Origin of the sequence: Streptomyces sp. NPDC058697 (assembly GCF_042715345.1) — a bacterium.
Lineage (GTDB): Bacteria > Actinomycetota > Actinomycetes > Streptomycetales > Streptomycetaceae > Streptomyces > Streptomyces liliifuscus.
In genome coordinates, this window is the sequence record NZ_JBHXSU010000025.1 from 30,785 (window position 1) to 142,929 (window position 112,145).

A 112,145-nucleotide genomic window follows, 5' to 3' on the forward strand; every position below is an offset into this window, starting at 1 on the left:
ACCCACCCCCATCAGCCCCCACCCACCCCTCAGCCCGTCCGGCGTTTGAGGACGAGCCCGGCAGCGCGATACGGGGGTTCGGGGGCGGAGCCCCTGAGGCAGGGACGGGAATGGGTAAGGGCGGCGGGGGCGAAAAACTCACCCCCGCCACCCCTCACGCCGACAACTCCTGCCGCAACGCATCCCGCAACCGAGCCGCCCGCTCGGAAACCTCCCCGGGCCCGAGCGACACGGCCCGATCGGCCCACCGCTGCCCCTCCGCCAGCTCCCCACGACGCGCGTAGACGAGGGCAAGCCGCAAAGCCGCCCGCCCATGCCCCGCATCAGCGGCCCGAGTCCACCACAGCGCAGCCTCCGGCTCACTCCCCTCCCGGGCGAGCAACAGCCCAAGATTGAACGCCCCGTTCCGAGACCCCGCCTCCGCCGCCTCCCGGTACCACCGAGCCGCATCCACGACATCCCCGCGCGCGGAGGCGAGCATCCCCACCCGCACCTGAGCCCGCCGATGCCCCTGGGAAGCGGCCCGCTCGTACCACTCCTCGCACTCGCTCTTCTCGGTCGCCGGCTCCCCCAACTCGTGCGCGGGCGCAGGCGGCCGCCGGGCGTCGAGCACGGTGGCCAGCCGATAGGCGGCCTCCGCGCTCCCGCCACCCGCGGCACACCGAAGGTGCCGCTCGGCGGCCCGCTCGTCCCCGTCCCGAAGACGCGCGATCCCCACCTGCAGCGCGGCCTCGGTGTGCCCGGCGGCAGCGGCCCGCTCGTACCACCGCAGGGCCGCCGCGTCCTCGCCCCGCCCGGCGTGCAGGATCCCGAGGTTGAAGGCGGCGTCCACGCTCCCGGCCTCCGCGGCCTTGGAGAACCACGGCTCGGCCCCGGACGCGTCACCGACCTGCAGCAGCAGAATGGCCAGCGCGTTCGCGGCCTCCCGGTGTCCCGCGTACGCCGCACGCCGGTACCACTGCTCGGCCTGCGCGGTCCGCGCCTGCTCGGCGCAGAGCAGCCCGAGGTTGTACGCGCCGTTCACATCGCCCGCGTCCATCGCGGCCCGGTACCACCGCTCGGCGGTCTGGGTCTCGCCCCGCTCGGCGTGCAGCGCGCCCAGCGCGTTGGCGGCGTTCCCGTCGCCGTCCTGGGCGGCCCGCAGCCACCACACGGCGGCGCTCTCGGTGTCGCCCGCGTCCCGCAGCAGGAACCCGAGCGCGCAGGCGGCCCGCGCCTCGCCGTCCTTGGCGGAGGTCAGATACCAGCGCCCGGCCTCCTTGAGCTCCCCGCGCCGCTCCAGGATCGCTCCGAGGTGCAGTGCGGCCCGCCGGTGACCGCGCGCGGCCGCCTGCCGGTACCACTGCTCGGCCTGCGCGGCGATCGTCGCCGCGACACCGTTGTCACCCTCGTCCTCGCCCGCCTGCACGGCCTTGCGGTCCAGCGTCCGCGCGAGCCGGTACGCCGCCTCGCGGTGCCCCCGCTCGGCGGCCGCGCGCATCCAGCCCCCGGCACCGGCGTCGCCGCGGTGCTCCAGGAGGTCGGCGAGCGCGTACGCGCCGAGGGCGTGGCCCTGCTCGGCGGACTGGCGCAGCCAGTACTCGGCGGCGGGCTCGTCCCCGCGCTCGCGGTGGTGGCGGCCCAGCGCGTGCGCGGCGGCCGCGGATCCGGCGACGGCTGCGATCCGCCACCAGCCGGCCGCCTCCTCGGCGTATCCGCGCTGGTGCAGGAGGACACCCAGGTTGTTGGCGGCGGCCCGGTCACCGGCCGCCGTGGCAGCGCGCAGCTGAGGCTCGGCCCCGTCGAGATCACCGCGGCGGAGCAGCATGGCTCCGAGAACGCTCATCGCCTCGACGTCGCCCGCCTCCGCGGCGAGTCGTCGACGAGCCTCCTCCGCAGCCTCGCCGGTCTCGTCCCGGTCGGAAGGCTGCACAAACCGCCCTGTCTCCAACAGAGTTGCCTTGTCCCCCATAACGTCCATCGTCGCACCACCTGCAACCTGGGTACACCTGGTATACCGCAGCCAGTGAGGTCACTTCAGCGTTTTGTCGACATGCCCACAGAGAGACAAGTGAAACACAGAATTCCCAACTCCAAGCGGATGGCGCAGCCTTCGCCGCAGCAGCACTGATGAGCGATGGGCACACGCACGCGGTCCCCGCGCGGTCCGAACACGGTCCGCACACGTAGAAGGACCCGGATCCTTAGAGGATCCGGGTCCTTCTACTTCAGTAGCGGGGACAGGATTTGAACCTGCGACCTCTGGGTTATGAGCCCAGCGAGCTACCGAGCTGCTCCACCCCGCGCCGTTGTGTTGCAACCGTACCACGGCGCGGGGTGGGCTTACTCAACTGCCCTGGTCACCGTCCTGTTGACCGCTCTCTTCCTTGTTGGCGTCGCTGTTGGCACCACTGGCCGAGCTGGCCTTCTGCTCCGCCTCGGAGGCGCGCTGGAGCGCGTCCTGAAGGTCCTCCTGGGCCTTGCCGTACGCCTCCCAGTCACCCTTCTTGAGGGCTTCCTCGCCGGCCGTGTAGGCGTCCTCGGCGTCGGCGATGGCCTTCGCCAGGTCGGTGTCGCCCGTCGTCGGTGGCGTCGGGGTCTCACCGTCCTTGGGCGGTGGCTCGGTGGTGTCCTCGCCGTCCACGCCGAAGACCGTGTTCAGCCCTTCGGCGAGGGTGTCCTTGAAGACGGTCTGGTCGCCGTAGGCGACGCCCACCTTTCTCAGCAGCGGGTAGTTGGACGTGCCGCCGCGCGCGTACACCGGCTCGATGTACAGGAACCCGCCGTTGAGTGGCACGGTCAGCAGGTTTCCGTACTCGATGTCGGAGTCCGTGCCTCTGAGGTTGCGGACGAACTCGGCGACGTCGGCGTTGCTGTTGAGCTCGCTCTGCACCTGTTGTGGACCTCTCACCGTGGAGGTCACTCTCAACAGCCTTATCGTGCCGTAGTCCTTGCTGGCCGCGTCCGCGTCCACCGCCATGAACGCCCCGAGGTTCGGGCGCCCGTTGGGCGTGAAGGTGGTGGTCAGCGAGAACTGCTGCGCGTTCTGCCCGGGCATCTTCAGGCTCAGGTAGTACGGCGGGACGGCACTGCTGTCCTTGTTGGTCGGGTCGTCCGGCACCTGCCAGGCGTCACTGCCGCTGTAGAACTGGGCGGCGTCGGTGACGTGGTAGCGGGTGAGCAGCTCACGCTGGACCTTGAAGAGGTCCTGCGGGTAACGCAGGTGCTCCATCAGCGACTCGCTGATGTCACCCTTCGGCTGCACGGTGTCCGGGAACGCCTTCATCCAGGTCTTGAGGACCGGGTCCTTGGTGTCCCACTGGTAGAGCTTGACCGAGCCGTCGTAGGCGTCGACCGTCGCCTTCACCGAGTTGCGGATGTAGTTGACGCGGTTCTGCTGCGCCACCACCGCCCGCTGGTTGTCGGTCAGCGAGTCCGCCGTGGTGTCTCCCAGCGTCGTACGGGAGGCGTAGGGGTACCCGTTGGTCGTCGTGTAGGCGTCGACGATCCACTGGATCTTGCCGTCCACGATCGCCGGATAGGCGTCGCCGTCGATGGTCAGCCACGGGGCAACGGCCTCGACGCGCTCCTTGGGCGTGCGGTTGTAGAGGATCCGGGAACCCTCGCCGATCGCGCCCGAGTAGAACATCTGCGGCTCGCCGAAGGCCACCGCGTACGCGGCGCGGTTGATCGGGTTGGCGAGGTTGACGCCGCTCTTGCCCTTGTAGCTGGTGGTCTTCTCGCCGTTCTCCTCGTAGTCGAGCTCCTTCTGCGGGCCGCCCACGATGGAGTACTGCTCGGTCTTCTCCCCGTAGTAGATCCGCTGCTCGTACTTGCCGAGGTCACCGGTGGTCGGCAGCCCCGACTCGGAGAAGTCGGGCGAACCCGGCGGATCGGAACCGGTCGCCGTGCCCCTGGCCGCGACCGCGCCGTAGCCGTGGGTGTACGTGAAGTGGTCGTTGATCCAGTTGCTCTTCGGGATGCCGTTCAGGTTCAGCTCGCGCAGACCGATGACGGTGTCCTGCTCCTTGCCGTTGGCGTCCGTGTACCGGTCGACATCGAGCGTGGAGGGGAACTGGTAGTACTTGCGCTCCTGCTGGAGCTGCTGGAAGGCCGGCGAGACGACGTTCGGGTCGATCAGCCGGTAGCTGGCGGCCGAGTCGGCGTCCTTGCGGATCTGCTGGGCGTTCTCGGTGCCGCCCTTGCCGGAGTAGTCCGTCACCTTGGCGTCGTCGATGCCGTAGGCCTCGCGCGTCGCCTTGATGTTCTTCTCGACGTACGGGGCTTCCTTGGCCTGCTCGTTCGGCTGAACCTGGAACTTCTGGACGATCGCCGGGTACAGACCGCCGATCAGGATCGCCGAGAGCACCATCAGGCCGAAGCCGATGACGGGCAGCTGCCAGGTGCGCCGCCACAGGGTCGCGAAGAACAGCAGGGCGCAGATGACGGCGATGCAGAACAGGATCGTCTTGGCGGGCAGATACGCGTTCGCGTCGACGTACCTCAGGCCCGTCCAGTTGTCCGTCGCCTTGAAGTCACTGGACTTCACCGCGAGGCCGTACCGGTCGAGCCAGTACGCGACCGCCTTCAGGGCGACGAAGAGGCCGAGCAGCACCGAGAGATGCCCGGTGGCCGCGGCCGTGGCGCGCGCTCCGGGGCTGGTGATGCGCAGCCCGCCGTACAGGTAGTGGGTCAGCGCGGCGGCGATCACCGAAAGGATCGCGGCCGCGAATCCGAAGCCCAGCAGGAAGCGGTACCAGGGCAGATCGAAGGCGTAGAAGGCGATGTCCAGGTGGAACTGGGGGTCCTTCTGGTTGAAGGGCACTCCGTTCACCCACAACAGCCACGTACGCCACTGGCCCGCCGCGGAGGCGCCCGCGATCAGCCCGACCAGGGCGGTGATCCCGAGAAGAATCCACTTCTTGTACGGGGCCACGCCCATCCGGTAGCGGTCCAGGCTCTGCTGCTCCATCGACATGGCGCTCAGTGGCGGCCGCAACCGGTGGGCCAGCCAGATGTTCACGCCGACGGCCGTGGCCATCAGCAGTCCGAAGACGAAGAACAGGCCGATCTTGGTCCACAGGGTGGTCGTGAAGACGGACGAATACTTGACCGACCGATACCAGAGCCAGTCCGTCCAGAACCCCGCGAACATGACGAAGGCCATGGCCAGCACGGCCAGTACGCCCAGTGTCATGAGCAGGGTCCGGACGCGCCGGGACGGTCGGCCCACTCTGATCCGTGGCCCCGTCGGGCCTCCGCCGCGGTCCGGCATCTGGAAAGCCAAGGTGCGCACCTCGAAGTTCGCTGTTGGTATCTGGGGGCCCCGCAAACGCCGGGCCACATCTATGCAACTTACTGATGCTTTACTCGGTTCCCGCTTCGGGGGCCGAACGAGGCAGGATTGTGACCATGTCCAACACCGCCTCCTCAGGCACACCCATGGCGGCCGGGCCCCTCACCCGTGCCGTCCTCGAGATCGACGAGTACGTAGCGGGGCTCGGCTGGGACCAGCCCGCCCGTCTCTTCGCCCTGGTCGACACCGGCCGGCTGCGCTCCCAGGAACCGGGACTCGCCGAGCGCCTCGGTCTGACCGAAGACGCCCCCGAGGGCACCCTTACCCCCATTGAGCAGGACGAACTCCCCGCGGGCAGCCCGCTGGACGAGTTCCTCGGCACCATCGCCTGGCCGGACTCGGTGGTCGGCTGCGCCCTGTCCGTGGAGCGGCTGATGCTCCCGCCGTCCGCGGAGGCGTCCGTACCGGACGGCCTTGACGAGAAGCGGCTGGCGAAGTGGGTCGCCGAGCACCCGGAGCGCCAGGAGGTCCGGATGACCGTCGCGGTGCTGCGCGGCGGGAAGCGCGAATCGGCGCTGCGGCTGCGCGAGAAGGACGCGGCGACGGACGTCCTCACCGGATCCGACCTCGTACCGGGCCTGGCCGAGGCCCTGACGGCAACGTTCGCGGAGTAGCGAGAAAGGGGCCGGCCCGCCGCGAGTGCCCTAGCTCCTGGTGCACTTCGGCAGGTCGGCCGTCTTGCCGCCGCGGATGTCCTTGAGGGCGGTCATCGCGTCGTCGATGGTGTCGACCTTGACGAGTGTGAGCCCCTCGGGGACGTCACGGGCGGCGGCCGCGCAGTTGTCCTTGGGCGTCAGGAAATACTGGGCGCCCTTGTCGCGGGCGCCGACCGTCTTCATCTCGATGCCGCCGATCGGGCCGACCTCACCGTCGTCCGTGATCGTGCCGGTGCCGGCGACGAACTTGCCGCCGGTGAGGTTGCCCGGCGTCAGCTTGTCGACGATGCCGAGGGCGAACATCAGACCGGCGCTGGGGCCGCCGACGTCGGCGAGCTTGATGTCGATCGTGAACGGCAGCGTGTGGTCGGTCCCGGCCGAGATTCCGACGATCGCCCGCTGCTCGCCGGTGTCCTCGGACTTGGCGGTGGTGATCGTGATCTCCTCGGTCCTGGTCGCCGTCCGGTTCTCCTTCTCGGCAGCAGCCTGTTCCTTGGCGGGCACGATGGTGAAGACGACCTTCTCACCGGGCTTGTGCTTGGTGACCAGCTTCGCGACGTCGTCGGGTGCCTTCACCGTCGTACCGTCGACGGCCTTGATGACGTCACCGGCGTGCAGCCTGCCCTCGGCGGGGGTGTCCTTGACGACCGTGGAGACGATCACCCAGGACTTCACCCGGATGTCCAGCTCCTTGAGGGCCGCGACCTTGGCACTCTCCTGGGACTGGCTGAACTCCTCGGCGTTCTCCTGCGTCGACTGCTCCTCCGTCTTGCCGTTCGGATAGAGCGTGTCGTGCGGAACGACCTTGTTGTCGTGGGCCAGCCACCCGTACACGGCCTCGACGAGGTTCATCTTGTAGTCGGCGCTGGTGACCCGGACGGTGGTCATGTTCAGATGCCCGGTCGTCGCGTAGGTCTTGCGACCGGAGATCTGGAGCACCGGCTCGCCGTCGTGCTCCCCGAGTGTGTTCACCGTCGGACCCGGTGACATCTCCGAATACGGCACATTGATGAAGACCCCAGCGCACAGGAGCGCGATCAGCATCAGGGTGGAGGCGAGCATCGTCGCGGTGCGGCGTGGCATGGAACGACAGTACGGGACCGGTCTGTCAGCGCACCGTCAGGGCCGTCCGTCCGGGGAATCCGGGCCGGTCAGGCGTCCGTGTGCAATTGCTCCGACTTCTCCGGGTTCTCCGACTTCTCCATGGCCTCGCGGAAGCGTGTGTAGCCCGCGAGCTCGGTGCCGTCCCCGAGGGCCTTTCGGTTCCGTCCGGCCCAACTGCCCCACAGTCCGGCGCCGATCGCGGCCAAAAGCGGAATCAGCAACCAGGCGAGCGCCGCCATGCCGACCTCCCAACCCCATGAGCGACCGCAACTGACTGATCAGCAGATTAACCATCCGCATGTTCAACGCTCACGGCAGGGGTCGGGTTACGCAACCGGAACGGCGGACAGGAGTGGCCGCTGGGACTGAGGTGGCCCCTGGGACCTCAACAGGCCCCGACCCACTCCTCCGTACCGTCGGAAAAAGTCTGGTGCTTCCAGATCGGGACCTCGTGCTTGAGATCGTCGATCAGCTTCCGGCACGCCTCGAACGCCTCGCCCCGATGCGGACACGAAACGGCGACGACCACCGCGAGATCACCCACCCGAAGATCACCGATCCGGTGCACCGCGGCAAGCGCCCGCACCGGATACTCGGCGACGACCTTCTCGGCAACCCGCCGCATCTCGGCCTCGGCACTCGGATGACAGGAGTACCCGAGCGCGTCGACATCGGCACCCCCGTCATGATTCCGCACGGTCCCCACGAACAGCGCGGTCCCCCCGGAGGCATCGTCCCCGACAGCCCGAAAAACCTCGTCCAAGGAGAGGGCGGTCTCCCGAACGGCCAACAACTTGATGGGCTCCCGAGCGGCCAGCTCCCCGGGATGATCATTCATGGATGCCATACCCCCATCGTGCCCCACCCCGCCAACCCCACGGAATACACTTTTCCCCCGCACGCACGCGTGCACGATTGGAGCCTCCTACAGGGAGGCCACTTTCCAGCCCAGTCCAGGCACAACCAGCCCGTCCGGCGCTTGAGGACGAGGCCGTCCAGGCCGATCACCCACCCCACCCACGGTCGTCCCACCCACCCCCAGCCCGTCCGGCGCTTGAGGACGAGCGCGTTCAGCGCGATACGGGGGTCTGGGGGCGGAGCCCCCGGAAAGGGACGGGAATGGGAAGGGGCGGCGGGGGCGAAAAACCCCACGCCCCAGCCCCACCACCTCAGATCCGCCGCCGAGCCTTCCGAGCCCGCCGCACCAACGCAGCCGTACCCAACAGAGCAACAGTCGCCCCCGCGGCCCCCGCGGCAGTCGCATCCTTCCGCCCAAGCCGCCGCCCGGCCAACGTGTGCCGCCCGGCAACCTCCTCAAGAAGCTCCGCGAGGACCTCCTCATTGGTCCACTGCGGCCGCCACCCGGCATCGTGCAGCCGGCTCCCGCTCACCACCCAGGGATACATCGTGTAGGCGAGATCCCCCGCAGGAGACGGCGTGAGCCCGATCCGGTGCAGCCGAGCCGCGGCCCCCAGCGCGACGGCCGACGGCAACTCCATCCGCCGGATCCCGCTGAGCTCCTCGACCTCCTCCTGCTCCAGCCACCCCTCGCACCCGACGGCCAGCTCCCCTTCGACCTTCTCCAGGACGGCGTACTCCAGAGCCCCGCACAGGTCCTCGACGTGACAGAACTGCCAGGCGGGCCGCGACCCGGCGACGACCAGCAGCCGGGGCGACTCGAAGTACCGCGTGAGGGCCGTGTCGGTCCCTCCGACCAGCACGGCAGGCCGTACGACGGTGACGTTGAGCCCGGGATGCGCACGCGGCGCCCGCCGCGCGAGCCGCTCGACCTCAAGGAGGTCCCCCACTCCCGTGGCCTCCGCGGTCGCCTGCAGTTCGGCGTCTTCGGAGAGGGGCAGTTCGTTGTCGGGCAGCGCTCCGTAGACCATCGCCGAGGTGCAGAGCACGACACGGTGCACCCCGGCCGCCGCGGCGGCCGTCAGCACGGTCTGTGTCCCCCGCACGTTGTAGGCCGTTCGTGCGGCCGGGTCCGTCTCCAGGTCGAGATCGAGCGCGAGGTGCACCACGACGTCCGCGCCGCGCAGCTTCTCGGCGATCGCCGGATCCCGCACATCCAGGATGTGCCACTGCGCGGCCGCGCACTCACCGCGCCGCTCGTCGATGGCGATGACCTGCTTGATCTCGTCGCTGGCGGCGAGCCGCTCGGTGAGCATCGCGCCGATTCCGGCGGCGGCTCCGGTGATCGCGACGACGGGGCCGCGTAGAGCAGGATTGGTTGAAGGGTTTCGCGCTGCGCGAACCTGTGGATCTGGGGAACTCACCGGGCGTCTCCAGCGGTTGTCTTCAGTAAGAACGCGCGTGACGCGTACGTACCAGGTGGCATCCATCCTGCCGCAGCCGCTGTGTCGGCGAAGCACCGAGGCCCGAACCGGTTGTGGTGTCTACGCTGGGTGGTGATGTAGGGCAGCCGCCGTCGGAGCGAACCGGCGGCCTTAACAGCCGAGGAATCCCGTGAGTGACACCCCATTCGGATTCGGCCTTCCGCCGGAGGAGCCGGACGACGGCGACGAGGGCAAGAAGAAGGACCAGCAGAGCGGTGGTGGTCAGGGACCTGCCAACCCGTTCGGTTTCGGGCCCGGAGGACCGGGTGGCGACAACCCGCTCGCAGCCATGTTCGGTTCGCTGAACCCCAACGACCTGGGCGCCGCGTTCCAGCAGCTCGGCCAGATGCTCTCGTACGAGGGCGGGCCGGTGAACTGGGACATGGCCAAGCAGATCGCCCGCCAGACGGTGTCCCAGGGCACTCCCGACGGCACCAAGGACGCGAGCATCGGCCCCGCCGAGCGCACCCAGGTCGACGAGGCGGTGCGCCTGGCCGACCTGTGGCTGGACGACGCGACGTCACTGCCGTCCGGCGCCGGTTCCGCGGTCGCCTGGAGCCGCGCGGAGTGGGTCGAGGCGACCCTGCCGGTGTGGAAGGAGCTCGTCGACCCGGTCGCCGAGCGGGTCGGCGCGGCCATGGGCGACGTACTGCCCGAGGAGATGCAGGCCATGGCGGGCCCGCTCCTCGGGATGATGCGCTCCATGGGCGGCGCCATGTTCGGTACGCAGATCGGGCAGGCCGTCGGCGTGCTCGCGGGCGAGGTCGTCGGCTCGACCGACATCGGCCTGCCGCTCGGCCCGGTCGGCAAGGCCGCGCTGCTGCCGCTGAACATCGAATCGTTCGGCAAGGACCTGAGCGTCCCCCAGGAGGAGGTGCGGCTGTATCTCGCCCTGCGCGAGGCCGCCCACCAGCGGCTCTTCGCCCACGTGCCGTGGCTGCGCTCGCACCTGTTCGGCGCGGTCGAGGGGTACGCGCGCGGGATCAAGGTCGACACGGCGAAGCTGGAGGACGTGGTCGGCCAGTTCGATCCGCAGAACCCGGAGGAGCTGCAGCAGGCACTCCAGCAGGGCATGTTCCAGCCGGAGGACACGCCCGAGCAGAAGGCCGCTCTGGCCCGCCTGGAGACGGCGCTCGCGCTCGTCGAGGGCTGGGTGGACGCGGTGGTCCACTCGGCCGCGAAGCCGCGTCTGTCGTCCGCCGACGCGCTGCGGGAGACGCTGCGCCGCCGCCGTGCGACCGGCGGCCCCGCCGAGCAGACCTTCGCCACGCTGATCGGCCTGGAGCTGCGCCCGCGCCGCCTGCGGGACGCCTCGCGCCTGTGGGCCTCGCTCACGGACGCGCGCGGTGTCGACGGCCGCGACGGCCTGTGGGCGCACCCGGACATGCTGCCGACCGCCTCCGACCTTGACGACCCGGACGGCTTCGTGCACCGCGAGCAGCTGGACTTCTCCGAGCTCGACAAGATGCTCGGCGAGGCCGCGAGCGGCCCCTCCGAGAAGCCGAACTTCACGAAGGACGAGCCCAAGGACGACGAAAAGGGCGAGGAAAAGGGCGACGACGACAAGTGAGCCTGTACGACGACGCCGTCCTGGCCCTGAAGGGCATCGAGGGCCAGGAGGAGCTGCGACAGGCCTATCTCGACCATCTGGAGGCGCATCCGGACGGCATGTGGAAGGCCTGCACGGCTGGGCACGTCACGGCGAGCGCCCTGGTGATCGATCCCGGGCACGGCAGGGTGCTGCTGACGCTCCACAAAAAACTGCGGATGTGGCTCCAGATGGGTGGTCACTGCGAGCCCGGTGACACCACCCTGGAGGCCGCCGCCCTGCGCGAGGCCACGGAGGAGTCGGGCATCGCGGGTCTGACCCTGCTCCCGGGCGGGCCCGTCCGCCTGGACCGGCATCCCATCCCGCCACCCTGCCACTGCCACTTCGACGTGCAGTACGCGGCCGTGGCCGAGCCGGGCGCCGTCCAGGAGATCAGCGACGAGTCCCTGGACCTGCGCTGGTTCCCGTACGACGAGGTGCCAAAGGTGGCGGACGACTCGGTCGTCCGTCTCCTGGCGGCGACGCGAGCAAGGCTCTGAAGAGGCACGTGTAAGGGGCGGCCGCAACAGCGACCGCCCCTTACACACGCGTCCCCTTAGGGGCGCGGGGAACTGCGCGCCCAGCCACGACGGCCCCGCAGCCAACCACCGCCCCGGACCTTTCCCGAGGCACTCCGAAGAGTGCCAAGCGAAAGTTCCTAGCTCCAGGCGTTGCCCTGGTTCTGCCCCCGGGCCCCCTGCTGCCCCATCCCGTACTGGGCAGAAAGACCCGACCCGATCGCCGCATTCTGCGGCGGCAGCATCTCGCTGGGCTGGACGAGCGCGTACCCCTGCCCCATGAAGCTGAGCTCCCAGCCCTCACCGGTGTTGCCGCGGCGCCGGAACACGCCGGAGGAGTGGGTCTGGGCCTGCATCTGTACGCGCAGACTCGTGGACCAGGCGACGATCGCGTCGGCGTCGCAGTTGACGTACCGGTCCGGCGTGACCTGAAGCATCAGCGGCATGCCCGATGTCATCAGGGCGACCTTGCCGCGCCCGGTGATGTTGAGCTGGTACTTGCCGGAGCCGGAGATCCCGTACTGACTGTCCACGGCGATCACCTCGTGGTGCAGCGAGGAGTCCATGGCCAGGACATAGCTGCTGTCCACGGTGAGGCCGTCCTGGTCCACGTCCACCACATGGATGTGCTGGGCGAGGTTGGCCAGGAAGACGGTGCCCTGCCCGTGGCAGCGCATCAGGTCGAGGCCTTCTCCGGTGTGGGCGCGCGAGCGCTGCTGACCGGAGTTCTGGTACTCGGCGTCGAACTCCACAAGACCCTGGTACGCGACCATGGTGCCCTTGCGGGCCAGCATGTCGTCGTGCCCCTCCAGGACGACGCGCAGCATCTGCTTGTTCTGCAGGCTGTAGCGCTCCTGGGACTGCTGGTCGTTGTAGGCGAAAAGCGGGCTCTGCATGGTGTGTGTGCTCCCCCTCAGCCCCGTACCCGGAGGCGGTCGGTGCTGTCCTCGCTGGGCTGGACGACGACGATGCCCTGTCCGGAGAAGGCCATCTGGAAGGCCTCGCCGCTGCCCCGCCCGATCAGGGACTGCGCCTTGAAGCTGCGCTTGCCCTTCACCTTGAGGTTCGGGGACCAGGCGACGAGCGCGTCCGGGTCGACGTACGTCTCGTCCTCGCCGCCGCCGCAGTCGACGACGATGGGCTTGCCCCGGGAGGTCAGTGCGACCCAGCCCTGCCCGGAGATCTTGGTGTTCCACAGACCCTGTCCGGCGAACTTCGCCAGCCCCTTGACGCGCTCGACACCCCAGGTGAGGTGCGCGTCGAAGGCGAGCAGGTTGGTGGCGTTGACGGAGATCGCGTCGCCGTTGAGGTTGATGACGACGACGTTCGCCCCGTAGTCGGAGAGGTACAGCAGACCGTCTCCGGAGCACTTCATCAGGGGTGCGCCCTCGCCGGTCATCCAGTCCTTGGCGATCTGGCGCACGGCCGGCGGATTCGGCTCGTACTGGACGAAGCCTTCGTAGGCGACCATCGACCCCACGCGCGCGAGGAGGTCGTTTCCGGTCTGCATGGCGACCTTGAGCATGTGGTTGCCGTGGTTCTCCATGCGTGCGGCAACGGGTGCCGGGGCGAAGCCCGCGAGCTGCTGGTTCATAGGACGGGCTCCCTCAGACCTCGTACGGCTGGACGACGATGAAATTGCCGGGCGCGCCGCGGAACTGGAGGTTCACGCTCTCTCCGGTGTCGCCCGGGTAGGCGTTCCGGCGCATCCGCACCTGGCTGGAGACGATCACCTGGGAGGCGGCGGACCACGCGACGACGGCGTTGCAGTCGGCGAACGTCGTCGGCGTCACGGGCAGCACGACGGGCACGCCACGCGTCTTGACGACGATCGTGCCGGTCCCCTGGAACTGCATCGTGAACAGGGCCCCTCCGGGGATGCCGTGCCCTTCGACGCGGCGCACCTCGTACTGGAGTGTCTCGTCGAAGGCGAGAACGCTCTCCGCGGAGACGCAGACGGCGTCGCCCTGCAGTTCGATCGGGTGCAGCATCGCGGAGTTGTCCGCGAGGAACACCTGGCCACGGCCCGAGCAGCGCATCAGCTGCATCTCCTGGCCGGTCGCGTTGCCCACGATCCGCCCGGAGAACCCGGCGCCCTTGTAGCTGAAGTCGACCTTGCCCTGGTAGAGCACCATGCTGCCCTGGCGGGCCAGTACGGCCTGGTCGCCGCCCATGCCTAGGTCGACACGGACCATCTTCTTGTTCTGCTGGGTCCAGCGCTGCCCGGTGGGTGTCTCCTTGTACGCCTGCAGCGCCGCGGTGACACCGGCGCCTCCCTGGGGAACGCCCTGAGGCACTCCGTAGGCGGCGGGCGCACCCGGCACACCCGGCGCGCCGGGCTGACCGGGCACCTGGCCGAACGGCGGCTGCTGACCGTAGCCGGGAGGCGGGGTCGGCTGGCCGTAGCCCGGGGGCGGAACGGGTGCCTGGGGCGCCTGAGGTGCCTGCGGCTGTCCGTAGCCGGGCGGCAGGGGCGCGGTCTGGCCGGGGGCCTGGCCGTACGGAGGCTGCTGCTGGCCGGGCTGCCCGTAGGGCGCGGGGGCGGGAGCCGGAGGCGGTACCGGGGCACCGCCGGGCGGGGTGAGGGGCGCGATGATGGTCGGCGCCGCGTGCACCGAAGGCGCGGGCGCCGGCGGTGGCGTGGCTCCCTGGGGCGGTGCGAAATGGGCGGCAGGCTGCGGTGCCGGAGCCGGCACGGCGGGGCCCGCCGGTGCGCCGAACGCGGGCGGTGCGGCGGCCTGGGCGGGCGGCGCGAACGAGGGCGCGGCGGCCCCCGGTGCCGGGGCCGCGGGCTCCTCCTCGGCGACCTCGCCGCCGAAGTTCTTCAGCAGCGCGTCGAGCCCGCCGTCGAAACCCTGTCCGACCGCGGCGAACCGCCAGACGTCCTTGAGGTAGAAGTCGCCCAGCATCACGGCGCGTTCGGTGGAGAACTCGCCACCGTTGAAGGAGTAGCGGGCCACCTCCTCGCCGCCCGCGACGATGCGGAGGTACCCGGGGGCGACCTGCGACATCTGCCCGGTGCCGTCGATCGTCGCCGTGAAGGACAGCTTCTGGATCTGCGCCGGGATCCTGTCGAGCGTGACGCGGAAGGACTCCGTGTCGCCCGCCTGCGCACCGAGAAGCTGGATGGACTCTTCGGGGGTCTTCGGCTGGTTGAAGAAGACGAAGAACCGGTCGTCCGAAAGCTGTTCGTCGGCGTCCAGACCGAAGCAGCTGATGTCGAAGGTCAGTCCGGGGCCGGTGATCTGCACACCTACGTACAGATCGGTGCCCGCGGTGAGGTCACTGATCTTGGCCTTGTGGCCGCGTTGGAATTCCCTGGCCATGCGTAACGACCGTCCCCCATCCCGAATACAAGTGCGTCGCGTCAGGCTAACGGCAAAATCCGGCCGCGGACCAAGCCGGTACAGACCCGGTACAGAATCCCTGCTTCGAGGGGTCCGGCCAGCGTTTCGGTGCCGGACGGGCGTCGGGCCGACGTCACTCGCCGCGGGTGGCGGGCAGGTGGGGCAGCCGGTCGGCGGCGACCACTCCTTCGAGGTATCCGCGGGCCCGCTCGGTCCGCGGATAGGCCTCCAGAAGCCGCCAGAAGTCGGGGCCGTGGCCGGGAACGAGCAGATGCGCGAGTTCATGGACGAGGACGTAATCCACGACGTACTCGGGCATGCCCTGCAGCCGGTGCGAAAGACGGATACTGCCCTCGGCGGGGGTGCACGAGCCCCAGCGGGTGTTCTGATTGGTGACCCAGCGGACCGAAGTGGGCCGGGCCCGGCCGTCGAAGTACAGATCGGAGAGCCGCGCGGCCCGCTCGGACAGCTCCGTGTCGCCGAGCACCCGCTTGTTCTCCTGGGCGGCCAGCTTGTCGAGCATGACGCTCACCCAGCGCTGCTCCTCCGCCTCGGACATCCGGGCGGGGATGAGCACGACGGTGCGATCGCCTTCACGGTACGCGGAGACCGTTCTGCGCCGTCGCGCGCTCCTGCGGACCTCGATCGCGCTCGCCCCCGAGCCGCTTGGCGGCTGGCTCGTCGTGCTGCGCTGTGGGTTTCCGGCGCGGTGCAGTGGGTCGGCGGGCACGCCCCGACGTTACCCGTTGCACACGGGGGAAGTCCCGCCTCCGGGACGCATCGATGCCGAACCGCACCCCACGCGCTCGATTTGTACGACGAATATCCACTGCCTGTGGACAACTTTCGGCACGCGCCGGGCAATGCGGGCATGCTGACATTCGACCGGCGGAGCATGACGAACACCCGCCGGCGCAACGGGGACGTACGGGGGTCGCTCATGCATCCGATGGTGAAACCCGCGCTGCGGCGCGGCTGGCGGGATCTCAACACCGTGCAGTTCGGGATGGCACCCGCACACGCGATGGTGCTCGGCCCGATGGACACGGCGACAGGCAGTCTCCTGACCTTGTTCGACGGCACACGCGGACTACCTCTGTTACGCGACGAGGGTCGCCGCATGGGTCTGCCCGACGGCCATGTCGACGGTCTCGTGGAGCGACTGGCCCAGGCGGGACTGCTGGACGACGCGACGGGCGGCGGCCCGGCCGCCGATGCTTTGCGCAAGAAACCGGCGGTCCTGGACCGGCTGCGGCCCGATGCCGCATCGCTCACCCTGGTCGCTCCCGAACCGGGCGAGGCCATGCGCCGGCTGGCCGCCCGCCGCTCACTGCGCGTACAGGTGCGGGGCGCGGGCCGGGTCGGCGTGGTCCTGGCCGCGGCGCTGGCGGGAGCGGGCGTGGGCCAGGTCGACGTGCACGACGGCGGCTGCGTCGAGCCGTGGGACGTGGCTCCGGGCGGGCTGCCCGTCGAATCCATCGGTGAGCGCAGGGACGAGGCCGCACGCCGTGCGGTGCGCCGTGCGGCACCGAACCGCCCGCCCCGGCGTGGCAGCGCGCGCCCGGCTCCCGAGGAAGAGGATCCGGGCCTCTCCCTCGTGATCATCACGCCTCGGGACGGTCTCGCCATCCACGCGCCCGACCCGTCGGCCGCCGAGCCCCTGATCGACTCCGGAACACCCCATCTGTACGCGGGGGTGGTGGAGGGCACAGGAGTCGTCGGCCCGCTCGTCCTGCCCGGCGACACGGCCTGCGCGGGCTGCCTGGATCTGGGACGCACCGACCGGGACCCGACGTGGCCACGCCTGCTGGCACAGTGGCGTTCCGCCCAGTCCCGGCACGTACCGGCGTGTGATCTGGCGCTGTCCACCGCGGTCGCCGGGCTGGCCGCGGGGCATGCGCTCGCTTTTCTGGACGGGGAACAGCCGTCGAGTGCGGGGGCCCGCTGGGAGGTCTCGGTGCCTGGTTTCGACTGGCACTCGACGCCGGTGTGGGAGCATCCCGCATGCCGCTGCGGGGCCGCGGAGAAAGTTAAGGGGGAGCAGACCTCGGACGACGAAGGGCCGCACGAGACAATGGCCGGGCAACAGCCGCACGCGGCACGGCTGTCCGGTACTTGGAGGGCGCATGTCTGATCTTCCCCGGAAGGCGGTCACCCGAACCGCCAAGCTCGCCGCACTACCGCTCGGCTTCGCCGGGCGGGCCACCTGGGGACTCGGCAAACGAATCGGCGGCAAGTCCGCCGAGCTCGTGGGCCGCGAGCTGCAACAGCGCACGGCGGAGCAGCTCTTCAAGGTGCTCGGCGAGCTAAAGGGCGGCGCCATGAAGTTCGGACAGGCCATGTCCGTCTTCGAGTCGGCGCTGCCCGAGGAGGTCGCGGGCCCCTATCGCGCGGCGCTGACGAAACTCCAGGAAGCGGCCCCGCCGATGCCGACCCGCACGGTGCACTCCGTGCTGGCGGAGCGGCTCGGCGAGGACTGGCACGACCTGTTCCTGGAGTTCGAGGACAAGCCCGCCGCGGCGGCCTCGATCGGCCAGGTGCACCGGGCGGTGTGGCACGACGGCCGGGAGGTCGCGGTCAAGGTGCAGTACCCCGGGGCGGGCGAGGCCCTGCTGTCCGACCTGAACCAACTGAGCCGTTTTGCCCGCCTTCTGGGGCCGTTGATTCCCGGCATGGACATCAAGCCGCTCATCGCTGAGCTGCGCGACCGGGTGTCCGAGGAGCTCGACTACGCCCTGGAGGCACAGGCACAGCGGGCGCACGCGGAGGAGTTCGCGGACGACCCGGATGTACTGGTGCCGGCCGTGGTCCACCAGTGCGAGCAGGTCCTGGTGACGGAGTGGATCGACGGGATCCCCCTGTCCGAGGTGATCACCGACGGCACGCAGGAACAGCGCGACCGGGCAGGCCAGCTCCTGGCCCGCTTCCTCTTCTCCGGCCCGTCCCGCACCGGCCTGCTGCACGCGGACCCGCACCCGGGCAATTTCCGCCTCCTGCCGGACGACCCCGAGGACGCCGAGGGCCCCGGCGGCAAGGGCGGCTGGCGGCTGGGCGTCCTGGACTTCGGCACGGTGGACCGCCTGCCCGGCGGCCTGCCTCCGACTATCGGCGACTCGCTCCGTATGACCCTCGACGGCGACGCCGAGGCGGTCTACGACCTGCTCCGCGAGGAGGGCTTCGTCAAGGAGTCCATAGAACTCGACCCGGACGCCGTTCTGGACTACCTGCTCCCCATCATCGAGCCGGCCCAGGCCGACGAGTTCACCTTCACCCGCGGCTGGATGCGCAGCCAGGCGGCCCGCATCGCCGACCCCCGCTCCCCCGCACACCAACTCGGCAAGCAGCTCAACCTGCCCCCGGCGTACCTGCTGATACACCGGGTGACCTTGAGCACCATCGGTGTGCTGTGCCAGCTGGGAGCGACGGTACGACTGCGTGACGAACTGGAGGAGTGGCTGCCGGGGTTCGCACTGGACGACGACGAGACACTGCCGGAGGGCGAATCAGCGGCTGAGGCCTGAGTTCGGGCTGCCGTTCTTTGAGCGGGAGGGGTGGAAGGCGGGGGGAGGGGGAGGGGCCCCAAGAGGACTCCGAAGTTCACCACCAAGCCGAGTCCAGTCGGCCCTCGATCGCTCTGAGGTTGGTCCGGGCGCAGTCGTCGCAGATGTAGTGGCGGGCGCCGTTCTCGACGGAGAAGGTCCAGGTGAGTGGCGGGTCCTCTGATGTCGCGCCGCAGCGGGCGCACACGATGGGCCGGGGCTCCGCGGTGGAGCCGCCGCTGTCACTGTCCCCGGGAAGACTCGTCACGTGGTGACGATAACTCCGGGATCCGCGGTTGGAGAGGCACAACGCACCACGGGGGCCGGTCCGTTCGGACCGGCCCCCGCATCAGCTGTTGCCTGTGCTGCCGTTGCGAGAACGGCTCTACTGCATGACCGCCATGGCCAGTGCGCGGCGGGCGCGGCGTGAGGCGCGCTCGGCACGGCGCTGCATGCGGCGAGCGGCCACCAGGCGCATCGCCCGGCGTTCCTGCTCCGCCTCATGCAGCCGGTCGTGCATATGCGCACGAGCCAGGGCTTCTGGGATGAGTTGCATCTCTCGGGTCCTGTTCTGGCGCGTGTCGTTCGCGCCGGTGGAGGTGAAGTCTGGGATTGCGGAGCCGGCGGGCTCGCTGGTGGACGGCTTCATCGGGACCTGCTTCTTGGGGTCGTGCGTCAGGGGGCGATCGATCGTTCCTAGGGTGTTCATGCCGCAACCGGGTTCTTGCGCGGGCGGCCACGCGGCCGCTTCCGGGCGACAACGACGCCCTGGACGAAGAGCTCGCCACCCCAGACGCCCCAGGGCTCACGCCGCTCCTTGGCGCCGGCGAGGCAGGCCTCGATCAGCGGGCAGGTGCGGCAGAGGGACTTGGCGTACTCGACGTCGGCCGGCGACTCGGCGAAGAAGACCTCCGGGTCGTAGGAGCGGCAGGGGACGGGTACGCCGAGGTTCTCGATGGCGTCGTCGAGCGCGGTGAGCGCAGTGAGCGGGGTCAAGGTGGAGTCCTCCGTGAGGCCGGGCGGGGGGATCGTTTCGGAAGGCGGTACGGACGGGGCGTGCGCTTCGAGTTGCACGATTGGTTCTTCCTCGTCTGGTCGTGCCGGCCGGTTGGCCGGTTGGCGGCTGGTACCGGGTTCTTTTCTTGTCCCGAGGCCCCTTCGCTCTGTCGTCCCTGGTCGGGGACAAACAGAAGGGCCGCGGATCCCGGGTGGGGTTCCGCGGCCCTGAAGGCGCCGGCCTGATCGTCGATCAGGCTGGATCACTCCAGGGTTCAGGCCCACGGAAGGCCCACATCGTGTGGTGCGTCTGCTTGGCGGCTCCGGCACCGGTGGCCGCAAAGGCATAGGCCTGCGCCTGTGCCTCTACTGCTTCCAGTGCCTTCATCGGTCGCTCATTGCGCTCACGGACAGGGAGACCCGAGAGAGACACGGAGGACGCCGGCCGGACGGCGGCAATGCCGGACAGACCGGTGCCCAGGTTCGAGAAGCCGAGCAGGCACGTGGAGACGACCGAGCAATCGGTCAATTTGACGGTGCTGACGGAGCTGCTGTTGATGCTGATCACTGGAATCGCCTCCTCTCGGCGTCTCTGGGACCGGGCGAGCCGGTCCGACGGTTATTAAGTACAGCACGAAACCAGGGCCTTCGAGAAGGCCGCCGTTTCCGTGCTTTAGAACCTATGGGGATTGCTGGGGCATGCGCAAACTATTTTCTCGACGAGTTTGAATCAGTCCGCGTCCGCGCCGTCCTCAAGTTCCTGACCTGCACAGATGGCGAGAACGTCGTCTCCGTAGCGGTTGAGCTTGCGGGCGCGGACCCCTGGGATGCGGGACAGCTCGACCGGAGTGGACGGCACCGCTTCCGCGATGGCCATCAGGGTCTTGTCCGTGAAGACGCAGAAGTCCGGCTGCCCGCTGCGCTGTGCCTGGACGGCCCGCCAGCCGCGCAACCGCTCGTAGAGGCCTTCGTCCATGTCGGAGGGGCAGTCCTCGCAGCGCATCAGTTTCATCTCACCGGCGTCGTTGAGGGTGCGGCCGCAGACCCGGCAGCGGGCGGGGGTGCGGTTCGCCCGTCGTGTGACGCCGGGGGCGCTGCCGGGAGCGCCGCGCTCGATGCCGCCCGCGCCGAGGGGGCCCGCCGGGCCGCCGCGGTTGGCCGTGGTGACGGAGCCGGGGCGCAGTCCGTCGAGGAAGCGGCTGGGTCGCCGGTTGGGCCGGCCGCCGGGTGAGCGGGACAGGGCCCAGGAGACGGAGAGGTGCTCTCTGGCGCGGGTGACGCCGACGTAGAGGAGGCGGCGCTCCTCCTCGATCTGTTCGTCGGTCTTCGCGTAGGTGATCGGCATCATGCCTTCGGCGACGCCGACCAGGAACACGACGTCCCACTCCAGGCCCTTGGCGGAGTGGAGGGAGGCGAGGGTGACGCCCTGGACGGTCGGGGCGTGCTGGGCGCCGGCGCGTTCGTCGAGTTCGGCCACGAGGTCGCCCAGGGTGGCGTCGGGTTTGGCGGCGGCGAAGTCCTGGGCCAGGTGGGCGAGGGCGGCGAGGGACTCCCAGCGCTCTCTGACGGCCCCGGAGCCCGCGGGGGGCTGGTGGGTCCAGCCGTCTCCCGACAGGACGGCTCGCACCTGCGAGGGCAGGTCGGGGGCGTCGTCGAGGAGTGAGTCGTTGCCCCCGAAGCGGGCTGCTCCGCGCAGGGCGTGGATGGCTCTCTTCACCTCGGGCCGGTCGAAGAAGCGCTCGGCTCCGCGCAGTTGGTAGGGCACTGCGACGTCGGCGAGGGCCTGTTCGTAGATCTCGGACTGCGAGTTCGTACGGAAGAGGATCGCGATCTCGCTCGCGGGGATGCCGGAGGCGATGAGGTCGCGGATGCGGCGGGCGGCGCCTTCGGCCTCGGCGGGCTCGTCGGTGTACTCGGTGTAGCCGGGTTCGGGGCCCGCGGTGCGCTGGGAGATCAGCTCCAGGCGGTGGTCGGCGGCGCGGCCGCGGGCCTGGGCGAGCAGGCCGTTGGCGAGGTGGACGACCTGGGGCGTGGAGCGGTAGTCCCGGACGAGTTTGACGACCGTGGCTCCGGGGTGGCGGGTGCGGAAGTCGAGGAGGTGGTCGGGGGTCGCGCCGGTGAACGAGTAGATGGTCTGGCTGGCGTCGCCGACGACGCAGAGGCTGTCGCGCTCGCCGAGCCACAGTTCGAGGAGGCGCTGCTGGAGGGGGCTGACGTCCTGGTATTCGTCGACGACGAAGTGCTGGTACTGGGCGCGGACCGCTTCGGCGATGTCGTGCTGGTCCTGGAGGATGGCGACGGTGAGCAGCAGGACGTCTTCGAAGTCGATGACGCTGCGGTCGCGTTTGAGGTCCTCGTACGCAGCGTAGAGCTGGGCGATCTCGGCGCGGTCGCGGGGGGCTTCGCGGCCGGCCTTGGCCGCGGCGGCGGCGTAGTCGGAGGGGACGGTCTGGGTGACCTTGGACCATTCGATCTCGGCGGTGACGTCCCGGAGCTCGCCGCGGTCGAGGCGGACACGGCAGCCGGCCGCGGCGTCGGCGACGAGCTGGATCTTGCGGTCGACGATCCGGGGCAGGCTGCCTCCGACTGCTTTCGGCCAGAAGTACTGGAGCTGGCGCAGGGCTGCGGAGTGGAAGGTGCGGGCCTGGACTCCGGAGGCACCGAGCTGGCGGAGGCGGCCGCGCATCTCTCCGGCGGCGCGGTTGGTGAAGGTGACGGCGAGCACGCTGGAGGGCTGGAGGATCCCGGCGCGTACTCCGTAGGCGATGCGGTGGGTGATGGCGCGGGTCTTGCCCGTACCGGCTCCCGCCAGGACGCACACCGGGCCGTGCAGGGCGGTGGCGACCTCGCGCTGCTCGGGGTCGAGCCCTTCCAGTACCGCGTCGGCCGTGTCGGGGGCCTGCGGGAAGAGGGTGGAATGCGTTGCTGCTGTCACCCCGCCATGCTGCCAGGTCGGCGGAGACGGGTGCGCCGGTTGTCCACAGGGAGGTGCTCGCAGTCGTACTAATGCGGCAGGCGCCCTGCCCTGCGGCGACGGCACCGCCCCTTTCACCGGAGCCGTCCCGCGCCGTGTGCACCGGCTCTCTCCCTTGCCGCGTACGGGAATGGTGGCCAGGTCGCGTACGTTCCATGACTGCGAAGACGCACTCCCCTGCAGCGAAGGAGCATGAGAGACATGCTGGGCACTGTGACGATGTACAGCACCACGTGGTGTGGCTACTGCCGCCGGTTGAAGGGCCAGATGGACCGCGAGGGCATCACGTACAACGAGATCAACATCGAGCAGGACCCGGCGTCGGCGGCCTTCGTGGAGAAGGCGAACGGCGGGAACCAGACGGTTCCCACCGTCCTCTTCCCGGACGGTTCGACGCTGACGAACCCTTCGCTGGCGCAGGTCAAGCAGAAGATCGGCGCGTAGTCGGTACGTGCCTCAGGCGGCCGCTCCGCGCGTCGGCAGGGGCTTGCCGTACCAGAGCTCGATCAGGCGGGCCGCAATCGAGATGCCGTACGGAGGCAGGACCTCCCCGGATTCGAAGGCGGCCCGCAGGTCTTCGCGGGAGAACCAGCGGGCTTCCTGGATCTCCTCGCCGTCGACGTTGATCTCCGCCGAGGTGGCGCGGGCCATGAAGCCCAGCATGAGGCTGGAGGGGAAGGGCCAGGGCTGGCTGGCGATGTACTCGACCTCGCCGACGGTGATGCCGGCCTCTTCGAAGACCTCGCGGCGGACCGACTGCTCGATGGACTCGCCGGGCTCGACGAAGCCGGCGAGGGTGGAGAAGCGGCCTTCGGGCCAGTGGACCTGGCGGCCGAGGAGGATGCGGTCCTCGTGGTCGGTGACGGCCATGATCACGGCGGGGTCGGTGCGCGGGTAGTGCTCGGCGCCGCAGGCGGGGCAGCGGCGGATGTGGCCGGCCGCCGCGATCACGGTGCGTTCGCCGCAGCGGGAGCAGAAGCGGTGCAGGCGCTGCCAGTTCTCCAGGGCGACCGCGTGCACCATCAGGCCGGCGTCGCGCTGTGAGAGGAGCAGGCCGGCTTCGCGCAGGCCGGCCGCGCGCGCGGACTGGTCCATACGGCCCGGGAGGGCGTCCTTCTGGAGTGCGAAGTAGCTGACGCCGTCGTCGTCGGTGCCCAGGAAGTAGCGGTGCGCCTCGGTGAGGGGCGCCTCGAAGGACGGGGTCATGACGAGTTCGGTGGTGCCGTCCGCCGTCTCGTCGATGAGGACCTGGCCGCCGGAGACCACGAAGGCGCGGGTGGTGGGGTGGCTCCACGCCGCGGCGAGCCAGGCCTCGTCGAGCCGGTGGTGGGCGGCCCGGTCGATGCCGCTCGGGGCGGTGAGCGAGATGGGACGGTCGGCGGTGTGGTCGGTCCAGGTGGTCACGGGTGCTTCCAACTCCCCCGGTGGAACGGTTGTTTCGTCGGGTGGTTCGGCGGCTGTACGGCAGGACGTGTTCGACGGGGCCTCTTCAGTGTGCATCGCGCCAGTTCTCGGCCAGATCGCCCCACAGGTAGGCGGTGGTTTCGACGCCCTTGAGAAGCAGGTCGAGTTCGACCTTCTCGTTGGGTGCGTGCCAGCCGTCGGACGGGACGGAGATGCCGAGGAACAGCACCGGTGCGGCGAGGACGTCCTGGAGGTCCGCGGCGGGCCCTGATCCTCCCTCGCGGGTGAAGCGGATCTCCTGCTCGAAGGCGCGGCCCATGGCGCGTGCGACGGACTGCAGCGCCGGGTGGTCGAGCGGTGTGAGGCAGGGGCGGGTGGCGGCGGCGAAGATGATCTCGTGGCGGATTCCGGCGGGCAGCCGCTCGGCGGTCCAGGCGCGGACGATCTTCTCGATGTGGTCGGGGTCCTGTCCGGCGACGAGCCGGAAGGAGAGCTTCACCATGGCGGAGGACGGGATGATCGTCTTGCTGCCGGGGCCTTGGTAGCCGCCGCCGATGCCGTTGACCTCGGCGGTCGGCCGGGCCCAGATCCGCTCCAGGGTGGTCTGTCCGGCCTCTCCGTGGGTGGCCGTCGACCTGGCGGTGCGCAGCCACTCCGCCTCGTCGAAGGGCAGTTCGGCGAAGAGTTCGCGCTCGCGGTCGGTGAGTTCGGCGATGCCTTCGTAGAAGCCGGGGATCGCCACGCGCGCGTGCTCGTCGTGCAGGGCGGCGACGAGGCGGGCGGCGGCGGTGGCCGGATTGGGTACGGCACCGCCGAAGGCGCCGGAGTGGATGTCCTGGTCGGGCCCGTGGAGCTCGATCTCGCACTCGGCGAGGCCGCGCATGCCGGTGCACACCGTGGGAGTGGTCTCGGACCACATGCTGGTGTCGGAGACGATCACGGCGTCGGCGGCGAGGCGGTCCTGCCGCTCTTCGACGAGTGCGCGGAAGTGCGGGGAGCCGGACTCCTCCTCGCCCTCGATGAGCAGCTTCAGGTGGACGGCGGGGGCGGTGCGGCCGGTGGCGGCGAGGTGGGCGCGGACGCCGAGTGTGTGGAAGAACACCTGGCCCTTGTCGTCGGCGGCCCCGCGCGCGTGGAGGCGGTTTCCGCGGACGACGGGCTCGAAGGGGTCGCTGTCCCAGCCGTCCTCGAGGGCCGCGGGCTGTACGTCGTGGTGTCCGTAGACGAGGACCGTGGGTGCCTGCGGGTCGTCGGAGGGCCATTCCGCGAAGACGGCCGGGGCGCCGGGTGTCGCCCAGACCTCGCAGGTCGGGAAGCCGGTCTCCTGGAGCTTGGCGGCGAGCCAGTCGGCGCTGCGCCGTACGTCCGCTGCGTGTTCGGGCTGGGCCGACACGGACGGGATGCGCAGCCACTCGGCGAGGTCGTCGAGGAAGGCGGCACGGTGCTGCTCGATGTACGCGCGGACGGCGCTGTCCGGAGTCTTGCTCATGGTCACGAGCCTAGCCGTCCACGCGCGCGTGCTGGTCCGGCGGTTCCTCGGGGACCCCATCGGGTGGTTCTTCGAGGAGGAGCCGCTCCAGCGCGGCCCGGTCGGGCAGGCCCTCGGGGCGTACGACCTCGCCGCTGCGCACGTACAGGAAGGCGGCCTGTACGGAGTCCAGGGGTACGCCGCGCTGCTCGGCCCAGGCGAGCCGGTAGAGGGCGAGCTGGAGGGGGTCGGCGTCGCGGGCGCGGTTGGTCTTCCAGTCGACGATCTCGTACGTCGTCCCGTCGCCGTCGTCTTCTTTGTAGACGGCGTCGATGCGGCCCCGTACGACGCGTCCGGCGATCGCGAGCTGGAAGGGGGCCTCGACGCGGTAGGGGGTCCGGTGGGCGTACGGGGTGCGTTCGAAGGCGTCCTTGAGGGCTTCCAGGTCGCGTTCGTCGGCGATCTCGGCCTCGCTGCCGGGCAGTTCCTCCGGTTCCAGCATCGGCAGTCGCAGCTCTTCGAAGCGGGCCTCGACCCAGGCGTGGAAGCGGGTGCCGCGGCGGGCGGCCGGCTGGGGCGGGCGCGGCATGGGGCGCGCCAGTTCCTGTGCGAAGGAGTCCGGGTCGGCGGCCAGGCGCAGCAGCTGGGAGGCGGTCAGGGAGGCCGGCAGGGTGACGTCCGTGACGCGTTCGCGGGCGCGCAGGAGCTCTCCGGCGAGGGCGTCCAGGTCACGGTCCCAGGAGGCGACGGTACGGGCTTCCTCGGGGGTGAGGCGCCTGCTCTCGGAAGCAGGGCGCGGCGTCTCCGGAGGGTGCGGGCGCGCGTCCGGGGAGCGGGTGGAGTGCGCGTCCGGGGACGGAGTGGGGTGCGGAACCCTGGGACGGTTCGGGGTCCACGAGTCCCAGTCCCCCCGGGCTGCCTCGTCCGTGAGATCGGTCTCTTCGTGGAGGTCCTCCCCGTAGGGAAGCTCATCGGGGAAGTCGTCCTCCCCGTAAGGGGGCTCGTCGTAAGGCGGTTCGTCGTCCTCGGGCGGAGGCGGCCAGTCCGGGTCGTCGTACGACTCCGGGGCGTCGTGGGACGAGGGGTGGGCCGTCTCGTGGGAGTGGCCGGACTCCAGGTGGGCCAGGACCGTCTGCGCGGCCGCCCGTCGGCGGGCCATCGCCGCGTCGTCGAGCGGGAGCGGCCAGGCGTGGTCGCCGCCCGCCTCGTGCAGCGCGGGGTTCTCCTCGGTCTCCTCGGGTTCGTCCGCCCAGGCCTCGATCTCGCCGTGCCCGGCCTCGCAGTGGTCGTACAGGGACTGCAGGAAGTCGGAGGGGCCGCGGGGCTTCTTCTGGGAGGGGCCCCACCAGTGGCCCGAGCCGAGCAGCAGGGAGCGGGGGCGGGTGAACGTGACGTACCCGAGGCGGAGTTCCTCGGTGTGCTGGTGCTCCTTCATGGCCTCGTGGAAGGCCTTCATGCTGCGGGAGTCCCAGGCGCCGATGTCCGGCAGGGTGTCGGCGTCGCCGCGCAGTTCGTGGGGCAGGACCTTGCCCTGTGCGGTCCATTTCTCGCGGCCCTGGCTGCTGGGGAAGGTGCCGGTGACGAGGCCCGGGACCGCGACGACGTCCCATTCCAGGCCCTTGGACTTGTGCGCGGTGAGCACCTTGACGGTGTTCTCGCCGCCGGGGAGGGCGTTGTCGAGGCCCTTCTCGTACTGGGCGGCGGTGCGCAGGAAGCCGAGGAAGGCGAGGAGGGTGGCCTCGCCGTCGTTGGCGGCGAAGGACGCGGCGATGTCCAGGAAGTTGGAGAGGGTCTCGCGGCGGCGGGCGGCCAGGGCGTGCGGGGACGCGGAGAGCTCCACCTCCAGACCGGTGGTGGCGAGGACGCGGTGCAGGACGTCCATGAGCGGGTCGGAGAGCGAGCGGCGCAGGTCGCGCAGTTCGGTGGCGAGCCGTGCGAACCGTACGCGGGCGTCGGCGGAGAAGGGCAGGCCGTCGTCGTCCCCGTGGCCGCCGAGGGGTGTCTCCAGGAACGTGTCGAGGGCGTCCGCGAGCGAGATGATCTCGGCTGGGTCGATGCCCTCGACGGCGGCGGCGAGCCGCCGGTCGGGGTCGTCGTCGGCCCCTACGCGCGCGTGCGACACGAGTAGGCGGGCCCTGCGTCCCAGGAGGGCGAGGTCGCGGGCGCCGATGCGCCAGCGCGGGCCGGTGAGCAGGCGGACCAGTGAGGCGTTGGCGCCCGGGTCCTGGAGGACCTCGCAGACGGCGACCAGGTCGGCGACCTCGGGCAGATGCAGCAGCCCGGAGAGGCCGACGACCTCGACGGGGATGTCGCGGGCGACGAGGGCGCCCTGGATCTCGGCGAAGTCGGTCGCTGTGCGGCACAGGACGGCGATCTCGCCTGGCGCCTTTCCGGTGCGTACCAGATGGGCGATGGAGTCGGCGAGCCAGTCCATCTCCTCGGCGTGGGTGCGCAGCAGGGCGCAGCGCACCATGCCGTCCCGCTCGGCGCCCGGGGCGGGGCGGAGGGCCTCCACGCCCGCGTGCAGGGCGCGCAGGGGTTCGGCGAGGCCGTTGGCGAGGTCGAGGAGGCGGCCGCCGCTGCGGCGGTTCTCGCTGAGCGACTGGCGGGTCGCGGGGCGGCCGTCGGCGTGGGCGAAGTGCTCGGGGAAGTCATCGAGGTTGGCGACGGACGCGCCGCGCCAGCCGTAGATCGCCTGGCAGGGGTCGCCGACGGCGGTCACCGGGTGGCCCGTGCCGCTGCCGAACAGGCCCGCCAGGAGGATGCGCTGGGCCACGGAGGTGTCCTGGTACTCGTCGAGCAGGACCACTCGGAACTCGTCGCGCAGGATGCCGCCGACCTCGGGGCGCGTGCTGGCGAGGGTCGCGGAGAGGGCGATCTGGTCGCCGAAGTCGAGAAGGTCGCGCTCGCGTTTGGCAGCCCTGTAGCGGCCCACTAGTTCGGCCAGTTCACGCCGGGCGGCGGCCGTCTCGGGGACCTTGCGCAGGTCGGCGTTGGTGAGCTTGACGCTCTCCAGGTCCCGCAGCAGTGCGGCGTCGTAGGCCCGCAGGTCCTGGGGGTGTACGAGGTGTTCGGCGAGCTCGGCGTCGAGCGTGAGGAGGTCGCTGACGAGGTCGGGGAAGGAGCGGGTGAGCGCGGGGTAGGGCCCGGGTGCCTCGCGCAGGACGCGTGCGGCGAGCTGGTAGCGGGTCGCGTCGGCAAGGAGACGCGCGGTGGGTTCGAGCCCGATGCGCAGTCCGTGGTCGGTCAGCAGGCGGCCCGCGAAGGCGTGGTAGGTGGAGATGACCGGCTCGCCGGGCGGGTTGTCCGGGTCGATCACGTCCGGGTCGGTGACGCCCGCCCTGATGAGGGCTTTCCGTACGCGCTCGGCGAGTTCGCCCGCCGCCTTGTTGGTGAAGGTCAGGCCGAGGACCTGCTCGGGGGCGACCTGTCCGGTGCCGACCAGCCACACCACGCGCGCGGCCATCACCGTGGTCTTGCCGGATCCGGCGCCGGCCACGATCACCTGCGGGGCGGGCGGTGCGGTGATGCAGGCCGTCTGCTCCGGGGTGAACGGGATGCCGAGGAGCTCCTTGAGCTGCTCGGGATCAGAGATACGGGCTGGCACGTCAGAGAGGCTAGCCGCGCCCACTGACAGCGGGTGCCGAATCGGTGGCCGGGCCGGAGGATGCGCTGGTCAGCACGCGTGGTGCCGTACGTCACTTCGCGTACGGCGGGAGCCCTTCGAACGGCGGAGCCTTCGCTACGGCGGATGCCGGCACACTCTCCGGGGGCCCACGCACTGTCACTCGACCGTGGCCGTCGCCCAACCACGCCCGTCACCCTCCCGACCACGACCGTCACCCTCCCGACCATGCCGTCGCTCGACCGCGCTCATCACTCGACCACGTGCCGCCCCTCCGGCCGCGCGCTGCACGAGGCCCGGAACGCGCAGTGGGTGCAGTGCTGGCCGGTCGTCGGTGTGAACCGTTCGTCGAGGACCTTGCCCGCGGCGGTGGCGAGGAGGTCGCCGACCCACTCCCCCTCCAGCGGCTTCTGGGCCTGCACCTTGGGCAGGGTCTCGCCGCCGTCCTTCTTGGGGGCGCCCTGACGGAGTTGGACAAGTTCGGCGCCGCCCGATTCGGGGCGTTCGCCCTCGAAGGCCTCGTCGACCGCGCCTTCGTGGACGGCGAGCTGGTAGACGGCGAGCTGCGGGTGGTGGGCCACGTCGGCCGCGCTCGGTGCCTGTTTGCCGGTCTTGAAGTCGACCACGTAGGCGCGGCCTTCGGCGTCCTGCTCGACGCGGTCCATGGAGCCGCGGATGCGTACTTCGTAGGAGCCCGCTTCGAGGGTGACGTCGAAGTCGTGCTCGCTCGCCACCGGCGTGCGGCCCGCGCGGGCGCCGTTGGAATCGACGTGCCACTTCAGGAAGCGTTCGAGCGCCACGCGCGCGTGCTCCTTCTCCTGCGCCGACTTCCAGGGCGCGTCGAAGGCGAGCGCGTCCCACACGGAGTCGAGGCGCTCCATGAGGACGGCGAGGTCCGCGGGGGTGCGCCCGGAGGCGACCTCGTCGGCCAGGACGTGCACGACGTTGCCGAAGCCCTGGGCGACGGTCGCGGGGGCGTCGGCCTTCACCTCGCGGCCCAGGAACCACTGCAGGGCACAGGTGTTGGCGAGCTGGTCGAGGGCGCTCCCGGACAGCACCACGGGATGGTCGCGGTCGCGCAGCGGCACCTTGCTCTCGGTCGGCTCGTACATGCCCCACCAGCGGTAGGGGTGGGCGGACGGCACGAGGGGGCGGCCGTCCTCGTCGCCGAGCGCGGCGAGCCTGGCCAGCCGGCGGGCCGCGGCCTCCCTGAGCCGGTCCGAGACCCGTGGGTCGACCGTCGTGGCGCGCAGTTCGGCGACGAGCGCGGCGACGGACAGGGGACGGCGGGGGCGGCCCGTCGTGTCCTTGGGCTCCACGCCGAGTTCGGTGAGGAAGCGCGAGGGCTGGTCGCCGTCGTCGGCCGGGGCCTTCACCGCGGTGACGACGAGGCGCTCACGCGCGCGCGTGGCGGCCACGTAGAACAAACGGCGCTCTTCGGAGAGGAGTGCTCCCGGGGTCAGCGGCTCCGCGAGGCCGTCGCGTCCGATCCGGTCGGCCTCCAGGAGGGAGCCGCGGCGGCGCAGGTCGGGCCACAGCCCCTCCTGGACACCCGCGACGACCACGAGGCGCCACTCCAGGCCCTTGGAGCGGTGTGCGGTCATCAGACGTACGGCGTCGGGGCGTACGGCCCTGCGGGTGAGCGTGTCGGCTGCGATGTCCTCGGCGTCGATCTCCTCCAGGAAGTTGAGGGCGCCGCGGCCTCCGGTGCGTTCCTCGGCGCGGGACGCGGTGGCGAACAGCGCGCACACGGCGTCGAGGTCGCGGTCCGCGTTGCGGCCGGCCGCGCCGCCGCGCCGGGCGGCCCGCTCCAGACGCTGCGGCCACGGCGTGCCGTCCCACAGCTCCCAGAGAGCCTCCTCGGCCGTACCGCCGCCCGCGAGGCGCTCCCGTGCCTTCCGCAGCAGGGCACCCAGACGCTGGGCGCCGCGCGCGTACGACGGGTCGTGGGCGACCAGCCGCTCCGGCTCGGCCAGCGCTCGCGCCAGCAACTCGTCGGAGGGCGGCGGCACATGGTTGCCCGCGGCGCGCTCCTCCTCGCGCAGGGCGCGGCCCAGGCGGCGCAGATCGGCGGCGTCCATGCCTGCCAGCGGGGACGCGAGGAGGCTGAGCGCGGTCTCGGTGTCGAGCCAGGGCCTGTCGGGAGAGGGCACTTCCGGCGCGGATTCCCCGGAGGGATCGGGGTCCACGGAGAGATCGGGGTCCTGGGAGGAGTCGGGGTTCTCGGAGGAGTCAGAGTCCTGGGAGGGATCGGGCTCCTCATGAGGCGCGTCGGGTCCCTCGGCATGCTCGCCGACTTCCCCGACGGGTGCCTCGTCCTGGTGGCCTGCCCGCGCGTGTTCGTCCACGCCGGTCGCGTGCTCGTCCGCCCCGGTCCGTACGCCCTCATCGGTCCGTGCGCCCTCATCGGCCCGTACGCTCTCGTCCGCTCGTACGTCCTCGTCGGGGCGCACGCTCTCACCCGGACGCAGGTCCTCGTCGGGACGCACACCCGCCGCGGCGCCCGCCGGGCCCGCGCTCTCCGCCGCCGCCACCGCCCTGAGTGCCGTCAGGAGCGGCGACACCGCCGGCTCGTGCCGCAGCGCCAGGTCGTCGCCGTCGATGTCGAGGGGGACGCCGGCCGCGGTGAGGGTGCGGCGGATCGTCGGGATGGTGCGGGAGCCCGCGCGCACCAGGACGGCCATCTCGTTCCAGGGGACGCCGTCCTCCAGGTGGGCGCGGCGCAGGATGTCCGCGATGTTGTCCAGTTCCGTGCCGGGCGTCGGGTACGTGTGGACCTCGACGCTGCCGCCGTCCCGTACGGGGGCCAGCTCCCTGTGGGCGCGTACTTTCTCCGCGGGGAGGCGGGTCAGGGGCATGCGCTGGGTCAGCAGCCGGGTGGCCTCAAGGAGGCCGGCGCCGGACCGGCGTGAGGTCCTCAGGACCTCCATCGGCGCCGATGTACCGTCCGCGCGCGGGAATGCCTCCGGGAACTGGAGGATGCCGTTCACGTCGGCGCCCCGGAATGTGTAGATCGACTGGTCGGGGTCGCCGAAGGCCACGAGGGTGCGGCCGCCGCCCGCGAGTGCGTGCAGCAGGCGTACCTGCGCCGGGTCGGTGTCCTGGTACTCGTCCACGAAGACGGCGTCGTACTGGGCGGCGAGGCGTTCGGCGACCTCGGGGCGCCGGGCGAGGAGCACCGCGCGGTGCACGAGTTCCGCGTAGTCGAGGACTCCTTGCATGTCGAGGACGTCGAGGTACTCGGCGAGGAAGGCGGAGGCGGCGAGCCAGTCGGGGCGGCCGATGCGCCGCGCGAAGGCCTGGAGGGCGTCGGGACCGAGGCCCAGTTCACGGCTGCGGGCGAGGACCGCGCGGACCTCGTCGGCGAAGCCGCGCGTGGTGAGGCAGGCGCGGAGCTCGTCCGGCCAGCGCACATGGGCGAGGCCGAGCTTCTCCAAGCCGGGCTGGCCCGCGAGCAGTTCCCGTACCGCCACGTCCTGTTCGGGGCCGGAGAGCAGCCTCAGCGGCTCCACGAACAGGTCGCTGTCCTGGTGGGCGCGGACCAGGGCGTAGCAGAAGGAGTGGAAGGTCGTCGCCTGGGGCGCGCGGGCCGCTCCTATGCGCAGCGCCATGCGGTCGCGCAGTTCGACGGCGGCCTTGCGGCTGAACGTGAGCACCAGGATCCGCTCGGGGTCCGCGCCGCGGGCGATCCGCGCCGCGACGGACTCCACGAGTGTGGTCGTCTTGCCGGTGCCCGGACCTGCGAGGACGAGCAGCGGGCCGTGCTCGTGGTCAACCGCCGCGCGCTGCCCTGCGTCCAGCAGAGGGGGAGCCACCCTGGCCGGCGGGGTACGTACCAGTCGGTAAGCGCCACGGGCCCCCTGTCGCCCCTGGGGGTGCGACAGGCGCCTGGTGGAGGAAGAGGAGCTCACGTGGTTCGCCGGTCCTGGTGGGTGTGCTTGGGTCTGTCTCTGTCGGCCTCTATCGGCGCGGGACGCCGTCATTCAGGGGTGGTGCTGGGGCGACGGGTGGAGGGCCCCTCGCGCGTTGAGGGCGGTGGCCGCGGGATGAACGGGATGCGCGCCGTCGACGCTACGCCGGTGGATGTGGTGGAAGCAGCGCTTCCTCTTGTTCCCACCCGGCACACGCGTCTCCCGCCCCACGAACGTACGGCATGTCACGGACGTGCCCCGCTTCCCCCGTACGGGCCACCGGTACCCCTCCCCACAGCTCGATGCCGGAAGCTGTCAGGTGTGACTCTCCGTGCGCCCACCGCCGTCCCACCGCGCCCGTTTCATGTCGACCCGCGGAAGATGGCCCTCGGAGGCCCTGCTCGCCTCCTTCAGGGGCGTGCCCTCGGCGCGGTAGTGGCCCAGCGCGTCCAGCTCGTGGCCGGGGAGCAGGATGCCGTCCGCGCGTATGACCCGCCACCAGGGGACCGCTCCTCCGTAGAGGGCCATGACGCGGCCGACCTGCCGGGGCCCGCCCTCCTCCAGCCATTCGGCGACATCTCCGTACGTCATGACACGCCCGGGCGGGATCAGCTCTGCGACGTCGAGGACCCGTTCCGCGTACTCCGGGAGGGCGTCCTCCGGAAGGCTCTGCTCGCTCATCCGGTCCATCCTGCCCCAGAGCACCGACAATGTGAGGCGGTGGCGACTGTGCGTATCCCTCGCCCCGGAGCAGCGCTTGGGGCAGACTGTGCGACCCCGCATTGCACCCTGATGCCCCCCTGTGTCGGCGGGGCATGCCACCATCGTGCGGGCGGTTACTGGTGATACGAGATCAAGAAGAGACGATGAAACAGCAGGGCGTGCACCCCGAAGACGCGGAGGGCACCTCTGAGGTTTCGTCGCGCCCGGACAGCGGCGACGACACGGACGAGCGCGCTGCGAGCGCGTCCGAGAAGGCTGATCTGACCAAGAAGGCCCCTGACGGGCGAGCCGACGAACAGGCGGACGTGCACGAGGAGAGGGGCGACGAGGAGGAGGCGGACTGCGCCGACGACGCCCACAGCGAAGAGGTCGAGGGCGACGAACCGCTGCTCCCCGCGCGCGTGCACCGTCCTTCCGACCTGATGCGTCTCCTGGTGGGCGTGCTCGCGATCGCCCTGTTGCTGGCGATCGCCGCGTTCGCGCACGGCACGACGTCGGGGCTGGCGCAGGACATCAACAAGGGCACCGACGAGGCACCCGACCTGCTGATCAAGATCGCGGGGCTCGCGTCGAGCATCGCGATCCTCCTGGTGCCGGTCGCGTTCGCCATCGAGCGGCTGATCAAACGCGACGGACTGCGCATCGCCGACGGTGTGCTGGCCGCGGTCCTCGCACACGGTGTGACACTCGCCACCGACCTGTGGGTCGCCAAGGCGGCCCCGGACTCCATCCAGAAGGCACTCACACAGCCCTCCCCCGGCGACATCCACGCCCTCACCGACCCGGTGCACGGCTATCTCGCGCCGGTCATCGCGTACATGACGGCCGTCGGCATGTCGCGCCGGCCACGCTGGCGCGCGGTGCTGTGGGTCGTGCTGATGCTCGACGCCTTCTCCATGCTGGTCACCGGCTACACGACCCCGTTCTCGATCATCCTGACCGTGCTGATCGGCTGGAGCGTGGCGTACGGGACGCTGTACGCGGTCGGCTCGCCGAACGTGCGGCCCACCGGGCGGACCCTGATGGCGGGCCTGCGGCACGTCGGCTTCCACCCGGTGAGCGCGGCCCGGGACGAGACTCCGGAGGCCCTGGACGGCGATCGTGGCCGCCGGTACTTCGTGACGCTCCAGGACGGTCCACCGCTGGACGTCACGGTGGTCGACCGAGAACAGCAGGCGCAGGGCTTCTTCTACCGCGTGTGGCGCCGTCTGACGCTGCGCGGCATCACTACGCGCCGCAGCCTCCAGTCGCTGCGCCAGGCCCTGGAGCAGGAGGCCCTCCTCGCGTACGCGGCCATCGCGGCCGGAGCCAACGCGCCCAAGCTGATCGCGACCTCAGAGCTCGGCCCCGACGCGGTGATGCTGGTCTACGAGCACACCGGTGGGCGCACGCTCGACTCGCTGCCGGACGAGGACATCACCGACAACCTGCTCCGGGACACCTGGCATCAGTTGCAGGCACTGCAGTCCAGGCGCATCGCGCACCGCAGGCTCGCCGGCGACGCGATCCTGGTGGATCGTTCCGGCAAGGTGATCCTCACGGATCTGCGCAACGGCGAGATCGCGGCCGGTGAGCTGCTGCTGCGCATGGACGTCGCCCAGCTGGTGACCACGCTCGGCCTGCGGGTCGGCGCGGAGCGCGCGGTGGCGTCTGCCGTCGGGGTCCTCGGCCCGGACGCGGTCGCGGACTGTCTGCCCATGCTGCAGCCCATCGCGCTCACCCGCTCCCACCGCGCGACGCTGCGGAAGCTGGCCAGGGAGCGATCGGAGCGCGAGCGCGAGGCCGTCCTGGAAGCCTCCCGGCAGGCCAAGCTGGCCCGCGCCGAGGAGCACGAGCACACTCCGGAGGCGACCAGGCCCGTCCTGGAGAAGCCCGACAAGAAGGCCGTACGCGCCGAACAGCGGGCCGAGAAGCGTGCCATCGACGACGCCCTTGAGGAGGCGCGCGAGGAGGATCTGCTCACCCAGATCCGTCACCAGGTGCTGCTGATCAGGCCGCAGGCACCGGTCGAACCGGCCCGTCTGGAGCGCATCCGGCCGCGCACGCTGATCAGTTTCATCGCGGGCGCGTTCGGCGCGTACTTCCTGCTGACGCAGCTCACGCACATCGAGTTCGGCACGCTCTTCGACAACGCCGAGTGGGGCTGGGTCGCCGCCGCCGTGCTCTTCTCGATGCTGAGCTACTTCGCGGCGGCCATGAGCCTGCTGGGCTTCGTGCCCGAGCGGGTGCCGTTCATGCGGACCGTGGCCGCGCAGGTCGCCGGTTCCTTCGTGAAGATCGTGGCGCCCGCGGCGGTGGGCGGTGTCGCCCTCAACACGCGGTTCCTCCAGCGCTCGGGGGTACGGCCGGGGCTCGCGGTGGCGAGTGTCGGCGCGTCGCAGCTGTTCGGGCTCGGCTGCCACATCCTGATGCTGCTCTCCTTCGGCTATCTGACGGGTACCGAAAAGACGCCCTCCTTGTCGCCGTCCAGGACCGTCATCGCAGGTCTGCTGACCGTCGCGGTCCTCGTCCTCGTGGTGACGTCGGTGCCGTTCCTGCGGAAATTCATCGTCACGCGCGTGAGGTCGCTCTTCGCGGGTGTCGTGCCGCGCATGCTGGATGTGCTGCAGCGGCCGCAGAAGCTCCTCACCGGCATCGGCGGCATGCTTCTGCTGACGGCCTGCTTCGTGATGTGCCTCGACGCGTCGGTCCGGGCGTTCGGGACCGAGGGCATGCCCTCGCTGAGCATCGCCAGCGTCGCCGTGGTCTTCCTCGCCGGAAACGCGCTCGGCTCCGCCGCGCCGACCCCGGGTGGCGTGGGCGCGGTCGAGGCGACCCTGACGGTCGGTCTGATCGCCGTCGGGCTCCCCAGCGAGGTCGCGGCGCCCGCCGTCCTCCTGTACCGACTGCTCACGCTGTGGCTGCCCGTGCTGCCGGGGTGGCTGTTCTTCAACCACCTCACCCGCAAGGGCGCGCTCTGACCCCTGGGCTGACCCCTGAGCGGCCCCCCGGGACACGAGAGCCCCCTCCACGAACGGACCGTCGGGGCTCTCACCCGCACGGCCCGTGCCCCGAGCGCCCCGCCCTGGGCGACCTCAGGATGGGAGCATGCCGAACCCTTCCCCACTGCGGGCCGCCGCCCTGACCGCCACCGCCGTTCTGCTGTCGGCGGCCCTCGCCGGCTGCGGCGGCGACGGGGACTCCAAGGACGAGGATCTGTCGGCGCAGAAGCTGAGCTGGAAGGACTGCCCGGAGCCCTCCGAGGCCGAGGGCGGCGGCGATGCCCCCTCCCCCCTGCCGGACGGTGACACGTGGAAGTGCGCAACCCTGAAAGCGCCGCTCGACTGGGACAAGCCCAAAGGGGACACCATCGGGCTCGCGCTGATCCGCGCGGAGGCGAGCGGCGCCAAGGACAAGCGCATCGGCTCACTGATCTTCAACTTCGGCGGCCCGGGCGGCTCGGGCGTGACCACACTCCCCGCGTTCGGCCAGGACTACGACCAACTGCGCACCCGCTACGACCTGGTCAGCTTCGACCCCCGGGGCGTCGGCCGCAGCGCGGGCGTGAAGTGCGAGAACAACGAACAGCTCGACGAGTACTTCCAGCAGGACGCCACCCCCGACGACCCGGCCGAACAGAAGACGCTCCTGGCCAACACCAAGAAGTTCAACGCGGCCTGCGAGAACAACTCCGGCAAGACCCTCCCGTACGTACGCACCACCGACGCGGCCCGCGACATGGACCTGATGCGGCAGGTCCTCGGCGACGACAAACTGCACTACTTCGGCATCTCGTACGGCACGGAACTGGGCGGCGTGTACGCCCACTTGTTCCCCAAAAAGGTGGGGCGGGCCGTCTTCGACGCGGTCGTGGACCCGACACAGAACTCGGAGCAGGGGTCGCTCGGGCAGGCCAAGGGCTTCCAGCTCGCGCTCGACAACTTCGCCGAGGACTGCACGTCGAAGACGGAGGACTGCCCGCTCGGCGACAGCGCCCAGGACGTCAAGGACCGGATCGCCAAACTGCTCACGGACCTCGACAGCAGGCCCATCCCGGGCGTCTTCCCCCGTCAGCTGACCCAGACGGCCGCCACCAGCGGCATCGCGCAGTCCCTGTACTCGCAGGACTTCTGGGAGTACCTGACCGAGGGACTCCAGCAGGCGTACGACGGTGACGGCAGGGTGCTGATGCTGCTGGCCGACTCGATGAACGGGCGTAATCAGGACGGCGAGTACAGCAACATCGCCGCCGCGAACGTCTCCATCAACTGCGCCGACGACAAGCCCCGCTACACCACCTCCGACGTGCAGGCGAAGCTTCCGGAGTTCCGCAAGGCCTCGCCACTCTTCGGCGACTATCTGGCGTGGGGCCTGGTCGGCTGCACCGACTGGGCCGTGGCGGGCGCCGCCGACCACCCGGACGTCAGCGCGCCGGGCTCGGCGCCGATCCTCGTGGTCGGCAACACCGGCGACCCGGCTACGCCTTACGAGGGCGCCCGCAAGATGGTGGACTCGCTGGGCAAGGGCGTCGGGGTGGAGCTGACGTACAAGGGCCAGGGCCACGGGTCGTACGACAGCGGGAACAAGTGCGTGCGCGACGCCGTGAACGGCTACCTGCTCAACGGCAAGGTCCCGCCGACCGGCCAGGTCTGCTCGTGAAATAGCAGGTCAGACGGTTATCCACAGGGCTTCACGGCGCTCGCGGCCATCTGCCTACTATTGCCTGACTGTCATCCGCGACATCCGGCGGACGACACCCGCGAGGGGGGAAGTGTTCATGGCGCGTATCGCACGGTGGACGGCTGTGGCCGCCGCCGCGTTGCTGGTGGCCGGCTGCAGCGGCTCGTCCGGCAGCGACGGGGACGAGAGCAAGGACGACGGAAGGCCGCCTGCCGCGGCGCCTTCCGACACCACCGGGCTGCCCGCTTCCCTCACATCGCAGAAGCTCGACTGGGGCGGCTGCAAGTCGACGGAGACCGGCCCCGCGCCGGGCGGCGACTGGCGGTGCGCGACGCTCAAGGTGCCGCTGGACTGGTCGAAGCCGACGGGCGAGACCATCGGCATAGCGCTGATCCGCAGCGAGTCGAGCGGCTCCTCGGACGAGCGCATCGGCTCACTGCTGTTCAACTTCGGCGGCCCGGGCGGCTCGGGCGTCGACTATCTGCCGCCGTACGGACCCACGTTCGCCGAGCTCCACAAGCGGTACGACCTGGTGAGCTGGGACCCGCGCGGCGTCGCGGCCAGCGAGGGCGTGCGCTGCCGCGACAACAAGGAGATCCAGACGGCCGAGTCGGTCGACACCACACCGGACACCTCCGCCGAGGAGACCACGTTCTTCAAGGACGCGGCCGACTTCGGCAAGGGCTGCGAGGAGTCGGCGGGCAAGCTCATGGAGCACGCCTCGACCACCGACACGGCCCGGGACATGGACCTGATGCGCCATGTCCTCGGCGACCAGAAGCTGCACTACTTCGGCATCTCGTACGGCACGGAACTGGGCGGCGTGTACGCCCACTTGTTCCCCAAGAACGTCGGGCGTCTGCTCCTCGACGCGGTCGTCGACCCGAGCGCCGGCACGGTGGGCCACGCCAAGAACCAGGCCAAGGGCTTCCAGCGCGCCCTGGAGGACTACCTCGAGTCGACGGGCCAGGACCCGCAGGAGGGCTCCCAGAAGATCGTGGACCTGCTGAGGCGGATCGACTCCGAACCGCTGTCGACGGCGAGCGGCCGCGACCTCACCCAGCAGCTGGCCCTCACGGGCGTCATCTACCCGCTCTACAGCAAGTCGTCCTGGCCCGCGCTCACCAGCGCGCTCGAAGCGGCCGAGGACGGCGACGGTACGGAACTGCTCGCGCAGGCCGACGGCTACAACGACCGTGACGCGTCGGGGCGCTACGGCACGACGACGCATTCACAACGGGTCATATCGTGCTTGGACGACAAGGAACGGCCGACGCCCGAGGAGGCGAAGGCGCTGCTCCCCGAGTTCCGGAAGATCTCGCCCGTCTTCGGCGATTCGATGGGCTGGGACACGGCGGGCTGGTGCCACGACTGGCCGGTGGCCGGCCAGCACGAGACGGCGGAGGTGAGCGCGCCCGGTGCGGAGCCCGTCCTGGTGGTGGGCAACACCGGCGACCCGGCGACGCCGTACGAGGGGGCCCGCAAGATGGCCGACGAGCTGGGCAAGGGCGTCGGTGTGCAGCTCACCTGGAAGGGCGAGGGACACGGGGCGTACGGCAGCGGGAGCGACTGTGTCGACAGCACGGTGAACGACTACCTGCTTGACGGGAAGGTGCCTCAGGACGGCAAGGTCTGCGAGTAGCGGCCTGGGCGGTCCCGACGGGAGCGATCCCGACCGGGGCAGCCCTGGCCGGGGCAACGGAAAGGGGCCCGGCACACCTGGTGCCGAGCCCCTCGCCGCAAAGCCTGTGCCTGCGAAGCCTGCCCCTAGTAGATGGGCTTCTCCGGCTCGATCTGGTTGACCCAGCCGATCACGCCGCCGCCCACGTGCACGGCGTCCGCGAATCCGGCCGACTTGAGGACCGCGAGGACCTCCGCGCTGCGGACACCCGTCTTGCAGTGCAGGACGATCTTCTTGTCCTGCGGGAGGGTCTCCAGGGCGGTGCCCATGAGGAACTCGTTCTTCGGGATCAGCTTGGCGCCGGGGATCGAGACGATCTCGTACTCGTTGATCTCGCGGACGTCGATGATCTCGATGTTCTCGCCGTCGTCGATCCACTCCTTGAGCTGCTTGGGAGTGATCGTCGAGCCGGCGGCCGCCTCCTGGGCCTCTTCGGAGACGACGCCGCAGAAGGCCTCGTAGTCGATGAGCTCGGTGACGGTGGGGTTCTCGCCGCAGACCGCGCAGTTCGGGTCCTTGCGGACCTTGACCTGGCGGTACTGCATCTCCAGGGCGTCGTAGATCATCAGGCGGCCGAGGAGCGGCTCGCCGATGCCCGCGAGGAGCTTGATGGCCTCGTTGACCTGGATGGAACCGATGGACGCGCACAGCACGCCCAGGACGCCGCCCTCGGCGCAGGAGGGAACCATGCCCGGCGGCGGGGGCTCCGGGTAGAGGCAGCGGTAGCAGGGACCGTGCTCGGACCAGAAGACCGACGCCTGGCCGTCGAAGCGGTAGATGGAGCCCCAGACGTACGGCTTGTTGAGCAGCACGCACGCGTCGTTGACCAGGTAGCGGGTCGCGAAGTTGTCCGTGCCGTCGACGATCAGGTCGTACTGGCTGAAGATGTCCATCACGTTCTCGGCCTCGAGCCGCTCTTCGTGAAGGACCACGTTCACGTACGGGTTGATGCCCAGCACGCTGTCCCGGGCCGACTCGGCCTTGGAGCGGCCGATGTCAGCCTGGCTGTGGATGATCTGGCGCTGCAGGTTCGACTCGTCGACCTCGTCGAACTCCACGATGCCGAGCGTGCCCACGCCGGCGGCGGCGAGGTACATGAGCGCCGGCGAGCCCAGGCCGCCGGCGCCCACACAGAGCACCTTGGCGTTCTTCAGCCGCTTCTGCCCGTCCATGCCCACGTCGGGGATGATCAGGTGGCGGGAGTACCTGCGGACCTCGTCTACGGTGAGCTCAGCAGCTGGCTCGACCAGGGGTGGCAGCGACACGGGGACTCCGTTGGTCGGTCAATCACTACAGTTGTTCTCCCCGTAACACTGCCACGCCCTTCTTCATTCCGAGACACCCGTTCCGATCCGCGAGACGATCTCGTCCCAGTAGCCGGGCATGCTCTCCCAGGGGTCGGCCGAACCCCCGCGATCCGTGCGGTCGGTGAAGTAGATCGTCGAGGCGCCCTGCCAGCGGGCGATACGCAGTGCCTCGTCGAGATGGCCTCGGGGCACGCTGTGCACGAAGTGGCAGAACCGCTCGGGCGGGTACTCGGCGGTCCACTCGGCCACCTGCGACCAGCGGTAGTCGCTCCAGGGCCCGGCGAAGGTCACCAACTGGTCGGCGGCCTCGGCATATCCGGGATACGGGTGGGTGCCGTGGCCGAGGACGATGTGGCCCTCGTGGCCCTCTCCGAAGAGCGCGCGCAGGGTGGTGGCCGTGCGCCGGACCTCGGGCAGCGCTGTCCGCTCCGTGGGACAGCGGTCCAGGAGGAAGCCGTCGACCTGGTACCAGTCGCGATAGCGGTGCGCGTCGGAGACGAGCTCACCGAAGGCTCGTGCGCCGTACGTCACATCCAGGTGGCCCAGGACGCGCACGCCCGCGTTACGCAGTCGTCCGGCCGCCTCCAGGCAGCGGGGGTCGGGGCGGGTGCCGGGGCCGCCGGCGACGTTCAGGACGACCCAGTGCAAGGGGGTTCCGGGGCGGGTGAGTTCGCCCCACTCGACCGGGGCGACAAGGGGGTGCGCATAGCCGGGGATGCCGAAGCCGGCCCGTAAGTCGGTGCTCGCGGTGCCCGTTGCGGTGCTGGTCAGATGCGGCATGCCGCCTCCATCCAGATGTCGGCGAGGGATTCCTCGAGGTTGATCCGGGGGCGCCAGCCGAGCCGGTCGCGTGCGGTGCGCACATCGGCCTGCTGCCAGCTGCCGCAGCCGTCCGGGTAGGGGTAGGCGGCCGGGGCCGTGTGCTCGGATTCGGAGCGGGGGTGGCCGATGGATGGCCTGACCGGGACGGGCGGTCCGTCGAGTTCGTGCAGGGCACCGCCGTAGCCGGCGACACGTGCGAGGACGGAGGCGGCGTCGCGGAGGCGTACGGCACGACCGGATCCGATGTTGATGACGCCCTGTGCGGCGGAGAGGGAGGCGGCATGGACGGCACGGGCGACGTCGCGTACGTCGATGAAGTCGCGTTGGACACCCAGGCCACCGAGTTTGAGTTCGCCGTCGCCGGACTGCATGGCGCGGCGCATGGCCTCGGCGAGGCGGCCGAGGGGCGAGCCGGCCGGGGTGCCGGGTCCGGCGGGCGAGAACACCCGCAGGACGACGGCGTCGAGGCCGGACCCGAGGACCAGTTCGGTGGCGGCGAGCTTGCTGACGCCGTACGGGCCACCGGGGCGGGGCACGGCGTCCTCCGCCGTGGAGGAGCCGGGCTGGCTGGGGCCGTACTCCGCACCGCAGCCGATCTGCACGAGGCGTGCCCCGCAGCCGCTGCGGCGCAGGGCCTCGCAGACGGTGGCGACGGCGACGGTGTTGTGCCGGGTCAGCTCGCGGGCGCCGCCGCGGGTGGCTCCGGCGCAGTTGACGACGACGCCGGGGTGCACCGCGTCCAGGAAGCGGGTGAGCGCACCCGGGCTGCCGCTGGCGAGGTCGAAGCGCACGTCCGCGTCGTCGCCCCTGCCGAGCGCGGTGAGCTGCACGGCGGGGTCGGCGAGCAGACGGTCGGCGACGAAGCGGCCCAGGTATCCGTTGGCTCCGATCAGCAGCACCCTCATCGGGCGGCTCCCGGGGCGGATTCTCCGATGCGGAGGGTGATCATCTGGCGTTCTCCTTCAGGGTGTTGCCGTGGGTCGTGCGGAAGGCCCGCGGTGTCGGCCCCGCGGGAAGGGCGCTCGGCACGGGGGCCGGACGCCGGGGGCGGTTCACGGCGTGTCGCCGTGAACCGCGTGGGCCGAGGCCCGGGTCAGGGTCCTGGTCGCGTGGATCAGGAGGACGAGTGCCGCGCCCCCGCACACGAGGGCGGGGACGGATCCCGGCCCCCAGGCGGCGGCCACGGTCTCGACGGGCCGGCCCAGGAGCGCGCAGCCGGGCAGTCGGCTCGCGAAGACGCTCACCAGCGCCAGCGCCTCGGCCGTGCCCGCGGCCGCGAGGATGACGGCGGGGGCATGCGTGAAGCCGTGCACGGTGAGGAGCCGGGCAAGCAGGAGAAGCGCGCCGAGGGCGCCGGCCGCGGCGTACGCGGGAGGTTCGCCCAGCCATGCCCCGCTGCCGGCGAGCAGTCCGCCCAGGGCGCAGAGGAACAGTCCGAACACGCCCAGGAGCAGGGGCCTTACGGAGGAGGCGAACTCCTCCAGGCCCCGGCTGGTGGCGAGTCGGCGCCGGGCGCGTACGGCGAAGAGGTGGGCGCACCAGGCCGCCGGGACGACGGCCAGGGTGAGGGCGAGGACGGACGCGAGGGCGATCGGCCAGGGACTGTCGGAGCCGCCGGTGGGCGGTCCGTCGGGGCCGCCCTCGATACCGGCGGCGAGCAGGCCGTCGCCGAGGAGTGCGTAGGCGAGGAGCCCGCAGGTCCACGCGCGCGTGGACGTGGTCGGGTGCCACGCGCGTGCGGCGCGCAGCGGGCCACTGCGTACCGCCGCGCGCAGGCCCAGGGAGACGGCGAACACGCCCAGGACGGCCACGGCGAGACGCGGCCGTCCCTCCGTGAGCCGGAGCCCGGTGACGGTCGCCGCGCACAGGGCGCCCGGCAGCAGGGTGAGCAGAGCCCAGTCGGCGCGCGCCCTGGGTGTGTCGGGTGCCTCGGACTGCGGTGCCGTGTCACCGGCGCGGGGCACGCGCGCGTACATCTCCTCGGCGAGCGAGAACACGTCCCGGTGCCGGAAGCGTGTGGCGGTCCGGTCGGTCACACCGTGTGCCTCCAGGCCCGCGGCGATCTCCAGCGGGTCCACCGCGCGCTCGCACAGTTCGCGGTGGCGGTGCATCAGGGCCTTCACGGGGTCGACGGCACCGCGCCGGGCGGAGGGCTTGCGGTCTGTGGCAGCGCCTCCCCCGGCGTACCCGGATGCCTCGCCGCCGGAGCCGGCAGACCCGCTCCCGTAGACGGAAGCCCTGCGGGCGGCGGAGGCGGCCTCGCTCGCGTGAGCCGACGGCTTCCGGCCGGAGACCGGAGCCACAACCGCACCCGCCCCCGCCCCCGCACCGGCACCGGCACCGGCACCGGCACCCTCACGGGAAACCGCACCGGCGCCCACACCCTTACGGGAGGCGGCACCGGTACCACCCTCACGGGATACGGCATCCCGTCCGCGCCGGGCATCCGCCACCCTCGACTCCCCCAACTGCACGTCCACCACGCGGACTTCTCCCGGCTGGACGTCGACCACCCTCGTCTCGCCGACCTCGGCGTCCGGGGTCCCCGGCTCGTCGACGCCCATCAGCCACTCCTCGGACCTTGCGTCCCATGCCTCGGGGCCTCCCGGCGCCCGGGTGGCGTCCGCACGCCCCGTCCGTCGTCGTCCGTTCACCACGCCCCCTCCCCCGCGGGCACGGGCTCGCCGGAAGCGGCTCCCGAGGCGGACCCGAGCGGGACGCCCCGGACCGGCGGTCCCGCCGCCCATCCCGGCCCCGGTCTGCCCGCGACCAGTCGGGTGCCGGAGTCGGCCCACCGCCCCGGCACATGGGCCTCGGCCGGTATGGCGAACGGCAGGGGTTCGCCCGAGGCGTCGACGACAACCCGCGGGACCGGACAGTGCGAGACGATATCCAGGTAAATGCTGTGAAATGCTGCGATGTTCTGCTCGACGGTGAACAGTTCGAGCGCACGCGCGCGTGCGGCCGCGCCGAGGCGCGCACGACGCTCCGGGTCGCGCAGCAGAGACACGCACGCCTCGGCGAGCGCCTTCGGATTGCGCGGCGGCACCACGAGACCCGTACCGCCGATGACCTCCACGACCGCGCCGACATCGGTGGACACCGTGGCGCGTCCGCAGAACATCGCCTCGACGAGACTGATCGGGAAGCCCTCGACGACGCTGGACAGGACGACGACGGCGCCCGCCTCGTACGCCTCCGGGAGGGTGGGTACCTCCGGTCCGCCGATCTCCTCGAAGGAGACGGGGTTGTCGCCGACGGTGTGTACGCCGTCCGCCTCGTCGGGGAAGAGCTGCGCGGCCAGCGACCTGCAGTGCGCCAGATAGGTCGCGCCCTCCAGCCCCTCGGCCGGTGCGCCGACGATGCGCAACCGCGTCTTCGGCTCGTCCTTGCGGATCTCCGCGAAGGCGTGCAGCAGCGAGATCAGGTCCTTGGCGGGCTCGATGCGCCCGACCCACACCAGGGTGTCGGCGTCGGCGGCCTCGGCGCTCTCGCCCACGTCCGAGAAGCGGGACGCCTCCATGCCGGGGTAGACGGTACGGATCCTGCCGCGGTCGGCGCCGCAGCGTTCCTGCCAGCGGCGGGCGTGCGTGTTGCCGGGCGTGATGACCTCGGCCTGCCGGTACGCCTCGGCGGCGAGCCTGCCGTGGAAGGCGGCGAGCAGCGCCCGCGCCGAGGACGAGGCCGCACGGCCTTCCAGATCCTCCCGCGCGCCCAGATAGTGCGCCCGCAGCTGCACTCCGTACTCGGTGACGAGCAGGGGTACGCCCGTGAAGTGCCGCGCCAGCAGCCCGGGCAGGGCCGCGGCGCCGCCGGACGTGGCGTGGCACAGGTCGACCGAGCCGAGCCCGTCGTCCTCGTACCAGTCGAGGGACAGCGGTCTCAGCGTGCGCTCCACGTGGGCGGCGACGGTGAGCAGATCCGGTACGCGCGCGCCGCGTGCGGCACGAAGTGCGCCGGGCGCGCGGCAGGCGCGCTCCAGGGCGCGCACAGCGGTCTCGGAGCGCAGGGCGCCGACCAGTCCGCCCTCGTCCCGGGCAAGTTCCGCGAGCCCGTACAGCGCACTGCCGAAACGGTCCGCCACACCCGCGGAAGCGCCCGCAGAAGCGCCCGCGGAGGCACCCCCAACCGCTCCGGCGGATCCGGCGGCCGTCACAGACCCGACCGACCCCTCGAACGCGGCGGACCCCACCGGCGCGTCCCCGGCGCACACGGTCGCCGCCAACTCCTCGTAGCACTCGGCGAAGCGCCGCCGCGCCCGTCGCCCGTATCCGACACCGTCGTCCTCGGCGGTCCACAGCGGTGCGGTGCGTACGCGGCTGACCTGGGGCGGGAGCTCGATCCAGCCCTCGTCCTCCTGTTGCTCGCTGCGGCTGAGCGCGTAGATGTCGAACTCGTGCTGCCCGAGCCCGCGTACGAGCCGGTCGCACCAGAGCCTGGCGTCACCGCTCACATACGGATAGCCACCCTCCGTAAGCAGTCCGATGCGCACGAGCGCACCCCCGATCTCCCGTATGGGGAGCCGCCGTTGACCCGGCGGCTCACAGCGGGACGAACGTATGCGGACATGACGGTGGCGCGATGGACGGTTGTCCATCGCGCCACCAAAAGGGGTGAACGGTCGTAACTTTCCCGTGCGGGTCGCGTTCTGTAGCGCTAAGAGATCAACCGAACACGTGTCGTCATGTCACGGCCCGTCAGTTCCCGGGGAACGCCCAGGGGTTGGGCCGGCAGCGGATTCCGTCGTGGTCGAGGAACTTGGTCTGCTGCTGCATGACGGGGGCGAGCGCGCCGTCCACACTGCAGCTCACATGGCCGAAGCCGAGCCGGTGGCCGATCTCGTGGTTGATCAGCATCTGGCGGTAGGAGTACATCTTGTCGCCGTACGTCTCGGAACCCTGGGCCCAGCGGTACGCGTTGATCATCACGCGTTCGGTGGAGGCCGAGTCGCAGGAGACGTTGTCCTCGGTCGTGTCGAGGCCCGACTTGGCACACCAGAACGCCGTCGTCCCGGGACTTGCCAGGGTGATGACGAAGTCGGACTTCCCTGAGGAGACCCGCTCGAAGGTACGGCCGCCGTCGTGGGCCCAACTCCGGTCGTCGTTCAGGGTCTTCTGCACGGCCTCCGCGAAGAGCGCGCCGTCGAGGCCGAGGCCCTTCTCGACGTCGACACGGTAGGTGTACTTCCGCCCGGTCCCCGGCGCCTTGTCGAACCCGGAGATCGCATCGAATTCCCCGGAGCCCTTGAGATCGGCCGCCAGAGGATATTTCTTCGCCATCTGCTGGGAGTACGACAGCGTGACCGCACCCTGCCCCGCATCCGCATCCGCATCCGCCGACGCGGACGGGACCGGCCGGCTGTCAGTGCGCGACGCCGAGTCCTTGGCCTCCCGGTCGGCGCCACTCGCGGACTGCGGGCGTACGGAGTCGTCCTCACGTCCGCCGATGACCTGTCCGGCCACGACGACGGCCAGGACGGTGGTGACGGCGGCGGCCGCGATACCGGTGAAGGCCCGGCCCTTGCCTCCCCTGGCCTTCTCGGGCCGCGCATCCGGGGGTTCCTGATCGCCCGGGGGCATCCTGTGCCCGCCCGGGGCCACCTTGTGCTCGACCTCGTCGTCCCAGGCGGTGACGGAGGCGTAGGGGTCCGCGCGAAGTGTCGCCGCGGCGGCCGAACGAGGCGCGAAGGGGTCGTCGCCCTGGTCGAAGGCGTCGACGTAGGCCTGCTTGGGGCCGCCGGGTCCAGACCGGGGCGGCGCGAACCGCTGCCGGGGAACCGTCGGGCCGGACCGGCCCTGCGGCAGGCCCTGACCTTGCCCGGGCCCGGGCCGTACCGCGCCGGGAGGCCCTTGCGGAGATCCCTGCGGGGATGCCTGCGGCGCTCCGTACCCGACGCCCGCGCGCGGCCCGCCCCTCAACTCGCCCCAGGCACCGCCGTTTTCACGCTGCTCGGGATGCCCACCACGGACCCGGGGCACGCCATGAGCGGGAGTGCCGTCGGGGTAGCGCGGCGTGCCGCGGACCGGAGTCCCGTCGGGCAGCCGGGGAAACCCGTGCGCCGGAGTCCCGTCCGGCAACCGCGGAAAGCCATGGGCAGGGGTGCCGTCCTGCGGCCGCGGAAAGCCATGGGCAGGAGTGCCGTCCTGCGTGCGCGGAAACCCATGAGCAGGCGTTCCGTCCTGCGTGCGCGGAAACCCATGAGCGGGCGTTCCGTCCTGCATGCGCCCGTCTGGCATGCGCCCGTCCTGCATCCGCGGAAATCCGTGCGCCGGAGTCCCGTCGGGGAGGCGCGGAAACCCGTACGCGGGCGTGCCGTCGGGAAGCCGCCCGGTGGGCGCTCCTCCACCGGCCGCTCCTGCCGCCTGCGGGCCGCCGGAGAACCGCGAAGGTCCCCCCGTCGGCGCGCCACCCGCGAATCCCGGGGCCCCGCCCGGGGCCCTGCCCGCAGCCCCGCCCGGGGCCCGACCCGGCGCTCCGCCCTGAGGCATCCCGCCCCCGGCCCGCGGAACTCCCTGCCCCGGTACGCCCTCGGCCCCTCGGGGTGCCCAGCCCTCGGGCAGCCGGGGCACACCCTGGGCCGACGTCCCGCCCGTGGGCGGCTGAGGGGCCTGCCGTTCGGCTGCCCCTCGCCGGCGCCCGGACCACTTCCTCTTCTCCGGCTGCGGTTCCGGCCGGGCAGCGGGAACCACGTGTATGTCGGCGGTGTCGCCCTTGGGGGCCGGCCCGCGGCGGCTGTGACGTCCCACGTCCCGCCTCAGCTCCTCGCGCTGGTAGGGCCGGTGTCGGCCAACTCGCCGGTGTCCGCGAGGAGTTCGCGGAAGGCCGTGGCCACGGTCTCCGGGTACTCCATCATCGCCACATGTCCCGCGTCAGGCAACGTCAGCAACCGCGAGTCGCGAAAGGCGCGTGCCGCGCGCTGGGCCATACGGTACGAGACGAGCTGGTCGCGGGCTCCGTAGACGAGGAGCGTCGGCGCGAGCACCCGCTCGGCCTGGCGCCACAGTCCGTGCTGGCCACCCAGCGTGTACGCGTTCACGATGCCGCGTGCCGAACGTGCCATGGCGTCCCAGAAGTAGGGGAGGGCGAGCCGCCGCTCCATCTCCTCGACCGCGTTGCGGAATCCCTCGGGCGTGACCATGCCGGGGTCGCCGTAGCAGAGCGCCGTGACCCCTCTTACGCGCTGTTCGGCGGACCAGCCCCTGGTGAACCTGGTGAACAGGCCCGCCACTCCGGGCAGTGCGAGCAGCGCCGTCGGCACGGCCGAGCGCTGCACCCGGATCTCCGGGAGCGCCGGCGAGACGAGGGTGAGCGTGCGGACGAGATCGGGCCGTACGGCCGCGACGCGCGTAGTGACGGCGCCGCCCAGCGAGTTCCCGAAGAGGTGCACGGGACCGCGCTCGGCCGCGTCGAGAAAGCGGATGACCGCGCGCGCGTGCCCGGTCACCGAGTAGTCGCCGTCGTCCGGCGGCGGCGAGTCGCCGAAGCCCGGCAGATCGACGGCCTCGCTTTCCACGAGGCCGTCCAGGAGGGGCATCAGCGCCGACCAGTTCTGCGAGGAACCGCCGAGACCGTGCACGTACAGCGCGGGCGGCAGCCCCTCCCGCACCGGCGGTCTCGACCGGACCGTCAGCGTGATCCCGGGGAGCCCGACCGTGCGCAGCCGCTCCCCCGCGGCCACCCTGACGGTCCCGACCCTCGGAGCGACGGAAGTGGCCAGCACGGACGGCAGTTCGGTCGAAGACATGCGGCAATGTTACGAGACGATCACGCGCTGGATCGTGTGTTCGCAGTCACAGGGCCTGGTGTCGCACGACGGAGCACGACCGGACGACGGAGCACGACCGGACGACGGAGCACGACCGGACGACGGCGCGATCGCATAGCGTCCCGATCTCGACTCTCATACGCTTCATAGACGAGGGCACTCGTTACTCGCACGAGAGCGCACTCGCACCCACTCGGGAAGAGGACACATGACCGTCGACCCCACCGACCCCGAGACCATCGAGGAATCCGACGACACCGAGATCGGTGTCGAGGCCCCCGAAGCCGACGCGGCCGAACAGCACGCGGACCTGGCACCCCACCGCGACGAATCGCTGACCGATGCGGACAAGGACAGCGCCGACGAGGCGGACCTCGTGGAACAGGCGAGGGTCGTCGAACTCGACGAGGACGACTACCGCTGAGCCGAGGTGAGGCGAACCGGGACGGGGTCACAGAAGACGCGACCGCCCGGTATGCCCGTTGATGAATGGTTATGCAGGGTTATCACCGGCGTCCGGTCCGTGAAATTCTGCGCTCGCACCGCGCACACCACGGTTACCGAAAAGTACGATGGCGGCGCGGCGCTCACCGCAATGTGGACGATTTTGGGAGGCGGCGTGACAGCCATCGAGCAGACAGAGGCGGCGCGCCCGCGGGGCACACGCCTGCCGCGCCGTGCCCGACGCAACCAGCTCCTCGGCGCTGCCCAGGAAGTGTTTGTCGCGCAGGGATATCACGCGGCCGCGATGGACGACATCGCCGAACGTGCGGGCGTCAGCAAGCCGGTGCTCTACCAGCACTTTCCCGGCAAGCTCGATCTCTACCTCGCACTGCTCGACCAGCACTGCGAGTCGCTGCTGCAGGCCGTGCGTGCCGCCCTGGCGTCCACCACGGACAACAAAATGCGGGTGCGGGCGACCATGGACGCGTACTTCGCGTATGTGGAGGACGACGGCGGCGCGTTCCGTCTGGTCTTCGAGTCCGACCTGACGAACGAACCCGCGGTGCGGGAGCGGGTCGACAAGGTCACGTTCGAGTGTGCGGAGGCGATCTGCGAGGTCATCGCCGAGGACACCGGCCTGTCCAAGGCAGAGTCGATGCTGCTGGCCTCGGGTCTCGGCGGACTCGCCCAGGTGGTGGCCCGCTCCTGGCTGCACAGTGACCGCAGCGTGCCGCGCGACCAGGCGGTGCAGCTGCTGACCTCGCTGGCATGGCGGGGCATCGCCGGTTTCCCGCTGCACGGCAGCGAGCACCACTGATCACGGGGATCACAGAGGTCACCACGGGGGATCACCACTGACCGCCACTTTGTTCCCACCGGATGTTCGCTCCTGGCGTTCTCGGGCGGAGCATGTACGTCCCCTCACCGGGCTAATGTGTGCTGCGTACGGCGCGGACGAACGCGCACATCAGTGACCGTCGGAGGGACATAGCCGTGGAGGTCAAGATCGGCGTGCAGCACGCGCCCCGCGAGATCGTTCTGGAGAGCGGTCAGACCCCGGAAGAGGTCGAGCGCGCGGTGTCCGAGGCGCTGGCCGGCAAGTCGCAGCTGCTCAGCCTCGTGGACGACCACGGCCGCAAGGTCCTGGTTCCGGCGGACCGCCTCGCCTACGTGGAGCTCGGCGAGCCGACGACGCGCAAGGTGGGCTTCAGCGCGCTGTAAGGCGAAGAGAAGGGGCTCGGTGGCAACTGCCGCCGGGCCCCTTTTCCATGCTCTCGCCCCAGGTGTCCGTGCTTCACGGATGGAGCACAACTCGCTCACAGAGGAGGATTGCATTCCGCAGGTCACGGGTATGCAGGGCTACGACCGAAGTGCACACGGCCGTGCGGGAGGGACCCCCTGATGTTCTTGGAAGCGCTCGGCTCCGCGATCCTCGGTCTGGCACTTGCCTGGGCCGCCGCGTATCGCCTGCCGCACCGCCTGCCCGCTCGCCGCCTCGTCCTCGGGACAGGCATCGCGGGAGGCCTGTTCGGCGCCTTCCTCACCCACACCGCCCTGGGATCCGTCGGCTTCCTGCCCGTGATGCTCGGCGCGGTGGCGGTAGCGGCAGCATCCATCTCCCTGCTCCTACGCCCCGCGGGAAGACTGAGCCGCCACTCGGCAACGGTGTGAGCGAGGAGTCCGGCGGTTCCAATTCAACGGACGCCCACTAGCTTTGCTTTTAGGGGCGCGGGGAACTGCGCGACCAGCCCCCACGCACCCGCAGAAAGCAAACAACCCACAGAAAACGAACCGGCGCCAAAAAACCTAGGCGGCCAGCCCAAGCGCAGCCATCCGCTTGGTGTGCGCCTCAGTGATCCGAGAGAACATCCGCCCCACCTCGGCGAGATCGAACCCATCGGCCACCCCACCGACGAGCATCGTCGACAAGGCGTCCCGGTCGGCAACCACCCGCTGGGACTGCGACAGCGCCTCCCCCATCAACCGCCGCGCCCACAGGGCGAGTCGCCCGCCCACCCGCGGATCCGCGTCGATGGCGGCCCGCACCTTCTCGACGGCGAACGACGCGTGCCCGGTGTCGTCGAGCACAGCCAGTACGAGCCCGCGGGTATCGGAGTCGAGCCGGGCCGCGACCTCACGGTAGAAGTCACTGGCGATCGAGTCGCCGACGTACGCCTTGACGAGCCCCTCCAGCCAGTCCGAGGGGGCCGTCTGCTTGTGGAAACCGTCGAGCGCGGCGACGAACGGCTCCATCGCCTGCGTCGGCTCCGCCCCGATCTCCGTGAGCCGGTCCCGCAGCTGCTCGAAGTGGTGGAACTCCGCCGACGCCATCTTCGCCAGCTCCGCCTTGTCCGCGAGCGTCGGCGCCAGCTTCGCGTCCTCCGCGAGGCGCTCGAACGCCGCCAGCTCCCCGTACGCCAGCGCTCCGATCAGGTCCACGACCGCGGCGCGGTACTGGGGGTCGACGGAGGCCTTGGCCCAGTCCTGGGCGGCGACTCCGGTGTGAGCGGCAGATGCGTCGGAAGCGTTGTCAGGCGTCGTCATGAAGCGCACAATAGCCCGCCCACCGTACGACGGAAGGCCCTGGTCAATCAGTGTGACGACGACTACGTGACCAAATCGGCCATCGCATATGCGCGATTCCGGGGTATGGTGGTAATGCGCTCGCTGAGTTGATCTACGTAACTCGACGGGCCGCACGAATGAGGATGCCCGGTCGGTGGCCCGATCGGCTCCGATCAGACAGCCCTCCACGTCGGTACGGCACATTGCGTACGACACCCGGAGGGAACCCTCAGCGGTACGAGAGCTCGAGCGTCGGCAGTGGTCCCATGCCACCCGGCCCGCTGGTCAAGAGCGGCCGACGTCCCCGGCACGGTCCCGACACGACCCCCGCGCTCGCCTCGCACCGCGTACACAGAAGAGGCAGCACCCTGACTACTTTCCGAGAGCTCGGGATTCTTCCCGAGACAGCCGAAGCCCTTGAGGCCGTAGGCATCACCAGTCCCTTCCCCATCCAGGAGATGACGCTCCCCGTTGCCCTGACCGGCACCGACGTCATCGGCCAGGCCAAGACCGGTACCGGCAAGACGCTGGGCTTCGGTCTTCCGCTCCTCGAGCGCGTGACCGTTCCCGCGGACGTCGAGGCGGGCCGGGCCAAGCCCGAGCAGCTCACCGACGCCCCGCAGGCCCTCGTCGTCGTCCCGACGCGCGAGCTGTGCACCCAGGTCACGAACGACCTGCTGACAGCCGGCAAGGTCCGTAACGTACGCGTTCTGGCCATCTACGGCGGCCGGGCGTACGAGCCGCAGGTCGAGGCCCTCAGGAAGGGCGTCGACGTGATCGTCGGCACCCCGGGCCGACTGCTGGACCTCGCGGGCCAGCGGAAGCTCGACCTCAAGCACATCAAGGCGCTCGTCCTGGACGAGGCCGACGAGATGCTCGACCTGGGCTTCCTGCCCGACGTCGAGAAGATCATCAACATGCTGCCGGCCCGCCGTCAGACGATGCTGTTCTCGGCGACCATGCCGGGCGCGGTCATCGGTCTCGCGCGCCGCTACATGTCGCAGCCCACGCACATCCGCGCCACGGCGCCGGACGACGAGGGCCAGACGGTCCGCAACACCGAGCAGTTCGTCTACCGCGCGCACAACATGGACAAGCCGGAGATGGTCTCGCGGATACTGCAGGCCGACGGCCGCGGTCTCGTGATGGTCTTCTGCCGCACCAAGCGGACGGCGGCGGACCTCGCCGACCAGCTGCAGCAGCGCGGGTTCGCCTCCGGCGCGGTCCACGGCGACCTCGGCCAGGGCGCCCGCGAGCAGGCGCTGCGCGCCTTCCGCAACGGCAAGGTGGACGTGCTCGTCTGCACCGACGTGGCCGCGCGCGGCATCGACGTCGAGGGCGTCACACACGTCATCAACTACCAGTCCCCCGAGGACGAGAAGACGTACCTGCACCGCATCGGCCGTACGGGCCGCGCGGGTGCCAAGGGCATCGCGATCACCCTCGTCGACTGGGACGACATCCCGCGCTGGCAGCTCATCAACAAGGCGCTGGACCTCGGTCTGAGCGACCCGCCGGAGACGTACTCCACGTCCCCGCACCTCTTCGAAGAGCTGAAGATTCCCGCGGGCACCAAGGGTGTTCTGCCGCGTGCCGAGCGCACCCGCGCGGGTCTCTCGGCCGAGGTGGTCGAGGACCTCGGCGAGACCGGCGGGCGTGGCGCACGCGGCCGCGGTGGCCGTTCTGGCGCCCCGGCGTCGGCCGCGGCCCCGGTCGCCGAGCGCGACCGCGAGCGCCCGGCTCGTACGCCGCGTCGCCGTCGCCGCACCCGTAACGGCACGCCGCTCGACGGCACGGAGCAGCAGACCCCGCAGCAGGCCACGCCGGAGAGCACGGAGTCGGCGCCGGCCGCCGCGGCCACGGAGGCGCGCACGCCGCGCCGCCGTCGTCGTACGCGCGGCGGAGGCTCCTCGGAGGCGGCCGAGACGGCCGTCGCCACGGCCGAGGGCACGGTGGCGGAGGCCGCCGAGCCGACCGCGTCGGCCGAGCCGGTCGCCGGGGAGGGCAAGTCGCGTCGCCGCCGTTCGCGCCGGACCGCGGAAGCCGCTCAGCCCGAGATCGCCGTCGTCGAGGAGGCCCCCGCGGCCCCCGTCGCCGAGGCGGTCGAGGTGTCCGAGCCGGCGTCCGAGACCAGGCCGCGCCGCCGGACCCGCAAGTCCGCCACGGCTGCCACGGCTGCCGAGACCGCGGTGGACACCGCCGAGGGCACGGTCGTCGAGGCGGCGGAGGCCGCCGAGACGAAGCCGCGCCGCCGTACGCGGAAGGCCGCCCAGGCCCCCGAGGTCGTGGTGGAAGCCGCTGTCGAGCCGGTGGAGGCCGTCGAGGCCAAGCCGCGCCGCACCCGCAAGGCGACGACCACGGCCGCCGCGGAGGCCGCCCTGGACATCGCCGAGGCCGCGGAGGCCAAGCCGCGCCGCCGTACTCGTAAGGCCGCCGCGTCCGCCGAGGTCGCTGCAGCCGTCGAGGCCGTCGAAGCCGCCATCCCGGCCCAGGTGGCCGAGGAGGGCGAGGCCAAGCCGCGCCGCCGCACCCGCAAGGCCGTCACGGACACCACGGTCGCGGAGACCGCCGCGGCCGCTCCCGTGGACGAGGCGCCCGCCGCGGAGGCCAAGCCGCGTCGGCGTACGCGCAAGGCCGCCGAGGTCGCGGTGGACACCGCCGAGGGCACGACGGCCGAGGCGCCGGCGGCCACGGCGACGAAGCCGCGCCGCACCCGCAAGACCGCGGCAGCCGCAGAGGCCGCCGTGGAGACCGCGGAGACGGCCGAGGCCGCCGAGGCGAAGCCCCGCCGTCGCGCCCGCAAGGTCGCGGTCGCCGAGGCCGACATCCCGGCCCAGGCCACCGAGGCCGAGGCCCCGGTCAAGCCGCGCCGCACCCGCAAGGCGGCGGCCACCGTCACGGACGCGGTCGAGGCCGCGCCCGAGACCACGCCCCGCCGCCGTGCACGGAAGACGACAGCGTCCGCCGAGCCGACGGAGAGCTGACGCGAAGCGCATCACGCCTGACGGCCCGGTCCCCCTTCGGCGGGGCCGGGCCGTCGGCGTTCCCGCGCACGCCAGTGGACCCGTCACCGGCGTGCCCGCGCACGGTCACGGGGCCGCCCCGTCGTCAGTGTTCCCACACGGCCGCCGGCCTGCCCTCGGCGTTCCCACCCACGGTCACGACCCAGCCCTCGGCATCCCCTCCAACGCCAGCGGACCCGTCACCGGCATTCCCAGGCACGGTCACGGGGCTGTCCCGTCGCCAGTGTTCCCACACACGGCCGCAGGCCTGCCCTCGACGTTCCCACGCACGGTCAGGGCCCGTCCCGTCGTTAGCGTTCCCACACACGGCCACAGGCCTGCCCTCGGCATTCCCGCCCACCGCAGCGGGCCCGCGGACGGCGTTCCCGCGTACGGTCGCGGGCCCCTGTGCCCGCCCCGTCGTCCCGTGGTCGGTGCCCGGCATGCCGTTCGGAAGGTTCCCCGGATAGCCTCCTCCTCATGAGCAGGCCCGCCACCTTCGTCCCGCCCCCCGGAACCCGTGCGTATCGGCTCGTCACCGCGCGCGGGGAGTTCGCCGTGATCGAGGCGGGGAGCCCCGAGAAGGGCACCGCACTCCTGCTGCCGGGGTTCACCGGCAGCAAGGAGGACTTCATCTCGCTGCACGAACCGCTGGCCTCGGCCGGGTACCGGACCGTCGCCGTGGACGGGCGCGGCCAGTACGAGTCGCCGGGCCCGACGGACGACGAAACGCCTTACGCGCAGGCCGAGTTGGCGCAGGACGTCCTCGCCCAGATCGACGCCCTGAGCGATGGCCTGAGCGATCGCCTGCCCAACGCCCCGACCGACCGACCGCAGGAGCGCGTCCACCTCGTGGGCCACTCCTTCGGCGGGCAGGTCGCCCGGGCGGCCGTGCTGCTGGATCCGTCCCGTTTCCGGTCGCTGACCCTGATGTCGTCGGGGCCCGCCGAGATCTCCCCCTCCCAGCAGCAGCGTGTGAAGCTCCTGCGGGACGCGCTCGCCGTGATGGACATGGGCCAGGTGTGGGAGGCGATCCAAGCTCTTGAGCCGCCGGAGGACGCCGAGGGCGATCTGGACGCCGGTCTCGAAGACCAGGACGACCTGAAGCGCCGCTGGCTCGGCAACAGCCCGGCCCAACTCATCGTCGCGGGGCGGCAGTTGTGCGCGGAGCCCGACCGCGTGGCCGAGCTGGCCGCCGTCGGACTGCCCGTCCACGTCCTGTCGGGCGAACGCGACGACACATGGCCCGTGCCGCTCCTCGACGACATGGCGGTACGCCTGGACGCGTACCGCACGGTTGTCGGCGGGGCCGAGCACTCGCCGAACTCGGATCGACCGCGGGAGACGGCCAAGGCGCTCGGCACGTTCTGGGATCGGGTGGGCTGACGCTCTGCCGGTGGGTTTTGTGACCGCGGGTCGTTCGTGGCTGGGCGCGCAGTTCCCCGCGCCCCTGGCGGGGCCCCGCCCCCACTTGACCCGGGAAGCTGCAGACCGGCTAGTACTGCCCCTGCAAGTGCTCCCAGAACCCGTCCCGCAGGGACCGTCGCAGGTCCGCCTGCCCCCGCAGCGAGTACTGCAGGAGCCCCTCCGCCTCCACGAGGAGATCCTGGTCGACAGGGCCGGGCAGGTAGGGATGCCCGGGCAGCAGCTCCGACAGCGCCTCGCGCCCCCGCGCGGCCAGCCACTTCGCGGCGATCTGCGCGCCCACGAACCGCACGTCCTCGCGCGTGGGACGGCCCGCCGCCGACGTGTCGTACGAGGCGGAGGTCCGCCGGGCGACGTACGGCTTGAAGAACTCCAGGTCGAACGTGCGCTGACTGTCGACCTCCCAGAGCAGCGGCTCCGCCTGGTTGCGCCCCTCCGGCGCCTCGATGCCCCACAGGTGCACGCGGGCCCCGTACCCCTGTGCCGCCTCGACCGCCGAGACCAGGTCCTCGTCGCCGCCGATGAGTGCCGCGTCGCTGATGGCGCGGTGGCGGGCCAGCGACTCCAGATCGGTACGGATCAGGGAGTCGACGCCCTTCTGCTGGTTGTTGGCGTTGAGGTTGCCGAGGCGGACCTTCACGTCGGGCAGCTCGGCGATGGACTGCTGCTCCGCGGTGTGGATGCGGCGCCGCGCCCCGTCGTACCAGTAGACGCGCAGCAGCCTGCTGTCCGCGAAGATCGTGCGGGCGCGGTCGATGAGCGCCTCGATGAGTCCCTCGGCGTCCAGATCGAAGGCCCGGCGGTCCTCCGTCCCGGCGACGAGCCGGCCCGCGGCCGCGTAGAGATACCCCGCGTCGACGAAGATCGCATGGGTCGACGGCGTCTTCGCCACCTCGGCGAGCATGCGCTGGAGCAGCTCGTTCGTGCGGTCGATACGCGCACCGAGCACCGCTGGATCGAGGTCGTCATTCATATGCGCCTCATTGTCGCAGGCGGTCACGGGACGAACACAACCGGTCCGGAATCCCGTCCGAATACTGACCCGGACACCAACCCGGGCAGCGCCCCGGGCAGCGGTCGGATACCAGTCAGTAGTTAGCCGTTCGAAAAATTTCCTTAGCGTAGGGAATGTTTGTAACACGCATGCCGTTGGATCCCTATGTAACCAAGTAGTTCTCCTCAGGAGGATGACCAGACGAAGGGAGAAGCCTGTGCGCTTCGAAATCATGCGCCTTGACGACGTCGACGGAACCCCCGTGGACAGCACCGTCGTGGACGCCGCCTCCGTCAACCGGATCGTTCAGCAGGCCGCCGCCATCGGGCAGCGCCTCTGGATCCGCCCGACCAACACCCCGGCGTCATAACGCCGGACACGCTCGGCAGACCACAACTGGCTGACCGACAGACTTCAGAACCCCCGTACGGCACCGACGCCGTACGGGGGTTCTGCGTGTACGAGGGCCTTCAGCTGTTCTGGATGACCTGCGTGACGCCGTTGATGATCTGCTGCACGGCGATCGCGGAGAGCATCATCCCCGCGAGCCGGGTCACCAGCACGACACCGCCGTCCTTGATGACCCGGATGATCAGCAGCGAGTACCGCATCACCACCCACAGCACGACATGGATGGCGACGATCGCGGCCCACACCGACACCTGCGACGCCACGCCGTCGGCCTTCTGCACGGCCAGGATGACGGACACGATCGCGCCCGGCCCGGCGAGCAACGGCATGCCCAGCGGTACGAGGGCGACGTTGACGTCCTTCGTCTGCTTGGGCTCGTCCGTCTTGCCCGTGAGCAGGTCGAGCGCGATGAGCAGGAGCAGCAGTCCGCCCGCGATCATCAGCGCGGGGACGGACACATGCAGGTAGTTCAGGATCTGGTGCCCGAGCAGCCCGAAGACGGTGATGACTCCGCCGGCCACGCAGACGGCCTGGAACGCCATCCGCTTCTGCACCTTGGCAGGCCGTCCGGCCGTCAGCGCGAGGAAGATCGGCGTGATCCCCGGGGGATCCATGATGACGAAGAGGGTGAGGAAGAGAGAGCCGAAAACGGCGAGGTCGAACACGGTGAGCCTTGCGAGAAGAGGGACGGGAGGAGGGTGAGCCGAGGGAGTGGAACAACGAGGACAGGCCGTACCACCCACGGCTGCGGGCAGGCGTTGCGCAGCCCGGAAGGGGTGGGCGCGGCCTGGGACGCAGGCGCTTTCAAAGCGACCGGAGCGGGAACCGGGCGCGACCGCTTACTGCTCGGCGCCCCCGCCCGCGCCCGGCACGGGAAACGCGCCGGTAGCCCGCCGGGTGATCTCCCCGTAGATCTCGGGATCCGTCGTGAACTCCCCGAGCACGCACGTCTTCCGGCTGCCGTGGTAGTCGCTGGAGCCGGTCGGCAGCAGCCCCAACTCGCCCGCGAGGCCCCGCAGTCGGGCCCGGGTGGCCGGTTCGTGGTCCATGTGGTCGACCTCGATCCCGTCGAGCCCGGCCGCCGCGAGCTCCGCGATAGCGGACTCCGGCACGGTCTGTCCGCGCTTGGAAGCGGCGGGATGCGCGAAGACGGTCACCCCGCCGGCGGCCTTGACGAGCCGGATCATCTCGAAGGGGTCCGACTCGTGCTTCTCGACGTAGGCGCGCCCGCCGTCGGCGAGCCACTCGGTCGTGAACGCGTCGGAGACGCTGCGCACGACGCCCAGTTCGACCAGCGCGGTGGCGATGTGCGGCCGCCCCACGGAACCGCCGGCCGCGATCCGCTCCACCTGCTCCCAAGTGACCGGCACGCCCAGCTCCTGGAGGTTGGCGACCATCGCCTGGGCCCGCGGCACCCGGTCGTCGCGTACGAGCTCGCGCTCGCTCAGCAGCTCGGGCTCCTCGGGATCGAAGAGGTACGCCAGCATGTGCAGCCCCACCCCGTCGAGACGGCAGGAGAGCTCGGCCCCGGTCACCAGCGTGAGCCCGGCGGGCAGGGCCGCGACGGCCTCCGCGTACCCGCGCGTGGTGTCGTGATCGGTCAGCGCGACGACATCGAGCCCGGCGGCACCGGCGTTGCGCACCAGCTCGGCAGGGGTGTCCGTACCGTCGGACGCCGTGGAGTGGCAGTGCAGATCAATGCGCACGACACAAACTCCAGACACGAACGGATCGACAGGGACCGCTCAAGGATAACGGGAGCGACGACGACCCCTGTCACACCCGCAGCAGAGGTTCACCCCCTACAGCTGCCCGCCACTTTTAGGGGCGCGGGGAACTGCGCACCCAGCCACCCACAACCCGCACCCAGCAGCCCACAGCCACCCCACCCCCAATAGCCGCCCCCTCCCACCAGCGGAGCGCTACGGTTCAAGAATCCGCGGCGACAACGCCCCACAAGGCAACAGATCCACTTCCGCCCCCGCATCCCGCAGATCCGTCAGCACCAGCTCGTCATACATCAGCAACCCCGACTGCTCGGGCCACACAACGGCCCACAGCCACAACCCCCGCGCCTCCCCCGCGAAGACGGCCCGGTCGTCGGGCGTCCCGGCGACGTGCCACAACGGCGTCGGCCGCCCCGCGGCGAGCAGCTTCGCCTGGGCGGGCTTCTCGACGCTCATGTACGGCCCCGGATCGGGCCCGTCGATCCCGGCGTACCGCGAGCCGAGCCCGACCCCGAGTTCCTCGGCGATGAGCACAAGCTCCCCTATGCCACCGAGCGGCCCCGGCCCGGAGCAGGCCACCGCCGTGGCCCGACCGCCGCTGCGGTCGTCGCCGGCGAACGCGGCACCCGTGAAGAGCCAGCCGACGGGCAGCGGCCACGGCATCCACACCGGTACGCGCGCACGGTGCACGACCACGCCGAGGGCTTCGACGCTGGGCGGGATCACGGGCTGCAGCGGATGCACGATGCCGTGCACATCGCACTGCCAGGAGTCGGCAAAGAGGCCGGGAGCCCTGACCCGGCCACCACACTTCGGGCAACTGGGTTCGCCCCTCATAGGGCCCAACGGTCCTCTCCGTATTTGGTTGCGTCAAGGACGATCACCCGTCCGGCGTGTGCCTGTCACCTTCCTCCCACCTCGGAAAACTAGATGTAGCTTGCATTCATTAGGTGACCTAACTTATTGTGTGTATACGCCAACGATCCCGATGCGAGGAGTGAAGGAGCCGGCATGAACAGCGGTACGGCAGATCACACAGGAGGTCCCGCCGAAGGGGACACGTTCGACGCGGGTGCCGGCGGCCTCCTGCGTCAGCCGAAGGCGGTCTGGGCGACCGCCGGGGCATCAGTCGTCGCCTTCATGGGCATCGGGCTCGTCGATCCGATCCTGCCCTCCATCGCCAAGGGCCTGGACGCCACCGCCGGGCAGGTCTCGCTGCTCTTCACCTCGTACTTCCTGATCACGGCCGTCGCGATGCTGGTCACGGGCTTCGTCTCCAGCCGTATCGGCGGCCGCCGGACCCTGCTCCTGGGCCTCGCCCTGGTCGTGGTCTTCGCGGGCCTGTCCGGCACGTCCGGCTCGGTCGGCGAACTCGTCGGATTCCGCGCGGGCTGGGGGCTCGGCAACGCCCTCTTCGTCTCGACGGCCCTCGCCGTCATCGTCGGCGCGGCGGCAGGCGGCAGCGCCGCGGCGATCCTGCTGTACGAGTCCGCCCTGGGCCTCGGCATGGCCTGCGGGCCCCTGCTGGGCGCACTGCTCGGGGACGCCAGCTGGCGCTACCCGTTCTTCGGCACCGCGGTCCTGATGGCCATCGGGTTCCTGTGCATCACGGCGTTCCTGAAGGAGCAGCCGAAGCCCGCGCGCAAGACCGGCCTGCTCGACCCGATCAAGGCGCTCGGCCACGGCGGGCTCGCGTCGGCGGCGGCCTCCGCGTTCTTCTACAACTACACGTTCTTCACCGTGCTGGCCTTCACGCCGTTCGTGCTGAACATGAGCCCCTACAAGTCAGGCGCGGTCTTCTTCGCCTGGGGGCTGCTGCTCGCGGTGTTCTCGGTGCTCGTGGCGCCGCGCCTGCAGGCACGGTTCGGGTCGCTGAAGGTGCTCGGCGGTTCGCTGGTGCTGCTCGCGGCCGACGTGCTCGTCCTCGGCTACGGCAGCCACACCACGGCCGTCGTCTGCACGATCCTCTCCGGCGCCTTCATCGGCGTGAACAACACCGTCTACACGGAGCTCGCGCTCGGTGTCTCGGACGCTCCGCGCCCGGTGGCGAGCGCCGGCTACAACTTCGTCCGCTGGTTCGCGGCCGCCGCCGCTCCCTACTTCGCGCCGAAGATCGAGGAGTGGACCGACATCCACATCCCCTTCGTGGTCGCGGCCGTCACCGCGCTACTGGGCGCCGTCGTCGTCCTCGTACGCCGGAAGTCCCTCACGCACGAGGCCGAGGAACTGGAGACGCGGCACGCGGCCGAGGACAGTGTGGCCGTTTTTGCCAACTGACGGATTTCGGCCACGGGTTGGTGACGTTACTCACCCCAGGGGCCGGCCGGATCAGTCCAGCGGGACGGACGTGCGTGAGGGATCGCGCAGGTCCGTTCCGCTCGTGAGCCAGCGCTCCTGGAGGGCCCCTGCGCCGTGCACCCGCTTCCACGCGGCCTCGTTCGGCGTCATGGGGAGCAGCGGCAGGAAACGTACGGGATCGAGGGGTGCGTCGAGCTCCAGGTCCTCGATCAGGCCGCCCGCCTCGGCGACCAGTACGGAGGTGAAGGGGGCGCCCGGCCACAGCGGCGCGCCCACGTCGAGCGAGGCGCCCGGGGCCACGACCAGGCCCTCGACCTGCGGAGACGCGGCCAGTACGGCGAGCGGGCGGAGCACCTTGTCGGTGTCGGCGGCGCCGGGCCGTACGGAGAGGACCAGCTCCGCGCGCGGGCCCGCGACGGGATCGGCGATGACTGCCGTGGGGTCGGCCATCGGCTGGGCGGACATGCCGAGCGTCGCGTAGCGGACGATCCCCGTGTCCGTTCCTCCGCCGGTTCCGTCGGTGAAACGGAGCACCTCGATGCGGTCCGTGCCGAGGAAGGTCACCGCGGCGCGCGCGTCCGGTTCGCCCAGCGCGGTACGCAACCGGGCCTCGACCAGAGGAAGAACATCAGCCATGCGCCGAGCATAGAACTCGTCAGTGACGGGCAAAGCGACGGCTTGACACTTCAGTCGGCTGATAGTCTTGGCCGCTGGTCGGGGCAGCACGCAGAAGCGTCGCTCTCGAGTCCCGGCCCAAGTCTCGACAGTCTCGACGCATGAGACTCCCCTACGGGGGATGGACCTCCCCTACGGGGGACCGGCCGGAGGAGGTGGGGCTCCATGGATCGAAGTCGACCGTGCAGTACCACCCGCTCTTCCGGCTGCTGAGTCCCTCTCGGCTCCAGAGCTCACGCTCTACTGGCTGCCACCTCTCGCACTCGCGTCCTGGCCTCCGGTGCACAACGGAAGAGCACTTCGTTTTTCCTGATCTGTCTGAATTTTTCTGATCTGTATCAGTAGCGAAGCTGCCACCGCGACGGTGCGGTGCTCCCCGCTTTGTGGACGTGCCAAACATCCGCACCAGGACGTCCCCATTCCGGGCAGTCTCAACCGTTGCCGGCGGCTCTCGTTCCGCGAAGGAGCCAGCCATGTCGATGATTCGTGACCTGCGTGCCGCGGTCCGCCCCTCGCCGCGCAAGGACGGCGGCGCGTACGACACCACCCGCGCGGCCGGGGACAGTTCGGCCGTCGTGGACTGCGCGGTCTACCGCGACGGCGTCCGTCTCCCGTCCGACGACGGCCTCACGCCGCGTGCGGCGATCCGCCAGGCCCGGCGGGACGGCGGGTTCGCCTGGATCGGCCTGCATGAGCCGACCGAGGCCGAATTCGCCGGTGTGGCCGCCGAGTTCGGGCTGCACCCGCTGGCCGTCGAGGACGCCGTCCACGCCCACCAGCGGCCCAAGCTGGAGCGGTACGACGACACACTGTTCGCCGTCTTCAAGACCATCCACTACGTCGAGCACGACGAGCTCACCGCCACCAGCGAGGTCGTCGAGACCGGCGAGGTGATGTGCTTCACCGGACGGGACTTCTTCATCACCGTGCGGCACGGCGGGCAGGGCTCGCTGCGGGCGCTGCGGCACCGGCTGCAGGACGACCCCGAGCTGCTCACCAAGGGCCCCTCGGCCGTGCTGCACGCCATCGCCGACCACGTCGTCGACGGGTACGTGGCGGTCGCCGACGCCCTCCAGGACGACGTCGACGAAGTCGAGACCGAGGTGTTCTCGCCCGGGCCGCGGGGCGGGGTGTCGCGCGGTGTCGACTCGGCGCGGATCTACCAGCTCAAGCGCGAGGTGCTGGAGTTCAAGCGCGCGGTGTCGCCGCTGATGCGGCCCATGCAGCTGCTGAGCGAGCGGCCGATGCGGCTGGTCGACCCCGACATCCAGAAGTACTTCCGCGATGTCGCCGACCACCTCGCGCGAGTCCAGGAGCAGGTCGTGGGCTTCGACGAACTGCTCAACTCGATCCTCCAGGCCAACCTCGCGCAGGCCTCCGTCGCGCAGAACGAGGACATGCGCAAGATCACGTCCTGGGCGGCGATCATCGCCGTGCCGACGATGGTGTGCGGCGTGTACGGCATGAACTTCGACCACATGCCGGAGCTGCACTGGCGGTACGGCTACCCGGCGATCATGGGCATCACCGTGGCGCTCTGCCTGGGCATCCACCGCACCCTGAAGCGCAACGGCTGGCTCTGACCTGCCCCGAGGGGCCCGGCACTAGGCTGACTCCCATGACGGATCAGCTGCTCGACCAGGCCCTCGTCGAGGAGGCCACGAAGAAGTCCGGGCTCGTCTGGGTACGGGGGCTTCCCGCCCAGGAGGACGGGTCGTCGGACGGTGCGTCCTCCCAGGCCCTGTGGCACGTGTGGCACGACGGGGCCGTGTGTCTGGTCGGGGACGGGCCCGGGGAGCAGCCGTTGCCCGGGCTCGTGGACGGGGGCGAGGCCGTCGTCACCGTCCGCAGCAAGGACAAGGGCGGTCGCCTTGTCTCCTGGTCCGCGAAGGTGGTGGAGCTGGCTCCCGGGTCCGAGGAGTGGGACGCGGCCGTCGGCGAGCTGAAGGGCAAGCGGCTGAACGCGCCGGATGGGGAGGCGATGACCGGGCGATGGGCCCGGGAGTGCCGGGTGGTTCGGCTGGCGCCGACGGGGTCGACTGCGTCGTTGCCGGACGGGTCGTTGGCGGCGCCGCCGTTGCCTACGTCGGCAACTACGCGGCTGCCGATTCCGGCGGGGTTGCCGCGGCTGCTTTTCAAGAAGCGCAAGCGCCACTGACGCTCCGCGGGGGTGCGTTGTCGGCTGCGGGTGCGTGGGGGCTGGTCGCGCAGTTCCCCGCGCCCCTGAAGGGGGTGGCTTGGGCCGGTGGGTACCCATGCGGGTCGTTCGTGGCTGAGCGCGCAGTTCCCCGCGCCCCTGAAGGACAAAAGCCAGGGGCGCAGCCCCGCTTTTAGGGGCGCGGGGAACTGCGCGACCAGCCCCCACCGGGCCCGCACCCAAAAACGTGCCGGCGGCAGCCAGCGCAACCCCCCTCAGGACGACGGGAGTTGCTGTCCGTAGTCCACCGTTTCGTCCTTGTCCGGGGCCTCCAGGGCAAACCCCTTGCCCCAGTCGGTCAAGCGAAGCGTCCCCGCTCCGCCGGCGCGGACGAGGAGGAGAGGGTACGGCTTGCCCTCAAGGGAGACGTCCAGCTCGCCGCCGGAACCCTTGTCGCCGGTGATCCGGATCGTGCGGAGCCCGCCCTGCTCATGGTGGCCCTCGGTGGCGAGCTCGCCCTGGAGGGTGAGGAGGCCGTCGAGGAGCACGTCCTTGTCGGTGAAGACGCTGAGCTGCTTGTAGGCGGGGTCACCCTTGGGGACCTTCACGTACTTGCCCTCAAGCTTGCCCGCGGCCGTCGCGTCGGACGTACCGTCGTCGCTCTTGCCGTCCTGGTGGTCCCAGAAGTCCGCGTCGGCCTTGATGAAGAGGTGCTCGTCGACCCGCAGCAGCTGGAACGTCACTCCCTTCGAAGTGACCGAGCCGGTTCCGCCGTCACCCTTCAACTGCATGTCCAGCTTGTAGGTGCGCTTGCCGCTGATCACGGCGCCGGACAGCCGTACCGTCTCCGCGGCCTCGGCGGCCGACTGCGTTCTGCTCTGGATCTTGGCCGGGGGCAGTTTCCCGACCCCGTTCGTGCCCGCGTCCGGGTCGTCACCGCCGCACCCCGTAACCCCTGTCGCCGTCACGACCAGCGCACACACGGCGCTCGCCAACGCGGCCCTACGGGTACGTCCCTGGGGAATCGCAGTCACAGGTGGCGCTGCCTCTCATACGGGTGACCTCAACGGCGTACCGCAGCGTACCGGGGCCCCCTACGCCACTCGGAGTCAGTCCGTCCGCACCGCTCACCAGGGCGTATCCGACCGGGACGGGCTAGCCTGAAGCCCACCCGAGCGGACATGACACATCAAAACGCCCGTAGTGGAGCCCGTACGAAGAAGGAGGCGCGGGCATGGCGGCAGGTGCCCCCAGGATCTTCGTCTCGCATCTCTCTGGCATCGCCGTCTTCGACCCGAACGGTGACCAGGTGGGCCGGGTGCGCGACCTGGTCGGCATGCTGCGCGTAGGGCGGCGGCCCCCTCGGCTGCTGGGCCTGGTCGTCGAACTGTCCACCCGCCGCCGCATCTTCCTGCCCATGACCCGCGTGACCGGCATCGAGTCGGGTCAGGTCATCACCACCGGTGTCCTCAACGTCCGCCGCTTCGAACAGCGGCCCACCGAGCGGCTCGTCATCGGGGAACTGCTCGACCGGCGGGTCACCCTCGTCGAGACCGGCGAGGAGGTCACCGTCCTCGACATCTCCATCCAGCAGTTGCCCGCCCGCCGCGACTGGGAGATCGACCGGGTCTTCGTACGGAAGGGACGCACGGGCGGTGCCTTCCGGCGGGCCAAGGGCGAGACGCTGACCGTCGAGTGGTCGGCCGTCACCGGGTTCTCGCTGGAGGAGCACGGGCAGGGCGCCGAGAACCTCCTCGCCACCTTCGAGCAGCTGCGCCCCGCCGACCTCGCGAACGTGCTGCACCATCTGTCGCCCAAGCGGCGCGCGGAGGTCGCGGCCGCCCTGGACGACGACCGGCTCGCGGACGTCCTGGAGGAGCTCCCCGAGGACGACCAGATCGAGATCCTCGGCAAGCTCAAGGAGGAGCGCGCCGCCGACGTCCTGGAGGCGATGGACCCCGACGACGCGGCCGACCTGCTCGGCGAGCTGCCGGAGGAGGACAAGGAGCGTCTGCTGGCGCTGATGCGTCCGGACGACGCGGCGGACGTACGGCGGCTGATGGCGTACGAGGAGCGCACGGCGGGCGGGCTGATGACGACCGAGCCGATCGTGCTGCGTCCCGACGCGACCGTCGCGGACGCGCTCGCGCGGGTGCGCAACCCCGACCTCTCCCCCGCGCTGGCCGCCCAGGTGTACGTGTGCCGCCCGCCGGACGAGACGCCGACCGGCAAGTACCTGGGCACGGTCCACTTCCAGCGGCTCCTTCGCGATCCGCCGTACACGCTCGTCGGCTCGATGCTCGACGACGGTCTGCAGCCGCTGGACCCGGACGCCGAGCTGCCCGTCGTGGCGGGCTTCTTCGCGGCGTACGACATGGTCGCGGCGCCCGTGGTCGACGAGAGCGGCTCGCTGCTGGGCGCGGTCACCGTGGACGACGTACTCGACCACATGCTGCCCGAGGACTGGCGCGAGACGGAGTTCCACCTGGACGAGGAGACACCGGCGGAGACGGCCGGTGAGGGGGCTTCTGATGGCTCCTGAGCGCGAGGCCGCCCGCGAGAGGGCCGCCACCGGGGCGACCGCCGCCGGCCGGCCGCGCACCCGGCTCGACCAGCCTCAGCCGCCGCGTCGCCGGCTCCTGCCCGAGTACGACCCGGAGGCCTTCGGCCGGCTGTCGGAGCGGATCGCGCGGTTCCTGGGCACGGGACGGTTCATCGTCGGGATGACGGTCGTCGTCGTCCTGTGGGTGGTGTGGAACGTGTTCGCGCCGCGTGACCTGCGCTTCGACAACTACCCGTTCATCTTCCTGACGCTGATGCTCTCGCTCCAGGCCTCGTACGCCGCCCCGCTGATCCTCCTCGCGCAGAACCGGCAGGACGACCGCGACCGGGTCAACCTCGAACAGGACCGCAAGCAGAACGAGCGGTCGATCGCGGACACCGAGTACCTGACGCGGGAGATCGCCGCGCTGCGCGTGGGCCTCGGCGAGGTCGCCACCCGTGACTGGATCCGCTCGGAGCTGGAGGACCTGGTCAAGGAGCTGGACGAGCGGCATCCCGAGGGCCGCGGCGACGCTCGTGTCGTATTCCCGGCAGAACACCCTCGGGGACGTGACGTAGACGACCGGTGACAGGCTTTCCGGGGCCGGTGGGAAGCGCCGTACCATCGACCCTATGGCTACGGAAGACGCGGTGCGTGAAGCACTGGCGACAGTGAACGACCCCGAGATCCATCGCCCGATCACCGAGCTCGGAATGGTCAAGTCGGTCGAGATCGGTGCGGACGGTGCTGTCGCGGTCACCGTCTACCTCACGGTCTCCGGCTGCCCGATGCGCGAGACCATCACGAAGAACGTCACGGACGCCGTCGCGGCGGTCGAGGGCGTCACCCGCGTCGACGTGACGCTGGACGTGATGGGCGACGAACAGCGCAAGGAACTGGCGTCCGCGCTGCGCGGCGGCCAGGGCGAGCGGGAGGTCCCGTTCGCCAAGCCCGGTTCGCTGACGCGGGTGTACGCGGTCGCCTCCGGCAAGGGCGGCGTCGGCAAGTCGTCCGTGACGGTCAACCTCGCGGCGGCGATGGCCGCCGACGGCCTCAAGGTCGGTGTCGTGGACGCCGACATCTACGGCCACTCCGTGCCCCGCATGCTCGGCGCCGACGGCTACCCGACCCAGGTCGAGAACATGATCATGCCGCCGTCGGCGAACGGTGTGAAGGTCATCTCGATCGGCATGTTCACCCCCGGCAACACGCCCGTCGTGTGGCGCGGCCCGATGCTCCACCGTGCCCTCCAGCAGTTCCTCGCGGACGTCTACTGGGGCGACCTGGACGTGCTGCTCCTGGACCTCCCGCCGGGTACGGGCGACATCGCGATCTCGGTCGCGCAGCTCGTCCCGAACGCGGAGATCCTGGTCGTGACGACCCCTCAGCAGGCCGCCGCCGAGGTCGCCGAGCGGGCCGGCTCGATCGCCGTCCAGACCCACCAGAAGATCGTGGGCGTCGTCGAGAACATGTCGGGCATGCCGTGCCCGCACTGCGACGAGATGGTCGACATCTTCGGCACGGGTGGTGGGCAGTCGGTCGCCGACGGGCTGACCCGCACGACCGGTGCGACCGTGCCGGTCCTCGGCTCCATCCCGATCGACCTCCGCCTCCGCGAGGGGGGCGACGAGGGCAAGCCGGTGGTCCTGACGGACCCCGACTCCCCCGCCGGCTCCGCCCTGCGAGCGATCGCCGGCAAGCTGGGCGGGCGCCAGCGGGGCCTTTCGGGCATGTCCTTGGGCATCACCCCGAGGAACAAGTTCTAGAACATCGCCCATTGCCCCGCGGTCGCGTCTTGTGGGGCGGCTGCGGGTGAGTGGGGGTTGCCCGCGCAGTTCCCCGCGCCCCTAAAAGCACGGGGCTGCGCCCCCGGCTTTTGTCTTTTCAGGGGCGCGGGGAACTGCGCGCTCAGCCAGAACGCTCCCGCGCTCGACGCACCACGCCGGACCCCACCCACCCAGGGGCGCGGGGAACTGCGCGACAAGCCCCCACCGGGCCGCAGCCGACGAACAACGCAGAGGAGGGCACCGTCAGCACACGGTGCCCTCCTCGCTCAGCCCGCCGCCTAGGCGTACGTGGCGATGTCCTTGATCATGGCAAAGCCCAACCCGTACGCGCTCATCCCCCGCCCGTACGCCCCCAGGTGAACCCCCTCCTGCGTGGACCCGGCGAGAACCCACCCGAACTCGGACTCGCGGTAGTGGAACGGCGTCGGGACGCCGTCCACGGGGAGCGAGAGCGTGGACCAGTCGGTGCCGTCCAGATCGTCCGCGAGGACCCACGCCGTCTCGGTCTGCTGGTCCAGCCAGTCGTCCCGCAGCGTGTGGTCCATCTGCCCGGGCCAGGTGAAGGACAGCAGCCCGACCCCCGCGAGCCAGGCCGCGGAGGACACCGAGGTGGCCTCCAGCAGCCCCGTGCCGTCGGCGCTGCGCCGCACCGGGCTGGCCGCCACGGTGACCACGACCGCGAACCGCTCCTTGTCCTCCGTGGTCTCGCCGCGAACCGAGGGCTCGTCGCCGTGCCCGATCGATCCGTGCTCGATGACTCCGTCGGCCGAAGCACCGACCTGCATCAGCCAGCGCGGTCCCGTGAAGGCCTCGTCGAGGCCGTACCACGGGAAGGGCGCCAGCAGGTAGCCGTCGACCGTGCGCCGGGCGGAGGGGACCTGTTGTCCGCCCTCCGCAGCCGGCGCCTGCGCGCCTACCCGACTTGTCGTCTCCATCGCCCGGACGCCTCCTCGCTCTAGTCGAACCGGGCGGCCCGCCCCCCTTCGGGCGTCCTTCCGGTCCGCACAACAACTAGGCAGGATAGCCACAGGTCCGCGGCGACCCGCGAAACCGGTCGGCTCGTGGGTCGCGTACGCGTCAGATCCGGCCCCCTCTGAGCAGGCAGAACGCAGGCGGCGTACGGGAAAAAGGGGTGCGGGCAGCCGGGCGACCCGGCCGGAGCGCGTTCCGGACTGCGGGCGTGCCGCATGTCGACGGCCCGCGGGCGTACGCCTTGGACCCGGGCCGTTCGGAGCGGCCCGAGTCGGTCCAGGTCAGGGCCGGTCGGCCGAGCGACCGGTCGGCCGCGAGCGGCTCAGGTCGCGTCGGCGTCGAACGGCGGGCGCTCGTCCTGGTCGAGCTTCTCGCGCTTCTTCGTCATGTCGACGGTGCCGCCGGTGGAACCGGACGAGGAGGACGACGGGGACGACGAGGAGGCGGAGGACTCGGACTCGCGGCCGTGCACCGCGTCCGTGACGTCGGCCATCTCCTTCTTCAGGTCGAAGCCGTTGCGGATCTCCTTGAGCCCCAGCTCGTCGTTGTCCAGCTGCTTGCGGATGAACGTCTTGGGGTTGAGGTCCTCGAACTCGAAGTCCTTGAACTCCGGGCCGAGTTCCTCGCGGATGTCCGCCTTGGCGCTCTCCGAGAAGTCACGGATCTTGCGGATGGTGCGCGTGACGTCCTGGATCATCTTCGGGAGCTTCTCCGGGCCGAAGACGAGCACGGCAAGGACAACGAGCGTCACGAGCTCGAGCGGTCCTATGTCATTGAACACCTTCAGCTCCTTGCGATGTCCTCGGCCCTCGGCAGGTCGTTCCGTGGTCCGGGCCGGGTCCACGGTACCCGGCGATCCTGTCTGTCCGGTACTGTCCAGGGCCCTCCGACCGCGTGTACACGCCGGGTTTTCCAGGATGTTTGCCTGATGGGGCCCTGGTTCGGCCCGCTTCCTGTGAAGTTCCTGTCGGTCGCCCCGCGCGATCGTTCCGTCAGTCGCCGCCGGCCGAACCGAGGACGAGGGTGACCTTCTTCTCCTTGCCGTCGCGCTCCAGCGTCAGCTCCAGGCGGTCGCCGGGGCGGTGGGCCCGGGTCTTGACGATGAGCTCCTCGCCGGAGTGCACGCGCTGCCCGTCGACCTCGGTGATGACGTCCCCGGGCTTGATGCCGGCCCGGTCGCCGGGGCCGTCCTGGTTGACCGGGGGGCTGCCGTCGTTGCCCTTGGTGCCGACGCGGGCGCCGTCGCCGCTGTAGTCCATGTCGAGCGTCACGCCGATCACCGGGTGCGTGGCCTTGCCGGTGTTGATGAGCTCCTCGGCGACGCGCTTGCCCTGGTTGATGGGGATGGCGAACCCGAGGCCGATCGATCCTGACTGGCCGCCCTCCAGGTCCGAGCCGCTGTCGGCGGAGCGGATGGCGCTGTTGATGCCGATGACCCGGGCCTTGGAGTCGACCAGCGGGCCGCCCGAGTTGCCGGGGTTTATCGGGGCGTCCGTCTGCAGCGCGTCCACGTACGAGATGTCGCTGCCGTCGCCCTCCTCACCACCCGCCGTGATGGGGCGCTCCTTGGCGCTGATGATGCCCGCGGTGACGGTGTTCTCCAGGTCGAAGGGGGCACCGATGGCCACGACCGGGTCGCCGACCTGGACGTTGTCGGAGTTTCCGAGGGCCAGCGGTTTCAGGCCGCTGACACCGCTCACCTTCACGACGGCGAGGTCGTAGCCGCTGTCGTGACCGACGACCTTGGCCTTGGCGGTCTGGCCGCCGCTGAAGGTCACGGTTATCTCGCCGCTGCCGTCCGCCGGGTCGACCACGTGGTTGTTGGTGAGGATGTGGCCGCGCTGGTCGAGCACGAACCCGGTGCCGGTGCCCTGCGCCTCCGACCCGCTCACATGCAGGGTCACCACACTGGGCAGCGCGCTGGCCGCGATCCCGGCCACGCTGTCCGCGGCCCGCCCCTTGGCCTCGGTCCCGGCCTGCGGCAGCTCGACGTCGTCGATCCCGCCGTTGCGCTCCAGATACGCCCCTACGGCCCCGCCGACGCCGCCGGACACGAGAGCGAGGAGCGCGGCCCCGAGAACAAGCGCCCGCCCCGTACGCCGACGCCGCCCGGTCGTGGTCTCGACGGCCGCCCCGTTCTGCTGGAGGGGAGCGACGGCCCAGGGGTCGTAGTTCTGCCAGGGGGTGTGGGGCGCTGGGGGGTGGGGCTGGGGGTGCGTGTTGGGGTGGGCCTGGGGGTGCGTGTTGGGGTGGGCCTGGGGGTGCGTGTTGGGGTACGTCTGAAGGTGGGCCTGGGCGTCGGCCTGGGGCATGGGTGCGGGGGCGGCCGGGGCATGCGGTCCAGGGGCATGCGGGGCCGAGGGGTGGGGTCCAGGGGCCGACACGGGGGCGCCATGGTCGGTGGGGCCATGGTCGGGAGCGCCATGGAGGGGCGCCGCCGTCTGGTGGTAGCCGGAAGGCAGCGCCGATCCGAGGATGCCCTGTGTGGCGGCCGGCCGCGGGGCGGAGTCCTCGGGCCCGGCTCCTGCCGGATTGCCGTGGGGCGGAGTCACGGCATGGACGCCGGCCGTGCCGTGCGCGGGAGTCGTCCCCGGATGCTGAACCGGGGGCGCGGGAGCCCAGGGACCGGGCCCGCCGTAGGGCGGCGTGCTGTAGGGATCCGGGTCGTGCAGAGGCCTGGGCCGCTCACCCGTAGGCTCGGGCCGCCCGCCCAGAGGCTCAGGCCGCTCACCCCTGGGCTCAGCCCGCTCATCCAGAAGCCTGGACCGCTCACCCGTAGGCTCGGGTCGCCCGCCCAGAGGCTCGGGTCGCCCGCCCATAGGCTCGGGCCGCTCCCCCAGAGACTCGGGCCGCTCGCCCCTGGGCTCAGCCCGCTCATCCAGAAGCCTGGACCGCTCACCTCGAGGCTCGGGCCGCTCGTCCAGAAGCCGGGGCCGCTCCCCCAAAGGCTCGGCCCCCTCACCGGCCGCGTCGGCGCCACCGCTCGCGTCAGCCGGCACCTCGCTCGCAGCCCGGGTCGGTGTCTGACCCGGTACCCGGCTCGTCACCTGGCTCGGCGCCGCAGTGGAACCGGTCGGGGCATCGCCGCCCGGGGCGTCCGCGACGCCGGTCGCACCCGCAGCGCCGGAAAGGCCCGCGCCGTCCGAGACACCAGCGGCACCGGAGCCACCTGGGCCACCCGGCCCGCCTGACGCACCGGAGCCGCCCGGGGCACCCAAGGGCTTCTCCAGCTCGAAGTCGCCGTCCATGTCGCCCCCGTGGAACCCACTCGTGCCGTCCCCCGCGGAAGCCGGGTCCATCGGAGCGGATTCCGGCACGTGGGTCCGGGGCCGGCTCCACCACTTCGGCTTCGTGGGCTTCCCCTCGTCCATGCTCTCCCCACACCTGACCCGCGGCTCGACGCGTTGGCGGTCACCGCGGTTTGTCCACTCCGAGCCCGGGTTTCTACCGCGGGCGCGGCCCATCCCTGGATTCAACCAGGTTCACAGGCCGCCGCGCAGAGTGCCGGTTCAGCCGGGGGAGGAAGGCGAAGGTGAGGCGGACGAGTCGGACGGCGGCACGAGCGGCAGCAGGGACGTCTCCAGCTCCGACGCCGTCGAGAACGCGGTCAGCGCGACCGGCGGGGCGGGGCTGAAGGGGCGTATGAGCGGGGACATGGCGGCGGCACCGGCCACCACGGGGGTAGTCAGCGCGTGCAGCGTGCGCGCGCCCTGCTCGGCCGGCGAGGGTGTCAGGGGCGCGGGCACCCCGGGCAGCAGCGGCGCGGACAACTCGGTCTGCGCGCCCCCCTCCCCGGTGAAGGAGCGCTGTCCCTGTGCGAGCAGCGGTGTGAGCGACCGGCGGCGCTGCGAGTCGGAGTTGGTCGCCCCGCCCACGTTCGACGTCCGCATCGGCGTCACATTGCTTCCGGAGCCGGACCCGCCGCGCGCGTCCGTGGTGTCCGTCGGCATGCCCGTCGACACCCCGCCGAGCGCGATCGCGGCGAGCGACACGGCACCGGCCGCGGCGGCCGCGAAGCGCAGGCCCCGTGAGGCCGACCGCTCGGCCTCACGCCGGCTTATGTCATGGATACGGAACCCGCGCTGCTCGGAGGGCAGCACGGCGGCATGGGGGCCGGACGGCACGTAGCCGAAGGAGTCCGGCTTCATGCCGAAGACTCCGGACGTGCCGAACCCTCCCCCGCCCAGCGGCGATCCGTCGCTGTCCGGGTCACCTCCTCCGGGGAGCCCCTGCAGACGGGCCAGGAAACTCTCCGAAGGGGGTGGCGGAGCGACCTCCGCGAACACGTTCTTCAGTCGTCGCTGCTCGTCGGCCTCGGCTTTGCACTTGGCGCACGTGGCGAGGTGTGCCAGGACACGCTCGCGCGCCTCGTGACCGAGCTCGCCGTCCACGAGGGCGGAGAGCCGGTCTCCGAGGTGCTGCTCGGTAAGGGGCCGATCGGCAGGATTAAGCCGTGATCCACTCACGCGCTCGCGCCCCCTCCTCCCAGAGCGGGCACTCCGGTGACCGCGAAACCGCGGCGCTCGGCACGGGCCTCGGGCGAGCGGTGGGCGAGCGCCTTGCGCAGCTGGGAGCGGCCGCGGTGGATGCGGCTGCGGACCGTGCCGAGCTTGACGCCCAGGGTCGCGGCGATCTCCTCGTACGAAAGGCCTTCGATGTCGCACAGGACGACCGCGGCGCGGAACTCCGGGGCGAGGGTGTCGAGGGCCTGCTGGACGTCCGCGTCGAAGTGCGTGTCGTTGAAGACCTGCTGCGGGGAGGGCTCGCGGCTGGGCAGGCGCTCGGCCGCGTCGTCGCCGAGGGCGTCGAAACGGATGCGCTGCTTGCGGCGGACCATGTCCAGGAAGAGGTTGGTGGTGATGCGGTGGAGCCAGCCCTCGAAGGTGCCCGGTGTGTACGTCGACAGGGAACGGAATACCCGGACGAAGACTTCCTGGGTCAGGTCCTCGGCGTCGTGCTGGTTGCCCGTCAGGCGGTACGCGAGACGGTAGACCCTGGTGCTGTGCGTGCTGACGATCTCCTCCCAGGTGGGCGGAGTCCACGCCTGCGAGTCCGCGTCGGACGTGAAGGTCGCGGTCTGAGCGGAGTCAGCGGTGCGGAAACGGTCAGCGGTGTCGTTCACAGATTTCGGCTCACCCGCCGATCTGAGCAGGCGCCTCAGCACCCCTCCCCGATCCACAGGCGCAGCCGCACCTCCCCTGTCGGCTCTGGTGGTGTCCGGTGGAGCCCCTACCATAGCCACCTCGCCCGTTAGCTCCGGATAAGCGGTTTTACGAGAAATTGATACGCGCTCATATGGCTGCGTCAGCACTTGCTCGGTGTCCTGATCCATCTGCTACCCCCGCGTAGTTCTCCACCCCCTCTAAACGCCTGGTCCCATCTGCGGGTTCCCGGCGGCAACGGATACAGTCACGCCCAGGCAACCACGGGGACAGGAGAGGGCCATTACCGGCAACCGGCTGACGAGCTGGGCGTTCGCCGACGCCTTTGTCGCCGAGGACGAAGCACTGCACTGGGCCCGGGACCGGGCCCGGGACGCAGGGCTGCGCTCTGTGTCGCCCGGCACGGGCGCCGCGCTGCGACTGCTCGCCGCCACCGTGGACGCAAAGGCGGTCGCGGAGATCGGGACCGGCACCGGGGTCTCCGGAATGCATCTTCTGCACGGCATGCGGCCGGACGGTGTACTGACGACGGTGGATCCGGAGCCCGAGCACCAGCAGTTCGCCCGCCAGGCCTTCCGCGCGTGCGGCTTCGCGAGCAACCGGGCCCGCTTCATCCCGGGCCGCGCGCTGGACGTCCTGCCCCGGCTCGCGGACGCCGGCTACGACCTCGTCTTCTGCGACGGGGACCGCCTCGAGAGCCTCGACTACCTCGCTGAATCGTTGCGCCTGCTCAGGCCCGGCGGCCTGGTCGCCTTCGAGGGTGTCTTCGCGAATGGCCGGACGGTGGAGTCGGGCCCGCAGCCCACGGAGGTCCTGCGACTGCGCGAACTGCTGCGCGCGGTCCGTGAGAGCCAGGAGCTGATTCCCTCGCTCCTGCCGGTGGGCGACGGCCTGCTGTGCGCGGTCAAGCGCTGATCCGACCTCTCGCCGGACCACCCCTGAACCCCTGCTGACCTGCGCGAACACGCATGGCATACGTGGCTGACGTACCCCTGAAAACCCACTGCCCCGGCATCACTTTGGATGCCGGGGCAGTGGACAGGTATGGTCGCGTTCCGCGTCAGCCGACGACCTTCTTGAGGGCGTCGCCGAGCGCGTCGGCCTCGTCAGGGGTCAGCTCGACGACGAGCCGACCGCCGCCTTCGAGCGGAACGCGCATGACGATGCCCCGCCCCTCCTTGGTCACCTCGAGCGGGCCATCGCCCGTCCGCGGCTTCATGGCCGCCATGCTCGTTCCCCTTCCTGAAACCAGCTCATCGTCGCCGACGGCCCCACTGAAGGGCACGCATCCTCTCGTCGGACACGCGTCACCGGCATCGAACACATTGCTTCCAGGCCATTATCCCGCATCTCAGGACCCGATGACCAACATCAGTCGGCATCGCTTGCGCAACGCGCTTGAGCAAAACCACTCAATTCGCCGAAGTGGCTGCGATACTGCGCCGCTGCCGAGCCGCTGCATGGACTTTCGGACGCCGGAATTCTTTGACGCAGGTCACATGTCCGAACCACGCCGCCGCTCATGATCTCCGCCATGCTGTCCTCAGACCAGAACGTACCGACGGGTACGACGGAGCCGCGAACCGGAGGGGACCCCCATGGCCGACACCGTGCTCTACGAGGTGAGCGACGGACTCGCGACGATCACGCTCAACCGCCCCGAGGCGATGAACGCGATGAACATCGAGACCAAGGTCGCCTTCCGCGAGGCGGCACAGGCGGCCGCGGCGGACGACTCCGTACGGGCCATCCTGCTCACCGCCGCCGGCGACCGGGCCTTCTGCGTGGGCCAGGACCTCAAGGAGCACATCGGCGGGCTGATGGCCGCGCGCGAGTCCGGCTCGGGCGGGGGTGTCATGAGCACCGTCCAGGAGCACTACAACCCGATCGTGCGGGCCCTCACCGGGGCGGCCAAGCCGGTCGTGGCGGCGGTCAACGGGGTCGCGGCCGGCGCCGGCTTCGGTTTCGCGCTGGCGGCGGACTATCGGATCGTCGCCGACACGGCTGCCTTCAACACGTCGTTCGCCGGGGTCGCGTTGACCGCCGACTCCGGGATCTCGTGGACGCTGCCCCGGGTCGTCGGGCCTTCGCGCGCCGCGGATCTGCTGCTGTTTCCGCGCAGCATCACCGCGCAGGAGGCGTACGAGGTGGGGATCGCCAATCGGGTCGTGCCTTCTGCCGAGCTGGCGGCCGAGGCGGTGAAGGTGGCTCGGGGGCTGGCCGAGGGGCCGACTCTGGCGTACGCGGCGCTCAAGGAGTCTCTTGCCTATGGGCTGACCCACTCGCTGGAGGAGACCTTGGAGAAGGAGGACGAGTTGCAGACGCGGGCCGGGTCCTCCGAGGACCATGTGATCGCTGTGCGGGCGTTCGTCGACAAGGAGAAGCCGAAGTATCTGGGGCGGTGACCGTTTGTGGGGAGCTGCGGGCCGGTGGGGGCTGGTCGCGCAGTTCCCCGCGCCCCTAAGGGGCGGCGCCTCTGGACACGCAATCTGCCAAGTGGTCGTTGACCAGGCCGCAGGCCTGCATCAAGGCGTAGGCCGTTGTGGGGCCCACGAAGCGGATGCCTTGCTTCTTGAGGGCCTTGGAGAGGGCCTTCGACTCGTCCGTGACCGCGGGGACGTCGGCGAGGGTCTTCGGGGCCTGGCGGGTCGTGGGGTCGGGGGCGAAGGACCAGATCAGCTCGTCCAGCTCGCCCGGCGCCCACTCGGTGAGTACGCGCGCGTTGGCCACCGTCGCCTCGATCTTGGCGCGATTGCGGATGATGCCGGGGTCGGCGAGGAGGCGCTCCTTGTCGGCGTCCGTGAACGTGGCGACCTCGGAGATCTTGAAGCCCGCGAAGGCGGTACGGAAGCCCTCGCGGCGGCGCAGGATCGTGATCCAGGAGAGACCTGACTGGAAGGCCTCCAGGCACAGCCGCTCGTACAGCGCGTCGTCGCCGTGGACCGGGCGGCCCCACTCCTCGTCGTGGTACGCCACGTAGTCCTCGGTGGACAGGGCCCAGGGGCAGCGCAGGGCGCCGTCGGGGCCCTTCAGGGCGTCGCTCACCGGTGGTCCTCCTCGGCGGGCTTCTCCAGGGAGGTGGACCGGGCCGCGTGGGCCGCTCCGGCCAGCGCGGCCTCCAGGTCGGAGATCCGGGCGTCCCGCTCGGCCAGCTCGGCGCCGAGGCGGCCCAGGGCGTCGTCCACGTCCGCCATGCGGTAGCCGCGCATCGTGAGCGGGAAGCGCAGGGCCTCCACGTCACCGCGGTGCACGGGGCGGTCCAGGGGCAGCGGGTCCTGGAGGCGCTCCGGCGGGGTCTCGGGGAGGGCCCCGCTCTCACCGCCGCCCACCACGGAGAGAGTCACCGCGCCGACCACGACGACGAGGGCGACGACCAGGAACAAAAACATAAACATCGCTGAGGTCCCCACACTCTGGATGCCGACGCGGACGCGTCGGCGCGGAAAGTATCAGGCTCCGATCGTGCCATGCGACTCTGACAGTTAGGGTCGCAGGCGGCGGAACGGCGGCAACCGTTGCCAACTACTGGGAGAGGTCACAGGGGATGCTCAGGCTGGGCAGGCGCGAGTTCGAGGCGCACGAGCCGGTGATCATGGCGATCGTGAACCGGACCCCGGACTCCTTCTACGACCAGGGCGCCACCTTCCGTGACGAGCCCGCGCTCGCGCGCGTGGAGCAGGCGGTGTCCGAGGGCGCCGCCATCATCGACATCGGCGGGGTCAAGGCCGGACCTGGCGAGGAGGTCACGGCCGAGGAAGAGGCACGGCGGACGGTCGGCTTCGTCGCCGAGGTGCGGCGCCGTTTCCCCGACGTGATCATCAGCGTCGACACCTGGCGGCACGAGGTGGGCGAGGCCGTGTGCGAGGTGGGCGCGGACCTGCTCAACGACGCGTGGGGCGGGGTCGATCCGCGGCTCGCGGAGGTCGCCGGGCGGTACGGGGTCGGGCTGGTGTGTACGCACGCCGGTGAGACCCAGCCCCGGACCCGTCCTCACCGGATCGCGTACGACGACGTCATGGCCGACATTCTGCGGGTGACGCTGGCGCTGGCCGAGCGGGCCGTGGAGGTGGGGGTGGCGCGGGAGTCCGTGCTCATCGATCCCGGGCACGACTTCGGGAAGAACACGCGGCACAGTCTTGAGGCGACGCGGCGGCTCGGGGAGATGGTGGAGACGGGGTGGCCCGTGCTGGTGTCGCTGTCCAACAAGGACTTTGTGGGTGAGACGCTCGATCGGCCGGTGAAGGAGCGGGTGGTGGGGACTCTCGCGACCACCGCCGTGTCGGCGTGGCTGGGGGCTCAGGTGTACCGGGTCCACGAGGTTGCCGAGACGCGGCAGGTCCTGGACATGGTGGCATCGATCGCGGGCCACCGCCCGCCCGCCGTCGCCCGGCGGGGGCTGGCGTAGGGCTTTTTCGCCCCCGCCGCCCCTACCCGTCCCATCCCGTTCCTGGGGGCTGCGCCCCCAGACCCCCCATCGGCCTGAACGGCCTCGTCCTCAAACGCCGGACGGGCTGGTAGTCAGCCTCTCCGGCGTTTGAGGAGCGGGGGTTCGGGGGCGGAGCCCCTGAGTAAGGGACGGGAATGGGTAGGGGCGGCGGGGGCGAAGAAAAAGCCCCTTACCTCCCCGCCTCCTTCGAAACCAACGCCACCGCCTCGTTCACGTCGTCCGTGAGGTGGAAGAGGAGGAGGTCCTTTTCGGAGGCCTTGCCCTGGGCGATCAGGGTGTTCTTGAGCCAGTCGACGAGGCCGCCCCAGTACTCCGTACCGAAGAGGACGATCGGGAAGCGGGTGACCTTCTGGGTCTGGACGAGGGTGAGGGCCTCGAAGAGTTCGTCGAGGGTGCCGAGCCCGCCGGGCAGGACCACGAACCCCTGGGCGTACTTCACGAACATCATCTTCCGGACGAAGAAGTAGCGGAAGTTGAGGCCGATGTCGACGTACTGGTTGAGCCCCTGCTCGAAGGGCAGCTCGATGCCGAGCCCGACGGAGATGCCCTTCGCCTCGCAGGCGCCCTTGTTGGCGGCCTCCATGGCACCGGGACCACCGCCCGTGATCACGGCGAAGCCCGCCTCGACGAGTCCGCGCCCGAGCGCGACCCCCGCCTCGTACTCCGGAGAGTCCGCCGGCGTCCGCGCCGAGCCGAACACACTGATCGCGGGCGGCAGTTCGGCCAGCGTGCCGAAGCCCTCGATGAACTCCGACTGGATGCGCAGCACCCGCCAGGGGTCGGTGTGGACCCAGTCCGACGGCCCGCCCGCGTCCAGCAGCCGCTGGTCCGTCGTGCTCGCCTGCACCTGCCCCCGCCTGCGCAGCACGGGGCCCAGCCGCTGCTCCTCCGGTGGCCGCTTCTTGCCCTCCGGGTTGCCAGTAGCCATGTCCGCTCCCTTCACGCGTGCGGGTCGTTCCACCCCAGCGTAGATCTACGCGGGTTACGGAGGGGGGACGCCGACATGTCCGCCATGAACAGCCGTCAGGTACGGGTCAGGCGGTCAGCCACGCCCTCAGCCGCTCCTCGCCCGCGAGGACCTTGGCGGTTTCCACCCTTTCGTCCCGCTTGTGTGCCAGATGCGGGTTTCCGGGGCCGTAGTTGACGGCCGGGACGCCGAGCGCGCTGAAGCGGGAGACGTCCGTCCAGCCGTACTTGGGCTGAGGCGTGCCCCCGACGGCCTCGATGAACGCGGCGGCCGCGGGGTGGGAGAGGCCCGGCAGCGCCGCGCCGCTGTGGTCGTCGACCACGAACTCCTCGACTCCGCAGTCGGCGAAGACCTCGTGGACATGGGCCAGTGCCTCGGCCTCCGTACGGTCCGGCGCGTAACGGAAGTTGACGGTCACCACGCACTCGTCGGGGATGACGTTGCCCGCCACCCCGCCCGAGATGCCGACGGCGTTGAGGCCCTCGCGGTACTCCAGGCCGTCGATGACCGGGTAGCGCGGCTCGTAGGCGGCGAGGCGCGCGAGGATCGGGGCGGCGGCGTGGATGGCGTTGGACCCCATCCAGCTGCGCGCGGAGTGCGCCCGCTCGCCCGTCGTCCTCAGCAGCACCCGCAGGGTTCCCTGGCAGCCGCCCTCGACCTGCCCGTCGGACGGCTCCAGGAGGACCGCGAAGTCGCCCTCCAGCCACTCCGGGTGTGCTTCGGACACATGCTTCAGCCCGTTGAGGTGTGCGGCGACCTCTTCGTTGTCGTAGAAGACGAAGGTGAGGTCGCGGTTGGGGGCCGGGACCGTGGCCGCGATCCGCAGCTGGACGGCGACGCCCGACTTCATGTCGCAGGTACCGCAGCCCCAGAGCACGCCGTCCTCGTCGAGGCGCGAGGGCACGTTGCCGGCGATCGGGACCGTGTCGATGTGGCCGGCCAGGATCACGCGCTCGGCCCGGCCCAGGTTCGTACGCGCGACGACGTTGTTGCCGTACCGCTCGACCGTCAGGTGCGGCAGGGCACTCAGCACGCCCTCGATCGCGTCCGCGAGGGGCTTCTCGGTGCCGCTCTCGGAGGGGAAGTCGACGAGCCGCGCGGTGAGCCGGGCGGCGTCCAGGGCGAGGTCAAGTTGGGTGTCGGCCATGCCGTCGACCCTAACGCGGCGGGCGCGGCGGCCCTGTCGGTGGCCTGATACCTCTGCCGTCACCGGCTTGTCCACAGTCCCACAGATGGCCGACAGTACTCTCCAGTACCTTGTACGCGTGCCAGAGCCGTCCCCCACCTCCGCCAGGTCCGTACGCCGTGGCCGTCTCCTCCGCTCCGGAGCCGCCTTCGCCGTGCTGCTCGCCCTCGCCGGCTATCTCGCCGTGCAGTACCTGACAGGGAGCACAGGAGAACCGAAGTGCACGGTCGTCTCCGGCAGGGGCGACGGAGCGTCGTACCAGTTCACGGCGGAACAGGCCGTGAACGCGGCGACGATCACGGCCGTCGGCACCAACCGCGGTGTGCCCGAGCGCGCCGTCACGATCGCCCTCGCGACGGCCCTCCAGGAGTCCGCCCTGCGCAACATCAGCCACGGCGACCGTGATTCGCTGGGCCTGTTCCAGCAGCGGCCGTCGCAGGGCTGGGGCACCGAGCAGGAGATCCTGGACCCGGCGTACGCGGCGGGCGAGTTCTACGAGCACCTGGAGAAGGTGCCGGACTACACGGAGCTGCCGCTCACCGTCGCCGCGCAGCGCGTCCAGCGCAGCGGCTTCCCGGACGCGTACGCGAAGCACGAGCCGGACGCCACGCTCCTCGCCGCCGCCCTGACCGGCCGCGCGGCCGCCACCTTCACCTGCGAGGGCCGTCCGAGCACACCGCCCGAGGGCCCGGACGCGGTGCGTGCCGCGCTCGTACGGGACTTCGGGCGCGACGCGTTCCAGGAGACGGGCGCCGAAGTGGCCGCCACGCCCTCGGCCTCTGCGTCCGCGTCGACGGCCGTACCGTCGACCTCGTCCACCGCCTCGAACGGCCCCGACGGCACACGCACCGTGACCGTCACCGTCCCGAAGACCCCGGCCGCGCAGGGCGGGGAGCGGCGGCGCGGCTGGGCCCTGGCGCACTGGGCCGTGGCCAACTCGTCGGCGCTGCACGTCGAGCGCGTCTCGTACGCGGGCCGGGCGTGGACGGCCGGGAACACCCGGAGCGAGTGGCGCGACGACTCGGGTGCGTGGAACTCCACGGGCGAGGTCCGAATCGTCACCGGGCAGTAGTACGGGCCGTCACCCGTTGGGGGTATGCCCGGCGCGGCATGTCGACGGCCGGCCAGGTATTTCCTCCGGCCCTTCCCGCACCTCTCGCGAATCCGCGAAATCCCTTGGGAGCAAAGGGCCGTAGCCATTCGGCAGACTTTCTCACCGGGCGTTCTTTGCCCGGGTTTCTCCACAGCCGATAATGCGACGCATTACCAACTCTTTACGTTGGGCCACCGCAACCTTCGCGGACTTCGAGCGGTAGTCACTGCGTCCGAGCCCGGAACGATCAACAGCCGGTCGATCGACGGCAGACCGACAGCCAGCCGGTCAACTGCCGGGCACGGCACGACACTTCACCGTTCTCTTCCGTCAAAGGAGCATCATGTCCCTCCCCCTGACCCGCCGGATCGCCCGTGCCGCGCTGCTCGTCGCAGCGGGAGCGGCAGCCGGGGTCGGTGCGGCCGGCTCCGCGAGCGCGGCCGAACTGCCGGCCACCCCCGACCTCGGCGGGCTGACCGCGCTGGACAACGCGGGCACCACCGTCGACGGCGCCGCGCAGAACGCCACCGGGCTCGCGGGTGACGCGGGCAGCAAGGCCGTCAAGAAGGCCGTGCCGACCGCGGGCAAGACCGGCGGCAAGGCCGTCAAGACCACGACTCCCGCCGCGCAGAAGACCGCGGGGGATGCCGCGGGGACCGCGGGTGAGGTGCTCGGGGACGCTGCGGGGGCCACCGGTGGTGGGTTGCCTGGGGCGGGGCAGCTGCCGCTTCAGGGTCTGCCGCTCGGCTAAGCCCCCCGGGGGCTTTACGGAGAAGGGGTTCAGGGAGTTTCCTCCCTGGGCCCCTTCTCTTGTGTTCCCTCTTGCCCGGTCGGTGGGCGGGTGCGGGTTGTGTGTGGCTGGTCGCGCAGTTCCCCGCGCCCCTAACGGGGCGCCAGGCGGTTTACCGCTGCTGCTACCCGGTCGTCCGTTGCCGTTAGGGCTACTCGTACGAAGGTGTCGCCTGCGGGGCCGTAGAAGTCGCCCGGGGCCACGAGGATGCCGAGGTCGGCGAGGTGGGCGACGGTGTCCCAGCAGGGTTCGTCCCTGGTGGCCCAGAGGTAGAGGCTGGCCTCGCTGTGTTCGATGCGGAAGCCGTGGGCCAGGAGGGCGTCGCGCAGGGCGGTGCGGCGGGCGGTGTAGCGGGCGCGCTGTTCCTGGACGTGGGTGTCGTCGGAGAGGGCGGCGACCGTCGCGGCCTGTGTGGGCGCGGAGGTCATCATGCCGCCGTGCTTGCGGATCTGGAGCAGGTCGCCGAGGACGGCGGAGTCACCGGCCAGGAACGCCGAGCGGTAGCCCGCGAGGTTCGACCGCTTCGAGAGCGAGTGGACCGACACGATCCCCTCGTACGAGCCGCCGCACACCTCGGGGTGCAGGACCGAGACCGGGTCGGCCTCCCAGCCCAGCTCGATGTAGCACTCGTCGGAGAAGACGAGGATGCCGTGCTCGCGCGCCCAGGCCACGATCCGGGTGAGTTCCGGGAGGGAGAGCACCCGGCCGGTCGGGTTCGACGGGGAGTTCAGCCACAGCAGCTTCAGGCCGGTGGGGTCCAGATCCGTCGGGTCCTCGTACGCCACGTGGTCCGCGCGGGCCAGGCGGGCGCCGACCTCGTACGTCGGGTACGCCAGGCGCGGGTGGGCGACCCGGTCGCCGGGGCCCAGGCCCAGCTGGGTGGGCAGCCAGGCCACCAGTTCCTTGGAGCCGACCACCGGCAGGACGTTGCGGTGGGTGAGGCCCCGTGCGCCCAGCCGTCGCTCGCACCAGCCCACCAGGGCGTCCCGCAGCTCCGGCGTGCCCCACACCGTGGGATAGCCGGGCGAGTCGGCGGCCGCGACCAGAGCTTTCTGGATCAGGTCGGGCACCGGGTCGACCGGGGTGCCGACGGACAGGTCGACGATGCCGCCCGGGTGAGCGGCGGCCGTCGCCTTGAAGGGCTCCAGCTTGTCCCAGGGGAAGGTGGGAAGCCGGTCGGAGACTGCGGACACGGGTTCTGGCTCACTTTCTCGTACGGACAGGGGGCGTCCGTACGGACGGGTGGCACGTACGGCAAACGCCTCGGTCCCGTACGGCGGCAGGCCGTACGGGACCGAGGCGGCGCTTCTACCGCTGGGGCGGGGCCACAGCGTCGCTGGGCGGGGCCCCGGCGTACGTACCGCTTACTGGTTCTGCGGCGGCAGCGCTGCGACGAAGGGGTGGTCGCGCTCGATGAGTCCCAGCTTGCTGGCACCGCCGGGCGAGCCGAGCTCGTCGAAGAACTCGACGTTCGCCTTGTAGTAGTCCTTCCACTCCTCGGGAGTGTCGTCTTCGTAGAAGATCGCCTCCACCGGGCAGACCGGCTCACAGGCACCACAGTCGACGCATTCGTCCGGGTGGATGTACAAGGACCGGGAGCCCTCGTAGATGCAGTCGACCGGGCACTCCTCGATGCACGCCTTGTCCTTGACGTCGACACAAGGCTGCGCGATGACGTAGGTCACGCTGTCGTTCCTCCTCGATAGGGCGCTGGCGAGCCGTCTTCAGGCTCCGCCACCTGGCGCGCGGGAGCGCGGCGTCGTCGATGCCCGCACCTAGTATCTCCGTTCTTGGGCATGATCCGAACAGGAGGGTTGGACTGAGCTGTGGAATTCTCCGCACACTTCCGTCTCGAAGTCCGTGTTACCCCCGCTGACGTGGGGAAACGCGTCTCGGTGCGACGGTTGCGCGAAGACCCTCCTGAGGGTGAGAAGTTCACCGACACGGTTGGAGTTCTCACATCATGGGACGACGGTGTGCTGCTGATCACACGACGGTCCGGGGAGAGCGTCCGTATTCCGGAATCGGCGCTGGTGGCGGGCAAGGTCGTCCCCTCTGCGCCGGCCCGGCGCAGAGGCCCGGCGGCATCGTACGAGGAGCTGGCGCGGGTCGCCGCCCGGGCCTGGCAGCCGGTCGAGCGGGAGCCGCTCGGCGAGTGGGAGCTGCGGGCCGCCGCGGGGTTCACCCGGCGGGCCAACTCGGTGCTGCCGCTCGGCGAGCCGGGCGTCCCGCTGGACGACGCGCTGTCGCTCGTACGGGAGTGGTACGCGGCCCGGGAGCTGCCCGCGTACGTGCAGACCGCGACCGGGGCCGAAGGCACGCAGGAGCTGCTGTGCGCGGAGCTGGAGGCGCGGGGGTGGGTGCGCGAGGTGACCGCGGAGATGTGGATCGGTGCTCTGGCGCCGATCGGTGATCTCCCGGACCCCGGACCGGACCGGACCGTCGTGCTGGCGCGCGAGGCGGACGAGGCATGGCTCGGCCGCTACCAGCGCAAGGGCGTGAGCGGGGTGGCCCTGGAGGTGCTGGGCAGCGGGCCCTCGGTGTGGTTCGCGACCGTGCCGGGCGCCGAACCGGGCATACCGGCGGCCATCGGCCGCTGTGTGGTCGACGGACGCTGGGCCGGGTTCGCGGCGGTGGAGGTCGATCCGTCCCTGCGCCGCCAGGGCCTGGCCACCACGGTCATGGCCGCCCTGGCCCGCCGGGCGCTGTCCGAGGGCGCCTCGGCGGCCTGGCTCCAGGTGGAGGCCGACAACGCGGGCGCCCGGGCCCTGTACGAGGGCATGGGCTTCGCGGCGCATCACGCCTACCACCACTATCGCGGGCCTGCGGCAACGGGCGGCGGGGCCGCTGCAGGTGCCGACGGACGCGTCGGTCGCCTCCGCGGCGGCGAAATCCGTGGCGGAGCCACAGAGCGGTATCGATCGGTGTGAAAGGGCACGAGGCAGCTATGCGTCCTCTTCATCCTCCCGGGCCCGAGCGGAGCGCCGAGTGGCGGCGGCGGTTCGGCGACGAGGCGCGGGCCGAGCGGCCCGATCTGTCGGCGTTGTGTCTGCTGGTGGGCGCCCAGGCGGACGGGGAGCTGGACGAGACCGGGCTGGACGCGGCGCAGATCGAGCTGGACCGGCTGGCCGGGGAGCTGCCGTTCCGGCCCGGCGGACCGCGGTCCTGGGCCACCGCGCTCGCCGAGCATCTCGGCGGCCGCTGCGGGTTCCGGGGTACGCCCGGTGACTATCAGCGGCTGGACTCCTCGCTGCTGCACGAGGTGCTGCGGCGGCGGCGCGGGCTGCCGATCCTGCTGTCGGTGGTGTGGATGGAGGTCGCGAGGCGGGCGGGGGCCCCGGTGTACGGGGTTGCTCTGCCGGGGCACTTCATCGTGGGATTCGGTCCGCCGGAGCAGCAGGTTCTCGCCGACCCGTTCGACGGGGGCCGGGTGCTGACCGGGACCGATGCGGAGTTGCTCGTGGCCGGGGCCACGGGGGCGCCGCTGGATCCTGCGATGCTGTCGCCCGCGGATCCGCTGGACGTCGTCCTGCGGATCCTCAACAACGTCCGTGCCTGGGCCGCGGCTCGGCCCGAACGGTCCGATGTGGCCCTCTGGGCCGTTGACTGCTCCCTGCTGCTGCCGTCACATCCCGCCCGGCTTCGGTATGAACGGGCGCAGTTGCTCGTCGAGCGGGGGGACTTTCTCGCGGGGGCGGTGGAACTCGATGCGTATGCGGAGGTTGTGGCTGCCGTTGATGAGCCTGCGGCCGATCGGGTTCGGCGTCAGGCTCGGGCCGCTCGGGCCATGCTCAACTGAGTCTCACGGATCGTTCGCCCAAGCGCCATAGGGCTGTTGTTGTAGCGCGGGTGCGGGTGCGTTGTGGCTGGTCGCGCAGTTCCCCGCGCCCCTTCAGGGCGCTACAGCCAGCCCTTCTCTCTTGCGATTCTCACCGCCTCCGCTCTGTTTCGGGCCGCCAGCTTTTGGATTGCTGTGGAGAGGTAGTTGCGGACCGTGCCGTGGGAGAGGTGGAGGGTCGTTGCCAGGTCGGCGTTGGTGGAGCCGTCGGCCGCGGCGCGGAGTACCTCGCGTTCGCGGTCGGTCAGGGGGTTGGCTCCCTCGGCCAGGGCGGCCGCGGCGAGGGCGGGGTCGATGACGCGTTCGCCGGTGAGGACCTTGCGTATCGCCTCGGCGAGCTGGGCGGCGGGGGCGTCCTTCACGAGGAATGCGTCGGCGCCCGCCTCCATGGCGCTGCGGAGGTAGCCGGGGCGGCCGAAGGTCGTGAGGATGACCAGCTTGAGCGCGGGGAACTCCCGGTGGAGCTCGGCCGCCGCCTCGATGCCGGTGGCGCCCGGCATCTCGATGTCCAGGAGCGCCACGTCCACGTCGTGCCCGCGTACGGCGGCCAGCACCTCGTCGCCTCGGGCGACCTGCGCCACCACGTCGATGTCCGGTTCGAGGCCGAGCAGGGCGGCCAGCGCCTCGCGGACCATCGACTGGTCCTCGGCGAGCAGGACCTTGATCGTGCGGCTCATGCCCCGGATCCTACGGCCGCCGTGGGCGCCGGGACGCGGGCCAGCAGCCGGAACCCGTGCCGTGCGCTGCCCGCCTCCAGCTCCCCGCCCACCTTCTCCAGCCGCTCCCTCAGCCCGGTCAGCCCGTTGCCGGGACCGCTGTCCGCGCCGCCCCCGTCGTCCTCCACGCTCAGCTCCAGCACCGGCCCCTCCAGGGTCTGGCGCCGCACCAGCTCGACCGTGCAGCGCCTGGCCCCGCTGTGGCGTACGACGTTGGTGACCGCCTCGCGCAGCGCCCAGGCCAGGGCGGACTCGGTCTCCGAGGCGACGCCCGTGAGGTCCGGTTCGGCGGGCAGTTCGGCCGTGATGCCCGCCGCCGTGAGGGCGACCCGTACGCCCGCGAGTTCGCCGGCCAGCCGGGGCCGCCGGTAGCCGGTGACCGCCTCCCGGACGTCGACCATGGCCTGGCGGCTGACGTTCTCGATGTCGGCGACCTGCTGGGCCGCCTTGTCGGGGTGCTCGGGCAGCATCCGGCCCGCGAGCTCGCTCTTCAGGGTGATCAGCGAGAGCGAGTGGCCGAGCAGGTCGTGCAGGTCGCGGGCGAGCCGCAGCCGTTCCTCGTTGGCGGCCAGCTGGGCGACGGTGGCGCGGGCCTCGCGCAGCTCGATCGTCGTACGGATCAGGGTACGGACGCCGACCATCGCGAAACCGCCGAGGAGCGACGGGAGGAGCAGCGAGGCCAGGTACTCGTTCCCGTCCGGTACGGACAGGGCGATCACCGTCATCAGGGCGCACACGGCCGGGATGGTCAGCCGTGCGAACCGCGGCGGCAGAGCCGCGCCGGACGCGACCGACACGTACACGAACAGCACGAGCCACTCGCGGCCGAGGGTGAGGGCCAGGATCGACGACTGGGCCGCGAGCACGGCCAGTGAGCCGAGCACCACACCGTTCGCCTCACCGCGTCCGGCGCGGAAGATCAGGGCGAAGTACCAGATGACGAAGGCCACCAGGCCAATGACGCCGAGGACACGGACTCCGTCGCTGTGCCCGCCGTGCAGCAGGTCGCTCACGGGCGCGCTCAGGTAGGCGAGCCAGATGCCGGTCCAGAGGAGCTTGACCGCCCGCTGCTTCCGGTTCGTGGGGCGATGCCCGATGCCGGTCTCGACGCCGCTCACGCCTTCAGCGTGTCCTTCCTGTACAGCCAGGCCGCGCCGCCCGCGAACAGGACGAAGGAGACGGCGAGGATGGCGAGGTCCTTCGCGTGCGGGGCCTGGCTCTGTTCGATGGCCTGCCCGAGGGCAGCGTACGCGTGCGTGGGCAGCCACTTCGCGATGTCCTGCAGCCAGTCGGGGAAGGTCGTCGTCGGCATCCACAGTCCGCCCAGCATGGACAGACCGAAGTACACGATCATCGTGATCGGGCGGACCGCGTCACCGCTCGCCAGGTAGCCGATGGCGACGCCGAGCGCGGCGAAGACGAGGCTGCCGGCCCAGATCGCGCCGGTGAGCGCGAGCCACTGCCAGGCGTCCAGGCGTACGTCCTTCACTGCTGCCGCGACCACGAAGACGACGACGATCGACGGGAGGCTGATCACGGCCGCACTCGCGGTCTTCGCGAGGACATAGCCGCGCCCCGGCAGCGTGGTGAGCCGCAACTGCCGTACCCAGCCGCTCTCGCGCTCCTTGGCGATGCGCTCGCTGTTGCCCATGAGGACGGCGGTCAGGGCGCCGAAGGACGCCATGGAGACCATGAAGAACGTCGGCAGGGTGAGCCCTGTGCCGTCGACCTTTGTCGTGCTGTCGGCGCTGCCCGCGATCAGCAGGAACAGGGCCGAGGGGTAGATCACCGAGAAGAACAGGAACTTGCGGTTGCGCAGGGCGCGGGTGATCTCCAGCTTGATGAGACCGTTCATACCGGACATGCCGCTCATGGCGTTCGTGGCGTTCATGAGGTGCGCGCCTCCTCGGCGGCGGTGATGGCGACGAAGGCCTGCTCCAGACCGAGCCCGGCCACTTCGAGGTTGCGGGGGTAGACACCGAGCCCGTACAGGGCGTGGACGGTCGCGTCGGCGTCGGAGGACTGGATGCGGACCGTGTGGCCCGACACGTCGAGCGAGGTGAGGAAGGGCAGTTCGCGCAGCGCGGGCTCGTCGATCGGGCCCTCCAGGTCGAACGCGATCCGCCGGGCGCCGGCCTTCGCCTTGATCTCGGCGGCGGTGCCGTCCGCGAGCAGCCGTCCCCGGTGCAGGACGAGCACGCGGTCGGCGATGGCGTCGGCCTCCTCCAGGTAGTGCGTGGCGAACAGGACCGTCCGCCCCTGGTCGGCCTGCTCACGCATGGTGGCCCAGAAGGCCTGGCGCGCTGAGACGTCCATGCCGGTCGTCGGCTCGTCGAGGACGATGAGGTCGCTGTCCCCGGCCGTGGCGAGCGCGAAGCGCACGCGCTGCTGCTGGCCGCCCGAGAGCTTGTCGACCTTGCGGTCCGCCAGCTGTGTGAGGCTCGCGCGGGCGAGCACGTCCGGCACGGGGAACGGCTTCGGGTGCAGGTCGCAGGCGAGGCGCACCAGCTCGCCCACCGTGACCTCGTCCATCAGCCCGCCGCTCTGCAGCATCGCGCCGACGCGCCCGGTGACGATGGCCTCCCGCGGGCTGCCACCGAACACCCGCACCGAGCCGCTGTCCGCGTGCTTGAGGCCGAGCAGCAGGTCGAGCGTGGTCGACTTGCCCGCGCCGTTGGGCCCCAGCAGGGCCACGGTCTCGCCCGGGTGCAGGGCCAGCGTGAGCCCGTCCACGGCTCGTACGCTTCCGTAGGTCTTGGTCACCTGATCGAACCCGACCACCGAACCGGTGGCCTCCGCTGTCGCAGTCGCTGTCATGTGACCCAGCGTGGCGGGAGGCGGGCCCCGCCCGGCAGTGTCGGCCGTCGTCACTCCCGGATGACAGATGTCATGTCGGGCACGCGGAACTCACCTCCTGGCCCCCAGCACCTCCAGCGCGTCCGCCACCGAGCGGAGGAAGGCGGCGTACGCGTGGGCGCTGCACGGCAGTTCCGGGTTCCAGGGCGCCACGGCCGCGGTCGAGGTGAGGGCCTCCCAGGCGGGCACGGACTCCAACTCCCCCACGGGTACGGCGTTCGCGCGGGTGTCCGCGAGGACCAGGTCGGGGGCGAGGCCGAGGGCGTGCTCCCAGCTGGTCGTGGACCAGTTCGCACCACCGGCGCCGGGCTCGGTCAACTTCACGCCCAGCCCGGCCAGATGACGCAGTTCGGGCCAGGTCCCGGGGCGGGCGAGATGCACCTGGCGGGTTCCGGCGGCCGACAGCGCGAGCACCTTCAGCGGGGCGGAGGCGGCGGACCGTACGGCGTCCTCCGCGGCGGCCAACTCGCCCTCTCCGCCCGCCGGTTCGCCGCCGAGGGCCACCGCCAGCTGGGCGAACCGCGCCAGAATGCCGGGCAGCGAGGTGTCGCCGCCGACCGCCAGGGCGAGGACGGGTGCGCCGGCCCGTTTCGCCGCCGCCTCCGTGACGGCGTACGGCTTGTCCCGGTCGTACGTGACGTCGACGACGATGTCGGGCCGTACGGACCGTATCGCCCCGTCGTCGAGCCCCTTGCCCGCGCCCAGGTACGGGACGTCGGCCAGGGCACCGGACTTGGCGGGGTCGGGCTCGTCGCCGTCGTGGCCTGATCCGTACACCCCGACGGGCCGGACCCCCAGATCCCACAGTGCCGCGCCCGCCCGGACGTACGCGGCCACCCTCTCGGGGCGCCCGATGCGCCGTAACGTGATCCCCCGGTCGTCCGTGAACTCCCAGCCCATACCGGCACCCGCCCCTTCGACACCCGCCCGGCGCGGGCCACTCGGGCCACGATGAGCCGGACGCCGGAACGAGACAAGGGGACACCCGGCCATCACCGGGTGCCCCCTTCAACCAGTTCGCTCAACCGGTCCGCGACTAGCTGGGGTTGGTCTCGATCACTCCCACACGGTCCGCCGCCGTCTTGCCGAGGAGCGCCTGGCGCATCGCGCCGACCACGTCCTGGGGGGTCACGGCGGTCTTCTTGCCGTTGCCCCGGGTGATCAGTACGCCGTCGAAGGCGCTGCCGTACAGCTCCTTCAGCGCTTCCAGGTCGTAGTACTCGACCAGCTTGCCCTGGGCGTTGGCCTTGACGCCGAGGAACTTCCACAGGGAGTTCTCCGGGCTGAACGGGAGCTCCACCGCACCGGCCTTGATCGTCACGTTGGCCGACATCGCCGGCTGTGCGAACGCCTTCATCATGCGGTCGACCTCGGCCTTGGTGACCTTGGGCTCCTTGGCGGTGGTGGGGACCTTGACGGTCGCCGCCTTGCCGGTCTCCACCTGGGCTCGGTACGCCTCCTCGACGGCCTCCGTCGACTGTCCGGTGTCGATGCCCTTGCCCGCCTTGCCGTAGACCGCGACGGCCTTGCCCGACTCGAACTTGATCGTGCCCTCGGTCGCCGAGCCGGAGCCGCCCGCGGCGCGCTCCAGGGCGGCCGTCAGCTTCTCCTCGTCGACGGGCATCGCGGGGTCGACCACGCGATGGTTGCCGAACAGCGAGCCGATCACCGAGACGGGGTTGTAGTCGCTGCCCGCCGCGGACCGTACCGTCGCCTGGCTGTCGAGCTGGAGCCCGGCCTGGTCCGGCCTGAGCGCGACGGTGTCGCCCTCGACGGAGAGCTGCAGCGGCTTGGCCGCCCGTGCCTTGAAGGCGTCGTCGAGCTTCTTGACGGCCTCGTCACGGGTGCCGCCGCCGATGTCGACGCCGAGCACGGTGGTGCCCTTGGGCACGTCGGAGTGGTTCATGAGCAGTCCGGCGCCGTACGCGATGCCGCCCAGCGTCACCACGCCGGTGACCAGGAGCACCAGCTTGTTGCGGCCCTTTTTCTTCTTGGACCGCGAGGCCGCGGGCGCCGCCGGCGACACGGGTTCGGGCAGCTTCGGGGGCTGGTGCGGCAGCGGTCCGTCGGTGTGCGCGCCCGGTCCGAACGGCGAGTTCGGGGCGGGCGGCACGACGGGGATGCCGCTGGTCAGCGTGTGTCCTGAGACGTTCTCACCGGCGCCGCCGTAGCCCGGCGTACCGGGTTCGGGGGCGGGCTTCTGCGGGGTGAGGATCGCGGTGTCGTCGCTCATCCCGCCACCGGGTCCTCCGGTGAAGGACGAGCCGTGCTGGGCACCCTTGCCACCGGGGAAGCCGGAGGCGCCGGGACCACCGGGTCCGCCGCCCTGACCGCCGGGGGCTCCCGGACCGCCGGGACCACCGGGACCGCCGGGGAAGCCGGAGGCACCCGGGCCGCCGGGTCCGCCGCCCTGAGCACCAGGGGCACCCGGACCGCCGGGTCCACCAGGACCGCCCGGGAAGCCGGAGCCGTTCTGCGCACCGTTGGGACCGGGGAAGCCCGAGCCGTCCGAGGCTCCCGGGCCACCGGGCCCACCCGGTCCGCCGGGGAAGCCGGAACCCTTCTGGGCACCGTTGGGCCCGGGGAAGCCCGAGCCGTCCGGGGATCCGGAGCCGCCGGGCCCACCAGGACCGCTGGAAGCGCCATGGAACGCGGCGGCACCCTGACCGTTCTGGTCACCCGTGCCACCACGGACCCGCGGACCACCAGGTGCACCAGAGCCGCCCGGACCACCGGGAAGCCCCTGACCGCCGGGACCGCCAGGCCCACCAGGAAGACCCTGGCCGCCGGGACCACCAGGTCCGCCGATTCCGCTCGGGGCTCCGCCGCGCACCGCGCCCGGCGGTGTCAGCTGGCCGTCGCCGGTGACCGGTCCGCCGGTCGGGCCCGAAGGTCCGCCCTGGCCGCCGCCGGAGAAGTAAGGAAGGCCGTCGCGCCGCGGCTCACCGCCGCCGTCGCCGGAGCCGTCCGTCGGATACGGCGAGTTGCCGGGCCCGCCGCCCAGCGGCCCCGCCGCCAGTGCCGCGGACACGTCGAAGGAACCGGTACCGCCTCCGTGGCCGGGTGCCACGGGCCCGGTACCGCCCGCGCCGGGCAGCCCCGCGCCATTGGTGCCGCCGGGCCGGGAGCCACCGGGCCTGGCCGCACCACCGGCACCGCCGTTGGGCGCGGCCGAACCGGAGGGGCGTGCACCGGAGCCGCCAACTCCCGCTACGGGACCCGGCGCACTCGAACCGCCGGGCGTCCCCGCGCCGTTGGTGCCGCCACCGCCCGGACCGCCCTTGGGCGCACCGGACTTGCGTGGCGCGAACCAGTCGCTCGTCTTGTCCTCGGCGGAGGGCGTGGGCATGGGGTGGGACCCGGTGTCGGAGTCCACGGGCCCGCCCGGACCCGTGCTCGGTCCGGTGTCCACGGGGGCCGGTCCGGGCACACTCGTGCTGTCGGAGGACTCGCCGCCCCCGACGGGCGTGCGCACGACGACCGGCGGAATCGGCCGGGATCCGGGGATGTTGATGCGGATCCGTGTCGTCAGCGTGGTCTCGGTCTTGGGCTGCTCCGGCCGGTCACCGGCGGAACGCCCATTGTCGGCGGCGCCGTCGGAAGCCTTGGGCGTTCCGTACGGCGGAGTCCCCGACGGGTATGCGGTTCCGCCGCGCCCGTTGGGCCCGGAGGACGAACTGTCAGTTTCACGACTCAAGGCAGGTTCTCCTGGTTGGCTCCACCGCCCGTGTACTCGACCTCGATTCGGGCGGCTCGGCGGCGCGCACCACCATACTGGCCACTTGTCGTCCGCATCCTGCGGCCGTAGGGGAAACCCACACCGGACTTGCACCTGCGCACTGCGGCGAAGTGGTACGTCACTTGCCAAGTCGGGCGGCGGGCCCGCCCGGTTGCCGCCCCGGGCCAAGGGTGGCACACATCACAGCCACGGCCATTCCGCCGAGCAGGAAGAGGTAGGAGCCCGCTCCCGCGGCGAAAAGGAAGTCTCCCTCCGGCCGGCTCGCGGTGAGCAGGACCACGGAAATCATCCAGCCGGCGGCGGGCGCGACGGCCCCGCCCCGGCCACCGGTCGCCAGCCCCCCGCCGACGAAGAGCCCCGCCGCGCCGGCCAGCGCGAGCAGCAGCCCGCCCGGGAACAGGCCCGCCTGGACCAGTCCGCCGGCCGCCCCGACCACGGCACCCAGCACGAAGAGCCCCAGGTGGACGAGGATCCGTCCGGCCGAGGGCGCTCGCGGGGGTTCGGCGAGCATGCTGCCCGCACCCGGCCTGTTCGCCGTACTCATCAGCCACTCACTTCATTACGTGTCGGACATCCACGACGACTCATCGGACACCCTCATCCTTTTCTGCCACCCCGGCGAACAGGTCCGTCTCCCGTGCCGGTCCCTCGCGCTCACCACGCGCCAACTCGTAGTACTCCACGACGAACAGCGGCTGCGCGAGCTGGTTGGAGAGCGCGAACCACGGCTCGGCGACCTCGATCTGGGTGGCGTGCGCCCGCATGGCGGCGGCCTTGGCCGCGGCGAAGGGGGTGCCGTCGATCTCCGTGGTGATCAGCGAGTCGTCCACCACGCCCGGCACGTCGTCGACGGCGGCGGAGGCGGAGAAGGGCAGTTCGTCGAGCACGTCCTTCAGGCGGGCGAAGCCCTCCTCGGCGACCGTGCGCGGTACGCGGTTCCAGTAGATCTTTGCGATCGTCCACGGTTCGCCGAGCTCCGGACCGAAGCCCGGCTCCGCGGCCAGGTCGGCGGCGCGCATGGCGACGCGGTGGGTCTGGATGTGGTCCGGGTGGCCGTAGCCGCCGTTCGTGTCGTAGGTCACGAGCACCTGGGGGCGCACCTCGCGGATCACCTGGACGAGATCCGCGGCCGCCTCGTCGACGTCGGCCTGCCAGAGGCAGCGCGGGTCGTCGTTGTCGGGCAGGCCCATCATCCCGGAGTCGTGGTAGCGGCCGGGGCCGCCGAGGGGGCGGAAGTCGCTCACCCCGAGCTCGCGCATCGCCGCGCCGAGCTCGGCCTGGCGGTGCTCGCCGAGGGCCTCGCCCGACAGGTGGGCGAGGCCGGGCGGGATGACCTCGCCGCGCTGGCCAAGGGTGCAGGTCACGAGCGTGACGTGGGCGCCCTCGGCCGCGTACCTGGCCATGGTCGCGCCGTTGTTGATCGCCTCGTCGTCCGGGTGCGCGTGCACCAGGAGCAGACGCCGGGAGGGCAGTTCCGTCATGGCCCCACCCTACGAGGCGTGGGGCAGCACCTTACGAGGCGTGGGTCAGAACTTGATGTCTCCGATCATGCCCGCGATGTTCGTGGTCAGATCGCTGATCGTCGGTGCGATCGTCGAGCTGGCCAGATAGAAGCCGAACAGGACACACACGATGGCGTGAGGCGCCTTCAGCCCTGATTTCTTGATCAGGATGAAGACGATGATCGCCAGCAGCACCACCGCCGAAATCGAGAGTGCCACGGCGGCTCACCTCCAAGGATCCCAGGGACGCGGGGGGTCGGATGATGGGGGCAGTAAATCCATACAGCGGCCAGCAGGTTGATACCCACACAGCAGTAGTGATCATAACTATTCGTACGTGCGCATTGATCGGCGCACGGCCGCACAAGGGGGCGCATGGCCAATATGGTCGGAGCATGACGACCGAGCCTCTCTCCTTTCCGCGCCGGCAGGCGCGCACCCTGCGCTTCACGCTCGGCGCGCCCCGCGCTTTCACCGTGGCGCCCGACGGTTCCCGTGTCGTGTACCTGCGGTCCTCGTCCGGTACGGACCGGGCGAACCAGCTGTGGGTCCTCGACGTCGCGGACGGCGAGGAGCGCCCCGCCGCGGATCCGGGGGCGCTGCTCGGGGGCTCCTCGGAAAGACTGTCGGCGGCGGAACGGGCCCGGCGCGAGCGCAGCCGGGAGGGCGGGGCGGGCATCGTCGGCTATGCCACCGACACGGCCGTGGAGCTGGCGTCCTTCGCCCTGTCGGGGCGGCTGTTCACCGCGGAGCTGCGGGCGGGCACGGCACGCGAACTGCGGGTCCCCGGGCCTGTGCTGGACCCTCGCCCGTCCCCGGACGGAAGGCTCGTCGCGTACGTCTCCGGGGGCGCCCTGAGGGTCGTCGGCGCAGAGGGGGAGGACGACAGGGCGCTCGTGCAGCCGGAGTCCGACACGGTCGCCTACGGTCTCGCCGAGTTCATCGCGGCCGAGGAGATGGGCCGTTCGCGTGGCTTCTGGTGGTCGCCGGAGTCGGACCGGCTGCTGGTCGCACGGGCCGACGACGCCCCCGTACGCCGCTGGTGGATCTCCGATCCCGCGCATCCCGAGCGGGATCCGCAGCAGGTCGCCTATCCGGCGGCCGGGACGGACAACGCGCAGGTGCGGCTCTTCGTGGTGGGGCTCGAAGGGGCGCGCACGGAGGTCGCATGGGACCGGGCGCGCTACCCCTACCTCGCGCGGGTGCACTGGTCGGCGGCCGGAGCGCCGCTGCTCCTCGTCCAGGCGCGCGACCAGAAGAGCCAGCTCTACCTGGCCGTCGACCCGGACACCGGGGCGACCCGGATGGTGCACGCGGACGAAGATCCACAATGGCTTGATCTTTTCCCCGGGGTACCGAGCTGGAGTCCGAGCGGACAGCTCGTGCGGATCGCCGACGAGGGCGGGGCGCGTGTGCTCGCCGTGGGCGAACGCCCCCTGACGGGACCGCAGTTGCATGTGCGAGCGGTGCTGGACGTGTCGGACGACGACGTGCTGGTCTCCGCGTCGGCCGGCGAGGCGGCGGTCGTCCCGGAGACGGGAGAGGTGCACGTCTACCGGGTCAACGACCTCGGTGTGGAACGGATTTCACAGGAACCCGGCGTCCACTCGGCGGTCCGCGCGGGCGGTGTGACCGTGCTCGTATCGGCCGTGCCCGACCGGCCGGGCGCCCAGGTGCAGGTGCTGCGCGAGGGCAAGTCCGCGGCGACCGTGGCCTCGTACGCCGAAGACCCCGGGCTGAGCCCGCGCGTGACGCTCACGGAGGCGGGCGAGCGCCGTGTGCCGTGCGCCGTTCTGCTCCCCACGGACTACACCGACGGCCCGCTGCCGGTGCTGATGGACCCGTACGGCGGGCCGCACGGGCAGCGGGTGCTGGCCGCGCACAACCCGTATCTGACCTCGCAGTGGTTCGCCGACCAGGGGTTCGCCGTGATCGTCGCGGACGGGCGGGGCATGCCGGGCCGCTCGCCGGCCTGGGAGAAGTCGATCAAGGACGATCTCGCGGCGGTCGTCCTCGACGACCAGATCCACGCGCTCCGGGCGCTCGCCGAGCGCTTCCCGCTCGACCTGGACCGGGTGGCGATCCGCGGCTGGTCGTTCGGCGGCTATCTCGCGGGGCTCGCGGTGCTGCGCCGCCCCGACGTCTTCCACGCGGGCGTGGTGGGCGCGCCGGTGACCGACCAGCGGCTGTACGACACCCACTACACCGAGCGCTATCTGGGCGATCCGAACACCCGGCCGGAGGTGTACGCGGCGAACTCGCTGATCGACGACGACGGTCTGGTGGGAGCCGTCGGGCCGGCCCGGCCGATGATGATCGTGCACGGTCTCGCCGACGACAACGTGGTGATCGCGCACTCCCTGCGGCTGTCCTCCGCGCTGCTGGCCGCGGGCCGCCCGCACGAGGTGCTGCCGCTGTCGGGGGTCACGCACATGACCCCGCAGGAGCAGGTCGCGGAGAATCTGCTGCTGCTCCAGGTGGATTTCCTACGGCGCGCTCTCAAACTGGGCTGAACAGCCAGCTCCGCGAAAGCGGCGCCGGTTTAGGCGCAAAGGGGGGCATGCGACCGGCCGGGGAGACATGGCGCGCCCCGGCCGGTCTACGGCACCCGCACGGCCGTACGCTGTTCAGACTGACGCGTCCGTATATCGGTATCGGGTCGACCAAGTTGCCTGCGTGTTAACGAAGTTGATGCGTATTTGTCACGCTATTTCACGTCGTCCGTGGGCTCGTCAGGGGTCTCGTCCGCCGGCTCCTCCGGTGGGACCACCTGCTTCTCCTCCGCGAAGTGGCACGCCGAGTCATGGGCCGCGGCGCCGGCCGCCTCGTACCGGAACTCCGCGGGCACCGCGAGCAGCGGGACCTCCAGGGCGCAGCGCTCCTGCGCCTTCCAGCAGCGGGTGCGGAAGCGGCAGCCGGAGGGGATGTTCGCCGGTGAGGGCACGTCACCGAAGAGGATGATCCGCTCCCGGTGCTCGCGGGCCTCGGGGTCCGGAACGGGCACGGCGGACAGCAGGGCCTGTGTATAGGGATGCGTCGGGTGGTCGTAGATCTCGGCGTCCCTGCCGATCTCCACGATCCGCCCGAGGTACATCACACCGACCCGGTCGGAGATGTGCCGCACGATCGAGAGGTCGTGCGCGATGAACACGTACGACAGGTCGAACTCGGTCTGGAGCCGGTCCATCAGGTTGATGACCTGGGCCTGGACCGACACGTCGAGGGCGGAGACCGGTTCGTCGGCGACGATGATCTCGGGGCGCAGGGCCAGGCCGCGCGCGATGCCGATGCGCTGGCGCTGGCCGCCGGAGAACTGGTGCGGATAGCGGTTGATGTACTCCGGGTTGAGCCCGACCACGTCCAGCAGGTCCTGGACCTTCCGGCGCCGGTCGCCCTTGGGCGCGACCTCGGGGTGGATCTCGTACGGCTCCCCGATGATGTCGCCCACGGTCATGCGCGGGTTGAGCGAGGTGTACGGGTCCTGGAAGACCATCTGGATGTTGCGGCGCACGGCCTTCAGAGCGCGGCCGGAGAGCCTGGTGACGTCCTCGCCCTTGTACGCGATCTCGCCGGCCGTCGGCTTCTCCAGGTTGACCAGCATCTTGGCGACCGTGGACTTGCCGCAGCCGGACTCGCCGACGATGCCGAGGGTCTCGCCCGCGGCGAGTTCGAAGTCGACGCCGTCGACGGCCTTCACCGCGCCGATCTGCTTCCTGAAGACGATGCCCTGGGTGAGCGGGTAGTGCTTGACCAGGCCCCGCACCTGGAGGATCGGCTCAGTCATGGAGGCACTCCCTCCAGAAGTGACAGGCACTCACGCGGTCCGTGCCCGCCTCGGTCACCTCGTACAGCGGCGGTACGTCGGTCCGGCAGACGTCCTGGGCCAGGGGGCAGCGCGGGTTGAAGGCGCAGCCGGGCGGGATGTACATGAGGTTCGGTGGCAGGCCCTTGATGGCGTACAGCTCCTTGCCCTTCTGGTCGAGCCGCGGGATCGATTCCAGGAGGCCCTTCGTGTAGGGGTGCGCGGGGGCCTTGTAGATGTCGTGGACCGGGGCGGACTCGACGATCCGGCCCGCGTACATCACGGCGATCCGGTCGGCGACGTCCGCGACCACGCCGAGGTCGTGGGTGATGAGGATGAGCCCCATGTCGAGTTCGCGCTGGAGCTCGGCGAGGAGGTCCATGACCTGGGCCTGGACGGTGACGTCGAGGGCGGTGGTGGGTTCGTCGGCGATGATCAGGTCCGGTTCGAGGGCCAGCGCCATGGCGATCATGATGCGCTGGCGCATTCCGCCGGAGAACTGGTGGGGGTAGTCGCCGACACGGGCGGCCGCGGCCGGGATGCGCACCCGCTCCATCAGCTCGATCGCCTTGGCCTTGGCGGCCTTCCTGGACATGCCCTGGTGGACGGTGAACATCTCGCCGAGCTGGGCGCCGACGCTGAGCACCGGGTTCAGGGACGACAGCGCGTCCTGGAAGATCATCGCCATCCTGGCGCCGCGGACCTTGCGCCGGTCCTCCTCCTTGAACTTCAGGAGGTCCTCGCCCTGGAAGAGGATCTCGCCCGCGGTGATCCTCCCGGGCGGTGTGTCGAGGATGCCCATGATCGCCTGGGCGGTCACGGACTTGCCGGAGCCGGACTCGCCGAGCACGGCGAGCGTCTCGCCCTCGTCCACGCTGTAGGAGACACCGTTGACGGCCTTGGCCACTCCGTCCCTGGTCCTGAACTCCACGTGCAGATCGCGCACTTCGAGCAGCACGGCGGTCACCTCAGCTTCGGGTCGAGGGCGTCGCGCACCGCGTCGCCGAGCATGATGAACGCGAGGACGGTGACGGCGAGGGCCCCGGCCGGCCACAGGAGCGCGTGCGGAGCCGTGCGGATGTACTGGGACGCCGAGGAGATGTCGATGCCCCAGCTCACCGTGGGCGGCTTCAGCCCGACGCCGAGGTACGAGAGGGTCGCCTCCAGCGAGATGTACGTACCGAGCGCGATGGTCGCCACGACGATGACCGGGGCGATGGCGTTGGGCGTGATGTGCCGCAGCAGCATCCGGGAGTTGGAGGCGCCCAGCGCCCGGGCCGCCTGGACGTAGTCGTTCTGCTTGGTGGTGATGACGGAGCCGCGGGCGATACGGGAGATCTGCGGCCAGCCCAGCAGCACCATGAACCCGATCACCGGCCAGACCGTGGAGCTGGTGACCACGGAGAGCAGCACAAGACCGCCGAGGACGACGGGGATCGCGAAGAAGATGTCGGTGATCCGGGACAGGATCGCGTCCCACACCCCGCCGAAGAACCCGGCGAGCCCGCCGAGCACCGAGCCGAGGATGGCGACCCCGAGCGTGGCGCACACACCGACGGTGACGGAGACCCGGGCCCCGTACACCGTGCGGGTGTAGACGTCGCAGCCCTGGCCGTTGAAGCCGAAGGGGTGTCCCGGCTGGGAGCCCTCCTGGGCCTTGGCGAGGTCGCACTTGAGCGGGTTCTGGGTGGCGATCACCCCGGGCCACAGGGAGATGAAGACCAGGAACAGGATGATGAGCGCCGAGATGATGAAGACGGGGTTGCGGCGCAGGTCGCGCCAGGCGTCGGACCAGAGGGAGCGCGGCTTCTCGGAGGGGCCGGTGCCGTCGGGTCCGTCCGGGTTCTTCTCCAGGGTCGTGGCCTCGGCCGTGGCCAGGTCCATCGCGCCGCCCATGCCCGTCGCGGCGATGGCGCCGTCCTCCGGGGCGCGGCCCCCGCCCGACAGGTGCGGCTCGCGCGGCATCGGTTCAGGCATAGCGGATCCTCGGGTCGAGTACGGCGTACAGGAGGTCGACCAGCAGGTTGGCCACCAGGAAGACGAGGACCAGGACGGTCACGAAGCCGACGACGGTCTGGGTGTTCTGGCGCAGGATGCCCTGGTAGAGCTGGAAGCCGACGCCGTGGATGTTGAAGATGCGCTCGGTGACGATCGCGCCGCCCATCAGCGCGCCGATGTCGGTGCCGATGAAGGTGACCACGGGGATGAGGGAGTTGCGCAGCAGGTGCCGGGTGATGACCCTGCGCCGGGGCAGCCCCTTGGCGACGGCCGTACGGACGTAGTCGGCGCGCCGGTTCTCCGCGATGGAGGTGCGGGTCAGCCGGGTCACGTACGCGAGGGAGACGGACGCGAGCACCAGGCCCGGCACGATCAGCTCGTCGAAGGGGGCCTCCGGGGAGACGGACGGACTGATCCAGCCCCATTCGACGCCCAGCAGCAGCTGGAGCAGCAGACCGGTGACGAAGGTCGGCACGGAGATGACGACGAGGGTGACCAGCAGGACGCCGGTGTCGACGGGGCGGCCGCGGCGCAGTCCGGTGACGACGCCGAGTGTGATGCCGATGACGATCTCGAAGAGGATCGCGACGATCGTGAGCCGGATGGTGACCGGGAACGCGCTCGCCATCAGCTCGGTGACCTCCTGGCCGTTGAACGCGGTGCCGAAGTCGCCGGTGAAGACGTTGCCCATGTAGGTCGCGTACTGCTGCCACAGGGGCTTGTCGAGGCCGAACTCATGGCGCAGCTGGGCGGCCGTGGCGGGGTCGCACTGCCGGTCGCCGCACAGGCCCGCGATGGGGTCGCCCATCACGTTCACCATCAGGAAGATCAACAGGGTGGCGCCGAAGAAGACCGGGATCATCTGCAGCAGACGCCGGATCACATACCGTCCCATGAGGGCTCCGGAGGTAGGCGGGGGCGCCCGTGTGCCGACGGGCGCCCCCGCGGCTCAGCTGACCTTGATCTCGTTGTAGACGGGGACGCTGAACTGGTTGAGCGCCACGTCGGAGACCCGCTGCGAGTAGCCGGCGCTGCCGTTCTGGTACCAGAGCGGGATGGCGCCCATGTCGTCCCGCAGGACCTCCTCGGCCTGCTGGAAGAGGTCGACGGCCTTGGCCTGGTCGGTCTCCGCGTTGGCCTCGTTGACGAGCTTGTCGAACTCGGCGTTGGTCCACTTGCCGTCGTTGGACGAGGCGTTGGTGTAGTACAGCGGCTGCAGGAAGTTCTGGATCAGCGGGTAGTCCATCTGCCAGCCGGCCCGGAAGGGGCCCGACATCTTGGACTGGGTGATCTGGTTGCGGAAGTCGGCGAAGGTGCCGATCGGGTTGCCGACGCAGGCCTTGTCGTTGTCCAGCGCGTTGTTGACGGAGTTGCAGACGGCGTCCACCCACTCCTTGTGGGAGCCGGTGTCCGCGTTGTACGAGATCTTGACCTGGCCGCCGGGCAGCCCGCCGCCCTCCTCGATCAGCTTCTTGGCCTCGGCGGGGTCGTACTCGCAGGCGTCACCGCACAGCCCCTCCTTGAAGCCGCCTGCCTCGCCGAGGACGGGCGAGGTCCAGTCGGTGGCGGGCGTGCGCGTCTTCTGGAAGATGGTCTCGGTGATCTGCTCGCGGTCGATGGCCCGGGACAGGCCCGTGCGGACCTTCTCCATGCCGGCCTTGTCCCATGCCTTGTCGTAGAACGGGAAGGCGAGGGTCTGGATGATGCCGGCGGGCGTGTTGATGTACCGGTCGCCGAGGTCGCTCTTGGCGTTCTTGAGCTGGGAGGCGGGCACGTCGTCGACGAGGTCGAGGTTGCCGGCCATCAGGTCCGTGTAGGCGGTGTTGTTGTCGGTGTAGACCTTGAGGTCCACCCCGCCGTTCTGCGCCTTGTCCTGGCCCGGGTACTGCACCCACTGGCGCATCTTCATCACCGAGCCCTTTGCGTACGAGTCGATGGTGTACGGGCCGTTGCCGACCGGCTTGTTCAGCCAGGCCGCGTGGTCGTCGAAGAACGCCTGCGGCAGCGGGGAGAAGGCCGCGTAGCCCAGGGTGTCGGGGAAGGTCGAGAACTTCTGGTTGAGCTTGACCGTGAAGGTGTTGGGCCCGGTGACCTTGAGGCCGGAGAGGGTGTCGGCCGTCTGCTTGCTGCCGTCCTCCGGGTGCGTCTTGTCGTAGCCGTCGATGTACCCGAAGAAGTACGCGTTCTTCTGGTTGTTCTTGAGGCTGGCGCCGTAGTTCCAGGCGTCCACGAACGACTTGGCGTCGACGGCCTCGCCGTTGCTGAACGTCCAGCCGGTCTTGACGGTGACGGTGAAGTTCTGCGAGTCCGAGGTCTCGATCTTCTCGGCGAGCATGTCGTTCGCCTTGCCGGTCTTGGCGTCGTAGCGCTTCAGACCGCGGAAGAGCATGTCGAGGACCTTGCCGCCCTGCACCTCGTTGGTGTTGGCCGGCTCCAGGGGGTTCTGCGGGTCACCCCACGAGGAGCTCACGATCCCGGAGCCGTCGCCGCCGCCGCTGTCGCCGCCCCCGTCGTCCCCGCAGGCCGTCGCGGCGAGAGCTACCGCCGCCGCGCAAGCGGCCCATCTGGCGTGCGTGGCTCCACGCATGGAGTGCCTCCTCTTCAGTGCGCTTCCAGCGCACTTCCCGTGCGCTGGGGCTCCGGCGCGGGAGCGCTGTGCCTTCAGCGCCCAATATCGGGGCATAAAGGACGTGACGCCCATTCATCCCACTCTTACGAGTGGGAACACCCTCCGAATGCACGTATGCCGAAACATGGCGAACCGCATATCGGACCTCGCTTTGGTCATGGCAGTACCAAGCCACGCCAAGCGGGCGGCCAGCCTCAGGTCAAACGGCAAAAGACCAGATCAAAGCCGTCAACGTTTCATTGACGCTGCCTGAACGGCGTTGAAATGGTCGCGCTGAGCACTCCGCCGGAAGTCCGGTACGCCACCCGCGGGTGGGTCGTGGCTGATCGCGCAGTTCCCCGCGCCCCTTCCGGGCGCTGCCGAACCGCACCGGACTTCGCAGTGGACGCTCAGCCCATGGGTCGCGTCGTGCAGACCCCTCGACAGTTCGGGCCAGGAGCACCATGACCTCGCCTACACCCTCTGCCACCACCGCACCCATGGTGGTGGCCGAAGACGCCGTACCGACGGCGCCGAAGACCCCGCTCCGGGGCGGTGACAGCCGCTCCCCCGGCCGGCTCGCCTGGCTGCGCTTCAAGCGCGACCGCTCGGGTGTGGTCTCGGCCTGTGTGGTGCTGGTCTTCTTCGTCGCCGCAATCGGCGCCCCGCTGATCGCCAAGCTGTACGGCAAGGATCCGTACACGACCTACGGTCAGAACACGACGGGTCTGCTCAACGACTTCGGTTTCCCCGTCCGGCCCAACGGCGGCATCAGCGGCGACTTCTGGTTCGGCGTCGAACCACAGCTCGGGCGGGACGTCTTCACGCTGCTGCTCTACGGCATCCGCAACTCGCTGCTGATCGCCACGGTGACGACCGTGCTGGTCACCCTGCTGGGCATCGTCGTCGGGCTCACGGCCGGCTATCTCGGCGGCCGGACCGACTACCTGGTCGGCCGGGTCATCGACATCCTCCTGGCCTTCCCCTCCACGCTCTTCTTCATCGCCTTCTGGCCCGTGATGATCTCGATCCTCGTCTCGCCGGAGGACGCCACCCCGACCTGGCTCACGGTCGTCAGCCTGATCTCGGTGATGACCGCGTTCGGCTGGGCCCCGATCGCCCGGCTGCTGCGCGGCGAGGTACTGGCCCTGCGCGAGCGGGAGTTCGTGGAGGCGTCCAAGGTCACCGGGGCGTCGCCGGCCCGGATCATCTTCAAGGAGCTGCTGCCGAATCTGTGGACGCCGATCCTCATCCAGGCGACTCTCGCGCTGCCGATGTACGTCACCACGGAGGCCGCCCTCGCCTTCCTCGGCGTGGGGCTCAGTGATCCCACTCCCGACTGGGGCGTGATGATCCAGCGCGGGGCGCAGGTCTATCAGAACGACATCACTTACATGCTGTTTCCCGGGCTGACGATGGTGATCTTTGTGATCGCCTTCAACCTGCTTGGTGACTCCGTTCGGGATGCGCTTGATCCGAAGACTCGACGTCGATAGCCGACAGCTCCGCTGGACAGGCCGTCTTGAACCTGCGGGTCCGTCGTGGCTTGTCGCGCAGTTCCCCGCGCCCCCCAAAAAAAGACGGGGGCGCCCCCGCCTCCCCCTCTCCCTCATTCAGGCAGGACACCCATGTCTCTCTCGCGCAGGAACTTTGTCATCGCCACCTCGGTCGCGGCAGGCGGCTCCATGGTGCTCTCGGCCTGCAGCAGTGGTGGGGGCGGTGGTGGTACGGGTGGTGGTGGCTCGGCGAGTACCGCCAAGTACTCCGCCGTCACCATCGGTACCGCGGACGACTCCAACGGGCCCGCGCCCGCGGTCACCGGGGCTCGCAAGGGCGGGACGATCCACCCGATAGGGCCGGACGACTTCTCGCACCTCGACCCGCAGCGCATCTACTACTCGTGGAACTCCACGGTAGGCAACCTCTACATCCGCTGTCTGACGGGCTACAAGATCGCCTCCGGCGGTGCCATGAAGCTCGTCGGCGACCTCGCCACCGACACCGGCACCATGTCCGACAACGGCAGGACCTGGACCTTCACCCTGAAGGACGGGCTGAAGTGGGAGGACGGCAGCGAGCTCACCGTGGAGGACGTCCGCCACGGCATCGAGCGCGGCTTCGCGAGCTTCACCACCGAGGGAGCCACCTACCTCCAGTCCGCGCTGACCGGCACGAACGACTTCCGCTCGGTCTACAAGGGCCCGTACGGCGGCAAGCACCTCAGCTCGGTCGTGACCGACACCGCGAAGAAGACCATCACCTTCCATCTGAAGACGGCCCGCCCGGACCTCAACTGGACGCTGGCGATGCACTCCTACGGCGCCGTGCCCGTCAAGCACGACACCAAGGAGAAGTACGACAAGGACCCGGTCTCCTGCGGCCCGTACCGGATCAAGCAGCACTCGGTCGACAAGTCCCTGACGCTGGTGCGCAACACCCACTGGGACCCGGCGACGGACCCGATCCGCAACGCCTACCCGGACTCCTTCGTCTTCGAGTTCGGCCCCGAGGGACTCCAGGCCACGGACCGGCTGATCGCCGACTCCGGGGACGACCAGTACGCGGTCATGGCGTACAGCGGGGTGCCGGCCGAGCGCATCCAGAAGGTGCTCGGTACGGCCGATCTGAAGGCCCGTACCGTCGACGGCCTGCTGACCGGCCTCTACTACTACGCCATCAACTGCAAGCGGATCACCGATGTGAAGGTGCGTCAGGCGCTCAACTACGCCTGGCCGTTGGAGCAGATCCGCCGGATCTACGGCGGCCCGTCCGCGGGTGACTACGCGACCACCGTCCTCTCCCCCGACATCGCGGGCCGCGTGAAGTTCGACATCTACGGCAAGCTGATCAAGCCGCAGGGCGACACGGCGAAGGCGAAGGCCCTGCTCAAGGAGGCCGGGAAGCTCGGCCAGAAGATCGTCTACACCTATCCGCAGGGTGCGAGCGACGCGTACGACAAGACCAAGGTCGTCATCGCCGCCGCCCTGAAGGAGGCCGGCTTCGACCCGGTCGTGAAGCCCGTCGAGTCGACCAGCTACTACGACCAGGTGCAGCAGATAGACAACCAGTTCGACGTGATGTGGTTCGGCTGGGCCCCGGACTGGCCCACCGGCTACACCCTCCTCCAGCCCCTCTTCGACGGCACCACGATCGCCAACGGCGCCAACAACGTCTCCCAGTTGAACGTGCCCTGGGTGAACGCGGCCATCAAGAAGGACGCGGTCATCGCCGACCCGGCCAAGGCCAACGCCGCCTGGGCCGCGCTGGACCGGCAGATCATGGAGAAGGAGGCGCCGATCATCCCCGAGACCTACCAGCGCCGCTACTACCTGTACGGGGACAAGGTGGGCGGGGGCGAGTTCGACCCGCTGTTCTCGGCGTTCATCCTCTACAAGCTGTACGCCAAGGCCTGAGACCACCGGCCACCAGGGAATCGCCTCGCCATGTTCCGCTTCCTCGTCCGTCGGACGCTCGGCGCGCTGCTGATCCTGCTGATCATCAGCGCCCTCACCTTCGTGCTCTTCTACGTCGCCCCGCGGGACCCGGCCCGCGCGGCCTGCGGCAAGCTCTGCACGCCCCAGACGCTCGCGCTGGTCCGGCACAACCTCGGGATCTCCGACCCGCTGCCGGTCCAGTACTGGCACTGGCTCGTGGGCGTGTTCGCCGGCCGCGACTACACCGGGCTCGGGCACTGCCCGGCGCCCTGCCTCGGCTACTCGTTCACCAACCACGAGCCGGTGCTCGGCCTGATCACCGACCGCTTCCCGACGACGCTCTCGCTCTCCATCGGCAGCGCGGTGGTGTTCGTGGTCTTCGGCGTCGGCACGGGCATGATCGCGGCCGTCAAGCAGGGCAAGGCGCTGGACAAGATCGCGTCCTCCGCCTCGCTGGTCGGCTCGTCGCTGCAGATCTACATCGTCGGTGTGGTCGCGATGTACTACCTCTCCGACGAGTGGCATCTGCTCCCCCGGCCGCAGGACAGCACGGGGTTCACCCAGGATCCGAGCGCGTGGTTCAAGGGGCTGCTGCTGCCGTGGCTGGTCCTCGCGCTGATCTTCACGGCCAACTACACGCGGATGACCCGCTCCCAGCTCGTGGAGACCCTCAGCGAGGACTACGTACGCACGGCCCGCGCCAAGGGTCTGTCCCGCCGGACGGTGTTCTTCCGGTTCGCCTGGCGGGGTGCGATGGGCCCGATCGTCACGATCCTCGGCCTCGACATCGGCTATCTCCTCGGCGGCGCGATCATCACCGAGGAGACGTTCGGGCTGCACGGCATCGGCGCGCTGTCCATCAAGGCCGTACGGGACAACGACCTGCCGCTGCTGCTCGGTGTCGTCCTCACCGCGGCCGCCGCGATCGTCGTCGCCAACATCGTCGTCGACGCCGTCTACGCCCTCATCGACCCGCGGATCCGGCTCGCCTAGGAGAGGACGACCTCATGAGCACCCCCTTCCTCTCCGTACGCGACCTGCGTGTCGCCTTCTCCACCGAGGACGGTCTCGTCAGGGCCGTCGACGGGCTCTCCTTCGACCTGGAACAGGGCAGGACGCTCGGCATCGTGGGCGAGTCCGGCTCGGGCAAGTCCGTCACCAGCATGGCGATCCTCGGCCTGCACGACCGCGAACACACCGACGTGGACGGCGAGATCCTGCTCGACGGCAAGGATCTGCCGGCCGCGACCGAGCGGGAGCTGGAGCGGCTGCGCGGCAACACGATGTCCATGATCTTCCAGGACGCGCTGGCCTCGCTCTCGCCCTTCCACACGGTCGGCAAGCAGATCGGCGAGACGTACCGCAAGCACACCGGGGCGTCCCGGCACGAGGCCCGGGCGCGGTCGGTCGAGATGCTCCGACGGGTCGGCATCCCGCAGCCCGACCTGCGCGTGGACGACTATCCGCACCAGTTCTCGGGCGGTATGCGCCAGCGCGCGATGATCGCCATGGCGTTGGTCTGCGACCCGCGACTGCTGATCGCCGACGAACCGACCACGGCCCTGGACGTGACGGTCCAGGCCCAGATCATGGACCTCCTCAAGGACCTCCAGCAGGAGTTCGGCACGGCGATCGTCTTCATCACCCACGACCTGGGCGTCATCGCCAACATCGCGGACGACGTGCTGGTGATGTACGGCGGCCGCTGTGTGGAGCGGGGCACGCGGAACCAGGTCCTGCGGACACCCCAACACCCGTACACCTGGGGCCTGCTGGGCTCGATGCCGAGCCTCGACGGGCCGGTCGACGTGCCGCTGTCACCGATCCCGGGTCTGCCGCCGTCGCTGCTCAACCCGCCCTCCGGGTGCCGCTTCCACCCGCGGTGCGCGTTCGCCGAGAAGGTCCACGGCGGGCTGTGCGTCACGGACAGCCCGCCGCTGGAGATCAACGGCGGCGGCCGCGGCACGGCCTGCCACCTGACCGCCGACCAGCGCCGCGAGTTCTTCGTCGACTACGCGACGCCCCAGCCCAACTGACACCGCAGCCCAACTGACCTACAAGAGAAGGGATTTCACGATCATGAGCGGCACGGACCCTCTCCTGGACGTCACCGGACTCACCAAGCACTTCCCGGTACGGGGCGGCTTCCCCGTCCGCCGTACGGTGGGCGCGGTGCGGGCGGTCGACGGGCTCGACCTCACCGTCGCCGAGGGCGAGAGCCTGGGCCTGGTCGGCGAGTCCGGCTGCGGCAAGTCGACGACGGGCCGGCTCATCACCCGCCTCCTGGAACCGACCGGCGGAAAGATCACGTACGCGGGCCAGGACATCACGCACGCCTCGCGCAGGGAACTGGCGCCGGTCCGCTCAGAGATCCAGATGGTCTTCCAGGACCCGTACGCCTCGCTGAACCCCCGGCACACGGTCGGGAAAATCGTCTCCGGGCCCATGGAGATCAACGGCATCGACCCGAAGGGCGGCCGGGAGAGGCGCGCCCGCGAACTCCTCGAACTGGTCGGTCTCAACCCGGAGCACTACAACCGCTTCCCGCACGAGTTCTCCGGCGGCCAGCGCCAACGGATCGGCGTGGCAAGGGCGTTGGCCGTGAGCCCGAGGCTGATCGTGGCGGACGAGCCGGTCTCCGCCCTGGACGTGTCGATCCAGGCCCAGGTGGTGAACCTCCTCCAGACCCTGCAGCGGGACCTGGGCATCGCGTTCGTCTTCATCGCCCACGACCTGGCGATCGTCCGCCACTTCTCGCAGCGCGTCGCCGTGATGTACCTCGGCCGCATCGTCGAGACCGCCGACCGCGACGACCTGTACGGGAATCCGCGGCACCCGTACACGCGGGCGCTCCTGTCCGCGGTCCCGGAGGCGACGGCATCGCACGTCCCGGCCGCGGCCCGTGAACGCATCCGTCTGACCGGAGACGTCCCCTCCCCTCTCAACCCGCCGTCCGGCTGCCGCTTCCGCACACGCTGCTGGAAGGCGACGGAGCTGTGCGCGGCGGAGGTGCCGGCGCTGGTACGGGTCGAGGGGAACGGGGTGGGGCATCTGACGGCGTGCCATTACCCGGAGGTGGGGCGGGCCATGGCAGCGGGGGCGGCGGCCTGAAGCGCTGCTCCCTGGCGGGGCTTACGCGTGCAGGTCCGGCTCCCCGAGTCTTCGCCCCCGCCGCCCCTACCCATTCCCGTCACTAACTCAGGGGCTCCGCCCCCGAACCCCCAAAAGATTGCGCAGTTCCCCGCGCCCCTAGGTCTTTAGGGG

The 112,145-nt window shown here is 70.7% G+C and carries 95 protein-coding genes and 1 tRNA gene; 35 read left to right on the plus strand and 61 right to left on the minus strand.

What is annotated here, in order from left to right:
• Positions 1–154: 154 nt before the first annotated feature.
• The 3 genes from ACFWXQ_RS37920 to ACFWXQ_RS37930 form a co-directional block, all read right to left on the minus strand.
• The gene (locus tag ACFWXQ_RS37920; RefSeq protein WP_383941135.1) at positions 155–1,960 is read right to left on the minus strand and encodes a sel1 repeat family protein; all 1,806 of its coding nucleotides are present in this window, start codon (positions 1,958–1,960) and stop codon (positions 155–157) included.
• Positions 1,961–2,211: 251 nt separating this feature from the next.
• Positions 2,212–2,285 (minus strand) — tRNA-Met (locus ACFWXQ_RS37925).
• Between the two features lie 41 nt (positions 2,286–2,326).
• Positions 2,327–5,254 carry a UPF0182 family protein gene (locus ACFWXQ_RS37930; RefSeq protein ID WP_383941143.1) on the minus strand — a complete coding sequence of 976 codons (2,928 nt, stop codon included), beginning with the start codon at positions 5,252–5,254 and terminating at the stop codon, positions 2,327–2,329.
• Positions 5,255–5,391: 137 nt separating this feature from the next.
• On the opposite strand from ACFWXQ_RS37930, the gene ACFWXQ_RS37935 reads away from it, so the two are divergent.
• Entirely contained in the window at positions 5,392–5,949 is a 558-nt protein-coding gene (locus tag ACFWXQ_RS37935; RefSeq protein ID WP_055618589.1) for a PPA1309 family protein, read from the plus strand.
• A gap of 30 nt (positions 5,950–5,979) precedes the next feature.
• On the opposite strand, the gene ACFWXQ_RS37940 is transcribed toward ACFWXQ_RS37935, so the two are convergent.
• The 4 genes from ACFWXQ_RS37940 to ACFWXQ_RS37955 form a co-directional block, all read right to left on the minus strand.
• Positions 5,980–7,074, minus strand: a complete 1,095-nt coding sequence (locus tag ACFWXQ_RS37940) for a PDZ domain-containing protein (RefSeq protein ID WP_383941132.1) — start codon at positions 7,072–7,074, stop codon at positions 5,980–5,982.
• 68 nt (positions 7,075–7,142) lie between these two features.
• On the minus strand, positions 7,143–7,334 hold the full coding sequence (locus tag ACFWXQ_RS37945) for a hypothetical protein (protein WP_359719633.1): 192 nt from the start codon (positions 7,332–7,334) through the stop codon (positions 7,143–7,145).
• A 146-nt stretch (positions 7,335–7,480) separates the two neighbouring features.
• On the minus strand, positions 7,481–7,942 hold the full coding sequence (locus ACFWXQ_RS37950; protein ID WP_383941129.1) for a molybdenum cofactor biosynthesis protein MoaE: 462 nt from the start codon (positions 7,940–7,942) through the stop codon (positions 7,481–7,483).
• Positions 7,943–8,264: 322 nt separating this feature from the next.
• Positions 8,265–9,377, minus strand: a complete 1,113-nt coding sequence (locus tag ACFWXQ_RS37955; RefSeq protein ID WP_307521588.1) for an SDR family oxidoreductase — start codon at positions 9,375–9,377, stop codon at positions 8,265–8,267.
• A gap of 190 nt (positions 9,378–9,567) precedes the next feature.
• Between ACFWXQ_RS37955 and ACFWXQ_RS37960 the strand changes: the two genes are divergently transcribed.
• Together ACFWXQ_RS37960 and ACFWXQ_RS37965 are read left to right on the plus strand one after the other, a co-directional pair.
• Positions 9,568–11,007 carry a zinc-dependent metalloprotease gene (locus tag ACFWXQ_RS37960; RefSeq protein WP_383941126.1) on the plus strand — a complete coding sequence of 480 codons (1,440 nt, stop codon included), beginning with the start codon at positions 9,568–9,570 and terminating at the stop codon, positions 11,005–11,007.
• The gene (locus ACFWXQ_RS37965; RefSeq protein ID WP_383941123.1) at positions 11,004–11,525 is read left to right on the plus strand and encodes an NUDIX hydrolase; all 522 of its coding nucleotides are present in this window, start codon (positions 11,004–11,006) and stop codon (positions 11,523–11,525) included. Before ACFWXQ_RS37960 ends, ACFWXQ_RS37965 begins: the two co-directional genes overlap by 4 nt.
• A gap of 158 nt (positions 11,526–11,683) precedes the next feature.
• Here the strand turns inward: ACFWXQ_RS37965 and ACFWXQ_RS37970 are convergent, their stop codons facing one another.
• From ACFWXQ_RS37970 to ACFWXQ_RS37985, 4 genes are all read right to left on the minus strand, one after another.
• Entirely contained in the window at positions 11,684–12,439 is a 756-nt protein-coding gene (locus ACFWXQ_RS37970) for an AIM24 family protein (RefSeq protein WP_359937893.1), read from the minus strand.
• A 17-nt stretch (positions 12,440–12,456) separates the two neighbouring features.
• A complete protein-coding gene (locus tag ACFWXQ_RS37975) occupies positions 12,457–13,137 on the minus strand; it encodes an AIM24 family protein (protein WP_055610520.1) in 681 nt (226 codons plus the stop codon).
• A 13-nt stretch (positions 13,138–13,150) separates the two neighbouring features.
• On the minus strand, positions 13,151–14,869 hold the full coding sequence (locus ACFWXQ_RS37980; RefSeq protein ID WP_383941118.1) for a TerD family protein: 1,719 nt from the start codon (positions 14,867–14,869) through the stop codon (positions 13,151–13,153).
• Between the two features lie 154 nt (positions 14,870–15,023).
• The gene (locus ACFWXQ_RS37985; protein ID WP_190229728.1) at positions 15,024–15,620 is read right to left on the minus strand and encodes a M48 family metallopeptidase; all 597 of its coding nucleotides are present in this window, start codon (positions 15,618–15,620) and stop codon (positions 15,024–15,026) included.
• A gap of 210 nt (positions 15,621–15,830) precedes the next feature.
• On the opposite strand from ACFWXQ_RS37985, the gene ACFWXQ_RS37990 reads away from it, so the two are divergent.
• Both ACFWXQ_RS37990 and ACFWXQ_RS37995 read left to right on the plus strand, forming a co-directional pair.
• Positions 15,831–17,024 carry a TOMM precursor leader peptide-binding protein gene (locus tag ACFWXQ_RS37990; RefSeq protein ID WP_383941141.1) on the plus strand — a complete coding sequence of 398 codons (1,194 nt, stop codon included), beginning with the start codon at positions 15,831–15,833 and terminating at the stop codon, positions 17,022–17,024.
• Positions 17,017–18,411, plus strand: coding sequence for an ABC1 kinase family protein (locus ACFWXQ_RS37995; protein ID WP_383941115.1), 1,395 nt, complete (start codon positions 17,017–17,019; stop codon positions 18,409–18,411). The genes ACFWXQ_RS37990 and ACFWXQ_RS37995 overlap by 8 nt, the downstream gene beginning before the upstream one ends.
• Positions 18,412–18,487: 76 nt before the next feature.
• Here ACFWXQ_RS37995 and ACFWXQ_RS38000 read toward each other — a convergent pair whose 3' ends face one another.
• From ACFWXQ_RS38000 to ACFWXQ_RS38020, 5 genes are all read right to left on the minus strand, one after another.
• On the minus strand, positions 18,488–18,697 hold the full coding sequence (locus ACFWXQ_RS38000; RefSeq protein ID WP_383941112.1) for a hypothetical protein: 210 nt from the start codon (positions 18,695–18,697) through the stop codon (positions 18,488–18,490).
• A gap of 117 nt (positions 18,698–18,814) precedes the next feature.
• A complete protein-coding gene (locus ACFWXQ_RS38005; protein ID WP_383941109.1) occupies positions 18,815–19,138 on the minus strand; it encodes a hypothetical protein in 324 nt (107 codons plus the stop codon).
• Positions 19,135–19,503: a WhiB family transcriptional regulator gene (locus ACFWXQ_RS38010; protein ID WP_099499760.1), complete on the minus strand. Its 369-nt coding sequence runs from the start codon at positions 19,501–19,503 to the stop codon at positions 19,135–19,137. The genes ACFWXQ_RS38005 and ACFWXQ_RS38010 overlap by 4 nt, the downstream gene beginning before the upstream one ends.
• Positions 19,504–19,678: 175 nt before the next feature.
• Positions 19,679–19,993, minus strand: a complete 315-nt coding sequence (locus ACFWXQ_RS38015) for a hypothetical protein (protein ID WP_383941107.1) — start codon at positions 19,991–19,993, stop codon at positions 19,679–19,681.
• 162 nt (positions 19,994–20,155) lie between these two features.
• A complete protein-coding gene (locus ACFWXQ_RS38020; protein WP_383941105.1) occupies positions 20,156–22,465 on the minus strand; it encodes an ATP-dependent DNA helicase UvrD2 in 2,310 nt (769 codons plus the stop codon).
• Positions 22,466–22,600: 135 nt separating this feature from the next.
• On the opposite strand from ACFWXQ_RS38020, the gene ACFWXQ_RS38025 reads away from it, so the two are divergent.
• A complete protein-coding gene (locus ACFWXQ_RS38025) occupies positions 22,601–22,843 on the plus strand; it encodes a mycoredoxin (RefSeq protein ID WP_055610529.1) in 243 nt (80 codons plus the stop codon).
• Positions 22,844–22,855: 12 nt separating this feature from the next.
• On the opposite strand, the gene nudC is transcribed toward ACFWXQ_RS38025, so the two are convergent.
• The 5 genes from nudC to ACFWXQ_RS38050 all read right to left on the minus strand — a co-directional run bounded on the left by nudC (position 22,856) and on the right by ACFWXQ_RS38050 (position 33,488).
• Positions 22,856–23,803, minus strand: coding sequence for an NAD(+) diphosphatase (gene nudC, locus ACFWXQ_RS38030; RefSeq protein WP_383941100.1), 948 nt, complete (start codon positions 23,801–23,803; stop codon positions 22,856–22,858).
• Positions 23,804–23,888: 85 nt separating this feature from the next.
• Positions 23,889–25,292: a dipeptidase gene (locus tag ACFWXQ_RS38035; protein ID WP_383941097.1), complete on the minus strand. Its 1,404-nt coding sequence runs from the start codon at positions 25,290–25,292 to the stop codon at positions 23,889–23,891.
• A 10-nt stretch (positions 25,293–25,302) separates the two neighbouring features.
• Positions 25,303–28,878 carry a UvrD-helicase domain-containing protein gene (locus ACFWXQ_RS38040; protein WP_383941095.1) on the minus strand — a complete coding sequence of 1,192 codons (3,576 nt, stop codon included), beginning with the start codon at positions 28,876–28,878 and terminating at the stop codon, positions 25,303–25,305.
• Between the two features lie 269 nt (positions 28,879–29,147).
• Positions 29,148–32,807, minus strand: coding sequence for a UvrD-helicase domain-containing protein (locus ACFWXQ_RS38045; protein ID WP_383941093.1), 3,660 nt, complete (start codon positions 32,805–32,807; stop codon positions 29,148–29,150).
• 315 nt (positions 32,808–33,122) lie between these two features.
• Positions 33,123–33,488: an MGMT family protein gene (locus ACFWXQ_RS38050; RefSeq protein ID WP_383941091.1), complete on the minus strand. Its 366-nt coding sequence runs from the start codon at positions 33,486–33,488 to the stop codon at positions 33,123–33,125.
• A 185-nt stretch (positions 33,489–33,673) separates the two neighbouring features.
• On the opposite strand from ACFWXQ_RS38050, the gene ACFWXQ_RS38055 reads away from it, so the two are divergent.
• The 3 genes from ACFWXQ_RS38055 (at position 33,674) to ACFWXQ_RS38065 (ending at position 39,831) form a co-directional block, all read left to right on the plus strand.
• Positions 33,674–36,490, plus strand: coding sequence for a YbhN family protein (locus tag ACFWXQ_RS38055; protein WP_383941089.1), 2,817 nt, complete (start codon positions 33,674–33,676; stop codon positions 36,488–36,490).
• A 127-nt stretch (positions 36,491–36,617) separates the two neighbouring features.
• Entirely contained in the window at positions 36,618–38,168 is a 1,551-nt protein-coding gene (locus ACFWXQ_RS38060; protein ID WP_383941087.1) for an alpha/beta hydrolase, read from the plus strand.
• 118 nt (positions 38,169–38,286) lie between these two features.
• Positions 38,287–39,831, plus strand: a complete 1,545-nt coding sequence (locus ACFWXQ_RS38065) for an alpha/beta hydrolase (RefSeq protein WP_383941085.1) — start codon at positions 38,287–38,289, stop codon at positions 39,829–39,831.
• Positions 39,832–39,956: 125 nt separating this feature from the next.
• On the opposite strand, the gene moeZ is transcribed toward ACFWXQ_RS38065, so the two are convergent.
• The 7 genes from moeZ to ACFWXQ_RS38100 all read right to left on the minus strand — a co-directional run bounded on the left by moeZ (position 39,957) and on the right by ACFWXQ_RS38100 (position 49,743).
• The gene (gene moeZ, locus ACFWXQ_RS38070) at positions 39,957–41,135 is read right to left on the minus strand and encodes an adenylyltransferase/sulfurtransferase MoeZ (protein WP_143636513.1); all 1,179 of its coding nucleotides are present in this window, start codon (positions 41,133–41,135) and stop codon (positions 39,957–39,959) included.
• A 63-nt stretch (positions 41,136–41,198) separates the two neighbouring features.
• Positions 41,199–41,957 carry a spherulation-specific family 4 protein gene (locus ACFWXQ_RS38075; protein WP_383941082.1) on the minus strand — a complete coding sequence of 253 codons (759 nt, stop codon included), beginning with the start codon at positions 41,955–41,957 and terminating at the stop codon, positions 41,199–41,201.
• Complete coding sequence (locus tag ACFWXQ_RS38080; RefSeq protein ID WP_362081448.1) at positions 41,945–42,904, minus strand: NAD-dependent epimerase/dehydratase family protein; 960 nt, start codon at positions 42,902–42,904, stop codon at positions 41,945–41,947. The genes ACFWXQ_RS38075 and ACFWXQ_RS38080 overlap by 13 nt, the downstream gene beginning before the upstream one ends.
• 147 nt (positions 42,905–43,051) lie before the next feature.
• Positions 43,052–44,380 carry a hypothetical protein gene (locus ACFWXQ_RS38085; protein WP_383941138.1) on the minus strand — a complete coding sequence of 443 codons (1,329 nt, stop codon included), beginning with the start codon at positions 44,378–44,380 and terminating at the stop codon, positions 43,052–43,054.
• A 269-nt stretch (positions 44,381–44,649) separates the two neighbouring features.
• Positions 44,650–46,491 (minus strand): DUF3492 domain-containing protein, encoded by a 1,842-nt coding sequence (locus ACFWXQ_RS38090; RefSeq protein ID WP_383941078.1) that lies wholly within the window; start codon positions 46,489–46,491, stop codon positions 44,650–44,652.
• Between the two features lie 205 nt (positions 46,492–46,696).
• Positions 46,697–48,235 (minus strand): DUF3152 domain-containing protein, encoded by a 1,539-nt coding sequence (locus tag ACFWXQ_RS38095; protein ID WP_383953904.1) that lies wholly within the window; start codon positions 48,233–48,235, stop codon positions 46,697–46,699.
• 518 nt (positions 48,236–48,753) lie between these two features.
• The gene (locus tag ACFWXQ_RS38100; protein WP_383953902.1) at positions 48,754–49,743 is read right to left on the minus strand and encodes an alpha/beta fold hydrolase; all 990 of its coding nucleotides are present in this window, start codon (positions 49,741–49,743) and stop codon (positions 48,754–48,756) included.
• Between the two features lie 229 nt (positions 49,744–49,972).
• Here ACFWXQ_RS38100 and ACFWXQ_RS38105 point away from each other — a divergent pair, with 229 nt between their 5' ends.
• The 4 genes from ACFWXQ_RS38105 (at position 49,973) to ACFWXQ_RS38120 (ending at position 51,879) form a co-directional block, all read left to right on the plus strand.
• Positions 49,973–50,188, plus strand: coding sequence for a hypothetical protein (locus ACFWXQ_RS38105; protein ID WP_383953900.1), 216 nt, complete (start codon positions 49,973–49,975; stop codon positions 50,186–50,188).
• A gap of 195 nt (positions 50,189–50,383) precedes the next feature.
• A complete protein-coding gene (locus tag ACFWXQ_RS38110) occupies positions 50,384–51,025 on the plus strand; it encodes a TetR/AcrR family transcriptional regulator (protein ID WP_383953898.1) in 642 nt (213 codons plus the stop codon).
• A 176-nt stretch (positions 51,026–51,201) separates the two neighbouring features.
• Positions 51,202–51,429, plus strand: a complete 228-nt coding sequence (locus ACFWXQ_RS38115; RefSeq protein ID WP_055610545.1) for a DUF3107 domain-containing protein — start codon at positions 51,202–51,204, stop codon at positions 51,427–51,429.
• A gap of 180 nt (positions 51,430–51,609) precedes the next feature.
• Positions 51,610–51,879, plus strand: a complete 270-nt coding sequence (locus tag ACFWXQ_RS38120) for a hypothetical protein (RefSeq protein ID WP_200396002.1) — start codon at positions 51,610–51,612, stop codon at positions 51,877–51,879.
• Between the two features lie 135 nt (positions 51,880–52,014).
• Here ACFWXQ_RS38120 and ACFWXQ_RS38125 read toward each other — a convergent pair whose 3' ends face one another.
• Positions 52,015–52,752 carry a ferritin-like fold-containing protein gene (locus tag ACFWXQ_RS38125; protein WP_079052748.1) on the minus strand — a complete coding sequence of 246 codons (738 nt, stop codon included), beginning with the start codon at positions 52,750–52,752 and terminating at the stop codon, positions 52,015–52,017.
• A gap of 479 nt (positions 52,753–53,231) precedes the next feature.
• On the opposite strand from ACFWXQ_RS38125, the gene ACFWXQ_RS38130 reads away from it, so the two are divergent.
• Both ACFWXQ_RS38130 and ACFWXQ_RS38135 read left to right on the plus strand, forming a co-directional pair.
• Entirely contained in the window at positions 53,232–55,757 is a 2,526-nt protein-coding gene (locus tag ACFWXQ_RS38130; RefSeq protein WP_383953896.1) for a DEAD/DEAH box helicase, read from the plus strand.
• Between the two features lie 498 nt (positions 55,758–56,255).
• Complete coding sequence (locus ACFWXQ_RS38135) at positions 56,256–57,161, plus strand: alpha/beta fold hydrolase (RefSeq protein WP_383953894.1); 906 nt, start codon at positions 56,256–56,258, stop codon at positions 57,159–57,161.
• 109 nt (positions 57,162–57,270) lie between these two features.
• On the opposite strand, the gene ACFWXQ_RS38140 is transcribed toward ACFWXQ_RS38135, so the two are convergent.
• Positions 57,271–58,173: an NYN domain-containing protein gene (locus tag ACFWXQ_RS38140; protein ID WP_383953892.1), complete on the minus strand. Its 903-nt coding sequence runs from the start codon at positions 58,171–58,173 to the stop codon at positions 57,271–57,273.
• Positions 58,174–58,387: 214 nt separating this feature from the next.
• Here ACFWXQ_RS38140 and ACFWXQ_RS38145 point away from each other — a divergent pair, with 214 nt between their 5' ends.
• Entirely contained in the window at positions 58,388–58,564 is a 177-nt protein-coding gene (locus tag ACFWXQ_RS38145) for a hypothetical protein (RefSeq protein ID WP_359938022.1), read from the plus strand.
• Between the two features lie 100 nt (positions 58,565–58,664).
• On the opposite strand, the gene ACFWXQ_RS38150 is transcribed toward ACFWXQ_RS38145, so the two are convergent.
• From ACFWXQ_RS38150 to ACFWXQ_RS38160, 3 genes are all read right to left on the minus strand, one after another.
• On the minus strand, positions 58,665–59,270 hold the full coding sequence (locus tag ACFWXQ_RS38150; protein ID WP_143636540.1) for a MarC family protein: 606 nt from the start codon (positions 59,268–59,270) through the stop codon (positions 58,665–58,667).
• A 174-nt stretch (positions 59,271–59,444) separates the two neighbouring features.
• Positions 59,445–60,311, minus strand: coding sequence for a PHP domain-containing protein (locus ACFWXQ_RS38155; RefSeq protein WP_383955732.1), 867 nt, complete (start codon positions 60,309–60,311; stop codon positions 59,445–59,447).
• A gap of 216 nt (positions 60,312–60,527) precedes the next feature.
• Positions 60,528–61,169 (minus strand): DUF6758 family protein, encoded by a 642-nt coding sequence (locus tag ACFWXQ_RS38160; RefSeq protein WP_383955730.1) that lies wholly within the window; start codon positions 61,167–61,169, stop codon positions 60,528–60,530.
• A gap of 174 nt (positions 61,170–61,343) precedes the next feature.
• On the opposite strand from ACFWXQ_RS38160, the gene ACFWXQ_RS38165 reads away from it, so the two are divergent.
• Complete coding sequence (locus ACFWXQ_RS38165) at positions 61,344–62,609, plus strand: MFS transporter (RefSeq protein WP_383955727.1); 1,266 nt, start codon at positions 61,344–61,346, stop codon at positions 62,607–62,609.
• Between the two features lie 51 nt (positions 62,610–62,660).
• Here the strand turns inward: ACFWXQ_RS38165 and ACFWXQ_RS38170 are convergent, their stop codons facing one another.
• Positions 62,661–63,266 (minus strand): suppressor of fused domain protein, encoded by a 606-nt coding sequence (locus ACFWXQ_RS38170; protein ID WP_383955724.1) that lies wholly within the window; start codon positions 63,264–63,266, stop codon positions 62,661–62,663.
• Positions 63,267–63,778: 512 nt separating this feature from the next.
• On the opposite strand from ACFWXQ_RS38170, the gene ACFWXQ_RS38175 reads away from it, so the two are divergent.
• Together ACFWXQ_RS38175 and ACFWXQ_RS38180 are read left to right on the plus strand one after the other, a co-directional pair.
• Entirely contained in the window at positions 63,779–64,888 is a 1,110-nt protein-coding gene (locus ACFWXQ_RS38175) for a magnesium and cobalt transport protein CorA (RefSeq protein WP_383955722.1), read from the plus strand.
• Between the two features lie 35 nt (positions 64,889–64,923).
• Positions 64,924–65,463 carry a hypothetical protein gene (locus ACFWXQ_RS38180; RefSeq protein WP_383955719.1) on the plus strand — a complete coding sequence of 180 codons (540 nt, stop codon included), beginning with the start codon at positions 64,924–64,926 and terminating at the stop codon, positions 65,461–65,463.
• Positions 65,464–65,717: 254 nt separating this feature from the next.
• On the opposite strand, the gene ACFWXQ_RS38185 is transcribed toward ACFWXQ_RS38180, so the two are convergent.
• Positions 65,718–66,476 (minus strand): hypothetical protein, encoded by a 759-nt coding sequence (locus ACFWXQ_RS38185; RefSeq protein ID WP_383956865.1) that lies wholly within the window; start codon positions 66,474–66,476, stop codon positions 65,718–65,720.
• Between the two features lie 200 nt (positions 66,477–66,676).
• Here ACFWXQ_RS38185 and ACFWXQ_RS38190 point away from each other — a divergent pair, with 200 nt between their 5' ends.
• Genes ACFWXQ_RS38190 through ACFWXQ_RS38200 form a run of 3 tightly spaced genes read left to right on the plus strand, consistent with a single transcriptional unit; the run spans position 66,677 to position 69,750 of the window.
• Positions 66,677–67,984 (plus strand): magnesium transporter MgtE N-terminal domain-containing protein, encoded by a 1,308-nt coding sequence (locus tag ACFWXQ_RS38190; protein WP_383956868.1) that lies wholly within the window; start codon positions 66,677–66,679, stop codon positions 67,982–67,984.
• Positions 67,974–68,573 (plus strand): DUF1003 domain-containing protein, encoded by a 600-nt coding sequence (locus tag ACFWXQ_RS38195; protein WP_383956871.1) that lies wholly within the window; start codon positions 67,974–67,976, stop codon positions 68,571–68,573. Before ACFWXQ_RS38190 ends, ACFWXQ_RS38195 begins: the two co-directional genes overlap by 11 nt.
• A gap of 43 nt (positions 68,574–68,616) precedes the next feature.
• The gene (locus ACFWXQ_RS38200) at positions 68,617–69,750 is read left to right on the plus strand and encodes an Mrp/NBP35 family ATP-binding protein (RefSeq protein WP_386270232.1); all 1,134 of its coding nucleotides are present in this window, start codon (positions 68,617–68,619) and stop codon (positions 69,748–69,750) included.
• Positions 69,751–70,049: 299 nt separating this feature from the next.
• Here ACFWXQ_RS38200 and ACFWXQ_RS38205 read toward each other — a convergent pair whose 3' ends face one another.
• The 5 genes from ACFWXQ_RS38205 to sigE form a co-directional block, all read right to left on the minus strand.
• A complete protein-coding gene (locus ACFWXQ_RS38205; protein WP_383954393.1) occupies positions 70,050–70,706 on the minus strand; it encodes a hypothetical protein in 657 nt (218 codons plus the stop codon).
• Positions 70,707–71,065: 359 nt separating this feature from the next.
• Positions 71,066–71,524, minus strand: coding sequence for a sec-independent translocase (locus ACFWXQ_RS38210; protein WP_383954391.1), 459 nt, complete (start codon positions 71,522–71,524; stop codon positions 71,066–71,068).
• A gap of 211 nt (positions 71,525–71,735) precedes the next feature.
• Entirely contained in the window at positions 71,736–73,562 is a 1,827-nt protein-coding gene (locus ACFWXQ_RS38215) for a trypsin-like peptidase domain-containing protein (protein ID WP_386270234.1), read from the minus strand.
• A gap of 690 nt (positions 73,563–74,252) precedes the next feature.
• On the minus strand, positions 74,253–75,209 hold the full coding sequence (locus ACFWXQ_RS38220; protein ID WP_383954387.1) for an anti-sigma factor family protein: 957 nt from the start codon (positions 75,207–75,209) through the stop codon (positions 74,253–74,255).
• Positions 75,206–75,907: an RNA polymerase sigma factor SigE gene (sigE, locus tag ACFWXQ_RS38225; RefSeq protein WP_200396019.1), complete on the minus strand. Its 702-nt coding sequence runs from the start codon at positions 75,905–75,907 to the stop codon at positions 75,206–75,208. The genes ACFWXQ_RS38220 and sigE overlap by 4 nt, the downstream gene beginning before the upstream one ends.
• 214 nt (positions 75,908–76,121) lie before the next feature.
• Here sigE and ACFWXQ_RS38230 point away from each other — a divergent pair, with 214 nt between their 5' ends.
• Positions 76,122–76,820, plus strand: coding sequence for an O-methyltransferase (locus ACFWXQ_RS38230; RefSeq protein WP_383954395.1), 699 nt, complete (start codon positions 76,122–76,124; stop codon positions 76,818–76,820).
• 145 nt (positions 76,821–76,965) lie between these two features.
• Here ACFWXQ_RS38230 and ACFWXQ_RS38235 read toward each other — a convergent pair whose 3' ends face one another.
• Entirely contained in the window at positions 76,966–77,133 is a 168-nt protein-coding gene (locus ACFWXQ_RS38235; protein WP_003966491.1) for a DUF3117 domain-containing protein, read from the minus strand.
• A gap of 370 nt (positions 77,134–77,503) precedes the next feature.
• Between ACFWXQ_RS38235 and ACFWXQ_RS38240 the strand changes: the two genes are divergently transcribed.
• The gene (locus ACFWXQ_RS38240) at positions 77,504–78,310 is read left to right on the plus strand and encodes an enoyl-CoA hydratase/isomerase family protein (RefSeq protein WP_383954385.1); all 807 of its coding nucleotides are present in this window, start codon (positions 77,504–77,506) and stop codon (positions 78,308–78,310) included.
• Positions 78,311–78,365: 55 nt separating this feature from the next.
• On the opposite strand, the gene ACFWXQ_RS38245 is transcribed toward ACFWXQ_RS38240, so the two are convergent.
• On the minus strand, positions 78,366–78,950 hold the full coding sequence (locus ACFWXQ_RS38245; protein ID WP_383954383.1) for a DNA-3-methyladenine glycosylase I: 585 nt from the start codon (positions 78,948–78,950) through the stop codon (positions 78,366–78,368).
• Entirely contained in the window at positions 78,947–79,300 is a 354-nt protein-coding gene (locus ACFWXQ_RS38250; RefSeq protein ID WP_055614046.1) for a DivIVA domain-containing protein, read from the minus strand. Before ACFWXQ_RS38250 ends, ACFWXQ_RS38245 begins: the two co-directional genes overlap by 4 nt.
• A gap of 149 nt (positions 79,301–79,449) precedes the next feature.
• Here ACFWXQ_RS38250 and folP point away from each other — a divergent pair, with 149 nt between their 5' ends.
• Complete coding sequence (gene folP, locus ACFWXQ_RS38255; protein ID WP_383954381.1) at positions 79,450–80,310, plus strand: dihydropteroate synthase; 861 nt, start codon at positions 79,450–79,452, stop codon at positions 80,308–80,310.
• Between the two features lie 211 nt (positions 80,311–80,521).
• Here the strand turns inward: folP and ACFWXQ_RS38260 are convergent, their stop codons facing one another.
• Together ACFWXQ_RS38260 and dapE are read right to left on the minus strand one after the other, a co-directional pair.
• On the minus strand, positions 80,522–81,280 hold the full coding sequence (locus ACFWXQ_RS38260) for a TIGR00730 family Rossman fold protein (RefSeq protein WP_383956453.1): 759 nt from the start codon (positions 81,278–81,280) through the stop codon (positions 80,522–80,524).
• A gap of 106 nt (positions 81,281–81,386) precedes the next feature.
• Entirely contained in the window at positions 81,387–82,466 is a 1,080-nt protein-coding gene (gene dapE / locus ACFWXQ_RS38265) for a succinyl-diaminopimelate desuccinylase (RefSeq protein WP_383956456.1), read from the minus strand.
• A gap of 85 nt (positions 82,467–82,551) precedes the next feature.
• On the opposite strand from dapE, the gene ACFWXQ_RS38270 reads away from it, so the two are divergent.
• Both ACFWXQ_RS38270 and ACFWXQ_RS38275 read left to right on the plus strand, forming a co-directional pair.
• Positions 82,552–83,577, plus strand: a complete 1,026-nt coding sequence (locus ACFWXQ_RS38270) for a heavy metal transporter (protein WP_383956459.1) — start codon at positions 82,552–82,554, stop codon at positions 83,575–83,577.
• A 364-nt stretch (positions 83,578–83,941) separates the two neighbouring features.
• Entirely contained in the window at positions 83,942–84,349 is a 408-nt protein-coding gene (locus tag ACFWXQ_RS38275) for an ATP-binding protein (RefSeq protein WP_359719752.1), read from the plus strand.
• Positions 84,350–84,480: 131 nt separating this feature from the next.
• Here ACFWXQ_RS38275 and ACFWXQ_RS38280 read toward each other — a convergent pair whose 3' ends face one another.
• Positions 84,481–85,581, minus strand: a complete 1,101-nt coding sequence (locus ACFWXQ_RS38280; protein WP_383956462.1) for a bifunctional succinyldiaminopimelate transaminase/glutamate-prephenate aminotransferase — start codon at positions 85,579–85,581, stop codon at positions 84,481–84,483.
• Between the two features lie 171 nt (positions 85,582–85,752).
• Entirely contained in the window at positions 85,753–86,073 is a 321-nt protein-coding gene (gene fdxA, locus ACFWXQ_RS38285; RefSeq protein ID WP_019058397.1) for a ferredoxin, read from the minus strand.
• A 141-nt stretch (positions 86,074–86,214) separates the two neighbouring features.
• On the opposite strand from fdxA, the gene ACFWXQ_RS38290 reads away from it, so the two are divergent.
• Both ACFWXQ_RS38290 and ACFWXQ_RS38295 read left to right on the plus strand, forming a co-directional pair.
• Positions 86,215–87,318 carry a GNAT family N-acetyltransferase gene (locus ACFWXQ_RS38290; RefSeq protein WP_383947825.1) on the plus strand — a complete coding sequence of 368 codons (1,104 nt, stop codon included), beginning with the start codon at positions 86,215–86,217 and terminating at the stop codon, positions 87,316–87,318.
• Positions 87,319–87,335: 17 nt separating this feature from the next.
• Positions 87,336–88,187 carry a transglutaminase-like domain-containing protein gene (locus ACFWXQ_RS38295; RefSeq protein WP_383947822.1) on the plus strand — a complete coding sequence of 284 codons (852 nt, stop codon included), beginning with the start codon at positions 87,336–87,338 and terminating at the stop codon, positions 88,185–88,187.
• Between the two features lie 101 nt (positions 88,188–88,288).
• Here the strand turns inward: ACFWXQ_RS38295 and ACFWXQ_RS38300 are convergent, their stop codons facing one another.
• The 9 genes from ACFWXQ_RS38300 to ACFWXQ_RS38340 form a co-directional block, all read right to left on the minus strand.
• Positions 88,289–88,903 (minus strand): response regulator transcription factor, encoded by a 615-nt coding sequence (locus ACFWXQ_RS38300; protein WP_359719763.1) that lies wholly within the window; start codon positions 88,901–88,903, stop codon positions 88,289–88,291.
• Entirely contained in the window at positions 88,900–90,060 is a 1,161-nt protein-coding gene (locus tag ACFWXQ_RS38305; protein WP_383947819.1) for a sensor histidine kinase, read from the minus strand. The genes ACFWXQ_RS38300 and ACFWXQ_RS38305 overlap by 4 nt, the downstream gene beginning before the upstream one ends.
• The gene (locus ACFWXQ_RS38310; protein ID WP_383947829.1) at positions 90,057–90,797 is read right to left on the minus strand and encodes an ABC transporter permease; all 741 of its coding nucleotides are present in this window, start codon (positions 90,795–90,797) and stop codon (positions 90,057–90,059) included. The genes ACFWXQ_RS38305 and ACFWXQ_RS38310 overlap by 4 nt, the downstream gene beginning before the upstream one ends.
• Positions 90,798–90,829: 32 nt before the next feature.
• Entirely contained in the window at positions 90,830–91,759 is a 930-nt protein-coding gene (locus ACFWXQ_RS38315) for an ABC transporter ATP-binding protein (RefSeq protein ID WP_383947816.1), read from the minus strand.
• A gap of 90 nt (positions 91,760–91,849) precedes the next feature.
• Positions 91,850–92,698 carry an ABC transporter substrate-binding protein gene (locus tag ACFWXQ_RS38320; RefSeq protein WP_383947814.1) on the minus strand — a complete coding sequence of 283 codons (849 nt, stop codon included), beginning with the start codon at positions 92,696–92,698 and terminating at the stop codon, positions 91,850–91,852.
• A gap of 136 nt (positions 92,699–92,834) precedes the next feature.
• Positions 92,835–95,495 (minus strand): hypothetical protein, encoded by a 2,661-nt coding sequence (locus ACFWXQ_RS38325; protein WP_383947811.1) that lies wholly within the window; start codon positions 95,493–95,495, stop codon positions 92,835–92,837.
• Positions 95,496–95,655: 160 nt separating this feature from the next.
• Positions 95,656–96,081, minus strand: coding sequence for a DUF6113 family protein (locus tag ACFWXQ_RS38330; protein ID WP_383947808.1), 426 nt, complete (start codon positions 96,079–96,081; stop codon positions 95,656–95,658).
• Between the two features lie 40 nt (positions 96,082–96,121).
• Positions 96,122–97,018, minus strand: coding sequence for an N-acetyl-1-D-myo-inositol-2-amino-2-deoxy-alpha-D-glucopyranoside deacetylase (gene mshB, locus ACFWXQ_RS38335; protein WP_383947806.1), 897 nt, complete (start codon positions 97,016–97,018; stop codon positions 96,122–96,124).
• A gap of 45 nt (positions 97,019–97,063) precedes the next feature.
• Positions 97,064–97,258, minus strand: a complete 195-nt coding sequence (locus ACFWXQ_RS38340) for a hypothetical protein (RefSeq protein ID WP_383947803.1) — start codon at positions 97,256–97,258, stop codon at positions 97,064–97,066.
• A 176-nt stretch (positions 97,259–97,434) separates the two neighbouring features.
• On the opposite strand from ACFWXQ_RS38340, the gene ACFWXQ_RS38345 reads away from it, so the two are divergent.
• Positions 97,435–99,552: a prolyl oligopeptidase family serine peptidase gene (locus ACFWXQ_RS38345; RefSeq protein WP_383947800.1), complete on the plus strand. Its 2,118-nt coding sequence runs from the start codon at positions 97,435–97,437 to the stop codon at positions 99,550–99,552.
• A 194-nt stretch (positions 99,553–99,746) separates the two neighbouring features.
• On the opposite strand, the gene ACFWXQ_RS38350 is transcribed toward ACFWXQ_RS38345, so the two are convergent.
• Genes ACFWXQ_RS38350 through ACFWXQ_RS38370 form a run of 5 tightly spaced genes read right to left on the minus strand, consistent with a single transcriptional unit; the run spans position 99,747 to position 105,426 of the window.
• Positions 99,747–100,823, minus strand: a complete 1,077-nt coding sequence (locus ACFWXQ_RS38350) for an ABC transporter ATP-binding protein (protein ID WP_383947797.1) — start codon at positions 100,821–100,823, stop codon at positions 99,747–99,749.
• Positions 100,816–101,799, minus strand: a complete 984-nt coding sequence (locus ACFWXQ_RS38355; RefSeq protein WP_383947795.1) for an ABC transporter ATP-binding protein — start codon at positions 101,797–101,799, stop codon at positions 100,816–100,818. Before ACFWXQ_RS38355 ends, ACFWXQ_RS38350 begins: the two co-directional genes overlap by 8 nt.
• Before the next feature lie 5 nt (positions 101,800–101,804).
• Positions 101,805–102,818 carry an ABC transporter permease gene (locus ACFWXQ_RS38360; RefSeq protein ID WP_383947793.1) on the minus strand — a complete coding sequence of 338 codons (1,014 nt, stop codon included), beginning with the start codon at positions 102,816–102,818 and terminating at the stop codon, positions 101,805–101,807.
• Positions 102,811–103,734 (minus strand): ABC transporter permease, encoded by a 924-nt coding sequence (locus ACFWXQ_RS38365; protein ID WP_383947790.1) that lies wholly within the window; start codon positions 103,732–103,734, stop codon positions 102,811–102,813. Before ACFWXQ_RS38365 ends, ACFWXQ_RS38360 begins: the two co-directional genes overlap by 8 nt.
• 54 nt (positions 103,735–103,788) lie before the next feature.
• Positions 103,789–105,426: an ABC transporter substrate-binding protein gene (locus ACFWXQ_RS38370; protein WP_383947788.1), complete on the minus strand. Its 1,638-nt coding sequence runs from the start codon at positions 105,424–105,426 to the stop codon at positions 103,789–103,791.
• Positions 105,427–105,911: 485 nt separating this feature from the next.
• Between ACFWXQ_RS38370 and ACFWXQ_RS38375 the strand changes: the two genes are divergently transcribed.
• The 5 genes from ACFWXQ_RS38375 (at position 105,912) to ACFWXQ_RS38395 (ending at position 111,992) form a co-directional block, all read left to right on the plus strand.
• Positions 105,912–106,943 (plus strand): ABC transporter permease, encoded by a 1,032-nt coding sequence (locus tag ACFWXQ_RS38375; RefSeq protein WP_383947785.1) that lies wholly within the window; start codon positions 105,912–105,914, stop codon positions 106,941–106,943.
• A gap of 132 nt (positions 106,944–107,075) precedes the next feature.
• Positions 107,076–108,860 (plus strand): ABC transporter substrate-binding protein, encoded by a 1,785-nt coding sequence (locus ACFWXQ_RS38380; RefSeq protein WP_383947783.1) that lies wholly within the window; start codon positions 107,076–107,078, stop codon positions 108,858–108,860.
• Positions 108,861–108,890: 30 nt separating this feature from the next.
• Complete coding sequence (locus tag ACFWXQ_RS38385) at positions 108,891–109,874, plus strand: ABC transporter permease (protein ID WP_383947780.1); 984 nt, start codon at positions 108,891–108,893, stop codon at positions 109,872–109,874.
• 14 nt (positions 109,875–109,888) lie between these two features.
• A complete protein-coding gene (locus ACFWXQ_RS38390) occupies positions 109,889–110,917 on the plus strand; it encodes an ABC transporter ATP-binding protein (RefSeq protein ID WP_383947777.1) in 1,029 nt (342 codons plus the stop codon).
• Positions 110,918–110,960: 43 nt separating this feature from the next.
• Complete coding sequence (locus tag ACFWXQ_RS38395; protein WP_383947774.1) at positions 110,961–111,992, plus strand: ABC transporter ATP-binding protein; 1,032 nt, start codon at positions 110,961–110,963, stop codon at positions 111,990–111,992.
• The last annotated feature ends 153 nt before the right edge of the window (positions 111,993–112,145 follow it).

Excerpts from the sequence above, each read along its gene's own strand:
- ACFWXQ_RS38215 (WP_386270234.1), bottom strand. The coding sequence starts at position 73,562 with ATGGGCGGGCGACCCGAGCCTCTGGGCGGGCGACCCGAGCCTACGGGT.
- ACFWXQ_RS38180 (WP_383955719.1), top strand. The coding sequence starts at position 64,924 with ATGACGGATCAGCTGCTCGACCAGGCCCTCGTCGAGGAGGCCACGAAG.
- ACFWXQ_RS37930 (WP_383941143.1), bottom strand. The coding sequence starts at position 5,254 with ATGCCGGACCGCGGCGGAGGCCCGACGGGGCCACGGATCAGAGTGGGC.
- ACFWXQ_RS38330 (WP_383947808.1), bottom strand. The coding sequence starts at position 96,081 with ATGAGTACGGCGAACAGGCCGGGTGCGGGCAGCATGCTCGCCGAACCC.
- ACFWXQ_RS38105 (WP_383953900.1), top strand. The coding sequence starts at position 49,973 with ATGACCGTCGACCCCACCGACCCCGAGACCATCGAGGAATCCGACGAC.
- ACFWXQ_RS38095 (WP_383953904.1), bottom strand. The coding sequence starts at position 48,235 with ATGCCAGACGGGCGCATGCAGGACGGAACGCCCGCTCATGGGTTTCCG.
- ACFWXQ_RS38390 (WP_383947777.1), top strand. The coding sequence starts at position 109,889 with ATGAGCACCCCCTTCCTCTCCGTACGCGACCTGCGTGTCGCCTTCTCC.
- ACFWXQ_RS38195 (WP_383956871.1), top strand. The coding sequence starts at position 67,974 with ATGGCTCCTGAGCGCGAGGCCGCCCGCGAGAGGGCCGCCACCGGGGCG.
- ACFWXQ_RS38130 (WP_383953896.1), top strand. The coding sequence starts at position 53,232 with ATGACGCTCCCCGTTGCCCTGACCGGCACCGACGTCATCGGCCAGGCC.
- ACFWXQ_RS37940 (WP_383941132.1), bottom strand. The coding sequence starts at position 7,074 with ATGCCACGCCGCACCGCGACGATGCTCGCCTCCACCCTGATGCTGATC.
- ACFWXQ_RS38275 (WP_359719752.1), top strand. The coding sequence starts at position 83,942 with ATGTCCCTCCCCCTGACCCGCCGGATCGCCCGTGCCGCGCTGCTCGTC.
- ACFWXQ_RS37950 (WP_383941129.1), bottom strand. The coding sequence starts at position 7,942 with ATGGCATCCATGAATGATCATCCCGGGGAGCTGGCCGCTCGGGAGCCC.
- ACFWXQ_RS38080 (WP_362081448.1), bottom strand. The coding sequence starts at position 42,904 with ATGAGGGTGCTGCTGATCGGAGCCAACGGATACCTGGGCCGCTTCGTC.
- ACFWXQ_RS38005 (WP_383941109.1), bottom strand. The coding sequence starts at position 19,138 with ATGAACACCCTAGGAACGATCGATCGCCCCCTGACGCACGACCCCAAG.
- ACFWXQ_RS38060 (WP_383941087.1), top strand. The coding sequence starts at position 36,618 with ATGCCGAACCCTTCCCCACTGCGGGCCGCCGCCCTGACCGCCACCGCC.
- folP (WP_383954381.1), top strand. The coding sequence starts at position 79,450 with ATGCTCAGGCTGGGCAGGCGCGAGTTCGAGGCGCACGAGCCGGTGATC.
- ACFWXQ_RS37975 (WP_055610520.1), bottom strand. The coding sequence starts at position 13,137 with ATGAACCAGCAGCTCGCGGGCTTCGCCCCGGCACCCGTTGCCGCACGC.
- ACFWXQ_RS37935 (WP_055618589.1), top strand. The coding sequence starts at position 5,392 with ATGTCCAACACCGCCTCCTCAGGCACACCCATGGCGGCCGGGCCCCTC.
- ACFWXQ_RS38055 (WP_383941089.1), top strand. The coding sequence starts at position 33,674 with ATGAAACAGCAGGGCGTGCACCCCGAAGACGCGGAGGGCACCTCTGAG.
- ACFWXQ_RS38165 (WP_383955727.1), top strand. The coding sequence starts at position 61,344 with ATGAACAGCGGTACGGCAGATCACACAGGAGGTCCCGCCGAAGGGGAC.
- ACFWXQ_RS38375 (WP_383947785.1), top strand. The coding sequence starts at position 105,912 with ATGACCTCGCCTACACCCTCTGCCACCACCGCACCCATGGTGGTGGCC.
- ACFWXQ_RS38120 (WP_200396002.1), top strand. The coding sequence starts at position 51,610 with ATGTTCTTGGAAGCGCTCGGCTCCGCGATCCTCGGTCTGGCACTTGCC.
- ACFWXQ_RS38175 (WP_383955722.1), top strand. The coding sequence starts at position 63,779 with ATGTCGATGATTCGTGACCTGCGTGCCGCGGTCCGCCCCTCGCCGCGC.
- ACFWXQ_RS38135 (WP_383953894.1), top strand. The coding sequence starts at position 56,256 with ATGAGCAGGCCCGCCACCTTCGTCCCGCCCCCCGGAACCCGTGCGTAT.
- ACFWXQ_RS38025 (WP_055610529.1), top strand. The coding sequence starts at position 22,601 with ATGCTGGGCACTGTGACGATGTACAGCACCACGTGGTGTGGCTACTGC.
- ACFWXQ_RS38370 (WP_383947788.1), bottom strand. The coding sequence starts at position 105,426 with ATGCGTGGAGCCACGCACGCCAGATGGGCCGCTTGCGCGGCGGCGGTA.
- mshB (WP_383947806.1), bottom strand. The coding sequence starts at position 97,018 with ATGACGGAACTGCCCTCCCGGCGTCTGCTCCTGGTGCACGCGCACCCG.
- ACFWXQ_RS38385 (WP_383947780.1), top strand. The coding sequence starts at position 108,891 with ATGTTCCGCTTCCTCGTCCGTCGGACGCTCGGCGCGCTGCTGATCCTG.
- ACFWXQ_RS38100 (WP_383953902.1), bottom strand. The coding sequence starts at position 49,743 with ATGTCTTCGACCGAACTGCCGTCCGTGCTGGCCACTTCCGTCGCTCCG.
- ACFWXQ_RS38235 (WP_003966491.1), bottom strand. The coding sequence starts at position 77,133 with ATGGCGGCCATGAAGCCGCGGACGGGCGATGGCCCGCTCGAGGTGACC.
- ACFWXQ_RS37990 (WP_383941141.1), top strand. The coding sequence starts at position 15,831 with ATGCATCCGATGGTGAAACCCGCGCTGCGGCGCGGCTGGCGGGATCTC.
- ACFWXQ_RS37920 (WP_383941135.1), bottom strand. The coding sequence starts at position 1,960 with ATGGACGTTATGGGGGACAAGGCAACTCTGTTGGAGACAGGGCGGTTT.
- ACFWXQ_RS37980 (WP_383941118.1), bottom strand. The coding sequence starts at position 14,869 with ATGGCCAGGGAATTCCAACGCGGCCACAAGGCCAAGATCAGTGACCTC.
- ACFWXQ_RS38350 (WP_383947797.1), bottom strand. The coding sequence starts at position 100,823 with ATGACTGAGCCGATCCTCCAGGTGCGGGGCCTGGTCAAGCACTACCCG.
- ACFWXQ_RS37995 (WP_383941115.1), top strand. The coding sequence starts at position 17,017 with ATGTCTGATCTTCCCCGGAAGGCGGTCACCCGAACCGCCAAGCTCGCC.
- ACFWXQ_RS38395 (WP_383947774.1), top strand. The coding sequence starts at position 110,961 with ATGAGCGGCACGGACCCTCTCCTGGACGTCACCGGACTCACCAAGCAC.
- ACFWXQ_RS38200 (WP_386270232.1), top strand. The coding sequence starts at position 68,617 with ATGGCTACGGAAGACGCGGTGCGTGAAGCACTGGCGACAGTGAACGAC.
- ACFWXQ_RS38250 (WP_055614046.1), bottom strand. The coding sequence starts at position 79,300 with ATGTTTATGTTTTTGTTCCTGGTCGTCGCCCTCGTCGTCGTGGTCGGC.
- ACFWXQ_RS38295 (WP_383947822.1), top strand. The coding sequence starts at position 87,336 with ATGCGTCCTCTTCATCCTCCCGGGCCCGAGCGGAGCGCCGAGTGGCGG.
- ACFWXQ_RS38035 (WP_383941097.1), bottom strand. The coding sequence starts at position 25,292 with ATGAGCAAGACTCCGGACAGCGCCGTCCGCGCGTACATCGAGCAGCAC.
- ACFWXQ_RS38365 (WP_383947790.1), bottom strand. The coding sequence starts at position 103,734 with ATGGGACGGTATGTGATCCGGCGTCTGCTGCAGATGATCCCGGTCTTC.
- ACFWXQ_RS38065 (WP_383941085.1), top strand. The coding sequence starts at position 38,287 with ATGGCGCGTATCGCACGGTGGACGGCTGTGGCCGCCGCCGCGTTGCTG.
- ACFWXQ_RS38380 (WP_383947783.1), top strand. The coding sequence starts at position 107,076 with ATGTCTCTCTCGCGCAGGAACTTTGTCATCGCCACCTCGGTCGCGGCA.
- ACFWXQ_RS38360 (WP_383947793.1), bottom strand. The coding sequence starts at position 102,818 with ATGCCTGAACCGATGCCGCGCGAGCCGCACCTGTCGGGCGGGGGCCGC.
- ACFWXQ_RS38260 (WP_383956453.1), bottom strand. The coding sequence starts at position 81,280 with ATGGCTACTGGCAACCCGGAGGGCAAGAAGCGGCCACCGGAGGAGCAG.
- ACFWXQ_RS37945 (WP_359719633.1), bottom strand. The coding sequence starts at position 7,334 with ATGGCGGCGCTCGCCTGGTTGCTGATTCCGCTTTTGGCCGCGATCGGC.
- ACFWXQ_RS38345 (WP_383947800.1), top strand. The coding sequence starts at position 97,435 with ATGACGACCGAGCCTCTCTCCTTTCCGCGCCGGCAGGCGCGCACCCTG.
- ACFWXQ_RS38170 (WP_383955724.1), bottom strand. The coding sequence starts at position 63,266 with ATGGCTGATGTTCTTCCTCTGGTCGAGGCCCGGTTGCGTACCGCGCTG.
- ACFWXQ_RS38310 (WP_383947829.1), bottom strand. The coding sequence starts at position 90,797 with ATGAACGGTCTCATCAAGCTGGAGATCACCCGCGCCCTGCGCAACCGC.
- ACFWXQ_RS37970 (WP_359937893.1), bottom strand. The coding sequence starts at position 12,439 with ATGCAGAGCCCGCTTTTCGCCTACAACGACCAGCAGTCCCAGGAGCGC.
- ACFWXQ_RS38270 (WP_383956459.1), top strand. The coding sequence starts at position 82,552 with ATGGCCGACAGTACTCTCCAGTACCTTGTACGCGTGCCAGAGCCGTCC.
- ACFWXQ_RS38050 (WP_383941091.1), bottom strand. The coding sequence starts at position 33,488 with ATGAGCGAGCAGAGCCTTCCGGAGGACGCCCTCCCGGAGTACGCGGAA.
- dapE (WP_383956456.1), bottom strand. The coding sequence starts at position 82,466 with ATGGCCGACACCCAACTTGACCTCGCCCTGGACGCCGCCCGGCTCACC.
- ACFWXQ_RS38160 (WP_383955730.1), bottom strand. The coding sequence starts at position 61,169 with ATGAGGGGCGAACCCAGTTGCCCGAAGTGTGGTGGCCGGGTCAGGGCT.
- ACFWXQ_RS38145 (WP_359938022.1), top strand. The coding sequence starts at position 58,388 with ATGACCAGACGAAGGGAGAAGCCTGTGCGCTTCGAAATCATGCGCCTT.
- ACFWXQ_RS38075 (WP_383941082.1), bottom strand. The coding sequence starts at position 41,957 with ATGCCGCATCTGACCAGCACCGCAACGGGCACCGCGAGCACCGACTTA.
- ACFWXQ_RS38300 (WP_359719763.1), bottom strand. The coding sequence starts at position 88,903 with ATGAGCCGCACGATCAAGGTCCTGCTCGCCGAGGACCAGTCGATGGTC.
- ACFWXQ_RS38315 (WP_383947816.1), bottom strand. The coding sequence starts at position 91,759 with ATGACAGCGACTGCGACAGCGGAGGCCACCGGTTCGGTGGTCGGGTTC.
- ACFWXQ_RS38125 (WP_079052748.1), bottom strand. The coding sequence starts at position 52,752 with ATGACGACGCCTGACAACGCTTCCGACGCATCTGCCGCTCACACCGGA.
- ACFWXQ_RS38320 (WP_383947814.1), bottom strand. The coding sequence starts at position 92,698 with ATGGGCTGGGAGTTCACGGACGACCGGGGGATCACGTTACGGCGCATC.
- ACFWXQ_RS38205 (WP_383954393.1), bottom strand. The coding sequence starts at position 70,706 with ATGGAGACGACAAGTCGGGTAGGCGCGCAGGCGCCGGCTGCGGAGGGC.
- ACFWXQ_RS38240 (WP_383954385.1), top strand. The coding sequence starts at position 77,504 with ATGGCCGACACCGTGCTCTACGAGGTGAGCGACGGACTCGCGACGATC.
- ACFWXQ_RS38190 (WP_383956868.1), top strand. The coding sequence starts at position 66,677 with ATGGCGGCAGGTGCCCCCAGGATCTTCGTCTCGCATCTCTCTGGCATC.
- ACFWXQ_RS38140 (WP_383953892.1), bottom strand. The coding sequence starts at position 58,173 with ATGAATGACGACCTCGATCCAGCGGTGCTCGGTGCGCGTATCGACCGC.